Annotated in this window: 90 protein-coding genes, 1 tRNA gene and 4 pseudogenes (1 of these 95 only partly in view); 58 read left to right on the top strand and 37 right to left on the bottom strand. The window is 55.6% G+C overall.

Annotation, left to right across the window (positions count from 1 at the left end; genetic code table 11):
* From ACOTX4_RS19030 to ACOTX4_RS19020, 3 genes and pseudogenes are all read right to left on the bottom strand, one after another.
* Positions 1-236 (bottom strand): annotated as a pseudogene (locus tag ACOTX4_RS19030) (restriction endonuclease subunit S); the annotation flags it as partial.
* Between the two features lie 11 nt (positions 237-247).
* A complete protein-coding gene (locus ACOTX4_RS19025) occupies positions 248-2,650 on the bottom strand; it encodes a type I restriction-modification system subunit M (protein ID WP_058656287.1) in 2,403 nt (800 codons plus the stop codon).
* Between the two features lie 186 nt (positions 2,651-2,836).
* Positions 2,837-3,145, bottom strand: a pseudogene (locus ACOTX4_RS19020) (HNH endonuclease); the annotation flags it as partial.
* Positions 3,146-3,305: 160 nt separating this feature from the next.
* On the opposite strand from ACOTX4_RS19020, the gene ACOTX4_RS19015 reads away from it, so the two are divergent.
* From ACOTX4_RS19015 to ACOTX4_RS18980, 8 genes are all read left to right on the top strand, one after another.
* Positions 3,306-4,196 carry a hypothetical protein gene (locus tag ACOTX4_RS19015; RefSeq protein ID WP_032214551.1) on the top strand — a complete coding sequence of 297 codons (891 nt, stop codon included), beginning with the start codon at positions 3,306-3,308 and terminating at the stop codon, positions 4,194-4,196.
* A 138-nt stretch (positions 4,197-4,334) separates the two neighbouring features.
* Positions 4,335-4,529, top strand: coding sequence for a helix-turn-helix transcriptional regulator (locus ACOTX4_RS19010; RefSeq protein WP_001561320.1), 195 nt, complete (start codon positions 4,335-4,337; stop codon positions 4,527-4,529).
* Positions 4,530-4,545: 16 nt separating this feature from the next.
* Positions 4,546-5,829, top strand: a complete 1,284-nt coding sequence (locus ACOTX4_RS19005; RefSeq protein WP_058656286.1) for a ParB family protein — start codon at positions 4,546-4,548, stop codon at positions 5,827-5,829.
* Positions 5,813-6,370, top strand: coding sequence for a DUF2857 domain-containing protein (locus ACOTX4_RS19000; RefSeq protein WP_058656285.1), 558 nt, complete (start codon positions 5,813-5,815; stop codon positions 6,368-6,370). The genes ACOTX4_RS19005 and ACOTX4_RS19000 overlap by 17 nt, the downstream gene beginning before the upstream one ends.
* The gene (locus ACOTX4_RS18995; protein ID WP_058656284.1) at positions 6,360-7,232 is read left to right on the top strand and encodes an STY4528 family pathogenicity island replication protein; all 873 of its coding nucleotides are present in this window, start codon (positions 6,360-6,362) and stop codon (positions 7,230-7,232) included. Before ACOTX4_RS19000 ends, ACOTX4_RS18995 begins: the two co-directional genes overlap by 11 nt.
* A 159-nt stretch (positions 7,233-7,391) precedes the next feature.
* Complete coding sequence (locus tag ACOTX4_RS18990; protein ID WP_058656283.1) at positions 7,392-8,003, top strand: PFL_4669 family integrating conjugative element protein; 612 nt, start codon at positions 7,392-7,394, stop codon at positions 8,001-8,003.
* Complete coding sequence (locus tag ACOTX4_RS18985; protein WP_058656282.1) at positions 7,993-8,418, top strand: DUF3158 family protein; 426 nt, start codon at positions 7,993-7,995, stop codon at positions 8,416-8,418. The genes ACOTX4_RS18990 and ACOTX4_RS18985 overlap by 11 nt, the downstream gene beginning before the upstream one ends.
* Before the next feature lie 191 nt (positions 8,419-8,609).
* Positions 8,610-10,436: a DNA topoisomerase III gene (locus tag ACOTX4_RS18980; RefSeq protein WP_058656281.1), complete on the top strand. Its 1,827-nt coding sequence runs from the start codon at positions 8,610-8,612 to the stop codon at positions 10,434-10,436.
* Positions 10,437-10,483: 47 nt separating this feature from the next.
* On the opposite strand, the gene ACOTX4_RS18975 is transcribed toward ACOTX4_RS18980, so the two are convergent.
* Positions 10,484-10,954 carry an Hsp20 family protein gene (locus tag ACOTX4_RS18975; protein WP_023182588.1) on the bottom strand — a complete coding sequence of 157 codons (471 nt, stop codon included), beginning with the start codon at positions 10,952-10,954 and terminating at the stop codon, positions 10,484-10,486.
* A gap of 386 nt (positions 10,955-11,340) precedes the next feature.
* Between ACOTX4_RS18975 and ACOTX4_RS18970 the strand changes: the two genes are divergently transcribed.
* The 8 genes from ACOTX4_RS18970 to ACOTX4_RS18935 all read left to right on the top strand — a co-directional run bounded on the left by ACOTX4_RS18970 (position 11,341) and on the right by ACOTX4_RS18935 (position 18,393).
* On the top strand, positions 11,341-11,784 hold the full coding sequence (locus ACOTX4_RS18970; RefSeq protein WP_058656280.1) for an STY4534 family ICE replication protein: 444 nt from the start codon (positions 11,341-11,343) through the stop codon (positions 11,782-11,784).
* Positions 11,785-11,854: 70 nt separating this feature from the next.
* Entirely contained in the window at positions 11,855-12,238 is a 384-nt protein-coding gene (locus ACOTX4_RS18965) for a hypothetical protein (protein ID WP_058656279.1), read from the top strand.
* Positions 12,239-12,351: 113 nt separating this feature from the next.
* Positions 12,352-13,011, top strand: a complete 660-nt coding sequence (locus ACOTX4_RS18960) for a pilus assembly protein PilL (RefSeq protein WP_058656278.1) — start codon at positions 12,352-12,354, stop codon at positions 13,009-13,011.
* 3 nt (positions 13,012-13,014) lie between these two features.
* Positions 13,015-13,689: a TIGR03759 family integrating conjugative element protein gene (locus ACOTX4_RS18955; protein WP_058656277.1), complete on the top strand. Its 675-nt coding sequence runs from the start codon at positions 13,015-13,017 to the stop codon at positions 13,687-13,689.
* A complete protein-coding gene (locus ACOTX4_RS18950; RefSeq protein ID WP_058656276.1) occupies positions 13,668-14,186 on the top strand; it encodes a transglycosylase SLT domain-containing protein in 519 nt (172 codons plus the stop codon). Before ACOTX4_RS18955 ends, ACOTX4_RS18950 begins: the two co-directional genes overlap by 22 nt.
* On the top strand, positions 14,183-16,201 hold the full coding sequence (gene traD, locus ACOTX4_RS18945; RefSeq protein WP_058656275.1) for a type IV conjugative transfer system coupling protein TraD: 2,019 nt from the start codon (positions 14,183-14,185) through the stop codon (positions 16,199-16,201). Before ACOTX4_RS18950 ends, traD begins: the two co-directional genes overlap by 4 nt.
* Positions 16,198-16,830: a DUF4400 domain-containing protein gene (locus ACOTX4_RS18940; RefSeq protein ID WP_058656274.1), complete on the top strand. Its 633-nt coding sequence runs from the start codon at positions 16,198-16,200 to the stop codon at positions 16,828-16,830. Before traD ends, ACOTX4_RS18940 begins: the two co-directional genes overlap by 4 nt.
* Positions 16,831-17,106: 276 nt before the next feature.
* A complete protein-coding gene (locus ACOTX4_RS18935) occupies positions 17,107-18,393 on the top strand; it encodes a putative phage abortive infection protein (RefSeq protein ID WP_058656273.1) in 1,287 nt (428 codons plus the stop codon).
* A 273-nt stretch (positions 18,394-18,666) separates the two neighbouring features.
* Here ACOTX4_RS18935 and ACOTX4_RS18930 read toward each other — a convergent pair whose 3' ends face one another.
* From ACOTX4_RS18930 to ACOTX4_RS18915, 4 genes and pseudogenes are all read right to left on the bottom strand, one after another.
* The gene (locus tag ACOTX4_RS18930) at positions 18,667-19,218 is read right to left on the bottom strand and encodes a hypothetical protein (RefSeq protein WP_058656272.1); all 552 of its coding nucleotides are present in this window, start codon (positions 19,216-19,218) and stop codon (positions 18,667-18,669) included.
* The gene (locus ACOTX4_RS18925) at positions 19,215-19,568 is read right to left on the bottom strand and encodes a hypothetical protein (RefSeq protein ID WP_063938099.1); all 354 of its coding nucleotides are present in this window, start codon (positions 19,566-19,568) and stop codon (positions 19,215-19,217) included. The genes ACOTX4_RS18930 and ACOTX4_RS18925 overlap by 4 nt, the downstream gene beginning before the upstream one ends.
* Before the next feature lie 14 nt (positions 19,569-19,582).
* On the bottom strand, positions 19,583-20,920 hold the full coding sequence (locus ACOTX4_RS18920; protein WP_063938096.1) for an FRG domain-containing protein: 1,338 nt from the start codon (positions 20,918-20,920) through the stop codon (positions 19,583-19,585).
* A 479-nt stretch (positions 20,921-21,399) separates the two neighbouring features.
* Positions 21,400-21,588: pseudogene (locus ACOTX4_RS18915) on the bottom strand (hypothetical protein); the annotation flags it as partial.
* A gap of 223 nt (positions 21,589-21,811) precedes the next feature.
* Here ACOTX4_RS18915 and ACOTX4_RS18910 point away from each other — a divergent pair.
* Genes ACOTX4_RS18910 through ACOTX4_RS18870 form a run of 9 tightly spaced genes read left to right on the top strand, consistent with a single transcriptional unit; the run spans position 21,812 to position 28,726 of the window.
* Complete coding sequence (locus ACOTX4_RS18910; RefSeq protein WP_058656269.1) at positions 21,812-22,120, top strand: RAQPRD family integrative conjugative element protein; 309 nt, start codon at positions 21,812-21,814, stop codon at positions 22,118-22,120.
* Complete coding sequence (locus tag ACOTX4_RS18905; RefSeq protein ID WP_058656268.1) at positions 22,113-22,346, top strand: TIGR03758 family integrating conjugative element protein; 234 nt, start codon at positions 22,113-22,115, stop codon at positions 22,344-22,346. Before ACOTX4_RS18910 ends, ACOTX4_RS18905 begins: the two co-directional genes overlap by 8 nt.
* Before the next feature lie 9 nt (positions 22,347-22,355).
* A complete protein-coding gene (locus ACOTX4_RS18900) occupies positions 22,356-22,673 on the top strand; it encodes a TIGR03745 family integrating conjugative element membrane protein (RefSeq protein WP_032214526.1) in 318 nt (105 codons plus the stop codon).
* Position 22,674: 1 nt separating this feature from the next.
* Positions 22,675-23,028, top strand: coding sequence for a TIGR03750 family conjugal transfer protein (locus tag ACOTX4_RS18895; protein WP_058656267.1), 354 nt, complete (start codon positions 22,675-22,677; stop codon positions 23,026-23,028).
* Entirely contained in the window at positions 23,025-23,684 is a 660-nt protein-coding gene (locus tag ACOTX4_RS18890) for a PFL_4703 family integrating conjugative element protein (RefSeq protein ID WP_058656266.1), read from the top strand. Before ACOTX4_RS18895 ends, ACOTX4_RS18890 begins: the two co-directional genes overlap by 4 nt.
* Positions 23,681-24,448 (top strand): TIGR03749 family integrating conjugative element protein, encoded by a 768-nt coding sequence (locus ACOTX4_RS18885; RefSeq protein WP_063938094.1) that lies wholly within the window; start codon positions 23,681-23,683, stop codon positions 24,446-24,448. Before ACOTX4_RS18890 ends, ACOTX4_RS18885 begins: the two co-directional genes overlap by 4 nt.
* Entirely contained in the window at positions 24,445-25,740 is a 1,296-nt protein-coding gene (locus ACOTX4_RS18880; RefSeq protein WP_058656264.1) for a TIGR03752 family integrating conjugative element protein, read from the top strand. Before ACOTX4_RS18885 ends, ACOTX4_RS18880 begins: the two co-directional genes overlap by 4 nt.
* Positions 25,737-26,096, top strand: coding sequence for a TIGR03751 family conjugal transfer lipoprotein (locus ACOTX4_RS18875; RefSeq protein WP_063938093.1), 360 nt, complete (start codon positions 25,737-25,739; stop codon positions 26,094-26,096). The genes ACOTX4_RS18880 and ACOTX4_RS18875 overlap by 4 nt, the downstream gene beginning before the upstream one ends.
* Positions 26,093-28,726: a conjugative transfer ATPase gene (locus ACOTX4_RS18870; protein WP_058656262.1), complete on the top strand. Its 2,634-nt coding sequence runs from the start codon at positions 26,093-26,095 to the stop codon at positions 28,724-28,726. Before ACOTX4_RS18875 ends, ACOTX4_RS18870 begins: the two co-directional genes overlap by 4 nt.
* A 6-nt stretch (positions 28,727-28,732) precedes the next feature.
* Here the strand turns inward: ACOTX4_RS18870 and ACOTX4_RS18865 are convergent, their stop codons facing one another.
* The 3 genes from ACOTX4_RS18865 to ACOTX4_RS18855 all read right to left on the bottom strand — a co-directional run bounded on the left by ACOTX4_RS18865 (position 28,733) and on the right by ACOTX4_RS18855 (position 30,045).
* Positions 28,733-29,371, bottom strand: a complete 639-nt coding sequence (locus tag ACOTX4_RS18865; protein WP_058656261.1) for a hypothetical protein — start codon at positions 29,369-29,371, stop codon at positions 28,733-28,735.
* 22 nt (positions 29,372-29,393) lie between these two features.
* Entirely contained in the window at positions 29,394-29,651 is a 258-nt protein-coding gene (locus tag ACOTX4_RS18860; RefSeq protein ID WP_058656260.1) for a helix-turn-helix transcriptional regulator, read from the bottom strand.
* 115 nt (positions 29,652-29,766) lie between these two features.
* On the bottom strand, positions 29,767-30,045 hold the full coding sequence (locus ACOTX4_RS18855) for a helix-turn-helix domain-containing protein (protein ID WP_058656259.1): 279 nt from the start codon (positions 30,043-30,045) through the stop codon (positions 29,767-29,769).
* A gap of 130 nt (positions 30,046-30,175) precedes the next feature.
* On the opposite strand from ACOTX4_RS18855, the gene ACOTX4_RS18850 reads away from it, so the two are divergent.
* From ACOTX4_RS18850 to ACOTX4_RS18830, 5 genes are all read left to right on the top strand, one after another.
* The gene (locus ACOTX4_RS18850; RefSeq protein WP_058656258.1) at positions 30,176-30,451 is read left to right on the top strand and encodes a helix-turn-helix domain-containing protein; all 276 of its coding nucleotides are present in this window, start codon (positions 30,176-30,178) and stop codon (positions 30,449-30,451) included.
* 103 nt (positions 30,452-30,554) lie between these two features.
* Complete coding sequence (srlA, locus tag ACOTX4_RS18845; protein WP_058656257.1) at positions 30,555-31,076, top strand: PTS glucitol/sorbitol transporter subunit IIC; 522 nt, start codon at positions 30,555-30,557, stop codon at positions 31,074-31,076.
* Positions 31,073-31,447: a PTS glucitol/sorbitol transporter subunit IIA gene (locus ACOTX4_RS18840; protein WP_058656256.1), complete on the top strand. Its 375-nt coding sequence runs from the start codon at positions 31,073-31,075 to the stop codon at positions 31,445-31,447. The genes srlA and ACOTX4_RS18840 overlap by 4 nt, the downstream gene beginning before the upstream one ends.
* Positions 31,444-32,424, top strand: a complete 981-nt coding sequence (srlE, locus tag ACOTX4_RS18835) for a PTS glucitol/sorbitol transporter subunit IIB (RefSeq protein WP_058656255.1) — start codon at positions 31,444-31,446, stop codon at positions 32,422-32,424. Before ACOTX4_RS18840 ends, srlE begins: the two co-directional genes overlap by 4 nt.
* A 10-nt stretch (positions 32,425-32,434) precedes the next feature.
* The gene (locus ACOTX4_RS18830; protein ID WP_058656254.1) at positions 32,435-33,451 is read left to right on the top strand and encodes a Gfo/Idh/MocA family protein; all 1,017 of its coding nucleotides are present in this window, start codon (positions 32,435-32,437) and stop codon (positions 33,449-33,451) included.
* A gap of 35 nt (positions 33,452-33,486) precedes the next feature.
* Here the strand turns inward: ACOTX4_RS18830 and ACOTX4_RS18825 are convergent, their stop codons facing one another.
* The 7 genes from ACOTX4_RS18825 to ACOTX4_RS18795 form a co-directional block, all read right to left on the bottom strand.
* Positions 33,487-34,032, bottom strand: coding sequence for a hypothetical protein (locus tag ACOTX4_RS18825; RefSeq protein ID WP_058656253.1), 546 nt, complete (start codon positions 34,030-34,032; stop codon positions 33,487-33,489).
* Between the two features lie 14 nt (positions 34,033-34,046).
* Positions 34,047-35,087 (bottom strand): ParB/Srx family N-terminal domain-containing protein, encoded by a 1,041-nt coding sequence (locus ACOTX4_RS18820; protein WP_063938091.1) that lies wholly within the window; start codon positions 35,085-35,087, stop codon positions 34,047-34,049.
* A 58-nt stretch (positions 35,088-35,145) separates the two neighbouring features.
* Positions 35,146-36,099 carry a fimbrial protein gene (locus tag ACOTX4_RS18815; protein ID WP_058656251.1) on the bottom strand — a complete coding sequence of 318 codons (954 nt, stop codon included), beginning with the start codon at positions 36,097-36,099 and terminating at the stop codon, positions 35,146-35,148.
* The gene (locus ACOTX4_RS18810) at positions 36,100-38,604 is read right to left on the bottom strand and encodes a fimbria/pilus outer membrane usher protein (protein ID WP_063938089.1); all 2,505 of its coding nucleotides are present in this window, start codon (positions 38,602-38,604) and stop codon (positions 36,100-36,102) included.
* Positions 38,605-38,614: 10 nt separating this feature from the next.
* Positions 38,615-39,295, bottom strand: a complete 681-nt coding sequence (locus ACOTX4_RS18805; protein ID WP_063938087.1) for a fimbrial biogenesis chaperone — start codon at positions 39,293-39,295, stop codon at positions 38,615-38,617.
* A gap of 103 nt (positions 39,296-39,398) precedes the next feature.
* Positions 39,399-39,911: a fimbrial protein gene (locus ACOTX4_RS18800; RefSeq protein WP_009654430.1), complete on the bottom strand. Its 513-nt coding sequence runs from the start codon at positions 39,909-39,911 to the stop codon at positions 39,399-39,401.
* Positions 39,912-40,279: 368 nt separating this feature from the next.
* The gene (locus ACOTX4_RS18795; protein WP_032724031.1) at positions 40,280-40,870 is read right to left on the bottom strand and encodes a tyrosine-type DNA invertase; all 591 of its coding nucleotides are present in this window, start codon (positions 40,868-40,870) and stop codon (positions 40,280-40,282) included.
* Between the two features lie 213 nt (positions 40,871-41,083).
* Here ACOTX4_RS18795 and ACOTX4_RS18790 point away from each other — a divergent pair, with 213 nt between their 5' ends.
* The 4 genes from ACOTX4_RS18790 to ACOTX4_RS18775 all read left to right on the top strand — a co-directional run bounded on the left by ACOTX4_RS18790 (position 41,084) and on the right by ACOTX4_RS18775 (position 45,857).
* Positions 41,084-42,016, top strand: a complete 933-nt coding sequence (locus ACOTX4_RS18790; protein ID WP_063938098.1) for a TIGR03756 family integrating conjugative element protein — start codon at positions 41,084-41,086, stop codon at positions 42,014-42,016.
* A gap of 11 nt (positions 42,017-42,027) precedes the next feature.
* Positions 42,028-43,389, top strand: a complete 1,362-nt coding sequence (locus ACOTX4_RS18785; protein ID WP_058656248.1) for an integrating conjugative element protein — start codon at positions 42,028-42,030, stop codon at positions 43,387-43,389.
* Positions 43,386-44,888: a conjugal transfer protein TraG N-terminal domain-containing protein gene (locus ACOTX4_RS18780; RefSeq protein WP_058656247.1), complete on the top strand. Its 1,503-nt coding sequence runs from the start codon at positions 43,386-43,388 to the stop codon at positions 44,886-44,888. The genes ACOTX4_RS18785 and ACOTX4_RS18780 overlap by 4 nt, the downstream gene beginning before the upstream one ends.
* A 96-nt stretch (positions 44,889-44,984) precedes the next feature.
* On the top strand, positions 44,985-45,857 hold the full coding sequence (locus ACOTX4_RS18775) for a phosphorothioated DNA-binding restriction endonuclease (RefSeq protein ID WP_058656246.1): 873 nt from the start codon (positions 44,985-44,987) through the stop codon (positions 45,855-45,857).
* Between the two features lie 38 nt (positions 45,858-45,895).
* Here the strand turns inward: ACOTX4_RS18775 and glgS are convergent, their stop codons facing one another.
* Positions 45,896-46,096: a cell surface composition regulator GlgS gene (glgS, locus tag ACOTX4_RS18770; protein WP_058656313.1), complete on the bottom strand. Its 201-nt coding sequence runs from the start codon at positions 46,094-46,096 to the stop codon at positions 45,896-45,898.
* 333 nt (positions 46,097-46,429) lie between these two features.
* On the opposite strand from glgS, the gene ACOTX4_RS18765 reads away from it, so the two are divergent.
* From ACOTX4_RS18765 to mobH, 4 genes are all read left to right on the top strand, one after another.
* Positions 46,430-46,720: a hypothetical protein gene (locus ACOTX4_RS18765; protein WP_014908067.1), complete on the top strand. Its 291-nt coding sequence runs from the start codon at positions 46,430-46,432 to the stop codon at positions 46,718-46,720.
* A 64-nt stretch (positions 46,721-46,784) separates the two neighbouring features.
* Positions 46,785-47,690, top strand: a complete 906-nt coding sequence (locus ACOTX4_RS18760) for an ArdC family protein (RefSeq protein ID WP_058656245.1) — start codon at positions 46,785-46,787, stop codon at positions 47,688-47,690.
* 64 nt (positions 47,691-47,754) lie between these two features.
* Positions 47,755-48,126: a hypothetical protein gene (locus ACOTX4_RS18755; RefSeq protein ID WP_058656244.1), complete on the top strand. Its 372-nt coding sequence runs from the start codon at positions 47,755-47,757 to the stop codon at positions 48,124-48,126.
* Positions 48,127-48,299: 173 nt separating this feature from the next.
* Positions 48,300-49,889, top strand: coding sequence for a MobH family relaxase (gene mobH, locus ACOTX4_RS18750; RefSeq protein ID WP_058656243.1), 1,590 nt, complete (start codon positions 48,300-48,302; stop codon positions 49,887-49,889).
* Positions 49,890-49,944: 55 nt separating this feature from the next.
* Here mobH and ACOTX4_RS18745 read toward each other — a convergent pair whose 3' ends face one another.
* The gene (locus ACOTX4_RS18745; protein ID WP_058656242.1) at positions 49,945-50,598 is read right to left on the bottom strand and encodes an HNH endonuclease; all 654 of its coding nucleotides are present in this window, start codon (positions 50,596-50,598) and stop codon (positions 49,945-49,947) included.
* A gap of 111 nt (positions 50,599-50,709) precedes the next feature.
* Positions 50,710-50,976 carry a hypothetical protein gene (locus tag ACOTX4_RS18740; RefSeq protein WP_058656241.1) on the bottom strand — a complete coding sequence of 89 codons (267 nt, stop codon included), beginning with the start codon at positions 50,974-50,976 and terminating at the stop codon, positions 50,710-50,712.
* Between the two features lie 706 nt (positions 50,977-51,682).
* On the opposite strand from ACOTX4_RS18740, the gene ACOTX4_RS18735 reads away from it, so the two are divergent.
* The gene (locus ACOTX4_RS18735) at positions 51,683-52,783 is read left to right on the top strand and encodes a hypothetical protein (protein WP_025713650.1); all 1,101 of its coding nucleotides are present in this window, start codon (positions 51,683-51,685) and stop codon (positions 52,781-52,783) included.
* Positions 52,784-53,091: 308 nt separating this feature from the next.
* Here the strand turns inward: ACOTX4_RS18735 and ACOTX4_RS18730 are convergent, their stop codons facing one another.
* From ACOTX4_RS18730 to rraB, 5 genes are all read right to left on the bottom strand, one after another.
* Entirely contained in the window at positions 53,092-54,786 is a 1,695-nt protein-coding gene (locus ACOTX4_RS18730; RefSeq protein ID WP_072206283.1) for a tyrosine-type recombinase/integrase, read from the bottom strand.
* Positions 54,787-55,008: 222 nt separating this feature from the next.
* Positions 55,009-55,093 (bottom strand) — tRNA-Leu (locus tag ACOTX4_RS18725).
* 106 nt (positions 55,094-55,199) lie between these two features.
* The gene (locus ACOTX4_RS18720; protein WP_045330737.1) at positions 55,200-55,922 is read right to left on the bottom strand and encodes a hypothetical protein; all 723 of its coding nucleotides are present in this window, start codon (positions 55,920-55,922) and stop codon (positions 55,200-55,202) included.
* Positions 55,923-55,952: 30 nt separating this feature from the next.
* On the bottom strand, positions 55,953-56,711 hold the full coding sequence (gene miaE, locus ACOTX4_RS18715; protein WP_045330740.1) for a tRNA isopentenyl-2-thiomethyl-A-37 hydroxylase MiaE: 759 nt from the start codon (positions 56,709-56,711) through the stop codon (positions 55,953-55,955).
* A 47-nt stretch (positions 56,712-56,758) separates the two neighbouring features.
* Positions 56,759-57,184 (bottom strand): ribonuclease E inhibitor RraB, encoded by a 426-nt coding sequence (gene rraB, locus ACOTX4_RS18710; protein WP_023324077.1) that lies wholly within the window; start codon positions 57,182-57,184, stop codon positions 56,759-56,761.
* A 99-nt stretch (positions 57,185-57,283) separates the two neighbouring features.
* On the opposite strand from rraB, the gene argL reads away from it, so the two are divergent.
* The 4 genes from argL (at position 57,284) to xynR (ending at position 60,303) form a co-directional block, all read left to right on the top strand.
* The gene (gene argL, locus ACOTX4_RS18705) at positions 57,284-57,379 is read left to right on the top strand and encodes a putative translational regulatory protein ArgL (protein ID WP_213014347.1); all 96 of its coding nucleotides are present in this window, start codon (positions 57,284-57,286) and stop codon (positions 57,377-57,379) included.
* Positions 57,349-58,353, top strand: a complete 1,005-nt coding sequence (gene argF / locus ACOTX4_RS18700; RefSeq protein WP_045330744.1) for an ornithine carbamoyltransferase — start codon at positions 57,349-57,351, stop codon at positions 58,351-58,353. The genes argL and argF (ACOTX4_RS18700) overlap by 31 nt, the downstream gene beginning before the upstream one ends.
* A 266-nt stretch (positions 58,354-58,619) precedes the next feature.
* Entirely contained in the window at positions 58,620-59,345 is a 726-nt protein-coding gene (locus tag ACOTX4_RS18695; RefSeq protein WP_228463687.1) for a DUF3828 domain-containing protein, read from the top strand.
* A 199-nt stretch (positions 59,346-59,544) separates the two neighbouring features.
* Positions 59,545-60,303, top strand: a complete 759-nt coding sequence (gene xynR, locus ACOTX4_RS18690; RefSeq protein ID WP_044597243.1) for a DNA-binding transcriptional repressor XynR — start codon at positions 59,545-59,547, stop codon at positions 60,301-60,303.
* Positions 60,304-60,307: 4 nt separating this feature from the next.
* Here the strand turns inward: xynR and ACOTX4_RS18685 are convergent, their stop codons facing one another.
* From ACOTX4_RS18685 to ACOTX4_RS18665, 5 genes are all read right to left on the bottom strand, one after another.
* Positions 60,308-61,918 carry a glycoside hydrolase family 43 protein gene (locus ACOTX4_RS18685; protein WP_045330747.1) on the bottom strand — a complete coding sequence of 537 codons (1,611 nt, stop codon included), beginning with the start codon at positions 61,916-61,918 and terminating at the stop codon, positions 60,308-60,310.
* An 11-nt stretch (positions 61,919-61,929) separates the two neighbouring features.
* Positions 61,930-63,312 carry an MFS transporter gene (locus ACOTX4_RS18680; protein ID WP_045330750.1) on the bottom strand — a complete coding sequence of 461 codons (1,383 nt, stop codon included), beginning with the start codon at positions 63,310-63,312 and terminating at the stop codon, positions 61,930-61,932.
* Positions 63,313-63,537: 225 nt separating this feature from the next.
* Positions 63,538-65,505, bottom strand: a complete 1,968-nt coding sequence (yagF, locus tag ACOTX4_RS18675) for a xylonate dehydratase YagF (RefSeq protein WP_023315299.1) — start codon at positions 65,503-65,505, stop codon at positions 63,538-63,540.
* Positions 65,506-65,519: 14 nt separating this feature from the next.
* The gene (yagE, locus tag ACOTX4_RS18670) at positions 65,520-66,428 is read right to left on the bottom strand and encodes a 2-keto-3-deoxygluconate aldolase (protein WP_063938081.1); all 909 of its coding nucleotides are present in this window, start codon (positions 66,426-66,428) and stop codon (positions 65,520-65,522) included.
* Positions 66,429-66,664: 236 nt separating this feature from the next.
* Positions 66,665-67,117, bottom strand: coding sequence for a YhcH/YjgK/YiaL family protein (locus tag ACOTX4_RS18665; RefSeq protein WP_063938079.1), 453 nt, complete (start codon positions 67,115-67,117; stop codon positions 66,665-66,667).
* A 674-nt stretch (positions 67,118-67,791) separates the two neighbouring features.
* Between ACOTX4_RS18665 and arcA the strand changes: the two genes are divergently transcribed.
* From arcA to ACOTX4_RS18640, 5 genes are all read left to right on the top strand, one after another.
* Positions 67,792-69,012, top strand: coding sequence for an arginine deiminase (gene arcA, locus ACOTX4_RS18660; RefSeq protein ID WP_045330760.1), 1,221 nt, complete (start codon positions 67,792-67,794; stop codon positions 69,010-69,012).
* A 9-nt stretch (positions 69,013-69,021) separates the two neighbouring features.
* Positions 69,022-69,933, top strand: a complete 912-nt coding sequence (gene arcC / locus ACOTX4_RS18655; protein WP_048209743.1) for a carbamate kinase — start codon at positions 69,022-69,024, stop codon at positions 69,931-69,933.
* 119 nt (positions 69,934-70,052) lie between these two features.
* The gene (gene argF, locus ACOTX4_RS18650; RefSeq protein WP_048243435.1) at positions 70,053-71,057 is read left to right on the top strand and encodes an ornithine carbamoyltransferase; all 1,005 of its coding nucleotides are present in this window, start codon (positions 70,053-70,055) and stop codon (positions 71,055-71,057) included.
* 46 nt (positions 71,058-71,103) lie between these two features.
* Positions 71,104-72,507: a YfcC family protein gene (locus ACOTX4_RS18645; protein WP_003863365.1), complete on the top strand. Its 1,404-nt coding sequence runs from the start codon at positions 71,104-71,106 to the stop codon at positions 72,505-72,507.
* A gap of 80 nt (positions 72,508-72,587) precedes the next feature.
* The gene (locus tag ACOTX4_RS18640) at positions 72,588-73,067 is read left to right on the top strand and encodes an arginine repressor (protein ID WP_003863366.1); all 480 of its coding nucleotides are present in this window, start codon (positions 72,588-72,590) and stop codon (positions 73,065-73,067) included.
* Positions 73,068-73,070: 3 nt separating this feature from the next.
* Here the strand turns inward: ACOTX4_RS18640 and ACOTX4_RS18635 are convergent.
* Positions 73,071-73,188, bottom strand: a pseudogene (locus ACOTX4_RS18635) (hypothetical protein).
* Between ACOTX4_RS18635 and ACOTX4_RS18630 the strand changes: the two are divergent.
* The 5 genes from ACOTX4_RS18630 (at position 73,168) to gbpA (ending at position 76,760) form a co-directional block, all read left to right on the top strand.
* On the top strand, positions 73,168-73,272 hold the full coding sequence (locus tag ACOTX4_RS18630; protein WP_022646880.1) for a pyrBI operon leader peptide: 105 nt from the start codon (positions 73,168-73,170) through the stop codon (positions 73,270-73,272). The pseudogene ACOTX4_RS18635 and the gene ACOTX4_RS18630 overlap by 21 nt on opposite strands.
* 34 nt (positions 73,273-73,306) lie before the next feature.
* The gene (gene pyrB / locus ACOTX4_RS18625) at positions 73,307-74,239 is read left to right on the top strand and encodes an aspartate carbamoyltransferase (protein ID WP_003863368.1); all 933 of its coding nucleotides are present in this window, start codon (positions 73,307-73,309) and stop codon (positions 74,237-74,239) included.
* 12 nt (positions 74,240-74,251) lie between these two features.
* Complete coding sequence (gene pyrI, locus ACOTX4_RS18620) at positions 74,252-74,713, top strand: aspartate carbamoyltransferase regulatory subunit (RefSeq protein WP_003863370.1); 462 nt, start codon at positions 74,252-74,254, stop codon at positions 74,711-74,713.
* Positions 74,714-74,786: 73 nt separating this feature from the next.
* Positions 74,787-75,173 (top strand): 2-iminobutanoate/2-iminopropanoate deaminase, encoded by a 387-nt coding sequence (gene ridA / locus ACOTX4_RS18615; RefSeq protein WP_003863373.1) that lies wholly within the window; start codon positions 74,787-74,789, stop codon positions 75,171-75,173.
* 138 nt (positions 75,174-75,311) lie between these two features.
* The gene (gene gbpA, locus ACOTX4_RS18610) at positions 75,312-76,760 is read left to right on the top strand and encodes an N-acetylglucosamine-binding protein GbpA (protein ID WP_003863387.1); all 1,449 of its coding nucleotides are present in this window, start codon (positions 75,312-75,314) and stop codon (positions 76,758-76,760) included.
* Between the two features lie 94 nt (positions 76,761-76,854).
* Here gbpA and ACOTX4_RS18605 read toward each other — a convergent pair whose 3' ends face one another.
* Together ACOTX4_RS18605 and mgtA are read right to left on the bottom strand one after the other, a co-directional pair.
* Positions 76,855-79,239: a beta-N-acetylhexosaminidase gene (locus ACOTX4_RS18605; protein ID WP_045330771.1), complete on the bottom strand. Its 2,385-nt coding sequence runs from the start codon at positions 79,237-79,239 to the stop codon at positions 76,855-76,857.
* A gap of 200 nt (positions 79,240-79,439) precedes the next feature.
* Positions 79,440-82,148 (bottom strand): magnesium-translocating P-type ATPase, encoded by a 2,709-nt coding sequence (gene mgtA / locus ACOTX4_RS18600; protein WP_023324067.1) that lies wholly within the window; start codon positions 82,146-82,148, stop codon positions 79,440-79,442.
* A 387-nt stretch (positions 82,149-82,535) separates the two neighbouring features.
* Here mgtA and treR point away from each other — a divergent pair, with 387 nt between their 5' ends.
* On the top strand, positions 82,536-83,483 hold the full coding sequence (gene treR / locus ACOTX4_RS18595) for a trehalose operon repressor TreR (protein WP_023315291.1): 948 nt from the start codon (positions 82,536-82,538) through the stop codon (positions 83,481-83,483).
* 11 nt (positions 83,484-83,494) lie between these two features.
* Here the strand turns inward: treR and ACOTX4_RS18590 are convergent, their stop codons facing one another.
* Genes ACOTX4_RS18590 through ACOTX4_RS18580 form a run of 3 tightly spaced genes read right to left on the bottom strand, consistent with a single transcriptional unit; the run spans position 83,495 to position 84,903 of the window.
* Positions 83,495-83,974, bottom strand: coding sequence for an Hcp family type VI secretion system effector (locus ACOTX4_RS18590; RefSeq protein ID WP_003863398.1), 480 nt, complete (start codon positions 83,972-83,974; stop codon positions 83,495-83,497).
* Positions 83,975-84,019: 45 nt separating this feature from the next.
* Positions 84,020-84,208 carry a hypothetical protein gene (locus ACOTX4_RS18585; RefSeq protein WP_045330776.1) on the bottom strand — a complete coding sequence of 63 codons (189 nt, stop codon included), beginning with the start codon at positions 84,206-84,208 and terminating at the stop codon, positions 84,020-84,022.
* Positions 84,209-84,210: 2 nt separating this feature from the next.
* On the bottom strand, positions 84,211-84,903 hold the full coding sequence (locus ACOTX4_RS18580; RefSeq protein WP_003863400.1) for a hypothetical protein: 693 nt from the start codon (positions 84,901-84,903) through the stop codon (positions 84,211-84,213).
* Between the two features lie 306 nt (positions 84,904-85,209).
* Between ACOTX4_RS18580 and treB the strand changes: the two genes are divergently transcribed.
* From treB to nrdG, 4 genes are all read left to right on the top strand, one after another.
* Positions 85,210-86,628: a PTS trehalose transporter subunit IIBC gene (treB, locus tag ACOTX4_RS18575; protein WP_045330778.1), complete on the top strand. Its 1,419-nt coding sequence runs from the start codon at positions 85,210-85,212 to the stop codon at positions 86,626-86,628.
* A gap of 51 nt (positions 86,629-86,679) precedes the next feature.
* A complete protein-coding gene (gene treC, locus ACOTX4_RS18570) occupies positions 86,680-88,323 on the top strand; it encodes an alpha,alpha-phosphotrehalase (protein ID WP_045330779.1) in 1,644 nt (547 codons plus the stop codon).
* Between the two features lie 373 nt (positions 88,324-88,696).
* On the top strand, positions 88,697-90,835 hold the full coding sequence (nrdD, locus tag ACOTX4_RS18565; protein WP_023305323.1) for an anaerobic ribonucleoside-triphosphate reductase: 2,139 nt from the start codon (positions 88,697-88,699) through the stop codon (positions 90,833-90,835).
* A gap of 139 nt (positions 90,836-90,974) precedes the next feature.
* Positions 90,975-91,413: the 5' portion of an anaerobic ribonucleoside-triphosphate reductase-activating protein gene (gene nrdG / locus ACOTX4_RS18560; protein ID WP_003856093.1), read on the top strand. The gene runs 26 nt beyond the window's last position; the window shows 439 of its 465 coding nt (coding positions 1-439); the start codon lies at positions 90,975-90,977; its stop codon lies beyond the right edge, outside the window.

Raw genomic sequence — 91,413 nt, 5'->3', positions numbered from 1 at the left:
CTTAGGTCGTCTGGAATGAAGTTGTGATTAGAATCTTGATCTTCAATATCCCTTTCAATAACACCTAATTCACGCGTTATTGACAGCAGTGGAAGTTCAGGGCAATTTTTTATTGACACCGGGGAAAGACAGGAACCTAATTTGGTAAGTTCCCAACTTCGGGGGATTTCACCAACCCATTCATAACCCGAGTTAACATAACCTTCATATTTTGGCATTAAAGCGAAATTAACCATTAATTTTTTCCTTACTCTTCTGCCACTTTTAGACCCAAAATTTTGGCAATTAACCCCTCAGACTTTTCCTCTAGATTTATTATATCTGTTGCTACGTCTTCTGGGCTTCGCAGTGGCTTGTGATGATAGAAATACCTGTTAAAGCTAATTTCATAGCCAATTTTAACGGAATCCAAATTAATCCAGGCTTCATCCACATGCGGTTTTACTTCATCTAGGAAGTATTGGTAAATACTTTGTTTCAATGGAACAGATTCAGAGTCACGAAGTTCACTGTTACTCTCATAAATAATGAATTCACCTTTTTTTCCACTTGGGAAGTAGCCAAAATCAGGTAAGTCGTCCGCTTCGCATTCATAGCGGGTAAGCAGTTCATCTAGTTTTTCGCCACTTAGCTTAACGACTTTTTTAATCACTTTTTTTGCAGACTCGTTATACCAGCTAACGGCATTCAAGATGGCATTCTTCTCAGATGCAGATAATTTTACATCGTTTGCTTTAAGTGATTTATCGACAAGACTCGTAAATTTATTAAAATCATCAAATTCATTATCGCCAATGTCAGACATCAAGTTTTGAGCGGTTTCCATAACGGTTCTAAGTGCCAACCAATGCTTGACATCAAGTAGTTTTGTCCTGGCTTTTGCATTTAAGCTGATTTCGTTCTCGTCACACCAGGCTAAGATTTCTTTCTCAATGGATTTCAGGAAACTCTTTTTCTGATCACTGCCGAAACCTGTGTTTTTATAGATATCATCACCATATTCGGCGTACAAGTGTGTCATGACGTCGCCAAGCTGTCTATCAAAACGCAATGGTGCAATAGCATCCTGAGTAAAGCGTGCTTTACGTCGGTCTGGACGTTCAATGGTGACTTTATAGTAACCAAAGTCATCATTGCTAAATACCTTGCTAGCAATACCAATAGGGTCGTTGTTTGTATCTAACTGTCTTTCAAAATCTATGCAGGAAAGGTAGGTATCGGTGATCTCTGCAATATGCTCAGGTGCAAATTCACAGTTTTTATTGCCTAAGTTTTTACGCAGTTTACGATAGAGTAAGCTCGCATCAATCAGTTGTACCTTGCCCTTACGTGAGGCAGGTTTATTATTATTGAGAACCCAAATGTAGGTAGTAATTCCTGTGTTATAGAACAGGTTATTCGGTAATTGAACGATGGCGTCCAGCAAATCGTTTTCGATAATGAACCGGCGAATATTACTCTCACCACCGCCCGCATCCCCTGTAAACAAGGATGAGCCATTGTGAACAGATGCGATCCGGCTACCAAGCGGGCTGACGCGGGGATCTTTCATCTTGTTGACCATTTCCATTAAGAACAGTAACTGGCCATCACTTGAGCGCGGTGTGGCATCGACTACTTCAAAACTACCCCAATAGTCTTTCAGGCTCACTTTAAAGCGAGGGTCAATAACATCACTTCCGTCTTTGATGTACTTTTGCTCCGATGCCCAACTTTTTCCGTAAGGCGGGTTGGACAACATAAAGTCAAACCGCAAGGATGCAAACTCGTCTGTAGATAGTGTAGAGCCTACTTTGATGTTTTCAGGGTTATTACCTTTAATCATCATGTCTGATTTACAGATTGCGTAGGTTTCGTCGTTAATTTCTTTACCGTACAGATAGATATCCCGGCTGTCATTAGGGTACTTCTCTTCAATGAAATTCTGAGACTCAGTCAACATACCGCCACTACCACAGGCCGGGTCGTAAACAGTCATGGTGAGTGGAAGTTGGTCCTTGACTGGGTCAAAAACCAAGTGCGTCATCAGCTCGATCACTTCCCTGGGCGTAAAGTGTTCACCGGCTTCTTCGTTGTTTTCTTCATTAAACTTGCGGATTAACTCTTCGAACACATAGCCCATACCCAAATTGGAGAGGGCTGGCATCTTATTGCCATCGGGATCTTCAACAGCTTCTGGCGTTAAGTTGATGTAAGGAGAAACAAATTTTTCAACCACATCCAGTAGAACTTGCTTCGAAGCCATGTGGCGAATTTGTGATTTAAGGTTAAAGCATTCAATGATTTCTTTAACGTTGTCGCTAAAGCCAAGTAAGTACTCTTCAAAGTTTGCCAAGAGTATTTGCTGGTTGTTCGTTGCGGTGTTAAACAGTGACTTCAATGTCCACTTTGATGTGTTATAAAACACATAGCCGCTGGCTGCCTTTAAAGGCTCATCATCCAGCTCTGTAGCTTGCATCTCTTCTTTTTGGAACTTAACTTCCGCCAACACTGCTTCCTTGGTGGGTTCTAACAAAGTATCCAAACGGCGCAACACCACCATAGGCAGAATCACATCGCGGTACTTACCGCGAACGTACACATCGCGTAAGCAATCGTCAGCAATGTTCCAAATAAAAGAGATAAGCTTGTTGTGTACACTATGATCCATTTCTTTTCCTAATCACTACTCGTTATTTTATATCTAAAGTGAAGTGCTAAATTTGGCCTGCATAACCGTTGGTATACCCACAACAAGATGCAAATAGCCAAAGCTAGTTTCGAGTTAGCCAAGTTTAACCAAGTAAGCTCCATAGTCCAGTCATAAGCTGATGGGGTATCCGCGTTGCTGGCGAACCACCGCACTCTCTGAAAGCACACTCAATCGCTGGTGCACACGCTGCGCTGAATGAGATAGCGCAGCAGGAGCGCCCTGCCCGTCCCGCCAGCCGATACGCTCATCGATAAGCCAGGAATCAAAACGATCCCGACTATTTTTCAGGCTGTTATAAAACCCGACCACTGTCTTTCCTGCTCCGAAATGGGGATAAAAAAGCGCAATAGCCTCTTTCCATTTCTGAACCACCAGTCCCACTGGTGGTTCAGATTTACCGTACTTCGACAAATACCACGCCACTTCAAGCAAATCGTCTTCCGAGCTATTCAATGTTACGTCCTGTTTTTCCAGCGTAATTCATCACCAGATTATGTCTGAAAAGATCGTTAACTAAACTGATCAGGTTAGTTGTTTTAGCAAAAACATCGCACACCGGTTTTCACCATCAACAAGCACTACACGCAACCAACAACACAAAAAGGAAAACCCCATGCCCCCACACAAAATCCGCCAAGAGTGGCTGACACTGGATGAGGCCGCAGAAGTCATCCGGCAGCACAACATCACGTTGCTGCCCGCCGACCTGATCCGCCATGCCCTGCACGGCGATCTGCCACTCTCTGTCTACTTCCCCTCCCCCGTACTTCTGAGACCACTCAATCCTCCTTGCCGCTTTGCCTGCCGATTCAGCAAGCCACCCTTTCCACCTTCGCAGTGCAACAAACCCGGCAACCGGAAAGTGATGGCGAACTCTCCACCATGCAGACGCGACCCGACTCTGCAACTGACCACCAGCCATCTGTGGAATTTGCCGTTAATTGGCCTTGAGCGCCTGCTGCTCCACCAGCAACTGGCGAAAACGTTGAATCGTCCTTGCCCCAAAGATACCCACTGCTGCAACCAGATTGGCATTGTGGTCTGCGATGAGAACGACAGCTACTACCAACTCTGTTGCCGCAAATCGTTGCGGGAGCTTTTACTGGAACTGCTCGCCACGCAAAATAACCTTCAGGAAGAGCTGCATCTGCTGATTGGCCAACTATATGGTAATGGCCGCAATGACCTGAAATCCCGACTCAGTCTGTCCGTCTGCTACCTGCAGGACACGCTGCCTCCTGACGCACTGTTCGTTATCCGCCGCACTCATCTCGAGGCCTTCCTGACCCGCCATCAGCCGGAATCAAAGGAGCGGATCACTTCCGCGCTTTCGCGTTTGCTGTGGCTGGCCTGCAAGCACAACCCACAACTGGACGATGAAATGCTGGAGCATCCCTACAAACTGCTGAACATTTTCGAATGCTGGGCGCGTGAGGAAGGTATGCATCTGCCGCTGAGCCCCGAGACGTTGAAAACCGCACTCCAGCGCGGCGCACCGCCGTAACGCGATCAACTAACCCTTTCAACTAACAACTCTCACTACCCCGGATAAGGATTTTTACTGCCTGGCAGGGACGCTGCTGCTTTGATAACCACGCCCATCGTGCTGATGTGAACGAATCTGGACACAGGAGGAATGGTTATGAATAGCGACAGATTTTTACGCTTACGCCAGGTGGAAGATAAAATCGGCTTCGGTAAATCGTGGATTTACCGGCAAATCCAGCTGCAACAGTTTCCGCCATCCATTCGACTCAACAGCCGCCACGTCGCCTGGCTGGAAAGCGAGGTGGACGCGTGGATCCACCAGCGCATCCGGCTTACCCGCGATGTCTGAATGCCGGAGGAAGATTATGTGCGCTTCACACCTGCTCAACCGCTGGCTTCACGGCGTCAACAATACCGGAGAACAGGAGATGGTCCAGGTCAGTCTGGAGCAAATCCAGCCGTTCTCCCTCAATCCCCGCGTCACTCGCAACCCCGGCTATGACGTGCTGAAGGCGTCAATTCTTGCCCGTGGGCTGGATAACCCGCCGGTGTTGACCCGTCGCCCCGATGATGAAAAATACATGCTCGCCAGCGGCGGGAATACGCGCCTCGCGATCCTCAATGAACTGTGGCAGGAGACACAGGATGAGCGTTACCACCGCGTCTGCTGGCCGTTCAGACCGTGGCCGGAAACGCTGTCACCGCAGCAAGGCGAAGTCCAGTGCCTGATCGGCCATCTGGCGGAAAGCGACCTGCATAACGGATTGATGTTTATCGAACGCGCGGAAGGGGTCCTGCACCTGCGTGATCTTTACCACGAGGCAGGCATTGAATGCGTGACGCAACTGGCGCTGGCGGAACAACTCACCCGCGACGGCTATCCCGTCAGCCAGTCGCAAATCAGCCGGATGCTACAGACCGTCGACTGGTTGCTGCCCTGCATCCCTAACGCGCTATATGGCGGTCTGACCCGAAAGGTTATCGATCGCCTGCTGGCACTACGTAGCGCAGCGGAACAGGTCTGGGTAAAGCTGATGCCACTGGAACGCCAGCCCGAATTTACCGACCTGTTTAGCACCGCCCTCGCCACCTTCAACGGCGAGCCGGAAGCCGTGGTACCGCAACTGGTGCAGGACGAACTGCTCGGCGAGATGAGCTGTCGCAGCGGCATAAGCTGGAATACGTTGCTGGCGGAACTGACCGATGGACAGAGCAAGCGGCAGGCGCTGCTGGGGGCCCCCGCCGAAAAGGTCCTCTGGCCGCCACCGCCGGAAGCGGAAAAAGCACCACTACCAGAGCCTGAACCGCCAACTGAACCCGCAGCGCCCGGCGAGACAAAGCCCTCGCCGTTGGTGCATACGGCACGGTCACTGTTTGCCAGCTGGGGACTGGACGCCTGTATCCAGCGGGACGACAGTGCTCCGGCCGGTTTCACCCTCGCGCCCTGCCACGATTTTCCCCACCCGGCGGCACAGCGCTGCTATCAGGTGCTGGCGGCCCTGAATGGTGACACCAGTACGCCGATGCCCGCCCTCGAATTGTTGCTGTCGCCGGACTACGACAACGCTCAGATCCAGCAACTGATGCAGCTTATCAGCCTGTGCCGCCAGCGGCGGCTGCGGGAGGTTCGCCATGACGCCCTCAGTTAACCAGGCGGTGCTCACCCACATCGTCCAGGCGCTGAAGGAGGGACAGATCCGCTACTGCGAATCGCTGGGCTTCAGCCCGCAAGAGCTGTGCGAGCTGTCGCGCCTTACCGCCGACGACATCCTGTTTCTCAGCAACAGCGCGGTGCAGTTCATCACCACCCACATTGACCACGAGATGCTGGGCCGGATGCTGGCGAGAATGGAGCAGGAGCGGTTGTTCCAGCAGCGTCTGGAGGAAGCCCTGTCGCTCGGTGCGTCCATCGAATTCATCAACCACTACTTTGGCCTTTCCACGCCGGAGGTCTGCGCCCGGCGGCGGCTGATTGGCCTGTTTGTCCGGCAAGGGCGCAACAATGCTCCCGATGAGCAGGTGGAAACGCTGGTGTGGAACGAGTGGCAGAAAACGGGCGTGAAAAAGCTCGACTCACCCGAAGCGCTGACCGTCATGATGGCGATGGCCCGCGAACACGACCTGTCGCTGACGGTTATCTGGAACCTGCTGCGCCAGTGGACTCAGGAGAAGCTGCTGCATGAAGAGTGACGATCGGCTGCTGTTTCTCGGCAACCCGCAGCAGAGCGTGCCGAAGCGCCTGCTGCTGGCGCGCAACCTCTCCCCGCGAGACAAGTTCGCGTGGCAACTGCTGCGCCTGCACGCCCGCGACGACGGCAGCGGCATCTTCCCCTCCTACAACGAACTGCAGGGCTGGCTCTCCGACCAGCCTGAGGGCGAGAAGGCCTCGCGCAGCACTGTCAGCAATGCGCTGATGATGCTGCGGATCACCCGCTGGCTGAGCCTGTGCCAGCGAATGCGCGACGAGCAAAGCGGTAGGATCACCGGCAACCTCTACGCCTTGCATGATGCGCCACTGACTCATGCTGATGCCTGCCGGATGGACAGCGAATATCTGGCGCTGCTTACGGCCTGTTCCCGCCACCACAACCGGCGTATCCGCACCATTGCCATCGGGTTACTGCTCACCCTGCAACAACCTGTGGACAGTGGACGAACCTGCACTGAGTCTCCATTGAAGACCGCCCCTGGTCTTAATCGAAGACTCAGTAAAAAACGCCCGAGTCTTCAATTAAGACTCAGTGATGTGGCGGGGGCTGGCGGGCAGCCGGAGCCGCATTGCGTACATACTGGTACAGATTTAAACAATAAACATCAAAAGCGTACGCAACTGCTGCACTGGCCTGTGGATAATCCCTTCAGCGCTAGCGAGCGCCGCGCCGCCGAACGCGCGATGCGCAATCTGGATCCCGACCTCTGCCAACAGGTGCTGGACGACTGTCTGTGGCGGATCGCCGCCCACGATATCCACCGCCCCCTCGCCTATCTGCTGGCAACGCTGGAGAAAGCCAGACGGGGCGAGTTCAATCAGCTTCGGCGCAGGCGCAGATAGCCCTGATTTTATGCGCACCGCATAAAGCCGGTGTACCAGCTATCAATCAAACCTCATTCATCGGCGAAAATAACTTTCTGTGAACCAGATGGGTTTCCCGTCGCCTGACTCATTGCGCGGACCGACACTGCGGGCATCTGAATCCATGGAGAATTTCCGATGCCTGGCACAACCCTGTTCAGCGATATCCGCATCACCCTGCACACCCGCGTCGCCGCCCGGCTTTGGCAGGCGCATCCCACCGGCATGCTGCTCTGTCTGGCGTTACTCAGGCGTCTGCTGCGCGCCGAAGAGGCCGACGATCCGTGGGCCGCCCACTGGCTGAAGCAACTGCGCATCCGCCTGAACCTGATCGCGCACCTGCTGAAGCAAAAAAACCGTCGGCTGGACCAGGCCTTCGCCAGCCTGTCGGGCGCTATCCACACCACGCAGGTCAGTAACCCGTCCCCGACCGAATTCATCCTGCCGCTGGCGCTGTTCTCACCGCCCGGCTCACGCCTGCTTCAACAGTTGATTGATTACGATCTGCTGGTCCGCCGCACCCTGCTTGCCTGGCATCTCGGCCTTATCACCCAGGCGGAGAAGCGCGATTTCATTGCCACCATCCCACGCCTGATGCTCCAGGTCTTCAGCTTCGTGAACCGCTTTCGCACCACCGGCGTGACCCGCGCCGACGTGCGGGCGAACAGTCCGCTGGCGCAGACGATGGCGCATAAGCTCGGGAATTTGCCCAAAAAGATGCTTGCGGAGATACAGCGCGATGTTCAATGACGATGATGATGAACGCTCCGCCCGCAAAAGCTCGCTAAAGGGCCTTTTAAAGGCCTTTAAGGGTAAGGGAGAGCTGCTAGCGCTGGTGCAGGAATTACGGGAGGCTCGGATACAACTGCAACAACGTCAGCTGATGCTGAAACAGGCGGTGTATGAATTGCCGGGGCGCAACATACCGCTGATCCTGTGCAGCAACCCGGCGCGCTCCGGCGTCAGCTATCTGCGCTGGCGCAATCTGGACAACAACCGTTCGGGAGGCGTGGCGTTGCAGGAAGCCATTCAACAGCCTGACGTGAGCGATGAACTACGCGACGCGCTGATGGCGCTCGAATGGCGGCGACAGGTGCTGAATACGCAGCTTTCGATGGTGATGTTTATGCTGCGGCGGATACGGCCGTTAACCACGCTGGTTTAAAATTTTGCGCAAAGTTAAACCCTGAGTGTCACTTTAGCGAAAATTTTAAACTCACCTCATGCACCTAAAAACAGGCACTATCCGCTTAATGCACGTTTTAAGGTGCAATTTTTACCTTCTCCCTCCAGTTTCTCCTATCGCCTTATCCCTTTGGCACACCATGCTGAACTCCCTTTCACCGGAGACAGCCCATGCAACTTTACCTGTGCGAAAAACCCTCTCAGGCGCGCGATATTGCCCGTGTGCTTGACGCCCGCAACCGCAGCGATGGCTACCTGCATAACGCCACCGTGACCATCACCTGGTGCTTCGGCCATCTGCTGAGCATGGCCGCGCCGGAGGATTACGATCCGGCGCTGAAACACTGGCGGGCAGAGCATCTGCCGTTTATTCCCCCGACATGGCGGCAGGTGATCCGCCCGGAGGTGCGCAAGCAGTTTCGCATCATCGAGAAGCTACTGAAACAGGCGGATGCAGTGGTGATTGCCACCGACGCCGATCGCGAAGGCGAAACCATCGCCCGCGAAATTCTGGAGCAGTGCCGCTGGCGCGGTCCAGTCCAGCGACTGTGGCTGTCGGCGCTGGATGAGGCCAGTATCCACAAGGCGCTCGCTGCGCTGCGCCCCGGCGACAGTACTTTCCCGCTGTACCAGGCCGGACTGGCGCGCGCCCGCGCCGACTGGCTGGTCGGCATCAATATGACCCGCGCCTGCACGCTGATGAACCGGCGGCACAAGGGCGTGCTCTCCGTGGGCCGGGTGCAGACGCCGACCCTGCGTCTGGTCGTGGAGCGCGACCGGGAGATCGTTCGCTTCACGCCCCGCCCTTACTGGCGCGTGGATGCCCGGCTGCACACTGAGGGAACTTCCTTTCTGGCGCAGTGGCAGCCGGATGGCGCGTACTGCGATGACGAGGGGCGCTGTATCCGCGAATCCGTCGCCCGCAAGGCCGCTGCGCGCCTGCAACAGGCCGGCACCGCGCGGGTGATGGATGTCACCACCAGGCGGGAGAAAACGCCGCCACCGCTGGCCTTCACTCTCAGCGCCCTGCAGCAGGTCTGCTCAAAACTGTGGGGCATGGGCGCACAGGAGGTACTGGATATCGCTCAGCGCCTGTATGAAACCCATAAAGCCACCACCTATCCGCGCACTGACTGCGGCTGGCTGCCGCTCTCCATGCACGCTGAAGCGCCGCAGGTGCTGGCCGCGCTCGTTGCCAGCGACACCTCACTCCAGCCCCTCGCCACGCAGCTTAATCTGCAGCAGCGCTCCCGTCTGTGGGACGACAGCAAAATCACCGCCCACCACGGTATTATCCCGACCCGTAAAACGATAGATCTTACGCAGCTAAGCGACAATGAGCGCAAGGTCTACGGCCTGGTACGTAGCCATTTTCTGGCGCAGTTTCTGCCGGATCATGAGGTGGACAAAACCGTTCTGCGCCTGAACTGCGCCGGGGAAACGCTGGCTGCCCGTGGATCAGTAGTGATTGTCAGCGGCTGGCGGCAACTGTTTTTGCGCGAGATGGCAACCCAATCGCCGGAAGAAACGCAGGCGCTTCCAGCCCTTCAGCAGGGACAAACCTGCGAGGTGGAACAGGTGGACGTTCGCGCCCGCCAGACTCAACCGCCGGAGCACTACACCGAAGGAACGCTGATTGCAGCGATGAAAAACGCCGCCCGTTTTGTCTGTGATGAGCGCCTGAAACAACGGCTGAAAGAAAACGCGGGCATCGGCACCGAAGCCACCCGCGCCGGGATTATCCAGACGCTCCTTAAGCGCGGTTATCTGATTAAGCAGCGCCGCTTTCTGCTGGCAACGGATACCGCCAGCGCGCTGATTGACGCGCTGCCGGAAACACTGAAAGATCCCGGCACCACTGCGCTATGGGAGCAGATGCTGGATGACATCGCGACGGGGAAAATGGAGCTGGAGGCGTTCCTGGTGCAGCAGCAAGAAACCGTTACAGCGCTCACGGCTCAAATAGTCAGAGGCCAGAAAAGCGCCTCATCAGGTTAGCAAAACGCCCGGCGTTTGCCGGGCGAGAAAACAACGTCAGTCAACGATTACGGCTTATGTTCAATCGCCGGGTTGTTGTTGATGGCGATGCGCTGCGGTTTCTCTTCTTCCGGGATGTCCTGATGTAATTCAATCGCCAGCAAGCCGTTTTCCAGCGAAGCGCCGGTCACTTTCACATGCTCCGGCAGACTATAGCTGGCCCGGAAGTCGCTGCGGCTGATACCCCGATGGATCCACCCTTCTTCACCGTTTTCGGTTTTCTCCTCTTCACGTTTACCACTGATGTTCAGCTGACCGCCAACGGTTTCAATTTCCAGTTCGCTCTCTTTCCAGCCCGGCACGCTGAGTGTCAGTTCATAGCGGTTATCGCCCAGTCGCCGGATATTATAAGAAGGCGTGGAGGGCAACGGCGTACTGCCGGTTAGCTGGCTAAAAAGGCGATCGATGCGGTTAAAACGGTCCGCAAACAGAGAGTCGGAGAGATCGTGTAATACAGGAAAAGTTCTGAGAGTCATCATGTACCTCCTGAACAGTAAAAAAGAATATTCAAAAAGTTCATGTCTTGTGGGCAGTGTTCCTTACCCGCTTTCTATATGAGGTTACTGCACAATATTTCAACTCACCGAAGCGCAATTTTGTGATTAAAATCACATATCTTCCGCTCAGACTGTCACGGAAATTATTCAGCCACCGGTAACAAATCTCGCTGTCCTCTCACCCCGAAAGCTGTTGCTGTAATGCCGTTATCAACAAAACCCGCCATGCATTCCTGAAACGCGGAGGCGCACAGCGCGGAATGCCCGTACTGCCAGTAACTCTGAGGGCTTGCAGCCCATGAGCCAAACCCGAAGCGGGGCATCCCCGCGCATGGGGCCTCCGCACCTTTCAACACGGAGATACCACCATGAACGATACCCACTACTTCAACCTGTACACCAGCGGTCTGGGCTATCTGAACCGGATCCGGGAAGTGACCCCGAAAAAAGGCGAACCGTTCCTGTGCTGCGACATTGCCGCACTACGGGGCGAAGCCAGCAACGCGGAGCACACCTGGTTCGACTGCCGCGTCAGCGGCAAGGAAGCGCAGAAACTGGTGCGCCGCTGTATCGACGCCTGCGAGCAGAAACGCAAGGTGCTGATCCAGTTCCGCCTCGGCGATCTGTATGCCGACACCTTTGTCTACAGCAAAGGCGACCGTAAAGGCGAAACCGGCGTCAGCCTGAAAGCCCATCTGTTGCACATCGGGCTCATCAAAATTGACGGTGAAGAGGTTTATCGGGCAGAGCGCGAAGCTGAATCCCAGCCAGCGCCTGCCACACCGCCAGCAGAGCCTGTAGCGCAGTTCTGACGCACAGCATTCACCCTGCCGGGGAAATTCCCCGTCGGGGCGTTTCCCTGGCCGTTTACCGGAGAGACGCATGATGAATACCGTATTGAATTCACGCGAAGAAGCCCTTAACCGAGGCAAACTGATTAACCTTGATGACGAGGCGCTGGACGCTGGCTTGCCGCTGGATCTGGCCATTACCCTTCCGGCCCACAAGCACTGTCTTGAAGACCGGAATGACAACGCCATTAGGGACTTGCTGAAAGGTGTTGAAATGGCAGCGGTAGTGGCCTTTATCTCCCACCAACCGCCGCAGCGCACCATTCGTATCGATTACCGCTCGGTGCTGACGGAGAAAACCAACGGCAGCACTCAGCAGCAAACCGTCAGGCTGACGTTACGCGTTCATTTTTCTGAGCAAGGCATCCCCATCGCCGCCACGCTGGGGCTGATGGGGGAAAGATTCCCTTACTGATCTGATTTTGCGCCCGGAGTAACGGGCGCTATTTTTTGACGCCGCAAACAATTGTCGATAGTTCCTTGTCCTCTCATCCTGCACGCTCCTGTCAAAGCCCTGTGGAGGATACGATGAAACGACTGCTGACAGCTCTGCTCCTGTTTATTTTCAACGGCGTGGCCGCCGCCTCCCCTGCAACGCCAGAAGTCGTCCGCTACGATCGCTATCTGCTGGTCAGCACGTCACCGCAACAGCCGCCACTCGAACAGCTTACCGCCCTGTCCGTTCCGCCAGGTTTTCACCCGACGGTAGGGGAAGCATTGCAATACCTGCTGCGCGACAGCGGCTGGTCTTTGTGTCTCGCCGATGCGCGCCGGGCGCAGCTTTATAGCCTCCCGTTACCGCTGAGCCAGTACCACACCGGCCCGCTGCGCCTGAAGGCCGCCCTGCAACTGCTGGCGGGCCCAGCATGGCACATGACCACTGACAAACACCGCCGTGAAGTCTGTTTCGCCAGCGACCATTCCCTCCCCCCGACGGTGGCTTACCGTCATCCCGTGTCCCTCCGCCCTTTGGGGCCGTTAACGGCCCCGTTTTTTTTCGCCGGGACCGTACAGCGCGGTGATATCCGCCTGGCGGTGATTGTGCCGCCGGAGGCCATTTACCTCCATCAAGTGGTGTGGCTGCGCACGGGGGAACAGTGGCGCGGCTGGCGGCTGGAGCGATTTGATGAGCGCCGGGCCATATTCCGCCACGGCAAACGCCAGCTAACGCTGAAAGTACCGGAGTAAGCGATGAAACGCCTAGTTCTTCTGTTACTGTTCACCGCCAGCGCGTGGGCGCAACCGCTTCAGGTGCAGACCAGCCAGAACGCGGACTCTGCTCTCAGACCGCTGACCACGCAACAGCAGGCCACCGTCTGGGGCGTCACGCCGGAGGAGTGGCAGCGCTATCTCACGCTGAAACAGCAGGCGCGCGGCGTCTGGTCGCCGGGGCTCGATCCGCTGACCACGCTGGGCGTCGAAGCCGACACAGACCACGAACGTCAGCGCTTCGCCGAACTGCTGGTCAGGCAGGAGTACCTGCGGCTGGAGAAAGAACTCGCCTTCCAGCGTGCCTATGACGCGGCCTGGCAGCGCCTGTATCCGGGCCTGACACCGCTGAAAACTACGTCCACCAGTACCGCCCGCGTTTCGCTGTTCGTCCAGGAGGACTGCCCGCCCTGTGACAGCCTGCTACGTACCCTGCTGTCGCAGCAGCGTCCGCTGGATATCTGGCTGGTCGGAAGCGAAGGCGATGATAACCGGGTGCGCCGCTGGGCGATGGCGCACGGCATTGACGCAAAACTGGTGGGTAAACACAGCATCACACTTAACCACGACGCGGGCCGCTGGCTCCTTTTGGGGCAGAGCAAAATCCCGGTGGCGCTGGAGCGTAAGGGGGAGCAATGGCGCGAGGTCCTGCCCTGATCCTGCTGCTGCCCTGCCTGGCGCTGGCGCAGCCGCTGCCAGAAGCGTACCTGCGCGCCGCAGAGCATTTCCACGTACCGCCGGAACTGCTGTGGGCCGTCACACAGACCGAAAGCGGGGCAAACCTGAGCGGCAAGCATCTCCCGTGGCCGTGGACGCTCAATATAGCCGGGACTGGCTACCGCTACGCCAGCCGGGAGCAGGCCTGTCAGGCGCTGCTGGCCGCCATCCGCCGTACCAGCCCGAAGCGCATTGACGTGGGGCTCGGGCAGATCAATATCGGCTGGCACCGGGCGTATTTTGACTCTCCCTGCGACGCCCTGCATCCCCTGCAAAACCTGTCGCTCACCGCGCAACTGCTGCGTCAGCGCTACGATGAACGTCCCGGAAGCTGGCTCAATGCCGCCGCCCGTTATCATCGTCCCGCTGGCGGCGCGCCCGCCGCACGCTACCGCAAACTGGTCAGCCGCCACTTCCAACAGGAATCCCCGCCATGAGCCGCTACGCGCTGGAGGCGCTGCTACGCCCACCCGTGGAGTTTTACAGCACCGTCACCGCCAGCTGTGGCGCGTTAATCTGCCTGACGCAGGCCCCGCTGCTGATGCTGACGCCGTGGCAGGCCCGCCTGATGGCCTGCGCCATGGTGCTGCTGGCCCTGCGACGCGGCTGGCAGGGCTGGCAAATCGTGCGCTACCACCGTAACCTCCTGCGCCTGCCGCGCTACGCGATCACCAGCAGGAAAATCCCGGTCAGCCGCCAGCGGCTGTTTCTCGGTAAAGGCTTTCGCTGGCAGCCCATCCATACCCAGCGGTTATACGACTGCCTGCAACCGGAAGCTGCGCGCTGGCTGCGCCCCGGATGGTGTTACCGCCTGGCAAGACACATCGAAAAACGCGGCGAGCATACCCTGCCCGGCCTTACCCGACTGCTCAGTGCCGACCGCTGGCTGAACCCGGTACGGCCGCTGCCGCCCGTCGGCGGTAATCCGTGGCTGCATGGTGTGGAACTGAGAGAGAGCGAGGTTACCCTGCCACTCGGGGAACGTCCGGGCCACACGCTGGTGCTCGGCACCACCCGCGTCGGCAAAACCCGGCTGGCGGAACTGCTTGCCACCCAGGACATCCGCCGTGGTGAGGTGGTGATCGTCTTTGATCCAAAAGGCGACGCGGATCTGCTGAAGCGTCTGTGGACAGAGGCGCAGCACGCCGGACGCGGCGACCGCTTTATCCTGTTCCACCTGGCGTATCCGGAGATCTCCGCCCGCTATAACGCCATCGGGCGCTTTGGCCGCATCTCGGAAGTAGCATCGCGCCTCACCGGACAGCTTTCCGGCGAAGGCAACTCGGCGGCCTTCCGCGAGTTCGCCTGGCGCTTTGTAAACATCATCGCCCGCGCTCTGGTGGCGCTCGGCCAGCGCCCCGATTACCAGTTGATCTCTCGCCACGTCGTCAATATCGACGCCCTGTTTATCGACTATGCCCGCATCGTGCTGCCGCGCCACAACGCGCGGGCATGGGAAGTGGTGGCGCAACTGGCGGAACGTATCAACGATAAAAACACCCCGCGCCATATGCTGGGCCGCGATCCTCACGTGGTGGCGCTGGAGCAGTACCTCAACGCAGAGAAATTTTACGATCCGATCCTCGACGGCCTGCTCTCGGCAGTGCGCTATGACAAAACCTACTTCGACAAGATTGTCGCCTCGCTGTTGCCGCTGCTGGAAAAGCTGACCACCGGCACGCTCGCCGCCCTGCTCGCCCCGGACTACCACGATCTCGACGACACGCGCCCGATCCTCGACTGGCAGCAAGCGATCCGCCAGAAAGCGGTGGTGTATGTCGGGCTGGATGCACTCTCCGATGCAGTGGTTGCTGCCGCCGTCGGTAATTCAATGTTTGCCGATCTGGTGAGCGTCGCCGGGCATCTCTACAAGTTTGGCCTGAATGATGGACTGCCCGGCAACAGCGAAAAACCGTCGCCCATCAACCTGCACTGCGATGAGTTTAACGAACTGATGGGCGAGGAGTTTATTCCGCTGATCAACAAGGGCGGCGGCGCGGGCATTCAGGTCACCGCCTACACCCAGACGTTGAGTGATATTCAGGCCCGCATCGGCAGCGCCCCCAAGGCAGGCCAGGTGGTCGGTAACTTCAACAATCTGATTATGCTGCGGGTGCGCGAAAACGCCACCGCCGAGCTGCTGACGAAGCAACTACCACAGGTTGACGTGCGCAGCCGTCAAGTCAGTTCCGGCGTCACCGACACGCCGGGCGGCATCAACAGCTTCAGCAGCAATACCCGCGAGCAGGTGGTCACCCGCAATGTACCGCTGCTGGATACCGCCGCGTTGATTCAACTTCCTAAAGGCCAGGCCTTTGCCCTGCTTGAGGGCGGGCAGCTGTGGAAAATTCGTCTGCCACTGCCCGTAACAGATAAGCACAGCCCACTACCGGAGTCCGTCGCGCAACTGGCGGCATGGATGCAGGCGCGCCAGCAGGGGCTGCCGGAATGAGTGAACAACGACCTCCTCCGTCACGCCCGGCACAGGGACCGGTTGGCTGGCTACTGTCTCTGACCGGGCGGCTTATCGGGCTGGTTATCGGCGCGCTGGTTCTACGGTTCTTACTGGAGCTGGCAGGGCTATATTTCTGGTGGCCGCAGGAGGGGAGCAGGCACGCTTTTCAGGTGATGAAGCAGGAGCAGGCTGAACTGGTTATTGCGTTGCAGCCGCACCCTCTGGGGAATGAAATTCTGGTGCTGCTGGAAAAAGGGGGAAATCGCGTACTTATGGCCAACAGGCTCCTTCAGAAACCGTTCACCGCCCTGGCCTATACGCTGGTGAGTTTTATGCTGCGCCTGGTATGGCTTGCCGCCATGCTCCCCCTGCTTTGCCTGTGTGCGGTAATAGGGCTGACGGAGGGACTGGTGCAGCGGGATTTAAGACGGTTTGGCTCCGGGCTGGAATCCGTTTTTCTCCACCGCTATGTGGTCAGGTCCGGCAGTTCAGTCGCGACAACGCTTTGGGTTTGCTATCTGGCGCAGCCGCTGTTTCTACCTGCGAGGTTAGTTTTATTACCAGCCACCATATGGTTTGGAATAACGTTATGGATGGTGGCAGGTAGCTTTAAGCGCTGGTTGTAAGCCGCTCAATACAACTCCCCTTATTTTCGACTGCAGGACCTCATTGCATCGATTTACTTGAGAGTGGAAGAAACTAATGCATTTTGTAATATTAATGTTTAATTTTTTTTCACGCAATACAACCACAAGTTTAATAAATAATTTATCAGCTAAAAACTGTGACCTTATGATGGTTAAACATCATCAGTCACTATGATTTTAAACTATGACAAAAGATAAAATATGGTATCATCAACCTATTACCCTTATTGAGTCACGTAAGCTTTTAAGGTTTCTATGCTTATATTTTTCACTGCCATTATTGATGCCATTCACATTTTCTGGACTTGGTTTAAAACTAATTCAGCACCAATTGGAGGGCTTGCTACGGCCCTTGCCTTTCTTGCAACCGCCTGGGCTGCCCATGAAGGAAGAAAAAGTGCTAAAGCGGCCTTTTGTGCCTTAAAAACATCAGAAGATGCTTTAGATGAAACCCGAAAAAATTATCGCAGCGACGCCTTCAATCAGCGTTTTTCTTTATTATTAGCACAGCACAATAATTATCTAGAAAAAGTTAACGAATTTGCTCGCTCTGAATCAGGCTGGGGGCTTATTAAAAAAACATTCGAATCAGATAAACATTTTGAATCCTTTAGTGATATGAGTGGACATATCATCCTAAGTCCATACATGCGTATTTTATATCACACTCTTAAATTTATTGATGAGGATTATTTTGGTTCTAAAAAAGATATAACAGGAAGAAAAAAATACACCTCTCTTATTAGATCACTTATCAGTAACGATATTTTGTTTTTGATCGCAGTGAATTCAAGCTATATTTTCAGAAATGGAACTAAAAATCAATACTATAGGTATCAATTCCTTTTGAAACAATTTGATTTTTTTGAGCACGCTGATTTTTTTAGCATTTATCATCAAAATGATCTTACCAAAAAAAATGTGATGGAAAACCCTTTTTTAAGGATAGAAGAGGCTGCTGGATCATGCTTTTACAGATGCACAAAAGAAGGTGGGTATAATTCCATTACAGAGTTTGAACCAACGATTCGCATGCCAACCATTGTAGCTTATATATATAAAAACCCACATCAATCCTTTGTAATAAATTGGTTCAATGCCTCTCCTGTTTTTTTGTTAAATAAGTTTACGGAAAAAACAGACAAAAGGAGTTACAAAGAGATTTTTAATTATTATTTTGCTTCTAGCTACCTAGGCTGTTATATAGACAATAAAATGCCATCGTTAAATTCACCATTTGATGAGGCAGGAAAACAAACCTTAACTCCAGAAATTTTAAAAAGTATTATAAGAGCAGTTAGAAAGGGGCGGCTTATACATTCAGATGCTGATTACCTTAGATTAATAAGGTTAATGAAAGATAATAATTTTGTTTTATTCCACAATAAGTTTGAGTCACTCTATTATAGAATAGAAGAATATAACAATACAATTGCGAGAAAAAATGACATTTTATTTCGTGATAGATTTGAGCCTGTGAAGTTAATGGCGAGAAAAATTTGTATTTATGAAAAAAATCTTCGTAAGCAATGTGTAAAATAATTCGAAAAACCTTACCTTTATTTTAAAGCATCAGGTAAGGTTTTTATTATTTTTCAAGCCGGAGTTTTGAAGGAATAATGATATCTCGAAAGATGCACGTTCTTTAATTAAAAGAAAACAAAACCTCCTGTATTAATATTTAGCTAAACGGTTGTTAGCATAAATATTAGCCTCAGCTTTCCGATAGTGACTGCTAATCACTCATAGCGGCCTTGCTGTGCGTCGGTGGTACGCTTCGTGCCAGATGTGGAAATGCATGCTTACTGCACCTTGTTAATCTAAAGAGTGCTCACCACGGATTTTAATATCATAGACTGTTTTTATAAGGAGCTCTTCGTGTATTTTTCTTACACCTCGCCGTGATATCCAAAAGTAAATGAGTAACATAGCATATCGGAATGTAAGTTGATTAACCTCAATATATATAACAAGCTCATATGCCTCAGATGCATCGAATATTGAAATTTCATTAAAATCCAAATGGCATTTTTCAACCCATGCACTCAACTGGTTTGTCTTATCAACAGGCGCGCGCTGAATGATTCGAATCGCTCTATAAGATTTAGGGACAAATCCATAATAAATTGGATTTGCATCGTTTGAATCCCAAAGGCTTAGATTAAATAACCTATGATTATCTTTAAGCTCAAAGTTATGCTCTTCTAGTACATTATTTAATGAAGGGCATAGCTCTATAATTTCCCTTTCATACTCTTCACCTTTCTCTCGGTCAGAATAAAGCTCGTGTATCTTATTTTGCCAAAATTGGTTAACGGTAAATTTATTATCAAGTAGCACAATTGACTCGTCGAATTGATTTATCATAAATCCCCCACGACTTTAAATGCGTATCCTTTTCTAATTTCTACATCCACCCTTTCAGACCGGGTATTTCGCACCATAAATGTTTTTTTCTTTTCAGCATAGACACCTCCGGCATTGACGGCCTCATCAATGAATAATCCGGCATCCTTAAAAGCAACCGTTCGTAATGATGCTTCTCTTGATGATATAATATTCGTCAGTCTAGCAAGCATATTTTTTCCCTCAGAGCCAGTGGGAGCTCGCTCACCACTCCAAGGAACAGATTCCTCGAGAGTTGCTCCCTGCGCCTGAATTCTGCCGCGATGCAAAGGGCCAGAATTACCTTTTCCAAATTTTTTCTTCTTATTCATTTTAATAGTATCCATTATTCTGAAAAAATGTATTTTTTTGCAATTTCGCTCGCCGTTTTTTCCATGCTGGGATATACGGTTCCTTCCGTTATATTAAGTAACGCCAGCTCTTTGAGAATACTCTTCTTGTTCGTAATATTAACGCGATCTAATGGAAAATCTTCAGTTGTTTCCGGCAATACAGCATCATGACCAAATAAAAGAAAAGCACCCGACTGTGACTGCATACGCTCATTATTTATTCTGGCTTTCAAGAATAAAATCTTACTCAAATCCTCTGGTATGATATTGTTTCTGAAGTAACTTTTTTCGACCTGAACGTAATCAACAAGTTTATTAAGAAGTTCATCGACACCTAAACTTTTTTTATTTGATTTTTTTGACAAACGTTCTAATAATTTAAAAGGCATAAGCGAAAGATTAGCAATACAGCTAACCAGATCTGAATCGTAGAACTTTATATTATTTCTGTGTGTTGAAAATGATATAACTTGACCATAATCCATTTCATTTTCATTACATGCAAAATAAAGCGCTATTAATGGGTTAGAGGTTATATCTAGTAACCTCGTTGGTAATCCATAATGCTGCATTCTCACCAGTTTATCTATAGTATATTCATCAGTTCTAAATTCGACTGGTCTTGCTGTAAGTAATTCACGCACCATTATTGATTCAGAATCAAGGTATTTATACGTTCCGGATTCGTTTTTCCTGAATAAAGAGGGAACTAATTCATAAGTGTTTTTCGAATGACCTCTGTAAAATTTTTCTTTCCCGGGTTCATTATTTTTATTAACAAAGTCGAGAAATGATCTGATATCAGAAACTTCGTCATACTTATTTTTAATGTCGGTAATATGAAGTTTTTTATTTGCTTTTTTATTTAGACCTTCCAAGCCGAGCTCGGAAACGGTTAAATTAAGGTCCTTATCTTTCACGGCCCAATGAGTGCGACTCAAACCAAATGTACCAAGTTCAAGCACGTTTTTATAAAGTTCAGTCTTAGGATTTGTTATTTCACCAAAGTCGTGTTTAATCTTAAATTCATAACAAATGTCATCACCAGACTTAGTTAAATTCCGAATTTCACCAACACGAATTCGAATATATCTTTTATTATCTGTTACATCCTCTTTGCAATATACCTCTGTCATAAACAGCACAGGTAATTTTGCAAGAAAAGATAGAGTTTTGGAACTAATCGGCGTCAGTGACTTATATATATCTGTGGGTGTACCTTCAAACATTCTTGATAATGAAAAACTATCACGTCCTTCATTAATTTCTGGATCCATAGATTGCCACCTGTCGAAAACGTCAGGCTCACCACCCATAATGAGATTAAACATTCTAACATCCTGATTTAGATTAAAATATTAATATCATTCATACATTAGGCTATTTTGTCTTAACAAGCTCTGCATGTCCATGGATCTCTTTCCCTCAATCGCAGTTTAGCATGCAAGTCAGTATCGCATACTACGACACTCTGCATATATCGTATGCGTTAAAACAAGCATAGATCCGCACGCCCTCCCCTCCCCCCACCTTTTCCTTATCCACTATATAGCGTCTAGGTCAACTGAGAGAGCTACTACATATGGTGTTCCGGCCTGGCGTGCTCCGTTGCCTAGGCTGAAATCCGGAACCTAAACTGCATTAAAATTCGTATTTGTTCGAAAACTTACGCAAAAAGGATCCCGCGTCGGATGTTTATTTTCAATGCAATCATGCCCTGAATGACACACAAAACTGTACAAATACACAGTTACTCGTATCAGCTTTTATTCAAAAAGGAGTCTGACGCTCAGTGGAGCGAAAACTCATATTAAGCAATATTTACTTCCTCTGACGTCTCTTTCAATGACCGAAGATGCCCTCTGGTCACCAGTTCTTCCAGCGTGAAGGAATAATGACCGAACTTATTGACATACCTGTGGCAGTACGCTGAGAGGCGTGCGATATCTTCAACATTCAGGGGTTCACCCTGTGTCCAGAAATGATCCAGGACTGTCTGCTCGTCAGTATCCCTAGAATGTTATGCCAACTCCTCGCTCGTAGCGAACGGTCAAGTTTAATCGTCTGCTAACACAGGACAGGGTATAGACTTAAACTTCTGGATTGGTGTTGAGGCACCTGTCCACTACTGAAAACTTTTACCCGATACAAACAATTCCTCGCTGATTTCACACCAGATTCTTCCCTATCCTGTCCTGAACACGCTTGCGGAGAAGGCAGCCATGCGGCATAGCCAATTATTTCTGTTACTGACTTTGCCCATGTGGTCGCTGGTCTGGGCCTCCCCGGAATCCACCCAGCTCTCCCTCGCGCTGAAGCAACTCGATGGCGTGAAAACCTCGCTGGTACGCGCCCAATCCAATGCCAATACCGATCTGCAGTCGCGCTACTTCTTCGACTACCAGCAGGCGCAGCAGGACATCACCGCCGTTGAACAGGGCATCCGCCGCTACCTTACCCCGGTGAGGGTACAGCCGCGCGCCGTCCAGCCCCTGAGCACCAGCTACCAGCGGGAGAACCCCGATGACTGACTCGCAACTCGCCGCCTTTCAGGCCGCCAGCCTGAGCAAACCGGAGACCATCAGCCTGCTGGTGCTTGGCCTGTTTACCAGCGTCCTGCTGCTGTGGTGCGCCTGGACGCTAATGGTCGCCTGGCAGGGTGTCTGCCGTCAGCGCCTGAGCTGGCAGAGTTTTGGCGCGGTGGCGGCCCGTTCACTGTTACTGGTGCTGGTCAGTTTCTGGCTGGTACTGAGCTGAGGAGGCATCATGCGCTGGCTTCTGTTACTGCTGTTCGCCGCATTTAACGCCCTCGCCGACCTGCCGACGATGGAAGATCCGTCGCGCGGCCAGGGCCAGGGCATTATGGAGACGCTGCAAAACTACGGTTTTGATATTGTGGTGCTGCTGGCGCTGGCCATCTGTGCCGTCGGTTTTCTGGTGGTGGCGAACAACTGTATTGCTACCTACTCGGAGATCCAGAGCGGGCGTAAGCAGTGGAAAGATCTGGGCTCGATGGCAGGCGTCGGCAGCATTCTTCTCGTGGTCATCATCTGGTTACTCAACCAGGCCTCGGACGTCCTTTGATATGGCGACCATCCCCTTTCTCCCCGACCGGCTCAACCGCGAGCCCGTGGTCTGGCGCGGCCTGACCACCAGCGAACTGTTTCTGGCGCTGGCTCTCGGTCTTGGCGTCGGCTGCGCGTTAGGCATTGTGCTGGCCCTGATAACCCACTATTGGCCGTTGATCTCCGGTTCGGCACTGGCAGGCGCGGCATTACTGATTCAGGGCGGCGGACGCATCCTGGCCCGCGCGAAACGCGGTAAGCCCGACAGCTGGCTACCGCAGGCGATCCTCGCCTGGCTGGAGCGCCATCACCTCCGGGGCGCACAACTGGTCCAGCACAGCACTATATGGGTTGTGCGCAGGAGTCCGCGATGAGTCGTTTTCGCCATGCACTGGCCGAGCGCGATAACCATATCCTGACGCTGCGGGCAGTGATTATTTTGCTGTGCCTGTGTCTGGCGGGCGTCGGCTACGGCTGGTACAGCGCCCCGCAAAAGCTCACCCTCTGGTTCCCGCCAGATCTGCGCAGCGGCAGCACTCGCCCGTGGTGGGAGGTGCCGCCCGCCAGTGTCTACGCCTTCACCTTTTATATTTTCCAGCAGCTTAACCGCTGGCCGGACAACGGCGAGGAGGACTATTCCCGCAACCTGCGCTCGCTGCGCGCCTACCTGACGCCTGCCTGTTACACCCGTCTGGAGCACGATTTTCAGGTGCGACGCAATGGTGGTGAGCTGCGCGAACGCACGCGTGGCGTGTATGAACTGCCCGGTCACGGCTACAGCAGCCAGGTGCATGACGGCGATAAACGCCCCTTCCCGCGCGTCGAGACCTTAAGCCGGGATGCCTGGCGGGTAACGCTGGATGTGGCGGTTGAAGAGTATTACCAGAACGAACCGGTGAAAAAGGCGCTGGTGCGCTACCCGCTGCAGGTGGTGCGTTACGCCATTGATGCGGAGAAAAATCCGTGGGGTCTGGCGATTGACTGCACCGACGCCACGCCGCAGCGTCTGGTGGCGGAGGAGAAACCATGAAGACCGTCCTCCTGACTTTGCTATTCAGCCTCCCGGCCTTCGCCACGGAAGTGATGCAGTGGGAAAACATCCCACTGCCCGTCACGCTGCATATCGGGCAGGAGCGGATTGTCGACGTGGGTAAACCGGTACGCATCGGCTATCCCGCCACGCTGGAAGGCAAAGTGCGTCTGCAAAGCGCGGGCGGCAAAGTCTTCCTGCTGGCAAATACGGCGTTCCCGGCCACCCGCATCCAGTTGCGCGATACCAGCAGCGGTGAGTTGATCCTGCTGGATATTCAGGCCACCCAGGGCACTTCGCCACTTGAACCAATGCAAATTAGCTATGCGCCGCAGACGCCTGCCACAGCCAAAGCATCCGTCCCGGTGACAGCATCAACCGAACCCCTGCCCATCCTGCTGGTGCGCTATGCCGCGCAGAACCTGTATGCGCCGCTGCGCACCGTTGAAGCTCTGCCAGGCGTGACGCCCTCTCCCGTCCGGCTGGCGAAACGCATCACCACCTTACTACCGCAGCAGCCCGTTACCGCCATCACGCTGGCGTCATGGCAGGTTAACGCCACTACCGTGACTGCCATCCGCCTGCAAAACCAGAGCGGGCAGCGCATCACGCTCGATCCGCGCGAGCTTCAGGGACAGTTCACCGCCGCCGCGTTCCAGCATGACTGGCTCGGCCCGCGTGGTCTGGCAGAAGACACCACCGTGGTGTACCTGGTGACGGAAGGCCCGGTTTCCCGCGCCCTGCTGCCGGAGCCAAAACCATGATGCCGCGCCAGAGTCTCCTGCTGAAAATCCTGCTGCCCCTGATTGTCTTCCTCACTGGCTGGCTGCTGCTGCGCCCGGCAGGTAAAAACCCGCAGGAAACCTCACCGGCCCGCACCGTGGCGGCCTTAACGCCGCAGGAACTGCGCGATCTGGGTATCGACGGCGACACACCCGCCGATACCGTCGCCACGCTGGTCGGCCAGATGAAACAGTACCGCCGGGAGCTTCAGGCAATTCAGAGCGATAACGAAAGCCAGCAGGCGCGCGAGAAGCGCCTCAAAGCACAGCAGGCGACGCTGGCATCTGAGTTACGCGGGGATATGCGCAGACAGCAGGACCAGATGCGCGACGAACTGCTGAAAAGCCAGCGGGGGCTGCTGGACAAGCTCGACCGCCTGATGGCGAAACGCCCGGACGATATCCCGCCCGGTCTGGGCCTGACGCCCGGCGAACTGCCTGCCGATGTGCAGCCGGATATCCGCTGGCTGGAGCCGCTGGATGCGCCCCCGCCTGTGGACGAAAAGCTGCTGCGCGTCCCCCTGAAAGCGGCGGACAAACCGCCGCCGAAACCTGACGTAAAAGTCTACACCCTACCGCAGAACGCCACGCTGACCGGATCGGTGGCGATGACGGCGCTGATTGGTCGCGTTCCGCTTAACGGCACCGTCAGCGATCCCTACCCGTTCAAATTGCTGATTGGCGAGGACAACCTCACTGCCAACGGCATTGAACTGCCGGACGTGGCGGGCGCGGTGGTCTCCGGCATCGCCTCCGGCGACTGGACGCTCTCTTGCGTGCGCGGGCAAATCACCTCGATGACCTTTGTGTTCCACGACGGCACCATCCGCACCGTCCCACAGGGCGGCAAATCCGGCAACAAACAGCAGGAGATCGGCTGGCTCTCGGATAACCAGGGGCTGCCGTGTATTCCCGGCGAGCGTAAAAGCAACGCGAAGGAGTATCTCACCTCGCAGTTCCTGCTGGCGGGCTCCGGTGCGGCGGCCCAGGCCTTCGCCAATGGCGAAAGCACCACCGTGGTGGAGGACGGCAGCATCACCAGCGCGGTGACGGGCAACAACGGTCAGTACGTGCTCGGCCAGGCCATCGGCGGCGGATTAAAAGAGACCGCCGACTGGATGAAACAGCACTACGGTCAGATGTTCGACGCCGTGTATGTGCCGCCGGGCCACAAGGTGGCGGTGCATCTTACCGAACCGCTAACCATCGACTACGAGCCGGAAGGCCGACAGGTGAAATACCAGCAGGCCAGCACGCCGGGAGGTCTGGAATGATACGCACTATATTGATACTTCTGTTTTTGCTGGCCGGGTGCAGCACCTCGCAGGAGGAACTGATGCCGGTCGATCCTGATGCCAGTATGCTCACGCTGTGGCAGCAGCAAAGCGGCGGCAGCGCGACTCTGCTGGATGCGCGCGCGCAGTTGCGCCGCCCGCCGGATGGTCCGGTGGCGCAACCTGAGGCAAACACCATTCGTAGCCAGTTTCCGCGCCTGCCCAACCCGGATATGGTGCTGTACGTCTTCCCGCACCTCAACAGCAACACGCCGGTACCCGGCTACAGCACCGTCTTCCCCTTCTATACCCGTCCGCAGTATGCGCTGCCGGGCGAACGCCTGACGCCGCCATGAATGAACGGCGCGGCCTGACTGAACAGGCGCTGAATACCAGCTACCGCAAAGGCCCTTCGTTTGTCGACTGGCTGCCGTGGGTGGAATTTTTATCGGAGTCGCAGACGATACTGCTGGAGGATGGCCGTTCGGTGGGCGCGGTGTTTGAGCTAAACCCGGTTGGAACTGAAGGCCGCTCCACGGCCTTTCTCGAACAGGTGCGCGATACCGTCACCGACGCATTACAGGATGCCTTTGATGAGCATGAACGCGCGCCGTGGGTGGTACAGTTTTTCTGTCAGGATGAGGACGACAGCGAGGCGTGGCTGGAGACGCTGGCGGCTTATGCCGCACCGGAAATCCGCGACTCCGCCTTTACCCGCGAGTGGCTCACACAGATGGCAAACCATATGGTGAATCTCACCCGCGATGAGGGGCTGTTTCTCGATAACACCGTGACCCGTACCCGCTGGCGGGCGACATGGCGGCGCACGCGGATGATGGTCTACCGCTGGCTGCCCGGCCTCTCGCCGGATGAACCGTCACCGGAAGAGGCGCTGAATAATATCTGCGAACGCCTCACCGCCGGGCTGAAAGCGGCAGGTATCAGTGCAGTCCGCCAGAATGAGCAGGACATTCACCGCTGGCTGGTGCGCTGGTTTAACCCCTCGCCGCCCGTTGAAGATAAAAAAGCCTTCTGGCGACAACTGGATTTACCGGAAGCAGAATCCCTGCCCGTCATCACCGATTTCGCCGAACGACTGCTGGCAAGCGAACCGAGCTCAGATGCGAAGAACGGCGTCTGGTGGCTGGATAACCGCCCGCATAAAGTGGTGATTGTCGACCGCCTGCGCAAAGCGCCGACGCCCGGCCTGCTGACCGGAGAAACCGCGCGCGGCGACGGCATCAACGCCCTGTTCGATCTGCTGCCAGCAGGCACCATCATGAACCTGACCGTAGTGGTGTATCCGCAGGACAAGCTGGAACAGCATATCAGCCATCTCTCTGAACGGGCGATTGGCGACAATACCGATTCCGAATACACCCGCCGCGACTGCCACGAGGTGCGCAGCTACCTGAAGGAGGGCCATAAGCTTTACCGCAGTACGCTGGCGTTTTACCTGCATGCGCCCGATACCGACGCCCTGTTTCGCCAGCAGTGCCAGTTGCACAGCTTGCTGCTTAACGCCGGACTGGTGCCAGTACAGGAACAGCATGAAGTCGCCTCGCTCAGCCACTGGTTACGCTGGCTGCCGATGTGCTTCGATCCCCTACGCGATCCGCGCGGGCTGTATACCCGGCTCAACTTCGTCCAGCATATCGCCGGGCTGTTACCGGTGTACGGGCGGGAAACCGGCACCGGGCATCCAGGGATTTGCTACTTCAACCGCGGCGGCACGCCGCTGTGCTTCGATCCGCTGAACAAACTGGACCGTGCCCAGAACGGCCACCTGCTGCTGCTCGGACCGACCGGAGCGGGCAAATCCGCCACGCTGAACGCGAAAATCGCGCAACTGATGGCGCTGCATCGTCCGCGTCTGTTTATCATCGAGGCCGGAAACTCGTTCGGCCTGATGGCCGACTACGCCGCCGCCCACGGCCTGACGGTGAACAAAATCAGCCTGCGCCCCGGTTCCGGCGTCACCCTGCCCCTGTTCAGTGACGCGTGGCGACTGGTGGAACAGGCCATCATAGACGCCGAACCACCGGAGGAAGAAGACGGTGACAGCGATGACCAGCGCGACGTGCTCGGCGAAATGGAAATTACCGCCCGGCTGATGATCACCGGTGGCGAGGCAAAAGAAGATGCGCGTCTCACCCGCCCGGACCGGGCGATGATCCGCCAGGCGATTATCGCCGCCGCGCATACCTGCTACGAGGAAAAACGCCAGACGCTGACCCAGGATATCCGTGACGCACTGTTCGCCCTTTCCCGCGATGCCAGCCTGCCGGAATCCCGCCGCCAGCGGGCATATGAGATGGCGGAATCCATCAACCTGTTCTGCACCGGGTTTGAAGGCGAGTTGTTTAACCGCGAGGGACAGATGTGGCCGGAGGCGGATATCACCCTGGTGGATCTCGCCACTTTCGCCCGCGAAGGCTACGAAGCGCAGCTTGCCATCAGCTATATCTCGCTGATTAACCATATCAACAACCTCGGCGAGCACGACCAGCATCTGGCGCGGCCCATCGTCAATATCACCGATGAGGCGCATATCATTACCGTTAACCCGCTGCTGGCGCGGTTTCTCACCAAAGGCTCGAAGATGTGGCGCAAGCTCGGTATCTGGCTGTGGCTGGCGACCCAGAACCTGGCGGATTTTCCCGATGAGGCGAAGAAGCTGCTCAATATGATCGAGTGGTGGGAACTGCTGGTAATGCCACCCGAAGAAATTGACCAGGTATGCCGGTTTAAAGCGCTGACCGAAGAACAACGGCAACTGCTGCGCTCGGCGGTGAAATCGCCGGGGCAGTATACCGAGGGCGTAGTGCTGTCGCCGCGGGTTGAAGCGCTGTTTCGGGTAGTGCCGCCAGCGCTGTATCTGGCGCTGGCGATGACCGAAAAGCATGAGAAGGCGGAGCGGATGCGGATTATGCGAGAGACGGGGTGTAGTGAGGTGGAGGCGGCTACGAAAATCGCTCGGCGCTGAACTCAGTTATGTTGCAGCAGCACAAATGCCATCAAACTTTCTGATAAATGCATCTTTTAATTCTTGATTTCCAGGCTGCAATAAAAGAGCTCTATAATCTCGAATATATTCCCTGATATCAGACATAAAAAGGGACCGGTTCAATATTTTTTTTCCATTATTAACTGAAACTGTTTCATGTTCAGTAATGTTAATGACCCAGCCATCGCACGTCGATGCATCATGAAGTAAAGAGCAACGAACACCCGTATAGAAGCTTTTTGCCAATTCATCATCACCGCCAAAATAATTTATAAATGGTGACTTTGTTTTCAAAAAGTCAGTAAACAAGGTTCGACTACAACCGTTTCCATATTCATACATTCCATTAGGATTAGGTTTAAAATTCATCCCCCGATAAAAAGTTTCCAAATTCTCTATTAATGCACACAGTAAAGTACAAATAGCAAATCCGGCGCCTTTAAGATTACTAGTTGTACCATCTCCTCTTATACGCTCTGCTGGCTCCAGGTAGCGTTCATTTATTCTCTCATCGAAAAATTGAATTGCATGTTTCCAATCTAACTCTGTTGGATCATGTTTTAATTTAGCAGACAATGCATTCCATTCGGAAACAGTTTTTTTTCCTGCAATTTTCACCGTCATTCTGTTATCCCTGTATTAGAATTTAGCGAGTCTCATACTCTTTATATAATTTCAGAACTTGCTCAGCGAACCCATCGTCTACAGTATAAAAATAACACTCCGGCACATTCAGCACTCTGGCAAACTCACACACCAGCTCAAACGTCGGCTTATGCGTACCATTTTCATAATGAGACAAACGCGAATAAGCCGTAGCCTCTTCTATACCAGCGAGTACACCAAGCTTTTCCTGGGTTAGCTTTGCTCGCAAACGAGCTTCTTTTAGTCTTTTGGGGATCATACCGTGTGTCCTGTAAGGATTTCACGGTAATCTTTAGCATTGCTCAAGTTCTTTTATCTTTAGACTTCATAAAGATAGATAACCATAACATCAAAGGGAGCGTTAACAAGACCAATTAACTTAAGCGCACCTTTTTCCACTGAACTCGTTTTCCACCGTAAAGTTTCAGCATTGCATCAGCGAAGCTGTCATTCCGAGTGTAGAAGTAGCCTTCAGGGACATTGAGCACTTCAGCAAATCGACAAACCAGTTCGAATTTAGGTTTATGCCTGCCACTTTCGTAATGTGACATTCTCGAATAGCCCGTTTCTTCAGAAATGCCTGCTGCAATAGCCAATTCCTCTTGCGACATATCGGCTAACTCTCTCGCAATCCTAAGACGCTTCGGAACCATAACCCTGTCCTGTTAGTGGTTATATTGACAGCATCTTTAGCATTCCTTAAGATGAGTTATCTTTAGAGTTCCTAAAGAATATATAACGGATTGTCTTAACTGGTTTTCAGACCTGAGAGAGGCAAACAGAATGACTAAAAAAGACTGGCACCCCGCCGACATCATTGCCGCCTTACACAAGCGCGGCACCAGTCTGGCGAAACTGTCGCGGGAAGCGGGACTGGCCTCGTCAACGCTGTCGAATACCCTGACGCGCCCGTGGCCGAAAGGCGAGTGGCTGATTGCCATCGCGCTGAAAGTACACCCGTCAGAGATCTGGCCCGGCCGTTATCTCAATTCCCACAACAAACGCGAACCCAGAAAACCGCTTTACCCCATGACAACAACGGAAAACTCCGGGACATAACGACCCGCGCTGTGAGTGGCAGGAGGCATTAACCAACGACACCTGACAGGAGAGTTGTTTATGCACACCGAACCACAACCATGCACCATCGCAGGAGGCCGCCATGTTTCTGGTCTCCCTGGCTGAAGGCTTTATCCACCTGTTTCAGGCCGCAGGCAAAATCTTCCTCGACATGATGACCGGGCTGATCCCGATGCTCATCACCCTATTGCTGGCCATCAACTTCCTGATGAAACTGGTCGGCACAGTGCGAATGGAGAAGGTCGCCGCCCTGCTCGGCCGCTCTCGTATTCTCACCTACGGCGTACTGCCGGTGCTCGGCTGGTTCTTTATGAGCAGCCCCGGCGCGCTGACGCTCGGTAAGCTCTTACCCGAAAAGAGCAAGCCTGGTTATGAAGATGCACTCGGCACCACTGCCCATCCCCTCACCAGCCTGTTTCCCCACGTGGTGCCGTCGGAGTTGTTTGTCTGGCTTGGCGTCGCTGCCGGGGTTAAGGCGCTCGACCTGCCCGTCACCTCGCTGGCGCTGCGCTATATCGCCGCCGCGATGGTGATTGGCCTGATCCGCGGCATCATCACCGAGTACCTGTTCCTGCGGCTCAGCAAGCGGGGGAACGGCACATGATGATTTATTGTGCGCGTATCGTCGCCATCGGGCTGTTCGTCGCCGACGGCCTCACCGACAAAATGCTTATCACCTTCGACAGCAACGGGCCGAAGGACTGCCTCGATTACTCCCTGTCGCTGGAGCCGTCGTTCCGGGAAGAGAGTCTGCTGATACTGCCCGGCGACCGGCTGATGCTGGCGAATCACGACTATCTGATTACCGCCGTCGGCAAAGAGGCACAGCAGGCGCTGTTTGAACTCGGCCACCTGACGCTGGTGTTCAACGGTGACCTGAACCCCTGCCATGTCGGCGCGGTTCATCTCTCCGGCCCGGTGCCGAAACTCCGCGACCTGCACGGCAATCTGGTGATTGAGGAGGGACGCCCATGAATACGGTGCTGATTCCGCCCGGTCCCGGCGGCTACGGCAGGGGGATATGGCTGCCCATAGGGAGCGGCAAAAAGGTGCTGTCGCTCACCGGACGGGAAATCCACCCCGTCGCCATTGAAATCGGCGCGCTGACGCAGTCTGAGGTGGTCAACGGCTTTGCCGATATCCCGCCGGATAACGACATCCTCTGCGTGGTGATTAACTGCGCCGGGTCGCTGCGCTGCGGCCTCTATCCGCAGAAAGGCATTCCGACCATCAACGTGCTGCCCACCTGGCGCGCCGGGCCGCTGGCGCAGTTTATTAGCGAGGATAACTACGTTTCGGGTGTGACGATGGAGCAACTGGTTCTGGTGGACACGGCTGAAGCGCCGGACGGTGAACCAGAGACAATTCAGGAGTCTGCGCCACGGGTGACCATTCTGCCGCTACCCCCACGCGGTGCGGAGAAACTGGTGCGCATGGTCGAGCAGACCGGTACCGCCGTCGGCCATGTTATCGCCCTGCTGTTCGCCGCCAGCCGCGAGGCGGTGGATGTCTCCCTGCGCAACGTCATTCCGTTTATGGCCTTTGTCTCGCTGCTGATTGCCCTGGTGCAGGAGACCGCGCTCGGCAGCCTGATAGCCCATGTCCTGACGCCGCTGGCGAACTCACTGTGGGGGCTGGTGTTGCTGTCGCTCATCTGCGGTATTCCGTTCCTCTCCCCGGTGCTCGGGCCGGGAGCGGCCATCTCGCAGGTCATCGGCGTGATGATTGGCACGCAGATTGGCGCAGGCGCGATATCCCCGGCCTTCGCCCTGCCCGCCCTGTTTGCCATCAACGTGCAGGTCGGCTGCGACTTTGTGCCGGTGGGTCTTTCCATGCAGGAGGCAAAGCCGGAGACCATCGCGAAGGGTGTCCCCGCCTTCCTGCTGTCGAGACAACTGACCGGACCGCTGGCCGTCCTCATCGGCTGGCTGTTTTCCCTGGGCTTATTCTGAGGACATAATCATGAACAAAATCAGAGCCGCCGTGGTCGGCGCAGGTATCTACGGCAGGCACCATATGAACGCGTACTGCCATAACCCGGACACGGTGCTGGCCGCCATCTGCGACACCGATACAGAGCGCTGCGACGACCTCGCCATGGCCTACGGCGTGATGGGCTATACCCGGCTGGATGTCCTGTTGCAGGAGGAAGCCGTTGACGTGGTCTCGGTGGCGACACCGGACCCGTACCACACCGAATCCATCCTCACCGCGCTGCGCTACGGCAAACATGTGCTGGCGGAAAAGCCGCTCGCCACCTCAGTACGCGAGTGTGAGCTTATCGTGGAGATGGCGCGGCAACGAGACCTGCTGGTCGGCGTCGATTTTCATAAGCGCTGGGACCCGGCAGTAATGCGCATTAAGGCTGAACTGGAGAAACCGGAAGCCGGGCGCATCCTGCGCGGGCATATCAGTATGGATGATGTCATCAGCGTGCCGACAGAGTGGCTGGACTGGGCGGGCGCAAGCTCCCCGGTGTGGTTTCTCGGCTCACACTGCTTTGACCTGGTGCGCCATCTCTCCGGCCAGAAAGCGGTGTCGGTGTATGCCGTCGGACAGAAGCGGCTGATGGTCGAATGCGGCCTCGACACCTTCGACAGCGTGCAGAGCCTGCTGACAATGGCCGACGGCAGTTCATGGGTGGTGGAAAACTCATGGGTGCTGCCGGAAGGCTTCCCGAAGGACAACGACGGGCGTATCGATATTCTCTGCGAGGCAACCTGGATCCGCAGCACCTCGCAGCACCGCGGACTGGAAATCACCACCCCGGACAAGACGCTCACGCCCAACAGCTATTTCATCAACTACCGCAACGGCGTCGCCAGCGGTTTCGGTATCGACCCCATCAATGACTTTGTACGCGCGGTCAGAAATAAAGCGCCCTACCCGGTCACCGCAATGGACGGGCTGGCGGTAAGCCGGATCTGCGAGGCGGTGCATCAGAGTCTCGAAAGTCAAAAACCAGTGTCATTAAAATAGTCGGCCAGCAGGGAAGCTGGTATCCGCAAGCCCGTTTAGTCACGCTTAATTTGTTTATTCTGAGAATAAACATACCGGAATCTGTCCCCGTATATTGATTCAATATCCAGGACAAAATCCAGGCGGGCAGAGTCTAAAGCCGCAGACCGAAGGATAAGTGAATCGCCTGAGCAGCGCTCGTCAGTCCCCCTTGCTTCAATTAAGAAAATCTCCTCGCCAACTTTAAATGAATCATTAGGTCTGGGTCCGCCAATCACAAAGCACTGGATATCCAGGCCTAACGCCTGCACTGCTCCGACAAAAATATTCCCGGCAACAGGTTCAACTTTTTTGCCATTGACCGTTGCAGATAGAGCAGAGACAAATGCAGTTCCCATTCCATTATTGATGATGTAAATACCCGATTTGTTCGCCCGCCCGTCATTTGAAAAATAAGCGTTCATCCGCGGCTCAACAGAAATATGGTTATGTTTTATTTGCTCCTGGCTTTGCGACCAGGTAAACCACAGGGAAAGCAGCGCGATAATAATTCCAGTAAAGGCGAGAAGGGTATCTCTGTATTCCCTAAAGAATGCCGCCATTTGTTATCCTTAATTCAACATTCATCGTTTACACCATTCAGTATCCTGTCCCGATAGCCTTCTAACTGATGCCGTTGCAGATAGCTTTCTAACTCCAGTGCCCAACGCGTTCCTTCGCCGAGCGTCGCGCGGCTATGGGTTGAGGCATAAAGATAACGTGTATCATAAAGATTAATCAGCGTCTGATTTACACCATCGATTTTGCACTTCGGATTTTTGAGCTGCTGTTCTAAAGCCCGGACAATACGGGCCCGATGCTCTTGATCGGTAGCAAAATCCCGCTCCTGCAATTCACTGAGCACCAGAAATGAAGGTGGAATTTCTTCTGCAATCGCTGCCTGTAAACGATAATGACCATCAAGAATAACAAATGATCCCAGCCCTGCTATATACCAGACAAGTACTGGAGGCAGCGCACCCTCACGGCATTTTTTACGCCACCATTTTAACCTTCCGGCATCAGGTTGTATCGGATAACGTCCAAGTAGCAGGCTACCACCCCACCACCAATCCACTAATCTGACTTTGGCAGGATTAACCAAATCAGGAAAATCTTCGCCGTAGAGCGTCCAGCTACAGCCGATATCCCCGCTGCTTTCTGGAGACTCAAAACGCCAGCTATTTGCAGGAACACGCTGTCCGGATAATTTCGGTAATGAATATTTGGCCTCCATCGGCCTTATCAGCCATCGGCGAGGAGACAGAAGAGGCACTGGCGCATTCATTAATTTCCGGGAAAAATAGCGACACCATTCACCTGTCCAGGCCCGTTCGCCTTTGCTTTTAATGCCTTCAATATCTTCAGATGTGACAGCCGGAAATAATGTCTGGCAAGCGGAATGATCGGCATTAAACACCAACCAGACACCGGAATGATCTTTCAGCATTGATGCCCAGAATAATGTCTCCCCAGAAACCTGCAGCGCCATCCGCCCATAACGACCACTTAGCATTTCCATTACCACGTCGGTCCTCTGGCTGCTCTTAAGTGTCAGCTCCAGCCCCTGCCAGTTATTATTGCGATCAAAAAGATCTTTCCACCAATAATCGGTCATTATCATCTTCCCTGATAAACAGAGGGTTAGTCTAAAACCTTTATAATTGTTCAGGTAGCTATTTATATGTCAACGTAAACGTCGCCGTGGCGTTCGCTTTCCCGGCCGTGATGCTCTGTGTTGTCTGGTAATAGCGCGCCTGAAGCTGAACATATTCGTTGCCGCCTGATGGCGAGGTGTAGTAATACCGCTCCTGGCCGAACTGTACCGGGCTGTCTTCATAGCGATACCAGAGCTGCACGCCGACGCCGCTGGCATTTACCGGATCGCTGTCGAGTTTAATGATGCCGGGTACGCCGGCGTCGCTGTCTGCCGTGGCGTCAATACGCACATTAATCCGCGCGCCCTGAATACAACTCAGATTGATATTGAATGTCTGCCAGGCCGTTCCGGAACCCGGACCGCTGAACTCACTTTTGTCATGATCGCCCAGCGGGACATTCACCGGGTTAGTGGTGACGGTGCAGGATTCAGAGGTAATGGTATTTGTGCCATTCAGGGTGACATTGGCAAAATAAAACTGGTTTGCCACCGAGGCCCGCGCCAGCATGCCGCTATCCAGCGTTCCCCCGGTAATATCACCCGTTTTGATTAACTCCGCTTTAATACCATCACCACCGATGTAAATATAAACATTCGCGCCCACACTCTGATCATAGGGAAGCACTTTCCCGGAAGAGGTGTTAGTCAACCGGATACCCACTCCAGGAACATTAGTGTTATAGATATTGCTTCCGAGATTGCTTAACGTTCCCCATTTACTCAGTTCCCAACGGTAGGTCCAGGCTTCTGAACACCCGGCGATAGTATTGCCGCCGTTATACGCCCCCGTTGTGGCCGTGGCGATGACACTGCCCACCGCCGCATCACGCTGGACCGCCACATTGCCGAAACTGATATACCCCGGAACTTCACTACTCACTCCGGAAGCGAAACCACAGGAGGCCTGTGTACCAAAAGAAACCAGCCACAACGCCAGCACCAGCCAGCCGGATTTTAATAACACCTTCATTTAACGACACTCCTGTTCAGTTTCCGTCACCGGAACGCTTCCGGCATTCTCCGGCAGCCGGTAATGCACCATGCACTGCCGCGTCCCGTTCCAGCTCACCGCGATATCGCCCTCATCCGGCACGCCGGTGAGATACACCTGGCCATCATCGCCAACGATACCGCTGCCGCCTTCCTTCAGCTTCGCCTGCGCGCCAAACGGCGCCGGTAATCCGCGGTAAAGCAGCGTCATCAGCACGCGCCGTCCGACGCGGGTGTTGAAGTCCGCCATCACCACCGCGCCCTGGGTGGGCGTCACGGTCTGGACGGCGGTGTCGATATCCACCTCATCGCCGAGCGTGCTGGTATCCAGCGCGATGCGGTTTTTCTTGTACGGGTTGACGTAAGGCACCACCGCATAGCCGCGCCAGTCGGTGTACACCCCGGTGTTGTTCTGTACTTTTGCATCCTCCGCGCCGGGCGCGCTCACCACGGCCAGCGAGTCGCCGAGCGGCTGCCCGAAAGTGATGCCATGTGGATGCGCGACAATGCCCCCTTTCAGGCCATAGTTGACCTGCTGGCTGTCATCGTCGTAGTTGTATCCGCCGGTTACTTCGCCCCAGCCGCCTTTGTAATCGGCGTTGATGTTGCCGGATCCGCCCACGCCATGGTTGGTGTAGCTCTGCTGGAGGCTGTAGCTGAGGTTGTTGTCGGCAAGCGCCGTACCGTTGAGCCCTACCTGCTGGCGGGTATCGCCGTGCTTCGCGGTGTTGATGCTGTAGCTGGCCCAGGCGTTGGGCAGGAAGCGGCTGAGCGGCACCTGCATGCTGAAGGCCAGCTGCTGGTCGGCGGGCTGGGTGCTGTCAGGATAGTCGCTGTAGCTGTAAGTGATGCTGTAGCTGACGCCGCTGTAATTACCGTTCCAGCCGGTGCTCAGGGTGCGCTCGTAGCCGTCCTCGCGCCAGTAGTCCTGCTGGTAGCCGGAGACAAAGAACGAGCCGTAGCTGCCGAGGCTCTGGCTGAGGTCGAGCTGGAGTTTCTGGCGCTTGTTGTACTGCATCCGCCAGCCGTCATCGCTGTCCGTCCGCAGGTCATTGGCTTCCAGGAAGGTATAAAAACCTTCGGTGGAGTAGCGGTACGCCGCCAGGGTAAAGCTGGTGTCGGTGGCCTGGAAATCCTTCGAATACTGCACCCGGTACGACTGGCCGTCGTGGGTTTCATCGTTGTTGAGCGTGGTGTGCGCAGCGGTGATATCGGCGGAGACCGAACCCAACTCGCCGAGACCAAACCCCAGCCCTGCCGCCCCGGACTGATAGTCCTCCGAGTACAGCGTGCCGCCATAAATGGTGATGGCGTGCGGCAGGCCGTAAATCGCCGTCACCTGGCCGAACTGCGGCTCATCGCTGTCGCTGTTGCCGCTGCGGTATTTCCCGGCGGTGAGGGCATACTTCAGGCGGCCTTCACGCTGCATAATCGGTACCGCCGAGAACGGCTGGATAAAGGTTCGCTCGCTGCCGTCGGCCTCCTTAATGGTCACTTCCAGGTCGCCGCTACCCGAGGTCGGGTAGAGGTCGCTGATGGCGAACGCGCCCGGCGCGACGTAGCTCTGGTAGATGATGTAGCCGTTCTGCTTCACCGTCACCTGCGCATTCGACTGCGCAATGCCGCGGATAACCGGAGCGAACCCGCGCAGACTATCCGGCAGCATATTGTCGTCCGAGGCCAACTGCGCGCCGCGAAACTGCACGCTGTCGAAGATATCGGAAGGGGTGTAGCTGTCGCCGAGCGTCAGTTGCCCTTTCAGGCGCTGGATATCCCGCTGGAGGTAAGTGTTAATGGAATCCCAGTGGCTGCCGCTATCCTCATCATAGTTCCAGGTCGAATAGTTGCGCAGCCGCCACGCGCCAAGGTTCAGGCCGCTTTGCAGGTTGGCGTAGTAGTTATCATCGGAGCCATTTTCCCCGTCGCGCCAGGTATTGCTGCCGCTGAGGTTATAGTTCAGCAGCGCGGCAGGTACGCCCTCGTCCCATTCGGACGGATCCACCCAGCCGCGCGCGGTAGCGCTCATCGCCGCCTGCGGGATACTGAGGTTCAGTTGCAGTTTACTGAAACGCAGTTCGCTGGAAGCCATCGGGATATAGCGGCCAATATCCTCCAGCGGTTTGTCCGCTGGCAGTGCGGCAAGCGCAGGAAACGCGGTGGTGTTCACGCCCCAGGCTTTCAGCATCGCCGGGGTTAACTGCGCGGTGAGTTTTTTATCTGCCCCGGTAACAAAGGCAATATCCTGCGCTTCGCCCTGCTGCTCGCCGTTCACATACACCGTCACCCGGTAGGTGCCAGGTAACTGGCCATCGGCTTCGGCAAAGGCGGATAAGTCAGCAACCTCCTGGCCCGGACTGTCCAGCTCCAGCGCGTGGGTATTGAAGGTCTCGCGGGCTTCCGCATGACGCAGATAACCCAACAGGAGCACCATAATCAGCAACAGCGCCAGCAGGAAGATCATCAGTCGGGAATTCGGGTTATTCATATTCCCTCCTTCAGAGCTTACGGCTTTCGGTCTGACTGACGCCGCCGTAATCACTGATCGACTGCCAGCTCACCATAGACGCCGTGGCCGATGGCAGCGTGAAGCTGACGCTGCCTTTCGGCGGCACCATATCGGCCTCTTTGATCTCCTGCCCGTCCACCTTTAAGGTGAACAAAGTGACGTAGTAAGACGTGGGATTGCTGACCGTAAGACGATTGCCGCTACGGGAGACCGACAGATGGTGGTAAGCCGTCTCCGGCTGTCCTTCCAGCCCCGCCGGGCGGTAAAAGAGTTTCAGGCGGGATTTCACCACCACCTGCAGAACGTTGTTATGCGGCACGCTGTCGTCGGTGGCGGGAATGGACTTCACGTTCAGCCAGAACACCGATTCCCGGTCTTCAGGCAGGTTCCCTCCAGTGCGCACAATGCGCAGGATGTTCTCTTCGCCTGGATTAATGCGAAACAACGGCGGCGTGACGATAAACGGTGTTTTGCTGCCTTTCACGCCACTGTCCACCCAGCTCTGCACCAGCCAGACACCGGATCTGTCGGGGTTACGAATGGAGGCGGAGGACTCTCTTTTGTCGCCGTTATAAATGATCCGTGTCCCGCCAATGACAATCCCGGCCTGTGCCTGCACGGTAAATACGGTCAGCAATAGCGCCAGCAAAATGTCTGCATACCTGTTCATCTTGTTATCTCCGGACGAAAAAACCGCATCCCTGCGAAACGCTCCCTGTTATGCGGCGGCGCATGGGTAGGAGGAGGAGAATGCGCCCCGCGACGGCACAGCGTTATTTGTAAATGATGGTGAACTCAGAGGTACCGTTTGCTGTACCGGTGGTGACCGCCGGGCCTGTGGAGACATAGCGGGCGACAAAGTCGAGCGCGTTTGCGCCTTCTGCGAGGGTGTAGTCGGATGAAGCGGAGTGCAGCGGGATGGCCGTGCCGTTTTTATCTGCGATCTGGATCCCGACCCCGGTGGCGATGCCCGTGCCACTGTCCAGCGCCAGCAGGCTCTGGTCGTTGTTATCGGATGTCCCGTCAAATTTCACATTTGCACCAGTGACCGTTTCCGGGCACTCGCTCACGTTGATGGTAAATTGCGTTGGCGCCGCTCTCATCCCCTTTGCCCCGTTAAGGGCGGTCTGGGCAACATTGCCGAGGTTCACCGGTAGATTCTGGGAGCCAGTGTCGATCTTGCAGGTCTGGTCGGTAATGCTACCGGTGAAGTGGATGGTGCCGTCGGCGGCCATGGCATTAGCCGCCGCCAGCATAAAACACGCGCTTAACATCGTTTTTTTCATGTGTTTCTCCTTGATGAAAGAACATTCGGGACTCGGCCCCGCATCACTCTGGCGGTGAAAAAATCTGCGTTAGACTTTCCCGTTAGTGCCAGAGTGGTGAGTTCAGGAGAAAATGATGTGGAAGAAGAGAATGAGAAATAAAATGCCATCCGGACAGGAGCAGAGCTTGCGGAATGGCATAAAACAGTAAAGCGGTGAGCAAATGAAAACTGGCAACGTGGACGACTCACGCACGTTGCCAGCAGGGTACCAAAGGTGTGTTAAGCTGCATTAGATCGGAATTATTATTTTAAAACAGAGAGATAATCCGTTATCAAAAGGGGTCTCAGAAAAATTTTGACACTTTGCTAAATTTTTCTGATACTACTTTACATTCTGGCACTAATTGTGTGGTTTTCTCTCATATTCCCCCAGACATTCATAAACCTCTGCGTATTTGTCGCCGTATAAATCACCGTATGCCGGATGTTCCGGTGCCCCAGATAATCCTGTATCAGACGCGTATCACGCCCCAAATCCGCCAGCGCGAAACCGCATCCATGTCTCAACATATGTGGGTATGCAGAGATACTGACTCCCCCCAGCTCACCGTAACGTTTGAGCAACAATCGAACCTGGTGGCGCGACAGCGGGCCTCCTTTCTGCGACAGAAAAAGCCAGTCGCTGTCTGCCTCCCGCCAGCGTCGGCGCACCTTTAGCCAGCGCATCAATGCGGGCAATTCGGCATCAAACAGTGGATGCTGCGTCGAGAGACTGTTTTTAAGCCGTCGGACATAGACAGAACGCCCTACCAAATCGATATCCGACAGGCGCATCCCACATAGTTCACTGACCCGCAGACCGTGTAAAAAACACATCTGAATCAGGCAGTAATCGCGCTCAAAATGGATCCCTCTGTCCGCTGCAAGCAGTATCTGCCCCACTTCATGGCGGGTCAGATGTTTTCGTTTTACTGGCATAAGCCTTGCTCCTTAAACACAATAAAAAATGAAGAAAAAAACAGGCCGGAACCACTTTCGTAGCCCGGCCTGAACCACAGAATAACACCAGAAAGCCCGGCAAAGGTTGATGACAGACTCAACAATTTTCACGGGCGGGTTCCAGTTTTCAGCAGTGATCGTATGAGCATTGCGCTACACCCGGCAGAAGAAAACTCTGTTGCCGGAGGCGTTATGCCAGACCGCTTTACTCTGCTGTTGCCCCTGATGCTGTGCGCCGCTTTCCCGCTCAGAGCCATTACCACGCCGGAAATTGCCGCTTCCGCCCTGTCGCCAGACTGCGTGAACTACCGGGTGGTCGGCTTGTGCTACTGGCTCTATTGCACGCCGCTCGGTTGCTCGGTACGCACGTCGGTGAAGGTTCGCCATTTCCGCCCGGATCTGGTGGTGTCGGCTTACAGCATCACCGGGCAGAATCCGTGGACAGAGATGTCGCCGCTCAGCCGCGTGCTGCCCGGCATTGCTGAAGGCGGCGGCGACACCAATCCGCGATCGGCCAACCAACACAGTAAGATCCGCTTTAAGAATGCCGACGCTATCGGCTTTCCGGCGGGGGATGAACTGGCGAAGTTTTTCACCCAGTTTGGCTATATCTGCTCGCCTTCATCGCAGCCTTTTCAACCGTACTTTCTGAGTCAACTGGATGCGCTGGCATGGCGCAGCGGCGTACCGGAGATGACCTGGCCGGAGGCGCTGACGCCGGGGTTACGAGATGTAGGGAAAGACGGCGATATGTGGGGCAATATCTACCCGCGCGCCGGGGCCATCAGCCAGACGCACGACTATAAAGCCGCCGCCGTTATCGCCCAGCGCGTGGCCGATCTGGTGACGCGTACCGGGCAACCGCATATCTATACGCCGCTGACCGCCTCATCCCGCGCCGGGTACTGGCCGCCCTCCCCGGTTATCGAAGGCGACAGCAATAACCATCGCTGGCAGATGCTCACCCCGAAAAAATCCGCCGCCTGTTCGGTGTTCCCGGATGGCAGCGCCACCGACACTTACGCCGACAAGCTGGCGGAGGATGGCGCGTATGCCTGGACGCTGTGGCGGCCTTACAAATGCTGTCCGCGCCGGGGGCAAACCTTCCTCGGCAGTACGGGTTAACGGAGGCGGTGATGAGAGTCCTTTGCCTGGTCTTACTGTTTTTCGCCTGGGTTTGCGTGGCGGCAGACGACTACAGCTTCCGCACGCGAGGCGCGGTTAACGACCTGCTTTACTACCAGATTGGCGGCGGTGAAGCGGTGATGCCGCCGCCCGTGCGCCGCAGTCCCTCGCCGCTCAGCGTGGGGATTGGCTGGAACGCCGATCTGATGTGCGGCAATTTCGATATCGACACCACGGTGCGCAACCAGCTTAACGGCATCACCGACGGCTTCCAGCAACTGATGGGTAACGTTATCCAGAGCGCCACCGGGGCGGTCGCCAGCCTGCCCGCGATGATTATCCAGCGCGCCAATCCGCAGCTTTATGATCTGCTGACCAACGGCGTGCTGCAGGGACGGCTGGATTTTGATAAATCGCTGCTGAACTGCCAGAAAATGGCGGAGAAGATGACCGATTTAGCGGCCGACTCCGCCTGGTTTTCCGGAGCCAAAGCAGAGAATTACCAGTCCCTCGCCGCCAGCGATAATGACGCCATCCGCACCGACCAGAAGGCGGCAAAAGAGGCCGCCGAAAAGGGTAAACGCTGGGTGGGCGGCGAAAAGCGCGGCGGCAAAGGTCAGCCGCCGATTAAGGTGGTCCATGACGCCACCGCCGCAGGATGGAATATCCTCAACCAGCAACCCACCACCAGCACCACGTCTCTTACCTCCTCTGAATGCGACGGAGAACTTTGCACCACCTGGACATCCCCTGAAGAGGCTGCCAGATGGATGACCCGCGTCGTTGGCGAGCAGTCCATCAGCGTAGCGCAGGCCACCGACGATCCGGATGCACGTTCCGGCGCACAGGCGGGGATCGGTCTGCATCCGCTGATCGACGAAGAAAAGGCGAAGATCCTGCCCCTCCTGACAGATCTGGTTAATGGCAGTCAGAAACCCGGCTTCGACAATCTGGCGAAAGCCTCCGGCGGATCCATGCAACTGACCCGCGGCGTGGTCGAGGCGCTGCGCGACGACCCGGACGCCGCCGTCCTCACCGAGCGGCTGGCAGGAGAACTGGCGCTGGCCCGCGTCACCGAACAGGCGCTGCTGGCCCGGCGCACGCTGCTCGCAGGCATGCGCGAACCGAATATCGCCAACGTCAAAGAAGCGCAGGAGAGCCTGGGTAAAACCACCGCCCAACTGGATGAAGAGCTGAACCAGCTGAAGCTGGAACTCGATTTTCGCCAGGCGCTGACGCGCAATACTGCCAGCCAGATCCTGCAACGCAAACAGCAGCGCGACCAGCTTCAGGGGCAGGCGGTGGAAGTGCCGGACGACAGCGATCGCCGCCTGCACCATCTGAATAATCCACAGCCGGACAGCCCGCGATGACCGCCAACAGCTATTTCGAGTACGTGCTCACCCTGCTCGGCTGGCTGGTGAACAACGGCGTGTGGCAGACGCTGACCGCCACCGGGCTGTTCGCCCTGCCCCTGCTGGCGAAGCTGATTGCCCTGTGGCTGAAAGCGCGCGGCCAGGGGGCGGATGAAGGCAACGTCGCCCGCCTGCTAGTCGTCTGGGTGGAGCACTCACTCTACAGCGCCCTGCTGGTGATCCTCTTTGCGGGCGTACCGTTCCTCAATGTTGATATCAATACCCTCACCTACGACAGCCAGCGTACAAAACAGTGCGGCTGGTCGGTGGTACAGCCCGGCGATTCCGGCTATGCACCGCTGATCAACGAACTTAGCGGCCAGAGTGCTTCCGTTCCGGTGTGGTGGCACTTCACGCATGCACTGGGCAAAGGAATCACCAGCGCCGCCGTCGCGGTGCTCCCCTGCAAGCCGGACCTGCGCCAGTTGCGCTTTGAGGTGCAACACACCCGGATCGCCGATCCGGCGCTGGCGCAGGAACTACAGGATTTCGTTAATGACTGCTATGGGCCGTCGCGCGCACGGCTCAAACGGCTGGGCAGCGATATTAGCGAGGAACAGAGTCGGAAAGTGGACTGGGTGGGAGCGTCTTTTTACCTCTCCACGCCGGGCTATTACGACCACGATCATTCCCGTTCGCCCCGCGCCGCCTGGCCTTATGACGCCAGCCGCGACGACGGTCTGAGCGATACGGGTGGCGGAGGCTATCCAGCGTGTAAGGAGTGGTGGTCCGATGGTGAGGCGGGGCTGAAAAACCGCCTGCTGAAGCAAGTCGATACCACGCTCTGGCAACAACTACAAAAACTGGGGCAGTCGAAAGACGAGTATGAAGAGGCAGTGCTGCGTTCGCTAGTCAGCCCGCGCAATATGCAGGTGTCGCAGGGCGGACTGGTGTACAACGGGTTTGGCGGGAGTGCGGGAGAAAATCTCAGCCAGACGCAGTTGCTCAGCCGCGTTGGCGGGATCATCGGCGCGGGACTTTCCAGCTACGCCCTGTTTCCGGCTTTTGATAACGTCCGCCAGGCTCTGCCGATGGTGCAGGCTTTTCTCGAAATGGCGCTGGTGATTTGCATTCCGGTGATCCTACTGTTCTCGGCATGGGATCTTAAAACGGTCATCACGCTGAGCTTTGTGCAGTTCGCCCTGTTCTTTCTCACCTTCTGGTGGGAACTGGCGCGCTGGCTGGATAACTGGCTGATGCAGATGATGTACGACAGTGACACCCACTCGTACTTCAACCTCTGGGGCCTGCAAAACACCTCCGACGATCTGATCATGAATATCATTATGGGCGTGATGTTCCTGGTGTTACCCGCATTCTGGCTGGGCGCGCTGACGTGGGCGGGCATCAGGATCGGCGCAGCAGTCGCTGGCGTGATGGGCAGCGCGGTCGGTGATATCCGCAGCGCTGGCGAACAGGTCGGGAAAATGATCGTCAGTAAAACACGCATTCCCTGAAGATTTCGTACTGACGGTGTGATGAACGGGGCTTGAGTCACCGGCATTTTGCGAGCATGATCGCAATAACATCAGCCTGTTACCCGGTTCATTCTTATGATCTCTCCAGAAACGCTGCAATCCGCCATCTCTAACGTCTCTGTCTGGCGTCAGGGTGACGTATGCGCGCCGCATAAACCGCTACTGCTGTTGTATGTACTGTCGCAGTACAAAGCAGGCCACTCGCGCCTGTTTAACTATGGCCTGGAGATCCACGAACCGCTTACTCGCCTGCTAAAAGAATTTGGTCCCAAGCGGCGCACCGATTACCCCAATATGCCGTTCTGGCGGCTGCGAACAGACGGCTTCTGGGAGATCGCTCACGCAGAAGGTTGCAAACCGCGTAAGGGCAATACTCAGCCGACAAAGAAAGAACTGATTGATAACCAGGTGGCGGGCGGCTTCGATGAAGCGGCTTACCAGCAATTGCTGACACATCCAGAGATGATCGACCAACTGGCTCAGAAGATCCTCACCGATCGCTTCCCGGAAAGTATTCAGCGGATCCTTGCCAACCAACTGGGATTCGATTTTATCGATCGCTCCAGGAACCGCGATCCGCGTTTCAGGGATATCGTTCTTCGCGCTTACCACTCACGGTGCGCGTTCTGCGGTTACGATCTCCGGCTGGATGGTGCGCTGGTTGGTATTGAAGCGGCGCATATTCACTGGAAAGCATATGGTGGTCCGTGCGTGGTAAATAATGGCCTGGCGCTCTGTACATTACACCATGACGCGTTTGATATGGGGGCATTCGGGCTGGATGAGAGTATGACCATCCGCATCTCCGGCGGCGTCAGTCGTAGTCCGGTGGTAGACCATCTGTTCTGGCACCGGGACGGCCAGCAGTTATTCCTCCCTTATGACAAAACGCAGTGGCCTGCTGAACAGTATGTTGGCTGGCACCGTAAACAGATTTTCAAAGCCTGAAAATACGCAACGGGCCGTTAAGCCCGTTGTTCGTTACATCACCGCAGTTCTATCACTCGCGCCCGCTCAGCCTGCTTTCGGTAGTGGTCGTATCGCTCCCGGAACCATGCTTGCTGTTCATCACTCATATTGCCGGTCACGGCATCGATATCCACTGGCTGGCCCAGAGCGTGCATACGGGCAAAACTGCGCGCCAGAAAATCAAAATTCTTCAATGCGTTTATATCTTGTTGGCTCATTAGCATATCCCTCCAGTCATTGTGTTTACTGTTCAAGGTCATATGCTTTTCTGATTTCAGTATCCGCCTGAAAAAGATCATTTTTTGATCGATGCGTGCGCATCAATCTGCCTGCGTTCACATTTCAGGAACGACAAAACTCTTCAGCCCCGGTAATGATTTTCCCCTCCCTTTTATCACCCGCGCAGAAAACACTACCACCTGTCATGCAGTAAGTTCGCCATGTATCCGGAAGGCGCGAACGGCGCAGATGCGCAGGATACCCGTACCATTCCATCCCGCAGGGAAACGCCCTGCGAAGGGTGTTCCCTGTTCATTTACAGGAGAAACACCATGTCGCTTTTCGATAAAAAACCGTCGTTAATGCCGGTGGTTATCGCCCCTGATGTCTGGCAATCCGCTGTGGAATTTCCCGCCGACCCGCAGCAGGTGGAAGAACGGCTGGGCAATCTGTTGCTCGCCGTACTACTAACCCTGCGCACCGCCGGGACGTCCCGCAAGAAAGTCACCTTTACGATCTACTGCCAACCACCGCAGGGCGATATGAAAGTCCCTGTCGCATTACCGCTGTCGCTCAACTATCACGGCCACTATGTGCAGGTCTCGATGGCTGAACAGGCATAACCTCTCCCCGCCGGAGTCACTTCCGGACGGAGGTGGTTCCGGCTTCTTCCATGAGGATCGCACAATGGACAGAAGCACCGATATCTACCAGAAAGTCACCGACCAGATTATCGCTGAACTGGAAAACGGCAATGTGCCGTGGATCCGCCCGTGGCGCGACGGAGAGCCGCCGTTCCCGATCAATGCGTTATCCGGTCGTCCGTATCACGGCATCAATGTACCGCTGCTGTGGAACAGCGCCGACAAGCAGAGTTTCGCCAGCGACCGCTGGCTGACGTTCCATCAGGTTAGCGCACTTGGTGGACAGGTACGTCGGGGAGAGAAATCCTCTCTGGCGGTGTTGTATCTGCCGCGCACGCAAGAAGAGACCGACGCTCTCGGTCAGCCGTTGCTCGATGAAAACGGTGAGCCGCAGGTGCGGCATTTCGGGATCATTCGTGAGTTCCGGCTGTTTAACCTGTCGCAGTGCGACGGCCTGCCGCAGTCGCTGTCGGAGCCGTTTACCCGGCCCGCAAAGCCTTTGGAGATGGCCGAAACCATCGCGATGAACAGCGGCGTGACGCTGCGTCATCGCCGTCAGTCGAAAGCGTATTACAAACCCGCGACCGACCTGGTGATGATGCCGCACCCGCAGCAGTTTGAAAGCAGTGAGGCGTACTACGCCACGCTGCTGCATGAACTGACGCACGCCACCGGTCACGCTTCGCGCCTCAACCGCCCCGGCATTGCCGGAACGGAACGCACCGAAGCACTCTACGCCGCTGAAGAGTTAGTGGCGGAGATGGGCAGCGCCTTCCTGTGCGCCCACTGCGGCATTCAGGGCAGGCTCCAGCACGCCAGCTATATCGGCTACTGGCTGGATATCCTGCGCCAGGACAAGCGGGCAGTGATCCGCGCCAGCGGTATGGCGCGCCACGCCAGTGAATGGCTGCTCAACGCTGTACCACAACCCTGTCAGCTTAGCGCCTGACAGCCCACCCGCACGGGGAGCCTTCCCCGTCGGGGAGTTGCTCCCCTTTTTTCTGGAGTGATATATGGGACTCGATCTCTTCTTTTTCGAACGGGCAAAAAACGCGCCCGATGAAAGCCAGTACGCCAGAGTGGGTTATTTCCGCAAGGTGAACCCGTTACTCAAATGGGTGGATAAACACGTTGGGCTGGTGCGCAACCAGGTGCTGTTAGAAGTCACAAAAGCACATTTGCAGGCGCTTCTGAGCGACCTGCAGAACCTGACGCCGGATAACTGCGGCGCGGTTTATCCCACGATTGACGGCTTTTTCTATGGATATACCGATTATGGAGAACACTACTGGAAAGATGTCCGCGCCGTCACTCACTGGGTGAAGGAGACGCTGGAGACGTTTGATTTTGAGCGAGACAGGTTGATGTTTTATGCCTGGTGGTAATTTTAAAGTGGCCGACAAAACGTCGGTCACTTTCACACGTCGACCAGAAATACACCGCAAAATATGTACATGAGAGCATACCGTTTTTACTAATAAAAATGTAAAAGGCCCAAAGGGAGAAACTGCAAAGGAAGGGCGACAAGGGCAAAGGGGCCTGCCCGAAAAGGAGAAATATGCTGAAGTGGCTACAAAGACCATCCCAAAGCCAGCCACCTGCGCCAGACGCTATGCTGCCGGAGGGTTGGTTTGCGCCACAATCCGCAGAGCGATTGCTGGCGACACCGTTACGCCAGTCCTGTTTGCAGCAGTTACGGCAACTGACCCCGCTGCCGGATACCCTGTTTGATAGCTGGATCCTCACGGCGATTCATCGCTTCGCCGCACTGGTACAGCTGCTACCCGCCTCCCAAAGTCATCACCACTCCATTCCTGGCGGGCTTCTGGATCATTCGCTGGAAGTTGCCTGCAACGCCATCCGGCTGCGCCAAGGTTATCTGCTACCACCGGAAGCGGGTGCGGAAGAACAGGCCCGGCAGGCCAGCGCATGGACGGTCGCGGTGGTCTGCGCGGCATTGCTGCACGATACGGGAAAAATCGCCGTGGATATGGAGATTCATCAACGTGATGGCACCCGCTGGCATCCGTGGCAGGGTAATCTGGCAAAGCCTTATCGCTGGCAGTACCAGAGCCACGGTCGCGACTATCATCTACATCCTGCCGCTGGCGCAATGCTGATTAATCAGTTGATATCCTCGCCATTACTGGACTGGCTGGCCGGATACCCGACGGCTTTTGCGTCCCTGATTTATCAGCTCACCGGACACTACGAACGGGCTGGCGCGCTGGCTGAACTGGTGCAGCAGGCCGATAAAGCCTCTGTCGCCCGATACCTCGGCGGCGATATCAAAACCGCGCTGGCGCAAAAGCCCTCTTCCTTCCCCCAGCAGCTTCTTACAGCCTTACGATCACTAGTACAGAACGAGTACCGACTCAATAATCCCGAATGCGGATCCGATGGCTGGCTGACGGAGGATGCGCTGTGGCTTATCAGCAAAACTACCGCCGACCGGGTTCGCGCCTGGCTGCTCCAGCATGGCGTATCTAGCGTGCCGGAAAACAATAACCGCCTGTTTGACGAACTGCTGACGCATCAGGTTATCGTTGCCAATGAGGATAAAGCGATCTGGCGCTGCATTATCCGATCGGATAAAGGCTGGTCGCCCGTTGAACCGCTGACGCTGCTGCGCCTGACACCATCTGCAATATGGGAGCCAAGCGAACAACGGCCCGCCTGTTTTGCCGGTGATGTGACGCCGGTAAGCGAAGCTGAACCCGTTCCTGAACTTAGCGTTCCCACTCAACCGCTGCCGGAGATAGCAGACGACCCGAGGCTTAGTGACAATAATAATTTCCTGCAGTGGCTGAAGAACCACACCAGCACTTCAGCCACGGTGAATACCCGGAACGGCAAGGTACATGTGGTGGAAAACCATCTTTTCTTGATTTCGCCGGGGATCTTTAAGATATACGCATCAGAAACCACTGGAGACACCGGCGACGGCTGGAAGCTGGCACAGCGAATGTTTCAGGAGTCAGGGCTGGCCCTGCGCTGTAATGATGACAGTTTTATCTGGACCTGCGAGGTTTGTGCACCACAAAAGAAAAATAGTCAGTTGAAAGGGTTTCTGATGGAGGATCCTGGGCTGGTGCTTGGAGAGAAAATACCGGTGAATAACCCGTGGCTGAAGTTGCTGCGCGAATAGCAATTTATATCAAAACACTCTCTTCCACCGAGCCACAGCGAATGGGCTGTAATACCTAAAGAGCCGCATGATATTCAATAATTGATTTCAGTTCTTCAGGCGAAAAAGGCGGATTACGCCGATGCAACATGGCGTGGCAATTAGGGCAGACGGGAATAAGATCTTTTTTGGGATCCAGAGAGTAATTATCTTTGATGTCTGATAGCGGAATCAGGTGGTGTATATGGATAAAACCTTTTGCTATCTCACCATACACCCTCATCATATCAATGCCGCATACTTTGCACAGGCAACCATGCCAGGCTAATGCGGCCTGCCGGGCCTTACGGTCGCGTTCATAGCGGTTAACCGTTACCTGCGTAGCGGCACCTTCAGTAAATACGCTCTGCGGTGGCAGTTCATCAGGAAAAATACTGATGGCGGGCTGCTCGTTACCCAAATTTTTCTCAACGATCTGAAACCCTTGATCGGTAAGCAACTTGACGCATTTCGACTTGATACCACCGCTAAAATCTTCAGGGGAAAACTCAACGCCTATCATATTTGAAGCAGCAATACCGACTATAGCTTTCGGTGGATAACTGCGCCCTTCAAAGACCACATCATACAGCCGGGACTCGCTGAACTGGTGGCGTACACCTTCATCATAGGCGCGCATAGCCGCAATAATGCATTCCCTGGAAAGCTGGTCTGGCAGTTTCTTCTTCATTTACAACTCATCATCCCTGAAACGACATATGCTAACTCTTTATTTTATAGCATATTAATTTATCCGGTAATAAACAGCACTCTTCAATTCCACGTTACCGGGATAGGGGCATTAGTGCAGCGGCAGCGTAACGTAGCGGCAGAGAAATCGCGCCTCATGCTGATTGTCCAGCCGAACCTGAAAGATATCGTGCGTATCCTGCGCGGATGCATCCTCACGCCACGCCAGCAGACCCCGTTGGTTCATGCGGATAATAATCTGATCGGGCGTTTCGCCCTGATTCAATGCTTCGACTACCTGTTGTAGGGGAAGCGGTAGCGCCTGAGCAGGCCACATCACTTCAACGCTTACGAGCTGGCGGTGTGTCCGGGATGACATCGGTAGTATCCTCCATGGCTAGAATTTCGCGGTTAATTAGCCATGAAATAGGGGCATTTTTTGCGGTTGCAAGGTTTTGCCAGGAGACCTATCAATCGTTTCAACAGGCGATTTAAGTATGTCAGACATACGTATCATCTACAGGTCTGTACGCCTAAAGTAATGTCATGGATAGGGGAATGATGGTAAAACATGACGCTGGAGATGAAACCCCTTAACGAGCCATTCCAGAAAGCCTGCATCAAGCCACCAAAGATATGTCGATAAAAAGCATTTTTTTAAACATATAGCCAAAACATGTTTATGGTATCGACACGTTCCGACCATATGTCGATTAAACATGCTTTTTTAAGCATATGGTCAGACTTCCGGAAGCGTCCTGCCAGTATTCGCCCGGATGTGATTTGACATTTTATGGTTCAGGACTATTCCTGTCTGCCTCTGTCCACTTTACACAGCTCGTCAGACGGTAAATCGGTATTTCTTTGGAGGCAGATTTACTTCTCACTCATAGCAGTTCTCTTCGTCTTCTTCAGACTGCGTCGTGCCAAAGTGGACATTGCTACCAGTAGTCCAACATAGATCACTGATAGCAGAGCACTGCTTCTCTCTATATTTCTCACATTCAAAATGGCAACTTGTGACCTAATCGGTTAATGTTAATCATGTTTATAGTTAACAATTAGTTATTGTGGGAATTTGTGATATGGAAATACAAGAAATAGCAATTCAGTTTAAGGCTCTTAAGCAAAAAAGCAAAGACACATTCACTCAGAATCTTTTATCCTTATTCAATCAGATTGAAAGCGCTGTAATTCTTGAAGGTCCGTACAGGTTAGTATTAGATTCGAACATAATCATGAGACTAGAGTCATACCGGCAAGGGAACGTCTCAGAAGGGCTCCTATCTATCCTTCTGGCATTTAAACTCATAAAGAAGCTACCTTTTCATTTTGATCTAGTGGTAAGGCCAACTGTATTTTATGAATACCTTCGACAAAAAAATTTAAAAAGTACTCATGAGCACTGGATTAAATTCAAAGAATTAAAAAACCTGATAGAGGAAGAATTGGGCTCAAAGTTATTCTTTGATGGCATTGAGACATATCAGGGGGCCGAACAATATTTACAATTAATTCAAAGCGACGCTGAAAAAATAAAAAAAACTTTGATTGCATATCAAAATGAAAACTGGCATATCAACTTTGTACAACGTGCTGGTTCTGGCGTGGCTGGATTCCCTATAACAGGTACAGAATACATACTAGTCCCACCAGCCTTTGCAGCTGATGCACTTTTTCATCCTTTAGGGCTTGAATATTTTGACGAAAAAAAATCAAGTCAATTCTTTACTCAGTACATACACAAATATATTGTTGAGTGTAAAAGTAATGACAGACATGTCATCGATAAATATAATAGTGAGAAAGATTTTTTATTTACTCAAATTTTAAAGTTAACTTCAAAAGGAAATTTAATGGGTGTTGCAGATTTAGACATTTATACAAACTGTAACATTCACAGTCAATTCTCAGATCAAAGTCATTCTCGCTATGCCCCCGCTTCGGCTGCCTTAACTATAGATGGAAAACTGGCGAGAGCATTGAGAAATTCGAATTCTCATCATATCACTTCTGGGGGGATGGTTTGTGGACCAGAAAATGAAGACGATAATAATGCTAAAATGGAAGCATTCATTGAAGAACACAAGCGAATGCAGGAAAGTGAAAAACGCTATCGGATTGCTATCGAAGCAAGCAGGGACTTTGTGAAAGAGTTGCTTTCAAGTGGGAATTTTTCTGACTAGATGAAGTTTTTTCCTTTCATGTTAAACAACTTCTATATCTAAATAGGAGTTATATGGCAGATTTTCATAAATAATATGAGTTTCCGCCATATGACTCTGCCCCCTCCCCCGAAACGCCGCTACTGCCCGCCCAGCGAACTGATAGCGCTCCAGTAGTAAATACACTAGGTCGGCCTCCACCGGCCCAAAAGCTGTCTCCTAACGAAATTTAGTCGAAACGATAAGCACAATGTTAATTTCTCGCTTATAGTGGACGAGCAAATTTAACTACCTGCAGGGTAGTGCTAAGCTAAGCCACTTCCATTATTTTAATCTATATAAATTCCAGCATTCCCCGACTCCACCTCATCCTGCGCTGCCAGCAGTACCAACTCTGACTTTGATACCAGCAGGTCTTTCGGCCTCCCACCTTTCAACCTGCGATTAGCCGAGCCAAACCAGATAGCCAGTCCCCACGGCGTTTTGCGTTCCTTAAACAGCGAGAGTATCAACCTGACAACCTTGAGAGGTCGCATTTTCTCATCCAGAACATAATCCGGGTACAAATCCTCACCATCGACCTTCAGCGAGAATATCTTCCCGGCGGCTTTCCAGCCTTTCGGGCCAGCATCAGGATCGGCGGAACGAAAGCCCGCTTTTGCGGATAACTCAGACGCTGTCAGCCATTCTGAGTCGGCCAGTATTCTGGCTTTCAGCTCCTCTAGCTGCCGGTCATTGCGCTCCTGGAAACTCATATGGTCGAGTGCACCTCCCGGCGACTTTTTAAAGCCATACGGCACCACATGCCTGAACCGGTTTGCATCCAGATAATCCGCCCACCACTGCATCATCTCCCTGCGCTCTTCCAGGTGCTGCGCCTTATGAATATATGCCGCACGCACGCGCTTGCGCTCCTGATGGCTCATCTGGCGCTCGACTGCGTCGCTTGACCACAGGCCTGACTCCACCAGCGCGCTACAGGCCATAGTGCGAAAACCGTGGCCACAGACGTCTTTCTGGGTGTCGTAGCCCATCACCCGCAGCGCTTTGTTGATGGTGTTTTCGCTCATCGGTTTGCGGTAGTTATGATCGCCGGGGAATACCAGTTCAGTTCCCGGTCGGCAATGCTGCCGCACCTCGTGCAGCAGTTCGATGGCCTGACGCGACAATGGGACCAAGTGTGGGGAGTGCATCTTCGCCCCACGCGCTGAATATTTAACGCCGGGGATCGGCTCACGCTCGGCGGGGATTGTCCACATGGCGTTACGCAGATCAATCTCATCCCAGCGGGCAAAGCGCAGTTCGCTGGAGCGGATAAACAGCAGCAGCGCCAGCTTTACCGCCAGTTGAGTCAGTTGACGGCCTTTGTAATCGTCGATTCTATCCAGGAAATCAGGGATAAGATTCAAATCTAATGCAGGGTGGTGACGTACTTTGGGCGTGGAAACCGCGCCGGTTAAATCTGATGCAGGGTTATGATCGATAATGCCGTTCTGGACGGCGTAGCGCATCACGCAGGCAGTGCGCTGCTGAAGCCGGGAAGCAACATCCAGTTTACCCGCTTTCTCCACCTCCTTGATGGGTACCAGCAGGTCTTTAACCTTCATTTTGGTGATGTCGAAACTGCCGTTCGTGGGGAATACGTAAAGCTCGAAATAACGCAGCACCCGCTTCTTATGTTCCGCCGACCAGTTCACGTTGCTGGAGACCCATTCGCGTGCTACGGACTCAAACGTATGTTCCGGCGTTACAGCAAGGCGTTCAGCCTTTCGGTGTGCACTCGGATCGATGCCGGAAATCAGCAGTAATTGGGCCTCTTCACGCATGCGTCTTGCCTGTGCAAGCGTCAAAAGCGGATAAGGGCCTAAAGCGAGCTTTTTCTCTTTGTTTACAAAGCGGTACTTGATGTACCAGCGTTTTGAACCGTTAGGATTAACCAGCAGGTAAAGTCCATGCGAGTCACTGAGCTTATACGGCTTGCCACAAGGCTTGGCGTGGACTATAGCGCGATCTGTTAGTGCCATTTGGGGGCCTCACTATTATCGAACTACGTCTAAGCCCCCAATTTGGCCCCCAAATCGTGTGGATGTCAATGGATGAAAAATGACCAACACGGAAAGACCACAAATTAAAAATGGTTATTACCGAAAAATAAATTATCTTTGAATTACAGACGGATATGGACGAATTTGGACGGAAATGGACACAAAAAAAGCCACCCTTAGGCAGCTAATTATTACATCACTTGGTGCCGAAGGCCGGACTCGAACCGGCACGTATTTCTACGGTTGATTTTGAATCAACTGCGTCTACCGATTTCGCCACTTCGGCACTGAAGGGGATGCGGAAACGTTGTGGATTATACCTGTCGCACGCCGCCATGCAAGCGACGACGCGCTAAACCCGCGCTAAGTGCCCAAAAAACCAGCGCCCTTTGTCACTCCAGCTCAGACACCGCCAGCCGAATCACTCTCGCCGCCTTCTGCTCAGGCAGCGCCAGCACCTTGGCCCACATCTCCTGCACCATATCGCAGGAGAGCTTCTCTTTGCCCGCCGCCTTCTCCGGCGTCTGCAGCAGCTGGATGTCCTCGCCGTACTTATCGGCAAGCGCCTTCATAATCGGTCGCACATCCTCGACGGCCGCCTCGCGTTCGGCCGGGGTCACGGTGTGGCGGTTTTTGCCGTAGGCCGCGCGCATCATATCGGCATCGGCCTGCATGCGCCGAGCCATCAGGTCTTTATCCAGCATGCGCATCGGGTTGATGCCGCCCTTCACCATCGGGTAGAGGAAGCGGAAGCAGGCGTCGTCGCTCACCTTCTGGATGGCGGCGGTCTGCTCCATGTTGATGGTCATGTAGTTCACCACGTTGGCGTCCGGGGCGTTTTGCAGGCGCGACATCTGCAGATGCAGGATCTGCGGCTGGATGGTGTCGATAATCTGCTGCTCCGGCTCGCCCGCTTTTTGCAGGGCGGCCATCTGGTCGAGGATGCGCTGATGCAGCGCGGGCTCCTGCTCCTTTATCACCTGCCAGGCGGGCATCGCGTTAAGGGCGTTATCCATCTGCCGTTCCGGGGCGCGCTGCCTGTCGAAAAACACCCAGAACGCCACGGCGGCAGCCGCAATGACGACAATCACAATACGGGTCCACGTTTTATTCATCTCGCATCCTTATCCTTGAGTTATGCCGGTTTACACCGGCGCGCCGCTGTGGAAGCGAAACTCGTTGTCCGGTGTCGAGATAAGTGTGGCTTCAATTTCGCCAAAAAGCTTTATACGTGGTGAGATATCTTCGTCGCTCACCTGCTGGGCCAGCGTCAGGTAGTCCTGATAGTGGCGCGCTTCCGAGCGCAGCAGCGAGAGATAGAACTTCTGCAGGTCGTCGTCGAGGAACGGAGCCAGCGCGGCGAAGCGTTCGCAGGAGCGGGCTTCGATGTAGGCGCCGCAGATGAGCTTGTCGATCAGCGTCAGCGGTTCGTGGGTGCGCACTTCTTTCAGCATCCCTTTGGCGTAGCGGCTGGCGGTGATTTTGACGTACGGAATGTCGCGGGCCAGCATCGCCTCTCGCACCTGCCAGAAATGGTGCAACTCCTCTTTAATCAGCAGCACCATGCTGTCGATGAGCGCCTGGCCCCACGGGTCGTCGGTTTTGGGCATCACGCTTTTGCCAATCTGCCTGTGCAGGGCGATGAAGTCCGGCTCCGGGCCGTCGCGGAAGGTGAACTGTTCGTAGGGTTTGAGCCAGTCGAGCAGCGCGTCGGCACCGCTTTCGTCGGCGACGTATTTACGCACCAGCAGCAGCGCGGTCTGGGCGGCCTTGAGCTCGCACACCATGTGGTCGGTGAGCAGCAGCGGCAGGTTCGCCGGGTCGCGGGCTTTATCAATCCATGCTTGCGGGGTCGGGCACTGGAGGAAGTTGAGTACGGGGGCGAGTATCTGCGGGTAATCCATGGTTCTGCCTTGAAAAAAGCGGTGGCGCGCGCCACCGCCTGAAACGCTTAGTGACGCACGCCGTCGTCGTCTTCGTCGATGTAATCTTCGTCGTCGCCTTCTTCGCCGTCTTCACCGTTCGGATCTTCGAAGTAGGTTCCCCAGCCGTCGTATTCCACGTCAAACTTCTCGGCCAGGTTCATCAGCTGTTCGACCTGCGCGTCGATCAGCTCCGCCTTCAGCGCGCCTTCGCTCAGGATGTCGCAGCAGATGACGGTGTCGCCCTCTTCCACTTCCAGCTCTTCCGGCTCGGTCACTTCGTAACCCAGCTTGAAGGCTTCCACGGCCATTTTTTCCAGCGCGTCGAAATCATCCGCAGAGAAATGGTGCTCGATGGTGTACAGCGCGTCCGGATCGCTACCGTCTTCCAGCAGCTCTTCAATAATCAGACGCGTCTCTTCGCGTTGCTCTTCCAGTAATTCCGGGTTTGCCATGGCTCAATCCTCTTTAAAGTGCGGCAGATACTTCTATTTTCACACACGGACGGGTTTGCCTCCACCTTTGTTGGAAAGATTTGTGAAACGGGGTTGCAAATGAATAATTACACATATAAAGTGAATTTTAATTCAATAAGTGGCGTTCGCCATGTGAGGATAAAATGTCTGATCTGTACAAGAAACACTTTCTGAAATTGCTCGACTTTACCCCTGCACAGTTCACTTCTCTGCTGACCCTTGCCGCACAGCTCAAAGCCGATAAGAAAAATGGCAAGGAAGTACAGAAACTTACCGGTAAAAACATCGCGCTCATCTTCGAAAAAGACTCGACCCGTACCCGTTGCTCTTTCGAAGTTGCCGCATTTGACCAGGGTGCGCGCGTTACCTATTTAGGGCCGAGCGGCAGCCAGATTGGGCATAAAGAATCAATTAAGGACACCGCGCGCGTGCTCGGGCGGATGTACGACGGCATTCAGTATCGCGGGCACGGCCAGGAAGTCGTCGAAACGCTGGCGCAGTATGCGGGCGTACCGGTGTGGAACGGGCTGACCAATGAGTTCCACCCAACGCAGCTGCTGGCGGACCTGCTGACCATGCAGGAGCACCTGCCGGGCAAGGCGTTTAACGAGATGACGCTGGTTTACGCGGGCGACGCGCGCAACAACATGGGCAACTCGATGCTGGAAGCGGCGGCGCTGACCGGGCTGGATCTGCGCCTGGTGGCTCCGAAGGCCTGCTGGCCGGAAGAGAGCCTGGTGGCGGAGTGCAGCGCGCTGGCGGAGAAGCACGGCGGGAAGATCACCCTGACGGAAGACGTGGCGGCGGGCGTGAAGGGCGCGGACTTTATCTATACCGACGTCTGGGTGTCGATGGGCGAAGCCAAAGAGAAGTGGGCGGAGCGGATTGCGCTGCTGCGGGGGTATCAGGTGAACGCGCAGATGATGGCGCTCACCGGCAACCCGGACGTGAAGCTCCTGCACTGTCTGCCGGCGTTCCATGACGATCAGACCACGCTCGGCAAGCAGATGGCGAAGGAGTTCGATCTGCACGGCGGGATGGAAGTGACGGACGAGGTGTTTGAGTCGGCGGCGAGCATCGTGTTCGACCAGGCGGAAAACCGAATGCATACGATTAAGGCGGTGATGGTGGCGACGCTTGGAGAGTGATTGACCCCTCTGCGGTCTGGTGCCCTCTCCCACGGGGAGAGGGAGAAAACCCTAAAAACGACAACAGCGTTATCGTCGGGCAGAAAAATTCATTTTAGTGATGCTTTCTCAGATACGCATTAACCATAATAGATATTTATATTTTTATTAACCATTATTTACTGAGTAGATAATGGTTAATATCAGGTCATTATCAATTACAAAACACCGTATATTATCGGCGTAATATTTCCTTATTACTTCATTTCATTAATAAGGATGATTTTATGTCATGGAATAAGCACGAGGCTGTGTCTTATGCTCGCAGCCACGCGCACCATTACAGCACGGGTTACTGCGCTCGCGCCGTAGCCGCGGCTATCCGCGCCGGAGGACTGAGGATGGCGCTGATGCAAAAAACCTCTGGCGTTCTCTTGAGAAGGCAGGATTCAGTAAAGTGTATGGCCCCCCTATTGAGGGTGATGTTGCAGTCATTGACGCATTGCCTGGTGCGCATCGGAAGATACGGCCAAAAATCACCCTTTACAGGCACTATTGATATGAAAAATATCTTACCGCTTCTCTTAATATTTTCTTTCTATGCAACGGCTGGCCTTTCTGATCCAATTGAGCGTGCTGTAAAATTTAACAGCTGGTACGTAAATCAAATCAATAAAGACATATTTCCCATTACTGATGGAAACGAAATAGATAAATATGTCACAGCATCAACAATGAAAAAACTCCGTCACGCGCAGGATCCTCGCTATGCAGACGAAGAGTTTTACGAGGCCGATATATTTTTAAAAGCGCAATACGTCGGCGATGACTGGCCGCAGAATGTAACAGCCATAGCAGGGGATACCGATCCAGTCTGTGTCAACGTATACATTGCATTCGGTAAAAAGAAGGGCCACATAGTCATAGACTGCATGGTTAAAGAAGACAACTTATGGAAGGTACAGTCAGTTTCTGCTGTTGAATTTTCAAGAAACCTGACTATACCGAACTGAGCCAAACGACGTACCGGCAATGATATTGATACTGCGCGCTCTTTTTGCCGGGTGGCGTTGCGCTTACCCGGCCTACACAACCCGTAGGCCCGTGCAAGCGAAGCGCCGCCGGGCGAATCAGGCCAGCTCCATTTCATTGATTTTTCACCCCGAAAAAGGTACGTTTTCGCCTTCATTCCAGCGTGGACATGCCAGCATTATGCCGATTATTCAGTCTGTTGAACGTGCGTTGCAGATCCTCGACCTGTTCAACGAGCAGGCCACCGAGCTTAAGATCACCGACATCAGCAAACTGATGGGGCTGAGCAAGAGTACCCTCCACTCGCTGCTGAAAACACTCCAGCTTCACGGCTATATCGATCAGAACCCTGAGAACGGAAAATATCGCCTCGGCATGAAGCTGGTCGAGCGCGGGCATTTTGTCGTGGGCTCCATCGATATTCGCCAGAAGGCGAAAGGCTGGCTGACGGAGCTGTCCCAGCGGACCGGACAGACCACCCATTTGGGGATCCTGGACGGGCGTGAAGGGGTCTATATCGAGAAGATTGAAGGCAAGCTGGCCGCCATCGCCTATTCGCGCATCGGCCGCCGTCTGCCGGTTCACGCCACCGCCATCGGCAAGGTGTTGATTGCCTGGCTGGGCGAGACCGAGCTGAACGCCCTGCTGGAGGGCTATCAGTACACCACCTTTACTCCCGCCACTCTCTCCTCTCGCGAAGCCCTAATAAGCGCCCTGGCGCAGACCCGCGAGCAGGGCTACGCCCTGGATAGCGAAGAGAACGAGCAGGGCGTGCGCTGCGTGGCGGTGCCGGTGTGGAACCATGAATCCCGCGTGATTGCCGCCCTGAGCCTGTCGACCCTGACCTCGCGCGTGGACGACGCTGAGCTGGCTAACTTCCGCGAGCAGCTTCAGCAGGCCGGGCTTCAGCTTTCACGCGCGCTGGGCTACCCGGCCTGAGCCGTTAGGCCGGCTCGTAGGTGAAGTAGTCGAAGTCCGCGTGGCAGCCGTCGCCGCTGATGTCCTCGCAGTGCAGCCCCACAAACGCGCCGGTAAAGAAGCCGCGCCCGCCAATGTAGTCGTCCGACAGCTTCCACGCCTCATACGTCACCGGCACGGTGTGCCACGTCTCGCCGTCGAACGAGTAGCTGTAGCGGTAGACCAGCGTATCCACGTCCACCCGCAGCCAGACGCTCTCCGCATGTTCCGGCACCGGAATGGGCTGCTCGTGCAGCGGCCATGACGGCACGTTGTGGTCGAGCTGGATCACCTTGATGGTTCTCCCCTGCCCCTCCTCGTAGTCCACAAAGCAGTAGCTCCAGTTTTTGCTGTTGTAGTAGCAGGCCAGCCCCGCGCTCTGCTGGAAGTGGACCGGCGAGAACTGCATCCGCGTCTCGGCCCGGAAAGCGAAGTGCTGCCAGCGGCGCGCCACGGTCGACTGGGTGAAGGTCGAGTTGAGCGAGTCGTTGCCGTAGAGCCGTAAATAGCCGGGGCGCGCGGTGAGCGAGCCGAGGGTGTCGTCGAACGGAACGCGCAGGGTCTGCAGTTCCGGGTCGAGCGAACTGGCGTCGAAATCGTCCCGCCAGCCGTTATGAACGGCTGCAGGCTGCTCGGCCACCTGCGGGCCTTTCACGGTCAGCTGCGCGTGCTTGCCGCCTTCCACGTACGGCCAGCCGTCGCGCCATTCAATGCGGGCGATGCCGGTCTCGCGGCCCAGCGGGCAGTAGCCGCGTCCGCCGGAGGCCAGCAGCGGCACGCCGGGCAGGCGCAGCGGGCGGCTGGTGAGGTAGGCCATGTACCACTCCCCGGTGTGGGTCTGCAGCAGCGAGCCGTGCCCACTCTTCTGCAGCGGGTTATCCGGCAGGTGCCAGCTGGTCATCATCGTCACGTCCGGGTGCAGCTCGTACGGCCCGTCGATGTTTTTGGAACGCAGCATCACAACCGCGTGCTCGTAGCTGGTGCCACCTTCGGCCACCATCAGGTAGTACCATCCCGCGTGGCGATACAGGTGCGCGCCCTCGGTGTAGCAGAGCGGCGTGCCGGTAAACAGGGTTTTGCGCTCGGGCGAGAGCGTCCCGGTCTGCGGATCAAACGCCTGCATCACGATGGTGTTGTGCGGGTTGCTGTGGTGGCGCGGCCCCCACGGGCGGTAGAGGTAATATTTGCGGCCATTGTCGTCGTGGAACAGGGACGGGTCAAACCCGCCGTTGCCCATCGGGATCGGCTCGCTCCACGGCCCTTCGATGGACGGAGCGGTGACGAGGAAGTTGCGGCCGTTTTTCCATGGCGAATCGACGATCTTCACGTCGGTGTAGAGCAGCCAGAATTTGCCGTCGGCGTAGCTCAGGCACGGAGCCCAGATACCACCGGAGTCCGGGTTGCCCTTCATGTCCAGCATCGACACGCGGTCCAGCGGGGTGCTGACCAGCGACCAGTTTTTCAGATCGCGGGAGTGATAGATGCGCACGCCCGGGAACCACTCGAAGGTCGAGGTGGCGATGTAGTAGTCCTCGCCCTGGCGGCACAGGGACGGGTCCGGGTTGAAGCCGGTCAGGATTGGGTTAGTGATTTCCATATTGCCTCCGGTTAATGGGATGCGGCTGTCGCGGCGTCGGGAACGGCCTCGCCCTGCGCCGCGCGGTGCTTGATCAGCTGCTGGCTGATGGCCTCCACGCGGGCGTCGGTGAGCTTGTAGAACGACAGCATGATGAACATGCCCGCGTAGAGCACCACCGGCACCACGCAGAACAAAATTTTGATGGTGGTCAGCACTTCCACCGGCTGCACGCTGCTGCTGGCGGAGTAGTTCACATACGCAAGGATCCAGCCCACCACCGCCCCGCCAATCGCCAGGCCAATCTTCAGGCTGAACAGGTAGGTGGAGAACACCAGCCCGTCGAGGCGACGTCCGCTGCGGCTCTCCTCGTAATCCACCACGTCAGAGGCCATCAGCCACTGTAGCGGCGTGGTGGTGTTAAAGACGAACAGGAACAGGATGTTGAGGGCGAAAATCAGGGCAATATGCTCCGCCGGCGTGAAGAAGATCAGCAGGCTAATCAGAGAGTAAGCGACGATGATCCACTTGAAGGCGGTGACGCGGTCGAAGCGGCCCAGCAGTCGGGAGGAGCAGAGCGAGCCAAACATGGTGGCGAGGCTGCCGTAGAGTAAGAACTGGGTCGCCATCTCCGGGTGATCCATCACGTATTTCACGAAGTAGAGCGTCGCCCCGCCGCGCACCACGTTGGAGCAGGTCGCCATCATCTTGAACGCGCACATGATCCGCCACTGGCCGTTGCCCAGCAGCAGCTTGAGGTCTTTCGCCACCGACGAGCCCGGCTGCACTTCAAAGGTGTAGCGCTCTTTGGTGGTGAAGAAGCAGACGTAGAGCAGCACCACGCCGGTCAGGCCCAGCACGCACATGGCACCGAAATAGCCCACCTGCTCGTTCCCCTTGCCGATGATGCTCACCAGCGGCAGCGCGATGCCGCTGATGGCGAGCGATCCCGCCGCCGCCAGGAAGAAACGCCACGACTGCAGGGCGTGACGCTCTTTCGGGTCGGCGGTAATGACGCCCGGCATGGCGCAGTACGGCACGTTAACGAAGGTGTAGACCAGGGTCAGGAGAATGTAGGTCACGCAGGCGTAGATGATTTTGCCCTGCGCGGAGAAGTCCGGCGTGTAGAAGGTCAGCACGCAGACGATGCCAAACGGGATGGCGCCCCACAGCAGGAACGGGCGGAACTGGCCGTGACGCGTGCGGGTGCGGTCCACCAGCAGCCCCATCAGCGGGTCGGTCACGGCATCGAGCACGCGGGAGATTAAAAACAGCGTCCCCATAATGCCCGCCGACAGGCCGAAGACGTCGGTATAGAAGTAGGCCAGCAGGAACATGGTAGCCTGCCAGACGAAGCCGCAGGCGGTGTCACCCAGCCCGTAGCCAATTTTGTCTTTCATGGTTAATTGCGTCATCAGAATTACACCCTTATGTAGTGTGCTGAATTACAACATCGTGTTAATGGAGTGTAATGAGCTGTTCAATTAACCAGCAATGGTCATATCTTATTTCTGAATTACGTTATTTTGCTTTTGTGACGCCACCGATATATCGCAACTTATTGTTTAAATTAATAAATTACAGATATAAAAAGCCGCCCGCGGAATATTTCCCGCAGACGGTTTTATCTAATGAAATAATTAAATGCCGAGCGCTTTTTTACCGGCGTTAATTACCTCGATAATTTTATCGGTGTCATAAATACAGCCTTTCCAGGTGCCGCCGCTCACGGACTGCAATGCCGCCCACAGCCGGGTGTCGTCCGGCAAAAAGTCGTGGGCGTGCAGGTCCGGGTGCGTCTGCCGCATTGCCAGCTCGCGCGCGCCCTCCTCCGGCGTCAGCGGATTGTCCGCGGTGCCGATGAAGTTCACGCTGCCCGTGAGGGTCAGCCGGTCGACGGCAATCTCGATGATGTCGTTATCGCGCAGCTTGCCAATCGGCCCGCCCGCCAGCGCCTCTGGCGACACGTGGCCGAAGCAGGCGCCCGTCGACACGCCCGAGAAGCGCGCATCGGTGATTAACGACACCGTCTTGCCCCACGAGATATGCTTCAGCGCGGAGGTAAGCTGGTAGGTCTCTTCCATGCCGGTGCCGGACGGCCCGCCGCCGATCACCACCATGATATCGCCCTGTTTAATCTCTTCCCGCTTGATGGCCTTGATCGCCTGCGCTTCCGAGACAAACACCCGCGCCCGACCGGTGTGGCGGTAAACGCCATCTTCACCGACAACCGACGGGTCGATCGCCGTGGCCTTGATCACCGATCCTTCCGGCGCAATGTTCCCCGTCGGGAAGCAAACCGTCGAGGTCAGCCCTTTCGCGTTGGCTTTCTCCGGCGGCAGGATCACGTCATCCGGCTCCACGCCGTCCTGCTCGCGCAGGCACTGGCGGAAGCGCTTACGGCGCTCGGATGCCTGCCACCAGTCGAGGTTCTCGCCCACCGTCTGGCCGGTGACGGTCATGGCGTCCAGATGCAGCAGGCCAAGATCGCGCAGGTGGAGCATCACCTCCGGCACGCCGCCCGCGAGGAAGGCGCGCACGGTCGGGTGATAGTCCGGGCCGTTGGGCAGCACGCTGACCAGGCGCGGCACCCTGCGGTTGACGCGCGTCCAGTGCTCTACATCCGGGATCGTGCAGCCCGCCGCGTGGGCGATGGCCGGGATGTGCAGCAGTAAATTCGTCGAGCCGCCGAACGCCGCGTGGATCACCATGGCGTTTTCGATGGCTTTATCGGTGAGGATATCGCGCGTGGTGATGCCACGGTTATCCAGCTCGCTCACTGCCCGCGCCGACTGGCGGGCGATCTCCAGCCACACCGCCTGCCCGGACGGCGCCAGCGCGGAGTGCGGCAGCGCCAGCCCCAGCGCTTCGGCCACCACCTGCGAGGTGCCCGCCGTGCCGAGGAACTGGCAGCCGCCGCCCGGCGACGCGCAGGCGCGACAGCCCAGCTCGGCGGCCTCCTGCAAGGAGAGTTCATGGTTGGCGAAGCGCGCGCCGATGGTCTGCACTTTGCCCGCGTCTTCCCCCACGGTCGGCGGCAGCGTCGCCCCGCCCGGCACCAGAATGGTCGGCAGGTCGTGCATGGAGGCCAGCGCGATCATGGTGGCGGGCAGCCCTTTATCGCAGGTTGCCACGCCAATCACCGCCCGGCGTGTCGGCAGGGAGCGGATCAGGCGGCGAAACACGATCGCCGCGTCGTTGCGGTACGGCAGGGAGTCGAACATGCCGTGCGTGCCCTGAGAGCGCCCGTCGCACGGATCGCTGACGAAGGCGGCGAACGGGATCCCGCCGTTGCGGGTGATCTCCTTCGCCGCCGCCTGCATCTGCATGCCGATCTCCCAGTGCCCGGTGTGGTAGCCCAGCGCGACCGGGCGTCCGTCTCCGGCGCGGATCCCGCCCTGGGTGCCGATGATCAGCACCTCTTTGCCGGTCAGCTTGTTGGCATCCCAGCCCATCCCGGCGTTCTGCGTCATGCCGAACAGGTTGCCGCTGGGGGATTCCATCAGCATCTGCGGGGTCAGCGGCAGCGCGCCCTGCGGCCCCGCCGCGTGGGTGATCACCGCATAAAACGCATCGTCCTGTGGGGTAAAAATTTTCTCAATGGTCATCGTTATCGTCCGGCTCAGCAGAGCTTGAGCTGTTGTAACAGGGTTTTCAGCTGCGCCTTGCGCGGCTCGTCCAGCGGCGAGGCTGGCGGCAGGACGTGCGTGGAAATCGGACGACCGCAGAGCACAATCGCCTCTTTAATAACGTTCACAAACGGCGTATCCAGCTGATACATCTGCGGGATTTGCAGCAGGGTCTGATGATACTCAGCCGCTTTCGCCACGTCTTTATCCCGCCAGGCTTTCAGAAGATTCACCGACACCTGCGGGGCAAAGTTGCCGCTGGCCGAAATCGCCCCGTCGCCGCCGAGCAGCAGGGTATTAAACAGATGATCGTCGTAGCCGCACAGCACGGTGAAGTGCGGATGGGCGCCTTTAACGGTGTGGATCATGCTGCGCAGGTGGGCGACGGAGTCGATGGTATCTTTGATGCCGACGATGTTGCTGCGCGAGTCGGCCAGGGTTTTCACCAGCGCCGGGGTCAGATCCTGCCCGGTCAGCGCCGGGAAGTTATAGAGCATCACCGGCAGCGTGACGCTGTCGGCCACCTGCTCGAAATAGCGGATCAGGTTCGCTTCCGACACTTTCCAGTAGTAAGGGTTGATCACCACGATGCCGTCCGCCCCTGCCTGCTGCGCGTGCTGGCTGAGCGCAATGGTTTCCCGGGCGTTGGTGCCGCCGGTGCCGATCAGCACCGGCACGCGACGATCGACATGATCGATCGCAAATTGGGCAATGGTTTTACGCTCTTCGGCGCCGAGCTGGGAGAACTCGCCGCCGCTGCCCAGGAAAAACAGGCCGTCGACGCCTGCTTGAATCAGATCGTCGATCAGCGCGGCGGTACCCGGTTTATCGAGCTGGCCATCGGCGGTAAAAATGGTGGAGACAGGGGGAATGATACCCGTGAACAATGCGGACTGCGGCATGAGATCTCCTTGTTGAAACATTTTGTTCTACATTATAGAACAGCGTTCATTAATTTAACGCTCATACTATGACGCAGAAAAAGCGCAGGTAAATGGGAAGGGATGAGGGAGTGCGAGAAGTTTAAGCTGGATCACATTATGCGTGGGTGCGGTCTGGTGCCCTCACCCTAACCCTCTCCCAAGGGGAGAGGGAACTTTTACACCCTCTCCCCGTGGGAGAGGGCCGGGGTGAGGGGTTACTCTACCAGCATCTTCACCACAACCTTACGCACCTGCGCCGGCGCTCCCGCCGCGCACAGCGGCTTATGCACTTCGCCCGGCCAGAACACCACAAAATCCCCTTCGCTCAGCACCACGGTTTTCTCCTGCTCGCCTTCCGGCAGGAACGCGATGTCTTTGTCCGCCAGCCAGTCGGTGTCCGGCGTACCGTGCGGCAGGGTACTGAAGGTCATCCCTTCCTGCCCCTTCAGCACAATCTGAATATCCAGATAGCGTGCATGGTATTCAGCACGACGCTCGGCGAACGGCTGGGTCATGTCCTCCGAAACCAAATAAAACAGGCTGTTGCCGTTGATGTCGTGCTTGCCGGTCGGCGTCGCGTCGGTGACGTGGGCCTTAACGTGCTCAATGGCCTGACGCAGCTCTTCTGGCAGCCAGGACTGGAGATGATAAATATTGCCAATAATCATGATACAACCCTCAGATTAAAACATTGTTTCATTTTCATGTTTTATACGAGAAATGCTTCTTCCATACCAGCCCTTTTTTGACAAGATTTGCGTCAGCGCATGTTTATCGGGAAATGTGTTAATCCACTGTTAATTGCACACAGGCATTTATGCAGTGGTTATGCATAACCTCATTTCATGCACTTTGCACATAGGGCCTAACTCACTGAATTTAAAAAGTAACTCACAAAACCTGTTGACATATCACACTTTATCACTTTGGTTTTTTCCTTTAAAAATCCATAATTATTTATTGATTTCTCTTAAGTGAAAAATAGTTAACTGTCATTATTGCATAGCTATTCCCAAATCAACATTTTATCCATTAAAATCAACCATATAACTAAATATTTCAAAGCGTGTAATTCTACAAAATAATAACAAACTCAAATATTGCCACCCGTTCCTGCTTAGCTATTCATCCCGTAATAATATGAAATTAATCATTATCTGATACGAATCATGCAATTGAAAACAAACTCATCAATATCGGTTTTCGCGTGAGCAATGTCACAATAACCATTATTTAAGCGCCTACTATAACTCACGAAATCTATTGAGCTTAGCCGCCATGAAATTAAACACCTCACATGGCGCATGCCCTTTTTATTCTGAAAAAAGTTAAAGGAATAATTATGGAAAAGCATTACGTCGGTTCTGAAATTGGTCAATTGCGTAGCGTTATGCTGCACCGTCCTAATTTAAGTCTGAAACGGTTAACTCCCTCAAACTGTCAGGAGCTGTTATTTGATGACGTGCTCTCGGTTGAACGGGCGGGTGAAGAGCATGACATCTTCGCAAACACGCTGCGCGAGCAGGGTGTGGAAGTCCTCCTGTTGACCGACCTTCTTACGCAAACGCTTGATATTGCGGAAGCAAAAGCCTGGCTTCTTGAAACACAAATCTCCGACTATCGCCTGGGGCCAACCTTCGCCGCCGACGTACGCGGCTGGCTGGCGGATATGCCGCACCGCGAACTGGCGCGCAGGTTAAGCGGCGGATTAACCTACGGTGAAATTCCGGCGGCCATTAAAAATATGGTGGTCGATACCCACACGGCGAATGATTTTATTATGAAGCCGCTGCCGAACCACTTATTTACCCGCGATACCTCCTGCTGGATATATAACGGCGTCTCCATTAATCCGATGGCGAAACCCGCCCGCCAGCGTGAAACGAATAACCTGCGGGCAATATATCGCTGGCACCCCGCATTTGCCGACGGCGAGTTTATTAAGTATTTCGGCGACGAGAATATTAATTACGACCACGCCACTTTAGAAGGCGGCGACGTATTAGTGATTGGTCGCGGGGCGGTATTGATCGGCATGTCCGAACGCACCACCCCACAGGGCGTGGAGTTCCTCGCTAACAGCCTGTTTAAACACCGCCAGGCCGAGCGCGTGATTGCCGTTGAGCTGCCAAAACACCGCTCCTGCATGCACCTCGACACCGTCATGACCCACATCGACGTGGATACCTTCTCCGTCTACCCGGAAGTGGTGCGCAAAGACGCCCAGTGCTGGACGCTCACCCCGGACGGCCACGGCGGCCTGCTGCGCACCCAGGAAACCGACCTGCTGCACGCCATCGAGAAAGCGCTCGGCATTAACCAGGTACGTCTGATCACCACCGGCGGCGATGCCTTTGAAGCCGAACGCGAGCAGTGGAACGACGCTAACAACGTCCTGACCATCCGCCCGGGCGTGGTGATCGGCTACGAGCGCAACGTCTGGACCAACGAGAAGTACGACAAAGCGGGCATCACCGTGCTGCCGATCCCGGGCGACGAGCTGGGACGCGGCCGCGGCGGCGCGCGCTGCATGAGCTGCCCGCTGGAACGCGACGGAATTTAAGGAGCCATCATGGAACGAAAACCCACTCTGGTTGTGGCCCTGGGCGGCAACGCGCTGCTCAAGCGCGGCGAACCGCTTGAAGCGGACATCCAGCGCCAGAACATCGAGCAGGCTGCCCGCACCATCGCCGGCTTAACGGCGCAGTGGCGCGTGGTGCTGGTGCACGGCAACGGCCCGCAGGTCGGACTGCTGGCGCTGCAAAACAGCGCCTACGACAAAGTCACGCCCTACCCGCTGGACGTTCTTGGCGCCGAAAGCCAGGGAATGATCGGCTACATGCTCCAGCAGGCGCTGAAAAACAATCTGCCCCAGCGCGAGGTCAGCGTCCTGCTCACGCAGGTGGAAGTGGACGCCGCCGACCCGGCCTTCAGTAACCCGACCAAGTACATCGGCCCGGTGTACCGCGAAGCCCAGGCCAAAACGCTGGCCGCGGAGAAAGGCTGGGTGTTTAAGGCCGACGGCAGCTACTTCCGCCGCGTGGTGCCCTCTCCGCAGCCGAAGCGCATTGTCGAGAGCGACGCCATCACGGCGCTGATCCAGCGCGACCATCTGGTGATCTGCAACGGCGGCGGCGGCGTGCCGGTGGTGGAAAACGCCAACGGCTATCGCGGCATTGAGGCGGTGATCGACAAAGACCTCTCCGCCGCCCTGCTGGCGCGCCAGATCGAGGCCGACGCCCTGCTGATCCTCACCGATGCCGACGCGGTGTACCTCGACTGGGGCAAGCCAACCCAACGTCCGCTGGCGCAGGTGACGCCGGAGCTGCTCAGAGGCATGCAGTTCGACGCCGGATCGATGGGGCCGAAAGTAGCCGCCTGCCGCGAGTTTGTTGAGGCCTGCGGCGGCATTGCCGGGATCGGCGCGCTGAATGACGGCGCGGAGATCCTGGCGGGCGAGAAAGGCACGTTGATTCGTAACTAAACCCCTCCCCTCACCCTAACCCTCTCCCGGAGGGAGAGGGAATGTAAGCCCCCCTCTCCCCGTGGGAGAGGGCCGGGGTGAGGGCATCAGACAGCTAACAATTTAAAAAGGATTTCCCCATGACCATTAACCTGAAAAACCGCAACTTCCTGAAACTGCTGGACTACACCACGGCGGAGATCCAGTACCTGATTGACCTCGCCATCGAGCTCAAGGCCGCCAAAAAAGCCGGGCGCGAGAAGCAAACCCTGGTCGGGAAAAACATCGCCCTGATCTTTGAAAAAACCTCCACCCGCACCCGCTGCGCCTTCGAAGTGGGCGCGTTCGACCAGGGCGCGCAGGTCACCTATCTCGGCCCAAGCGGCTCGCAGATTGGCCATAAAGAGTCGATGAAAGACACCGCCCGCGTGCTGGGCCGCATGTATGACGGCATCGAATATCGCGGCTACGGCCAGGCCATCGTTGAAGAGCTGGGCGAGTACGCGGGGGTGCCGGTGTGGAACGGCCTGACCGACGAGTTCCACCCGACCCAAATTCTCGCCGATCTGATGACCATGCTGGAGCACTCCCCGGGCAAAACCCTGCCGGAGCTGAGCTTTGCCTATCTCGGCGACGCGCGCAACAACATGGGCAACTCGCTGATGGTCGGTGCGGCCAAGATGGGGATGGATATCCGCCTCGTGGCGCCGAAATCCTTCTGGCCGGAGGCAGGCCTGGTTGAGCAGTGCCGCGCCATTGCGAAAGAGACGGGCGCGCGCATCACCCTCACCGACGACGTGGAAGAAGGCGTGCAGGGGACCGATTTTCTCTACACCGACGTGTGGGTCTCCATGGGCGAGCCGAAGGAAGCCTGGGCCGAGCGCGTCAGCCTGATGAAGCCATATCAGATTAACGCGGACGTGATGAAGGCCACCGGTAACCCGAACGTCAAGTTCATGCACTGCCTGCCGGCATTCCACAACGAGCACACTAAGGTGGGCCGCGAAATCGAGATGGCGTACGGGCTGAAGGGGCTGGAGGTGACGGAAGAGGTCTTCGAATCACCGAACTCCATCGTCTTCGACGAAGCAGAGAACCGCATGCACACCATTAAAGCGGTCATGGTGGCGACACTCGGCGACTAATCACCGCCCGGCGCGCCGCGGGGTGCGCCGGGTTCAGGAGAACATCATGGGCAAGTTCAAGTTTCCCTCCGCTTACACCATTCTCTTTTTTCTGATTGCCGTGGTTGCCGTGCTGACGTGGATTGTTCCGGCCGGGCAGTACCATATGGCAATGAACGAGGCGCTCGGTAAAGAAGTGCCGGTTGCTGGCACCTACGCGCACGTGGCAGCGCACCCGCAAGGTCTGGTCTCCGTGCTGATGGCGCCGATTGCCGGGCTGTACGATCCGGAATCCGGCCAGGCCGGAGCCATCGACGTGGCGCTGTTTATTCTGATCATCGGCGGATTCCTCGGGATCGTTACCAAAACCGGGGCGATAGACGCCGGGATCGAGCGCGTCACCACCCGGCTGCGCGGCCGCGAAGAGTGGATGATCCCGATCCTGATGGCGCTGTTTGCCGCGGGCGGCACGATTTACGGCATGGCAGAAGAGTCGCTGCCCTTCTATACCTTACTGGTGCCGGTGATGCTGGCGGCGCGGTTCGATCCGGTGGTTGCGGCCTCTACCGTGCTGCTCGGCGCGGGGATCGGCACCCTCGGCTCCACCATCAACCCGTTCGCCACGGTGATCGCCGCCAACGCCGCCGGGATCCCCTTCACCAACGGCATCATGTTGCGCATCGCGCTGCTGGTGATCGGCTGGATCATCTGCGTGGCGTGGGTAATGCGTTACGCCCGTAAGGTGCGCAAGGATCCGTCGCTGTCGATCGTGGCGGATAAGCAGGAAGAGAACCGCGCCCACTTCCTCGGCAACAAGGGCGAGCAGTCGCTGGAGTTTACCCCGGTGCGCAAACTCATCCTGGTGATCTTCGCCCTCGCCTTCGCGGTGATGATCTACGGCGTGGCGGTGCTGGGCTGGTGGATGGCGGAGATCTCGGCGGTGTTCCTCGCCAGCGCCATTATCGTCGGGCTGATCGCCCGCATGAGCGAAGAGGAGCTGACCTCAACCTTTATCAACGGCGCGCGAGATTTGCTGGGCGTCGCGCTGATTATCGGCATCGCGCGCGGTATCGTAGTGATCATGGATAAGGGCATGATTACCCACACCATTTTGCACAGCGCCGAGGGAATGGTCACCGGCTTGTCGACGGTGGCGTTCATCAACGTGATGTACTGGCTGGAAGTGGTGCTGTCGTTTCTTGTGCCTTCTTCGTCCGGCCTGGCCGTTCTGACGATGCCGATCATGGCGCCCCTTGCCGATTTCGCTAACGTCAACCGCGACCTGGTGGTTACGGCTTACCAGTCGGCGTCCGGCATCGTTAACCTGATCACTCCCACCTCTGCCGTCGTGATGGGCGGGCTGGCTATCGCCCGCGTGCCCTACGTGCGTTATCTGAAATGGGTCGCGCCGCTGCTGGGGATTTTAACGGTGGTGATTATGGTGGCGTTAAGCCTGGGCGCTTTGTTGTGATTTGCCGGATGGCGCTGCGCTTATCCGGCCTACGGATCGGTGCGGTGCCACCGGTTATTTCGGGAACTGATATGGGAACTATGATGGATTACGAAGAGTACTCTCCCAAAGAGCAACTACAGCTAACGGTCTGCCAGCGTCTGATCGCGGAAAAGAGCTATCTCTCCCAGGAAGAGATCCGCCGCGACTTACAGGAGCGGGGTTTTGAGACCATCAGCCAGTCCACCGTTTCACGTCTGCTCAAGTTGCTTGGTGTCATAAAAATTCGCAATGCCAAAGGACTAAAGATTTATTCGCTGAATCCCCAGCTGCGCCCGGCCCCCGATGCGGCGCGTACCGTCTCTGAAATGGTGGTGAGCGTGGAGCACAACAGCGAATTTATCCTTATCCATACCGTCGCCGGATATGGCCGCGCGGTAGCGCGTATTCTGGATTATCACCAGTTACCGGAAATTTTAGGCGTGGTGGCCGGAAGCAGTATTGTCTGGGTCGCGCCCCGCGTAGTGAAGCGCACCGCGCTGGTGCATAAGCAAATTAATTATTTACTCAGAACGCATTAATATTCATAAAGAACCGTTTGCATTGAGTAAAGCGTGCATTAAATCGCTTGATCCCAAAAGCGAGCTGCGTATAATGCCCGACAATTTGCCGGGAGGAAGCATGGTCAAGCGTGTACGACACAACGTCTTACCGCGTCTGAAATCAGACGCTGGCCTGCCGTTTTTCTTCCCGTTGCTAAACCTATTCCCAGAGCCCCTCATTTGAGGGGCTTTTTTTTGCCCGGCGTCAGGAGATAAACATGAATCCGCTTTATCAAAAACACATCATTTCCATAAACGACCTCAGCCGCGAAGAGCTGGAACTGGTTCTGGAAACCGCGGCAAAACTGAAGGCCAATCCGCAACCGGAGCTGTTGAAGCACAAGGTGATTGCGAGCTGCTTCTTCGAAGCCTCGACCCGCACGCGCCTCTCCTTTGAAACCTCCATGCACCGCCTGGGCGCGAGCGTGGTGGGCTTCTCAGACAGCAGCAACACGTCGCTGGGTAAAAAAGGCGAGACCCTGGCGGATACCATTTCGGTTATCAGCACCTACGTCGACGCGATTGTGATGCGCCACCCGCAGGAGGGCGCGGCGCGTCTGGCGACCGAGTTTTCCGGCGGCATTCCGGTGCTGAACGCCGGTGACGGTGCCAACCAGCACCCGACGCAGACCCTGCTGGATCTGTTCACCATTCAGGAGACGCAGGGCACGCTTGAGAACCTGAACATCGCCATGGTCGGCGACCTGAAGTATGGCCGCACCGTCCATTCCCTGACCCAGGCGCTGGCGAAATTTAACGGCAACCGCTTCTTCTTCATCGCGCCGGACGCGCTGGCGATGCCGCAGTACATTCTCGATATGCTGGACGAAAAAGGCATCGCGTGGAGCCTGCATGCCAGCATCGAAGAGGTGATGGGCAACGTGGATATTCTCTACATGACCCGCGTGCAGAAAGAGCGTCTTGACCCATCCGAGTACGCCAACGTGAAGGCGCAGTTCGTACTGCGCGCCAGCGACCTCGAGGGCGCGCGCGACAACATGAAGGTGCTGCACCCGCTGCCGCGCATCGATGAGATCACCACAGACGTGGATAAAACGCCGCACGCCTGGTACTTCCAACAGGCCGGGAACGGCATCTTCGCCCGCCAGGCGTTACTGGCACTGGTTCTGAATCGCGAATTAGCTCTGTAAGGGGAGACGACCATGACACACGATAACAAACTCCAGGTTGAAGCCATCAAGCGTGGCACCGTGATTGACCACATCCCTGCGCAGGTGGGCTTTAAGCTGCTGACGCTGTTCAAACTGACCGAAACCGACCAGCGCATCACCATCGGCCTGAACCTGCCGTCCGGCGAGATGGGCCGCAAAGACCTGATCAAGATCGAGAACACTTTCCTGACCGACGAGCAGGTTAACCAGCTGTCGCTGTACGCGCCGGACGCCACGGTTAACCGCATCGACGATTACGACGTGGTGGGCAAATCCCGCCCAAGCCTGCCGGATCGCATCGAAAGCGTGCTGGTCTGCCCGAACAGCAACTGCATCAGTCATGCTGAGCCGGTTTCCTCCAGTTTCGCAGTGAAAAAGCGCGCCAATGACATCGCACTCAAATGCAAATACTGCGAAAAAGAGTTTTCTCATTATGTGGTGCTGGCCAACTAATTGAGGTTGGTAATGAAATCCCGGCTGTTATAATGGCCGGGAACATTCTTAACGCTGTAATTCTGGAGAAAAAATGAGCAAAGTACTCGCGACGGAAAATGCACCAGCGGCTATCGGCCCATACGTTCAGGGCGTTGATCTGGGCAGCATGATCATCACTTCTGGCCAGATCCCGGTGAACCCAAAAACCGGTGAAGTACCCGCCGACGTAGCGGCGCAGGCGCGTCAGTCGCTGGAAAACGTGCAGGCGATCGTCGAATCTGCCGGTCTGAAAGTGGGCGATATCGTCAAAACCACCGTGTTCGTGAAAGATCTTAATGATTTTGCGACCGTTAACGCCACTTACGAAGCGTTCTTCACCGAGCACAACGCCACCTTCCCGGCGCGCTCCTGTGTGGAAGTGGCGCGTCTGCCAAAAGACGTGAAAATTGAAATTGAAGCGATTGCCGTACGTCGCTAATTTATTTCAAGAAAGAGAAGGCAGCTCTGGCTGCCTTTTTTTATTTCGACCATTTTTACTCTCTCCGGGAAATGACGCATCCGCCACTCCATTAATAGACTGACGCTGCCTTGCTCTATTCTAATTAATGGATGATGAATGAAACTCTCTAAAATTGCGCTGGCGGTAACCACATTAACGGTTGCGTCTTCCGCACTTGCACACGGATATATAGAATCCCCTGCCAGCCGCGCTTATATGTGTAAGCTCGGCCAGAATATTGACTGTGGCTCTGTACAATATGAACCGCAGAGCGTAGAAAAGACCTCCGGCTTCCCGACGGGTGCGATGCCGCCTGACGGCCAGCTTGCCAGCGCCGGTATTGCCAGCTACTCCCAGCTTGATAAGCAGAGCCTGAACGCCTGGACCAAAAATCCCATGACGGCAGGCCCGCATGAATTTGTCTGGCACCATACCGCGCCGCATAAAACCACCAACTGGCGTTATTACATTACCAAACAAAACTGGGACCCCAATAAACCGCTGACCCGTGACCAGTTCGAATTAACGCCGTTCTGTACTATTAACGGAAATGGTCAGGCACCGGCGATGACAAAATCCATGACCTGTAATGTCCCGGAACGTACGGGCTACCAGGTTATTTATGGCGTGTGGGAAATTGCGGATACCGCAAACAGTTTCTATCAGGCCATTGACGTTGATTTCGGTAACGGCGGCAACGTCACGCCGGACGACACCCCAGCGGTGATATCCCAGTGGAGTAAAACCCTGAGCGGACAGATTGCCGGGAATAACCTGAACACGGGCGATAGAGTGATTGCACGCTTCTTCGACGCCAACGGGGAAGTTGCCGCCCTGCGTACCGAGCTGACCATCGGCTCCGTTGCCCAGGGGGATACGAACCAGTGGTCCTACGATCTGGCGCAGAAGATCAACGCCGCGTACAGCGATGTGCGTGTCGGGGTGAAGGATGAAGCGGGCGAAATTAGCCCGGTTCACGGCGCGAACAGCGTCTTCGTCAAAGACGGCAGCGCCCTCCAGTCCGTTGCGATTTCGTACGAAGAGCAGAAGGCGGAAGTGAATGAAACCATCGCGGTATCTAACCTGCACTACAGCAAAATCGAGAATGGCAAGGCGTCCGTCACCTTCCACGTGAACACCAAAGGCGACGTGAACGTTGAAGCGCACGTGATGAACCACAGCGGTGCGGAAAAGGGCTATCTGAAGCAGGAGATGAATAACGCCAGCCAGGACGTGACCATGACCCTGACTGACGTCACGGCGGGGCACCATATGCTGAAATACTACGCCACCAACAAAGACGGCACCCTGTTCGCGCAGGACGTGCTGGATCTGATGCTGGAAAGCGACGCGGCGGACAGCAACGGCCCGCATGACTTTATCTTCCCGGATAACGTCGCGTCCTACAAAGCGGGCACCGTAGTGCTACAGCCGAAAGACGGTAAGACCTACGAATGCAGGCCTGTCCCGTTCAGCGGCTACTGCGTGCAGTACAGCCCAACCGCAAACCAGTTTGAACCAGGCGTGGGCGCGCACTGGAGAGAGGCATGGGTGTTGAAGGACTGAGTGATCTGATTCCCTCACCCTAACCCTCTCCCAAAGGGAGAGGGAATTTATACACCCTCTCCCTTTGGGAAAGGGCTGGGGTGAGGGTTCTTTACTACTGATTCCGCGTCGCGCGCAGCAGCGTTTCCAGCGGGTACACCGCCGCAATCACCACCTCGTCCTGAACCTTCGCCGCGTTATCCAGTTCGCTCTGGATCGACGCAATCTCTTTATCATCCAGCGTGCCCTGGCGCGCCACCAGATCCGTCAGCCTCAGGCCAATCGCGGCCAGCTTATCCACCTCCTGGATCACCGGCTTAATGGCCTTCAACTGATAGCTGTTTTCGCTTAGCGCCAGCGCGTCGCTGGTGTTGTTCTGCCAGCGGTTAAAGACGTGGCGCAGCGCGTCGGCGCTTTCCGTGTCTTCCGCGTCGCTCACCAGACGGTCCGCCCATTTATTCATCTGACGCACGGTCGCACTTTCCGCGTTTAGCGCATCAGCGAGCCGGTTGAGCGGCTCAAACTGATGATAGTTTCCAGCCTGGAACTTAAGATGCTGGCGGGTGTAATACTGCGCCGGTTCAAGCGCCTGGGCGAGAATTTGCAGCGGCAGGGTATCCGCATTGTTGGCGAGGCGCGTGAACTGCACCTGCTGCTGGGTATGCTGCTGTAGTCCAGCCGACACCGTCGACCAGCTGTCCATCGCCTGGAGCCGGGTATACATGTTGTCGATGTCGTTGACGTCCTTCGCCGACCATAGCCGCTCCGCCACCGCAAAGGCGCGCGGCCACAGACGGATATCCAGCACCGGCGCGACCACGTTTTCCGCCCACAGCGCGGCTTCACCGCCGAGCAGATTGGCCTCGTTCGCCGGGTCCGGCACCACCGGCGGTATGCCTTTTGGGACCGCGTCCAGACGCGTGCCGCTAATCGGGTAGCGGGCGTTACCCACCAGGAAATAGCCGCTGAGCTTATCGTTCTCAACAGAAACGACCGGACGCGTTTCACCCATCCAGGTATCAACGGTAAACGTTACCTGATTGTCGTCCCGCCACTGAATGTTATCCACCGCCCGACGCGATTTCCCGGCAAAATCAATAAATCCGCGCCAGCCAGCATCGCCTTTCACCAGCGTAAAGCTGCCTTCCACCGGCTTGCCTTTCAGACGCGGCATGGAGAAAGCCCAGCTCTGGACGCTGTCGGTGTCCGCTATCACATCCACGCCGTTCAGCCCCTGCGGCACAATTTCATTGCGGTAGTGGTAGGCGGTGGATTGCGGCTGATCGAGGTAGAAACCGGTTGAGAGAATGCCCTTATAGCCGTTCTGCGCCACCTGCCCCAGCGCGTCCTGTCCCTGCCAGGACTGGATCAGAATGCTTTTCGGCAGATCGGGATGGTAGATCTCATCCCAGCCAACCATCTGCCGGTGGTGCTTCTCAAGGATCGTCTCCAGCTTGCGGTTGAAATACGCCTGCAACGCGTGGCTGTCCGCCAGTTTGTTGTCGCGCAAGAATCTCTGGATCGCAGCGTTCGCTTTCCACTGGCTGTCGTCAACCTCATCGCCGCCAATATGCAGATATGGATCCGGGAAGATCGCCGCCAGTTCGCTGACCATCGCGTCGGCAAAGGTATAAGTTGCCTCTTTGGTGGGATCCAGCACTGGCTTCAGCACGCCCCAGTGGCGCTCCATGGCGTATGGCCCCGGCGCGCTCATCAGCTCCGGGTAGGCGACGGCAATCGCCGACGCGTGGCCCGGCATATCAATTTCCGGCACCACGCGTATGCCGCGTTCGGCAGCGTAACGCACAATCTCGCGCATCTGCTCAGGGGTGTAGAACAGCCCGTCGCTGGCAAGCTGGGTCAGCTTAGGGTAGCGCTTTGAGCTGAAGCGCCAGCCCTGATCGTCGGTCAAATGCCAGTGCAGCACGTTGAGCTTCGCCGCGGCCATGCCGTCGATCTGGCGTTTAATATCCGGAATCGGGAGGAAGTGGCGCGCCGAATCGAGCAGCAGCCCGCGCCACGGGAAGCGCGGCGAATCTTCAATGGTCACCCACGGGATCGAGGTGTTTTCGGCGCCGTTCTGCATCAGCTGAAGCAAGGTTTCCATGGCGCGCAGCGCGCCGAAGCGGGTATTGGCGGAGATATTTACGCCGTTGGCGTCCACCGTGAGTTTATAGCTCTCATCGCTGTCCGGCAGCGGCTGCGGCTTCACCTTTTTGGCGATGGCGATGCGGATGGTCGGCTTGTCAGGTTTTTCGGCCTGCGGCTGTAGCGTCCAGCCGGTTTGAAGGGCGATGCGCTGGCGCAGGCGGTTGACCGCATCCCCCAGATCGTCGCCACTTACGCTCACGGTGAGTTGATTGTTAAGCTCCAGCGCGCCCTGAGTGGTCGGGCGTTCAACCTTCGCAGGCCAGGGCATTAAGGGAAGGTCGCCTGCCGGTGCGGCAAAGGCGGAGGCGCCGAGCATAAGCCCGGCGGTTAAGAGACTGTACCGTAACATGAATGTTCCTTATCTGACGGGCCAAATACAGGCAAAACATTCTGTTAACATGCGCTCAAATTGTCGTCAAGCGAATGCGCCGACGGAGATCACAGGTTGTTGAATTTGGGAGGAAAGCCAGCTGCCGGGTGGCGGCTTCGCCTTACCCGGCCTACGTTCGGATCGTAGGCCCGGTAAGCGCAGCGCCACCGGGCTTGCCGTTACTGCCACCCATACCGACGGCTATAGAACCCCTTCACCATCTGCGTCAGCACCATGTAACCCGCGAGGATCGCCACCAGCCATGGGAAGTAGCTCAGCGGTAGCGCCTGAAGTTGCAGGTAGCTTGCCAGCGGCGAGAACGGCAGCGCGATCCCGAGCGCCATCACAATGCCCGTCATCACAATCAGCGGCCACGCGGCACGGCTCTGAATGAACGGAATGCGGCGGGTGCGGATCATGTGCACAATCAGCGTCTGGGACAGCAGCCCCACCACGAACCAGCCGGACTGGAACAGCGTCTGGTGTTCCGGGGTGTTGGCGTGGAACACAAACCACATCAGGCAGAAAGTCAGAATGTCGAAGATAGAGCTGATCGGCCCAAAGAACAGCATAAAGCGCCCCAGATCGGCGGGGTTCCAGCGCTGCGGCTTCTGGATCTGCTCGTCGTCCACGTTATCAAACGGGATGGCGACCTGAGAGACATCGTACATCAGGTTCTGGATCAGCAGATGCAGCGGCAGCATCGGCAGAAACGGCAGAAACGCGCTCGCCACCAGCACGCTGAAGACGTTGCCGAAGTTCGAGCTGGCGGTCATTTTGATGTATTTGAGCATATTGGCGAAGGTGCGACGCCCTTCGATGACGCCCTCCTCCAGCACCATCAGGCTCTTTTCCAGCAGAATGATATCCGCTGCTTCGCGGGCAATATCCACCGCGCCGTCTACGGAGATACCGATATCCGCCGCACGCAGGGCCGGCGCATCGTTGATGCCGTCGCCCATAAAGCCCACCACGTGCCCTTCACGACGCAGCAGCGTTACGATGCGTTCTTTGTGCATCGGCGTCAGGCGGGCAAACAGCGTGGTGCGCTGGGCAAGCTGCGCCAGTTCGTCGTCAGAAAGCGTTTCGATGTCGCTCCCCACCACCACGTCGCCTGCGTCCAGCCCCACTTCGGCGCACACTTTTGCCGCCACCAGCTCGCTGTCGCCGGTGAGAATTTTGACGGTGATACCGCTCGCTTTCAGCGCTTTCAGCGCAGGTGCGGTGGTCTCTTTCGGCGGATCGAGGAATGCGATGTAACCCTCGAGGATCAAATCAGATTCATCGATACGCTGGTAGTCCCCTTCCCGCGCGGGCAGGAACTTGCTGGCTACCGCCACCACGCGCAGCCCCTGGCGGTTCAGGTTATCGGTGACGCGTTTGATGCGGCGCAGCATGGTCTCATCCAGCGGCACGATCTCGCCGTTATGGCGCACCTGCGTGGAAACATTCAGGATCTCCTGCAATGCCCCTTTGCAGATCAGCTGATGCACGTCCGGCTGCTCGCTGACCACCACCGACATGCGGCGTCGTTCAAAGTCGAACGGAATTTCGTCCACCTTCTGCCAGCGCCCGGAGAGCATGCGGGCAGACTCTTCATCCACACCTTCCAGCACCGCCACGTCGAGCAGGTTTTTCAGCCCGGTCTGGTAGTGGCTGTTCAGCCACGCGCTGTACAGCACCCGTTCGCTGGTCTTTCCGGCGATATCGGTGTGGTTCTCCAGCACGATTTTGTCCTGGGTCAGGGTGCCGGTTTTATCGGTGCAAAGAATGTCCATCGCGCCAAAGTTCTGGATGGCGTCGAGGTGTTTAACAATCACCTTTTGTTTAGAGAGTTTGACCGCCCCGCGCGCCAGTGTGGAGGTGACAATCATCGGCAGCATTTCCGGCGTTAAGCCCACAGCCACGGAGAGCGCGAACAGCGCCGCTTCCCACCAGTCGCCTTTGGTGTAGCCGTTGATCAGCAGGACAATCGGCGTCATGACCATCATAAAGCGGATCAGCAGCATGCTGACGCGGCCAATGCCTTTCTGAAACGCATTCGGCTCGCTCTCCTGCTCGCTGACGCGTCCGGCAAGCTGTCCAAACCAGGTATTGCCGCCGGTGGCGGTGACAATCGCCTGCGCGGTGCCACTAACCACCGTGGTGCCCATAAAGCACAGGGTGTCGCACTCCAGCGGGTTCATCTGCTGCGGATCGCGGGTCCGCGCTACCTTCTCTACGGGCAGGGACTCACCGGTGAGTGACGCCTGCGCGACGAACAGATCCCGCGCCTGGATGATACGTAAATCCGCCGGGATCATGTCCCCCGCAGCCAGCTTCACCAGATCGCCCGGCACCAGCTGGTCAATGGGAAGCTCAATCCAGGCGTTTTCGCCGAGGTCGTTAATCACGCGCGACACGGTGGCGGTGTTGCTGACCATCGCTTTCAGCGCATCCGCCGCTTTGGTGGAGCGCGCTTCCTGGATAAAGTTCAGCAGCGTGGAGATCCCTACCATCAGGGCAATCACGCCTGCGGCAAACAGATCTTCAGTGGCGTAAGAGATAATACCGAGCACCGTCAGCAGCAGGTTGAACGGATTGCGGTAGCAGAGCCACAGGTGGACCCACCAGGGAGAGGGTTTCTGCGCCGGGATCTGGTTATCGCCATGTTCCGCGCGGATTTTTGACACTTCTTGCGCGTTCAGCCCTTCCGGGTGGCCGCCAAAGGCGCGCCAGACTTCGTTTTCATCCATCGCCGCCACGTTCAGGCAGCGCTCGGTCAGGGAGGCGGGAATCGCCGCTCCCGCCATGGTGTTGGCATTTGGCAGCGGATCGCGCGCAATCAGGCGATGTGGCAGGTGACGGCTCAGCAGCGCTTGCAGCTGCCGGGTGATATTTTTCAACATAGTCATTCCCCCGCATCCGCAAAGGCGGACGCAGTCTTTCCCGCAGGCGTGGCAAAGCCGTACCTGTCAGGCACTTAATTTATCAAGCAGGAACGTATGAACGTTGCTGCCTCACGCCGGTGAGACAGCAAAAAGCTGGCTTACCGGTAAGAAGGTTTTCTCCGGGTCAGGAGAGGTGTGGGATCGGGATCCATGTGGCCTCCGGTAAGTAAAAAGTTGGGTATCGGCGCGCAGTATAGAGATTTATCCATACCGTTTGTGACTAATCGGGCGGTATTATAACGCCCTGCAAATAAACCGAACGTAAACCAGACTTTGCCCATAGCGAATTCGCAGGATAGCATTAGGCTCAATTGATTATTTTATCGTTGTTACAGGGAATACAGCATGCAGAACCGCCTTACGATTAAAGACATCGCGCGTTTAAGCGGCGTGGGGAAATCGACTGTCTCACGCGTGCTGAACAACGAAAGCGGTGTCAGCGAGCGCACACGCGAGCGCGTCGAGGCGGTGATGAATCAGCACGGTTTTTCCCCTTCCCGCTCCGCGCGCGCCATGCGCGGGCAGAGCGATAAAGTGGTCGCCATTATCGTCTCGCGTCTGGATTCCCTCTCCGAAAACCTCGCCGTACAGACGATGCTGCCCGCGTTCTACGAGCAGGGCTACGATCCGATCATGATGGAGAGCAAGTTCTCCGCGCAAATGGTGGAGGAGCATCTCGGTATGCTTCAGCGCCGTAATATTGATGGGGTGGTGCTGTTCGGATTTACCGGCCTAAAAGAGGACGTGCTTAAACCCTGGCAGCCGTCACTGGTGCTGCTGGCGCGCGACGCAAGCGGGTTTGCCTCTGTCTGTTACGATGACGAAGGGGCGATCGTGATCCTGATGCAGCGCCTGTATGAACAGGGCCATCGGCATATTAGCTATCTCGGCGTGCCGCATGCCGACATCACCACCGGCAAGCGTCGCCACGAAGCGTACCTGGCGTTTTGTAAAAAACACAATCTTCCCGCCGTGGCCGCGCTGCCTGGTCTGGGTATGAAACAGGGATATGAACAGGTCGCCAGCGTGCTGACGCCACAAACCACCGCCTTGGTATGCGCCACGGATACCCTTGCATTGGGTGCGAGCAAATATTTGCAGGAGCAGCGCATCGGGGAGCTGCAATTAGCGAGCGTGGGAAGCACGCCGCTGATGAAGTTCTTACACCCGGAGATTATCAGCGTTGATCCGGGTTACGCCGAGTCTGGCCAGCAGGCTGCCGCGCAGCTGATAGAGCAGATCAACGGGCGCGCTGAGCCGCGTCAGATCGTTATTCCTGCCCGTCTCTCATAGTCCTTTCGCTTTCATGCGCAACAGCGATCGTTCCATGAATCACGGTACAGGATATTGCCTTCGGTATACTTCCAGGTAATTGCCTCATAGCGCAGCTCCAGCGTTTCCAGGTGGGTACTGGTCATACTGCCGGGGGAGAGATACGGCGCTACCGTTGTGAACTTGACGTTTTCCAGAATAATATTGAAATACTCAGCCTCAATCCCAGACTCAAGAATACGGTACATTTTAATTGTCGCCTTCTTCATGGTTCGCCCTTCGCAAACTGCCCGGTAAAGAAGCGGCGTTGTCTGATCAAATTCTTTGACTATTGTTATAGGCCGATGTACGCGTGTACCAGTGAGTTTTCCCCAGCTTGGGTCAACCGGAATAGTTACGCCATGGGAAAAGGATTTTAATTCAATAGATCCAAGACGCAGTGGCATTGCACAACAACCGACAATCGGCGAGCCATTCTCATCTTCAAGCCATAAATGTGCGGGAGCAGACATAGAAATACCTTATTAGTGGTAATCTGTATTGAAATGTTTGGCCTTTTACCATTTCACATAGCAGCCAAAAACAATCATGACCACAATGAAGAAAATCCCAATTGGCCAGACAGGACTGCCGGGGAAGAAATGGGCCTGTATCAGGGCAAACAGGATTGTTAACGCGGCCGGGCCGTAGACCGAAAATATAATTCGCCCCTGCCAACGTAAAAAACGTTTGATGTAATTCATCATTGTTATCTGATCAACCTGGTGATGATATCCGCAATGTCGTCATCAGATGCCCATTGCGCACGTGTCGCGTCCGTCCTGCGAAACACAGGCTCAATGAGAAAATAAAGCATTTCAAGCCCTTGAGCATAAAGTGCCGAGTACCAGGCGGGAAATTCAACGTACAGACGATGCGCGCTATCGGCGGCTTGCTGTACTACCCCATACAGCCCAATAAAAGCAATACCTCGGGAAGCCCATCTTCCGGTAATGGCGCTTAATTCGAGGCTGATATTTAATCCAAGGCGAACGCAGGCGGCAACGGCTAATGTAAACCCGGCACCGGTAAGGCTAACCGCAGCGATGTGGACATTTACAGCCATTAGCCGCTGTTTAATATACTCTAACTGTTTAGGATTTTTGTATTTGAAAACTTCCTCAAAATACAGTCTAAGCATTTCATAGACTACATCCACACCGCTTACTAATTTATAAACGGCATCTCTGAAGCGTAGGTCTTCGCTTTTCTGTCTCAGGCAAACATCATTGTATTCATCAGTGAAACATGAGGCGTAATACAACAGCCGAGTGGCGCCTTTCCCTATCATATTCACCTGTGTTTTGACGTTCTGGCCGACCGCAGTAACAGCATGGTCGAGTTTAAGCGCAAGTATTTTATTGGCCTGTAAATAACTGACGATCTCGTTGTTCCCGTACATTATTGCTCTACGTTTATTTCAGTATATGAAGACAAGCTTATGCCTGAAACCGACTGTAAAGTTCCGGCCAGATCATGTTTAAGATCTTCCCTGTATTTTTAAGATATTGACCTGATATTTTTTAAACACTCTTGAGAAGAAATTCATAAAAACTGCGAGTGAAATGCAATCCAGTGTGCCCTCACACAGCGGATTATTGTGATCTTCGCCCGATTTAGGGAACGTTCCCATTTTCGCCGTCACGTTGAAGGAGTAGGCTTGCGCACAGGTCATAACCCCTATCACCATCTGTCATGAGGTTTCATGATGAGTAAAGTCAAACAAACAGATATCGATCAGCTGATCGTCCTGGTCGGCGGACGCGACAACATCGCCACCGTCAGCCATTGCATTACCCGCCTGCGCTTCGTGCTGAACGATCCGGCCAAAGCCAACCCGAAGGCCATTGAAGAGCTTTCCATGGTTAAAGGCTGCTTCACCAATGCCGGGCAGTTCCAGGTGGTGATTGGTACCGAAGTGGGCGATTACTATCAGGCTCTGCTGGCGACTACCGGGCACTCTTCCGCAGATAAAGAGCAGGCGAAGAAGGCCGCGCGTCAGAATATGAAATGGCATGAGCAGCTGATTTCCCATTTTGCGGAGATCTTCTTCCCGCTGCTGCCAGCGCTGATCAGCGGGGGCTTAATTCTGGGCTTCCGTAACGTCATCGGCGATGTGCCAATGAGCGACGGCAAAACCCTGGCGCAGATGTACCCGGCGCTGCAAAGTATCTATGACTTCCTGTGGCTGATTGGCGAAGCGATCTTCTTCTATCTGCCGGTCGGAATCTGCTGGTCCGCGGTGCGCAAGATGGGCGGAACGCCAATTCTCGGTATCGTGCTCGGCGTGACGCTGGTCTCTCCGCAGTTAATGAACGCTTACTTACTTGGTCAGCAAACGCCAGAGGTGTGGAACTTCGGCCTGTTTACCATCGCCAAAGTGGGCTATCAGGCGCAGGTAATCCCGGCATTGCTGGCGGGTCTGGCGCTGGGCTTTATTGAGACGCGCCTGAAGCGCATCGTGCCGGATTACCTGTATCTGGTGGTGGTCCCGGTCTGCTCGCTGATCCTGGCGGTGTTCCTGGCGCACGCCTTTATCGGTCCGTTTGGCCGCATGATTGGCGACGGCGTGGCCTTCGCGGTCCGTCACCTGATGACCGGCAGCTTCGCGCCAATCGGTGCCGCGCTGTTTGGCTTCCTCTACGCTCCGCTGGTGATCACCGGCGTGCACCAGACCACGCTGGCGATCGATATGCAAATGATCCAGAGCCTCGGCGGTACGCCTGTCTGGCCGATCATCGCCCTGTCTAACATTGCGCAGGCCTCAGCGGTAACCGGCATCATCATCGTCAGCCGTAAGCACAACGAGCGTGAGATCTCCGTTCCGGCTGCCATCTCCGCTTACCTCGGCGTCACTGAACCGGCGATGTACGGTATCAACCTCAAATACCGCTTCCCGATGCTTTGCGCGATGATCGGCTCCGGTCTGGCGGGCCTGGTGTGTGGACTGAACGGCGTGATGGCGAACGGGATTGGCGTCGGCGGCCTGCCGGGCATCCTCTCCATCCAGCCCGCTTACTGGCAGGTGTTTGCCCTGGCAATGGCCATCGCCATCATCGTCCCAATGGCGCTGACCACCGTGGTTTACCAGCGTAAGTTCCGTCAGGGCTCGCTGCAGATTGTTTAACTTCATCTTTCGGGGCGCAGTTGCGCCCCTTCGCATTTGCAGGAACGCATTATGAATACCCTTCCTCACTGGTGGCAGAACGGCGTCATCTACCAGATTTACCCAAAGAGCTTCCAGGACACCACCGGCAGCGGCACCGGCGATTTACGCGGCGTGACGCAGCGTCTGGACTATCTGAAAACCCTCGGCATTGACGCCATCTGGCTGACGCCGTTTTATATCTCTCCGCAGGTGGACAACGGCTACGACGTGGCGAACTACACCGCCATCGATCCGGCCTACGGCACGCTGGATGATTTCGACGAGCTGGTCGCTGAGGCGCACGCGCGCGGCATCCGCATCGTGCTGGATATGGTCTTTAACCACACGTCCACGCAGCACGCCTGGTTCCGCGAGTCGCTGAACAAAGCGAGCCCGTACCGCCAGTTCTACATCTGGCGAGACGGCACGCCGGAGCAGCTTCCCAACAACTGGCGCTCCAAGTTTGGCGGCAACGCCTGGCGCTGGCACGCCGAGAGCGAGCAGTATTACCTGCACCTGTTCGCGCCAGAGCAGGCGGACCTCAACTGGGAAAACCCGGCGGTGCGCGCCGAGCTGAAAAAGGTGTGCGAGTTCTGGGCCGATCGCGGCGTGGACGGCCTGCGTCTGGACGTCATTAACCTGATTTCAAAAGATCAGGATTTCCCTGATGACAACATCGGCGACGGTCGCCGCTTCTATACCGACGGGCCGCGCATTCATGAATATCTCCAGGAGATGAGCCGCGACGTCTTTACGCCGCGCAACCTGATGACGGTAGGCGAGATGTCCTCGACCTCGCTGGAGAACTGCCAGCAGTATGCGTCTCTCGATGGCCGCGAGCTGTCGATGACCTTTAACTTCCACCACCTCAAGGTGGACTACCCCGGCGGCGAAAAATGGACGAAGGCAAAGCCGGACTTCGTGGCGCTGAAAACCCTTTTCCGCCACTGGCAGCAGGGGATGCACAACAAAGCCTGGAACGCGCTGTTCTGGTGTAACCATGACCAGCCGCGCATCGTGTCGCGCTTTGGTGACGAAGGGGAACGCCGCGTGGCGGCGGCGAAAATGCTCGGCATGGTGCTGCACGGGATGCAGGGCACGCCGTATATCTATCAGGGTGAAGAGCTTGGCATGACCAACCCGCACTTCAGCCGCATCACCGATTACCGCGACGTGGAAAGCCTGAACATGTTCGCCGAACTGCGCGCCAGCGGCCGCGAGCCGGATGAATTACTGGCGATTCTGGCGAGTAAGTCACGCGATAATGGCCGCACGCCGATGCAGTGGGACGCCTCGCATAATGCGGGCTTTACCGAGGCCGAGCCGTGGATTGGCGTTTGCGACAACTACGAAACCGTGAATGTCCGCGCGGCGCTGGACGACCCCGATTCGGTGTTCTACACCTACCAGTCGCTGATTCGCCTGCGCAAAACCCTGCCGGTACTGACGTGGGGGGATTATGAGGATCTCCTGCCTGACCACCCTTCCCTGTGGTGCTATCGCCGCCAGTGGCAGGGGCAAACGCTGATGGTGGTGGCGAACCTGAGCCATTTGCCTCAGGAATGGCAAGCGGACGCTCTCAGCGGCGAGTCGCAGGTGGTGATAAGCAACTACCCCGCCCCTCACACCTCAATGCTTCGTCCGTTTGAAGCCGTGTGGTGGCTAAAGCAGTAATTCCTCCGCCGGGCACGATGCCGTGTCCGGCTTACTTTGCTGTTTTTGTTGAATAATTAATCAGATTTTTCCTTCGCGTCTTTACAATTGCCCCAGCGCCCGCCGTTTGTACTCTCGTCTTTTTACTTTGTCCTGCATCAAAAAAATCGCAAACATGTTTGATGCAAATCACTATATGTAGAACTTAAAATGCACGCCGACCCAACATCTTGTATTTATCGTCTACTATTCCAACAACAAGACGGCGCTTACGCTGGCCGGAATTGTGGATAACACGGGCTGGGCACGCGGGAAGTCTTTGCCGCGGCGAGGAATACGCCCGGTGAATACTTCTCCACCTCTGTGGATAACCTGTTTTTAAAATGGAGTGATCATGACACCGCATGTGATGAAACGTGATGGCTGTAAAGTGCCGTTTAAATCAGAGCGCATCAAAGAAGCCATTCTGCGTGCAGCTAAAGCAGCGGGAGTCGATGACGCAGATTACTGCGCCACCGTCGCAGAAGTCGTTAGCAGCCAGATGCATGAACGCAGCCAGGTGGATATCAACGAGATCCAGACCGCGGTTGAAAACCAGCTGATGTCTGGTCCGTACAAGCAGCTGGCGCGCGCCTACATTGAGTATCGTCACGACCGTGACGTCCAGCGTGAGAAACGGGGTCGCCTTAACCAGGAGATCCGCGGCCTGGTAGAGCAAACCAACTCGTCGCTGCTCAATGAAAATGCCAATAAAGACAGCAAAGTGATCCCGACCCAGCGCGACCTGCTGGCCGGTATCGTCGCCAAGCACTATGCCCGTCAGCATCTGCTGCCGCGCGATGTAGTCTCGGCGCACGAGCGCGGTGAGATCCACTATCACGATCTCGACTACTCGCCGTTCTTCCCGATGTTTAACTGCATGCTGATCGACCTGAAAGGCATGCTGACCCACGGTTTTAAAATGGGTAACGCCGAGATTGAGCCGCCGAAATCCATCTCCACCGCGACGGCGGTCACGGCGCAGATCATCGCCCAGGTGGCGAGCCACATCTATGGCGGCACCACCATTAACCGCATTGATGAAGTGCTGGCCCCGTTCGTGACCGAGAGCTTCAACAAACACCGTAAAACGGCGGAAGAGTGGCAGATCCCGGATGCTGACGGTTACGCCCGTTCCCGCACCGAGAAAGAGTGCTACGACGCCTTCCAGTCGCTGGAATATGAGGTAAACACGCTGCACACCGCCAACGGCCAGACGCCGTTTGTGACCTTCGGGTTTGGCCTCGGCACCAGCTGGGAATCACGCCTGATCCAGCAGTCTATTCTGCGCAACCGTATCTCCGGCCTCGGTAAAAACCGTAAAACGGCGGTGTTCCCGAAACTGGTGTTCGCCATTCGCGACGGCCTGAACCACAAGTTTGGCGATCCGAACTACGACATCAAACAGCTGGCGCTGGAGTGCGCGAGCAAGCGTATGTACCCGGATATCCTCAACTACGACCAGGTGGTAAAAGTCACGGGTTCGTTTAAAACGCCAATGGGCTGCCGCAGCTTCCTCGGCGTGTACGAAGATGAGAACGGCGAGCAGATCCACGACGGGCGCAACAACCTGGGCGTCATCAGCCTGAACCTGCCGCGCATCGCGCTGGAAGCCAAAGGGAATGAAGCGGCCTTCTGGACGCTGCTGGATGAACGTTTACAGCTGGCACGTAAGGCGCTGATGACCCGCATCGCCCGTCTTGAAGGGGTGAAAGCCCGCGTCGCGCCAATTCTCTATATGGAAGGGGCCTGCGGCGTGCGCCTGAAAGCGGACGATGATGTGTCGGAGATCTTCAAAAACGGTCGCGCGTCGATCTCTCTTGGCTATATCGGCATTCACGAAACGATTAACGCGCTGTTTGGCGACAAGCATATCTATGACAACGACGCCCTGCGTGAGAAGGGTATCGCGATTGTGCAGCGCCTGCGCGATGCGGTAGACCAGTGGAAAGAGGAAACTGGTTACGGTTTCAGCCTGTACAGCACGCCGAGTGAAAACCTCTGCGATCGCTTCTGCCGTCTGGACACCGCCGAATTCGGCATCGTGGAAGGCGTGACCGACAAAGGTTACTACACCAACAGCTTCCACCTCGATGTTGAGAAGAAGGTGAACCCGTACGACAAGATCGACTTCGAAGCGGCTTATCCGCCCATCGCGAACGGCGGTTTTATCTGCTATGGCGAGTACCCGAACATTCAGCACAACCTGAAGGCGCTGGAAGACGTGTGGGATTACAGCTATCAGCACGTGCCGTACTACGGAACCAACACGCCAATTGACGAGTGCTACGAGTGCGGCTTTACCGGTGAGTTCGAGTGCACCAGCAAAGGCTTCACCTGTCCGAAATGCGGTAACCACGATGCAGCCCGCGTCTCCGTGACCCGCCGCGTGTGCGGCTACCTCGGCAGCCCGGATGCCCGTCCGTTTAACGCCGGTAAGCAGGAAGAGGTGAAGCGCAGGGTGAAACATCTGGGGAATGGGCAGATCGGGTAAGTTCTGCGCAGGGTGTCCCCCCACCCTACCCCTCTCCCTCAAGGGAGAGGGAACCGATCGAGCACATTGTTATTCCGGCCACCGGTTTTCTCCCTCTCCCTGTGGGAGAGGGCCGGGGTGAGGGCATCAGGTTAACGCTATGAATTATCACCAGTACTACCCCGTCGACATCGTCAACGGCCCCGGCACCCGCTGTACCCTGTTTGTATCAGGCTGCGTTCACGAGTGCCCCGGCTGCTACAACAAAAGCACCTGGCGCCTGAACTCGGGTATGCCGTTTACCGCTGAGATGGAAGACCGCATCATCAACGACCTGAACGACACGCGCATCAAACGCCAGGGGATCTCGCTCTCCGGCGGCGACCCGCTCCATCCGCAAAACGTGCCGGAGATCCTGAAGCTGGTAAAACGCATCCACCACGAGTGCGCGGGAAAAGACATCTGGGTCTGGACGGGCTATAAGCTGGATGAACTGAATGCGCAGCAGATGGAAGTGGTGGATCTAATTAACGTCCTGGTCGACGGCAAGTTCATGCAGGATCTAAAAGATCCTATGCTTATCTGGCGCGGCAGCAGCA

Source organism: Enterobacter cloacae complex sp. IR5459, assembly GCF_049238005.1.
Lineage (GTDB): Bacteria > Pseudomonadota > Gammaproteobacteria > Enterobacterales > Enterobacteriaceae > Enterobacter > Enterobacter hormaechei_C.
Note: the sequence above shows the minus strand (reverse complement) of the source record. Positions and strands in the feature narration are given on the sequence as shown.

Coding starts and splice junctions, on each gene's coding strand:
- ACOTX4_RS18865 (WP_058656261.1), bottom strand. CDS start 29,371: ATGACGGTGAAAATTGCAGGAAAAAAAACTGTTTCCGAATGGAATGCA.
- ACOTX4_RS18665 (WP_063938079.1), bottom strand. CDS start 67,117: ATGATTATTGGCAATATTTATCATCTCCAGTCCTGGCTGCCAGAAGAG.
- ACOTX4_RS18875 (WP_063938093.1), top strand. CDS start 25,737: ATGATACGCACTATATTGATACTTCTGTTTTTGCTGGCCGGGTGCAGC.
- ACOTX4_RS18860 (WP_058656260.1), bottom strand. CDS start 29,651: ATGATCCCCAAAAGACTAAAAGAAGCTCGTTTGCGAGCAAAGCTAACC.
- ACOTX4_RS19010 (WP_001561320.1), top strand. CDS start 4,335: ATGAATAGCGACAGATTTTTACGCTTACGCCAGGTGGAAGATAAAATC.
- ACOTX4_RS18730 (WP_072206283.1), bottom strand. CDS start 54,786: ATGGCACTAACAGATCGCGCTATAGTCCACGCCAAGCCTTGTGGCAAG.
- treB (WP_045330778.1), top strand. CDS start 85,210: ATGAGTAAAGTCAAACAAACAGATATCGATCAGCTGATCGTCCTGGTC.
- ACOTX4_RS18755 (WP_058656244.1), top strand. CDS start 47,755: ATGGGACTCGATCTCTTCTTTTTCGAACGGGCAAAAAACGCGCCCGAT.
- ACOTX4_RS18785 (WP_058656248.1), top strand. CDS start 42,028: ATGAGAGTCCTTTGCCTGGTCTTACTGTTTTTCGCCTGGGTTTGCGTG.
- nrdD (WP_023305323.1), top strand. CDS start 88,697: ATGACACCGCATGTGATGAAACGTGATGGCTGTAAAGTGCCGTTTAAA.
- ACOTX4_RS18955 (WP_058656277.1), top strand. CDS start 13,015: ATGAAACGCCTAGTTCTTCTGTTACTGTTCACCGCCAGCGCGTGGGCG.
- ACOTX4_RS18890 (WP_058656266.1), top strand. CDS start 23,025: ATGAGTCGTTTTCGCCATGCACTGGCCGAGCGCGATAACCATATCCTG.
- xynR (WP_044597243.1), top strand. CDS start 59,545: ATGCCGATTATTCAGTCTGTTGAACGTGCGTTGCAGATCCTCGACCTG.
- ACOTX4_RS18985 (WP_058656282.1), top strand. CDS start 7,993: ATGTTCAATGACGATGATGATGAACGCTCCGCCCGCAAAAGCTCGCTA.
- ACOTX4_RS18775 (WP_058656246.1), top strand. CDS start 44,985: ATGATCTCTCCAGAAACGCTGCAATCCGCCATCTCTAACGTCTCTGTC.
- ACOTX4_RS18960 (WP_058656278.1), top strand. CDS start 12,352: ATGAAACGACTGCTGACAGCTCTGCTCCTGTTTATTTTCAACGGCGTG.
- ACOTX4_RS18815 (WP_058656251.1), bottom strand. CDS start 36,099: ATGAAGGTGTTATTAAAATCCGGCTGGCTGGTGCTGGCGTTGTGGCTG.
- ACOTX4_RS19005 (WP_058656286.1), top strand. CDS start 4,546: ATGTGCGCTTCACACCTGCTCAACCGCTGGCTTCACGGCGTCAACAAT.
- glgS (WP_058656313.1), bottom strand. CDS start 46,096: ATGAGCCAACAAGATATAAACGCATTGAAGAATTTTGATTTTCTGGCG.
- ACOTX4_RS18830 (WP_058656254.1), top strand. CDS start 32,435: ATGAACAAAATCAGAGCCGCCGTGGTCGGCGCAGGTATCTACGGCAGG.
- ACOTX4_RS18720 (WP_045330737.1), bottom strand. CDS start 55,922: ATGAATAAAACGTGGACCCGTATTGTGATTGTCGTCATTGCGGCTGCC.
- ACOTX4_RS18910 (WP_058656269.1), top strand. CDS start 21,812: ATGCGGCATAGCCAATTATTTCTGTTACTGACTTTGCCCATGTGGTCG.
- ACOTX4_RS18935 (WP_058656273.1), top strand. CDS start 17,107: ATGCTTATATTTTTCACTGCCATTATTGATGCCATTCACATTTTCTGG.
- ACOTX4_RS18640 (WP_003863366.1), top strand. CDS start 72,588: ATGATGGATTACGAAGAGTACTCTCCCAAAGAGCAACTACAGCTAACG.
- pyrB (WP_003863368.1), top strand. CDS start 73,307: ATGAATCCGCTTTATCAAAAACACATCATTTCCATAAACGACCTCAGC.
- ACOTX4_RS19025 (WP_058656287.1), bottom strand. CDS start 2,650: ATGGATCATAGTGTACACAACAAGCTTATCTCTTTTATTTGGAACATT.
- ACOTX4_RS18895 (WP_058656267.1), top strand. CDS start 22,675: ATGGCGACCATCCCCTTTCTCCCCGACCGGCTCAACCGCGAGCCCGTG.
- ACOTX4_RS18680 (WP_045330750.1), bottom strand. CDS start 63,312: ATGACGCAATTAACCATGAAAGACAAAATTGGCTACGGGCTGGGTGAC.
- ACOTX4_RS18900 (WP_032214526.1), top strand. CDS start 22,356: ATGCGCTGGCTTCTGTTACTGCTGTTCGCCGCATTTAACGCCCTCGCC.
- yagE (WP_063938081.1), bottom strand. CDS start 66,428: ATGCCGCAGTCCGCATTGTTCACGGGTATCATTCCCCCTGTCTCCACC.
- mgtA (WP_023324067.1), bottom strand. CDS start 82,148: ATGTTGAAAAATATCACCCGGCAGCTGCAAGCGCTGCTGAGCCGTCAC.
- ACOTX4_RS18950 (WP_058656276.1), top strand. CDS start 13,668: ATGGCGCGAGGTCCTGCCCTGATCCTGCTGCTGCCCTGCCTGGCGCTG.
- ACOTX4_RS18975 (WP_023182588.1), bottom strand. CDS start 10,954: ATGATGACTCTCAGAACTTTTCCTGTATTACACGATCTCTCCGACTCT.
- ACOTX4_RS18805 (WP_063938087.1), bottom strand. CDS start 39,295: ATGAACAGGTATGCAGACATTTTGCTGGCGCTATTGCTGACCGTATTT.
- ACOTX4_RS18810 (WP_063938089.1), bottom strand. CDS start 38,604: ATGAATAACCCGAATTCCCGACTGATGATCTTCCTGCTGGCGCTGTTG.
- ACOTX4_RS18825 (WP_058656253.1), bottom strand. CDS start 34,032: ATGGCGGCATTCTTTAGGGAATACAGAGATACCCTTCTCGCCTTTACT.
- ACOTX4_RS18580 (WP_003863400.1), bottom strand. CDS start 84,903: ATGTACGGGAACAACGAGATCGTCAGTTATTTACAGGCCAATAAAATA.
- ACOTX4_RS18905 (WP_058656268.1), top strand. CDS start 22,113: ATGACTGACTCGCAACTCGCCGCCTTTCAGGCCGCCAGCCTGAGCAAA.
- yagF (WP_023315299.1), bottom strand. CDS start 65,505: ATGACCATTGAGAAAATTTTTACCCCACAGGACGATGCGTTTTATGCG.
- miaE (WP_045330740.1), bottom strand. CDS start 56,711: ATGGATTACCCGCAGATACTCGCCCCCGTACTCAACTTCCTCCAGTGC.
- ACOTX4_RS18590 (WP_003863398.1), bottom strand. CDS start 83,974: ATGTCTGCTCCCGCACATTTATGGCTTGAAGATGAGAATGGCTCGCCG.
- ACOTX4_RS19000 (WP_058656285.1), top strand. CDS start 5,813: ATGACGCCCTCAGTTAACCAGGCGGTGCTCACCCACATCGTCCAGGCG.
- argL (WP_213014347.1), top strand. CDS start 57,284: ATGAATAATTACACATATAAAGTGAATTTTAATTCAATAAGTGGCGTT.
- argF (WP_045330744.1), top strand. CDS start 57,349: ATGTCTGATCTGTACAAGAAACACTTTCTGAAATTGCTCGACTTTACC.
- ACOTX4_RS18745 (WP_058656242.1), bottom strand. CDS start 50,598: ATGAAGAAGAAACTGCCAGACCAGCTTTCCAGGGAATGCATTATTGCG.
- argF (WP_048243435.1), top strand. CDS start 70,053: ATGACCATTAACCTGAAAAACCGCAACTTCCTGAAACTGCTGGACTAC.
- ACOTX4_RS18765 (WP_014908067.1), top strand. CDS start 46,430: ATGTCGCTTTTCGATAAAAAACCGTCGTTAATGCCGGTGGTTATCGCC.
- traD (WP_058656275.1), top strand. CDS start 14,183: ATGAGCCGCTACGCGCTGGAGGCGCTGCTACGCCCACCCGTGGAGTTT.
- ACOTX4_RS18995 (WP_058656284.1), top strand. CDS start 6,360: ATGAAGAGTGACGATCGGCTGCTGTTTCTCGGCAACCCGCAGCAGAGC.
- gbpA (WP_003863387.1), top strand. CDS start 75,312: ATGAAACTCTCTAAAATTGCGCTGGCGGTAACCACATTAACGGTTGCG.
- ACOTX4_RS18990 (WP_058656283.1), top strand. CDS start 7,392: ATGCCTGGCACAACCCTGTTCAGCGATATCCGCATCACCCTGCACACC.
- arcA (WP_045330760.1), top strand. CDS start 67,792: ATGGAAAAGCATTACGTCGGTTCTGAAATTGGTCAATTGCGTAGCGTT.
- ridA (WP_003863373.1), top strand. CDS start 74,787: ATGAGCAAAGTACTCGCGACGGAAAATGCACCAGCGGCTATCGGCCCA.
- ACOTX4_RS18855 (WP_058656259.1), bottom strand. CDS start 30,045: ATGGTTCCGAAGCGTCTTAGGATTGCGAGAGAGTTAGCCGATATGTCG.
- srlA (WP_058656257.1), top strand. CDS start 30,555: ATGTTTCTGGTCTCCCTGGCTGAAGGCTTTATCCACCTGTTTCAGGCC.
- srlE (WP_058656255.1), top strand. CDS start 31,444: ATGAATACGGTGCTGATTCCGCCCGGTCCCGGCGGCTACGGCAGGGGG.
- ACOTX4_RS18840 (WP_058656256.1), top strand. CDS start 31,073: ATGATGATTTATTGTGCGCGTATCGTCGCCATCGGGCTGTTCGTCGCC.
- mobH (WP_058656243.1), top strand. CDS start 48,300: ATGCTGAAGTGGCTACAAAGACCATCCCAAAGCCAGCCACCTGCGCCA.
- ACOTX4_RS18930 (WP_058656272.1), bottom strand. CDS start 19,218: ATGATAAATCAATTCGACGAGTCAATTGTGCTACTTGATAATAAATTT.
- ACOTX4_RS18605 (WP_045330771.1), bottom strand. CDS start 79,239: ATGTTACGGTACAGTCTCTTAACCGCCGGGCTTATGCTCGGCGCCTCC.
- ACOTX4_RS18965 (WP_058656279.1), top strand. CDS start 11,855: ATGATGAATACCGTATTGAATTCACGCGAAGAAGCCCTTAACCGAGGC.
- ACOTX4_RS18940 (WP_058656274.1), top strand. CDS start 16,198: ATGAGTGAACAACGACCTCCTCCGTCACGCCCGGCACAGGGACCGGTT.
- ACOTX4_RS18920 (WP_063938096.1), bottom strand. CDS start 20,920: ATGTTTAATCTCATTATGGGTGGTGAGCCTGACGTTTTCGACAGGTGG.
- treC (WP_045330779.1), top strand. CDS start 86,680: ATGAATACCCTTCCTCACTGGTGGCAGAACGGCGTCATCTACCAGATT.
- ACOTX4_RS18685 (WP_045330747.1), bottom strand. CDS start 61,918: ATGGAAATCACTAACCCAATCCTGACCGGCTTCAACCCGGACCCGTCC.
- ACOTX4_RS18980 (WP_058656281.1), top strand. CDS start 8,610: ATGCAACTTTACCTGTGCGAAAAACCCTCTCAGGCGCGCGATATTGCC.
- ACOTX4_RS18885 (WP_063938094.1), top strand. CDS start 23,681: ATGAAGACCGTCCTCCTGACTTTGCTATTCAGCCTCCCGGCCTTCGCC.
- ACOTX4_RS18970 (WP_058656280.1), top strand. CDS start 11,341: ATGAACGATACCCACTACTTCAACCTGTACACCAGCGGTCTGGGCTAT.
- ACOTX4_RS18780 (WP_058656247.1), top strand. CDS start 43,386: ATGACCGCCAACAGCTATTTCGAGTACGTGCTCACCCTGCTCGGCTGG.
- ACOTX4_RS18870 (WP_058656262.1), top strand. CDS start 26,093: ATGAATGAACGGCGCGGCCTGACTGAACAGGCGCTGAATACCAGCTAC.
- ACOTX4_RS18585 (WP_045330776.1), bottom strand. CDS start 84,208: ATGATGAATTACATCAAACGTTTTTTACGTTGGCAGGGGCGAATTATA.
- ACOTX4_RS18800 (WP_009654430.1), bottom strand. CDS start 39,911: ATGAAAAAAACGATGTTAAGCGCGTGTTTTATGCTGGCGGCGGCTAAT.
- ACOTX4_RS18630 (WP_022646880.1), top strand. CDS start 73,168: ATGGTCAAGCGTGTACGACACAACGTCTTACCGCGTCTGAAATCAGAC.
- ACOTX4_RS18740 (WP_058656241.1), bottom strand. CDS start 50,976: ATGTCATCCCGGACACACCGCCAGCTCGTAAGCGTTGAAGTGATGTGG.
- treR (WP_023315291.1), top strand. CDS start 82,536: ATGCAGAACCGCCTTACGATTAAAGACATCGCGCGTTTAAGCGGCGTG.
- ACOTX4_RS18760 (WP_058656245.1), top strand. CDS start 46,785: ATGGACAGAAGCACCGATATCTACCAGAAAGTCACCGACCAGATTATC.
- ACOTX4_RS18820 (WP_063938091.1), bottom strand. CDS start 35,087: ATGACCGATTATTGGTGGAAAGATCTTTTTGATCGCAATAATAACTGG.
- arcC (WP_048209743.1), top strand. CDS start 69,022: ATGGAACGAAAACCCACTCTGGTTGTGGCCCTGGGCGGCAACGCGCTG.
- ACOTX4_RS19015 (WP_032214551.1), top strand. CDS start 3,306: ATGCCCCCACACAAAATCCGCCAAGAGTGGCTGACACTGGATGAGGCC.
- ACOTX4_RS18925 (WP_063938099.1), bottom strand. CDS start 19,568: ATGAATAAGAAGAAAAAATTTGGAAAAGGTAATTCTGGCCCTTTGCAT.
- ACOTX4_RS18735 (WP_025713650.1), top strand. CDS start 51,683: ATGGAAATACAAGAAATAGCAATTCAGTTTAAGGCTCTTAAGCAAAAA.
- ACOTX4_RS18790 (WP_063938098.1), top strand. CDS start 41,084: ATGCCAGACCGCTTTACTCTGCTGTTGCCCCTGATGCTGTGCGCCGCT.
- ACOTX4_RS18695 (WP_228463687.1), top strand. CDS start 58,620: ATGTCATGGAATAAGCACGAGGCTGTGTCTTATGCTCGCAGCCACGCG.
- ACOTX4_RS18795 (WP_032724031.1), bottom strand. CDS start 40,870: ATGCCAGTAAAACGAAAACATCTGACCCGCCATGAAGTGGGGCAGATA.
- ACOTX4_RS18645 (WP_003863365.1), top strand. CDS start 71,104: ATGGGCAAGTTCAAGTTTCCCTCCGCTTACACCATTCTCTTTTTTCTG.
- ACOTX4_RS18880 (WP_058656264.1), top strand. CDS start 24,445: ATGATGCCGCGCCAGAGTCTCCTGCTGAAAATCCTGCTGCCCCTGATT.
- ACOTX4_RS18850 (WP_058656258.1), top strand. CDS start 30,176: ATGACTAAAAAAGACTGGCACCCCGCCGACATCATTGCCGCCTTACAC.
- pyrI (WP_003863370.1), top strand. CDS start 74,252: ATGACACACGATAACAAACTCCAGGTTGAAGCCATCAAGCGTGGCACC.
- rraB (WP_023324077.1), bottom strand. CDS start 57,184: ATGGCAAACCCGGAATTACTGGAAGAGCAACGCGAAGAGACGCGTCTG.